Raw genomic sequence first — 114,869 nt, 5'->3', positions numbered from 1 at the left:
CAGGGAAACCTCAAACTGATTTTGCAAGGAAACAGCCCGTTCGGTGGCTGTTTCCGGCAATTAGAAGATCTGCAGATCCTTCGATTCCTATGTCTAATCAGCAGCTTCCGTGTTCTTCACGGCCGACTAGTTAGCATCGCGGTCTCTCGTTGATTACCTTACTTAGAGTGTCAAGTCGGGCGACATAGTCCCTAGTTTCCACAGAAACCATTCCGAGCAAATCCATGACTGTTGCGAGCTTTCCCTTCGGCCCCCGATCGAAGATCGCAGCATGATGCATGATTTCATTGCGGACTTTTCGAAGTTCCTCGACGCAGAGGTAGATTGTTTCTCGGTCCGCCGAATTTCGTGCATTGGGAAACGAGTCCGCCATTCCGTTGTGCCAAAGGTGATTTTCATAGGATACGCCGAGAAGGGCGACCCAAAACCCGAGCGAAAGTGCCAAAACCACGTGTCCGCCCGTCAGACTTAAGCCATGCCGACGTCGCTCCTTCGCGACAGCGGTACTCAGCTCTTCCGCAAGGCGGGGTGGCGAAATATTCTGGAACGCGGGTCTTTCGAACCAGTCAGCCTTGAAACGCCGCAGTACCGCCGCATAACAGCGTTACGAACGGCAACCTCGGTGAACTGGACCGGAAGGTAGAGGCATTCGCATAGTCGTGCGTTCCAAACGTAAAGTCTGAGCGCCAATTGCTTGTCATTTTTTGCGGCGGCGAGATAACGAGATATTCGCACCTGGGTCAAAGCACCTTCAATTTCGGCATATACGGAAGGGACGCAGGAAAATAGGGGTTGCATTGAGCTACCGTATACCCTAGTTATTTTACGTGCGCTGCGGAGCAGATCACTGCTTTTGGCATATCTACTGCGGACAAGAATCAAGGGCAGGCCCACGGGCGCTGCCTTTATCTTTTTTGTCATGTCGCATGGCGCAATGGCGGTTTCAAGTGTGGAGACTCGATTTCGCCCGCTGCGATTGCGATTTCCGTTTCCCTATCGTTTGACCAGGTCCAATTGATGAACAGGTCAGCGCCCGAATCGGAAGCCGATGTCGGTGCTGGTGCGCAGCGCGCTGATGCCTTTCGTGACAGACGTAAGGCCGCCCCTGGCGGACACTTGCTCGATCTCCGCAGGCAGATCGGTGCGGCCTGGTGCGACGCCCAATCGATCCTGCACGGCTTTGAGCAATCCGTCGATGTACCGCTTTGGCGGTAGTGGCGATCCTAGCTCGATCAAGATTGAACGGCACACCGCTTCGATGAGAGAGCAAAGCTCCGGCGCAGCATTTGACGACATGCGTTGAGTCTGTCAGATCGTCGCGGGGACGTCGTGATAACCGAATTCCTCGGCCGCAACGGCCAGCTTGACGGCCGCCGCAAGCACATCTGCCGCGGTCGCACCAGCTTCGACCGGGGCCTTGTCCAGCAAGCTGAGAAGATAGGTCATCACATCGCCTCACCATATTTCTATATTGCCTATCAAATCAGTTGATGAGTAGCTCGATAAGAAACCGCTTTCTCTTTGGAGTTGAAAGAAAGGAAAAAAGCACCGTGCGGCTGAGGTGGGATGACGTTACCCTCAGGCGGAGATGAACAATCTTGATTATGGAGTGAATCCGATGCCCGAAGCCTTGGAAAATGTAAGGGTAGCGCTGGCATCAAGGCCCAAAGGACTGCCGGCGCCTGAGAACTTCCGAACCGAGCGCGGCCCCCTGCCGATGGCCGCAGAGGGTGAGGTCCTTCTGCAGGTTCTTTATCTATCACTCGATCCCTATATGCGCGGACGCATGGATGACGCGAAATCCTATGCTCCGCCCGTTGCTATCGGCGGGGTCATGGAAGGCGGCACGGTTGCCCGCGTCATCCGCAGCCGCAACAGCAATTTTGCGCCCGGCGACATCGTCCTGTCCCATTCGGGCTGGCAGACCTACGCAACATCGAGCGGCGACGGTGTGAGAAGGCTTGACGCCAGGCAGGCACCCCTGACCGCGGCGCTCGGCGTGCTCGGCATGCCAGGCTTCACCGCCTATGCCGGACTTCGCAATATCGGCAGGCCAAAGCCCGGCGAGACCGTTGTTGTCGCCGCGGCAAGCGGCGCCGTCGGATCGGTCGTCGGCCAGATTGCGAAAATTGAAGGAGCAAGGGCTGTCGGCATTGCCGGCGGCCCGGAGAAATGCGCATTCGTCCGCGACGAACTGGGTTTCGATGTTGCAATCGATCACCGCGCCAAGGATTTCAACGCCCAACTCGCGTCAGCGTGCCCCGATGGAATTGACGTCTATTTCGAGAATGTCGGCGGCCCCGTTGCCGAAGCGGTCTTTCCGCTTCTCAATGATTTCGCACGCATACCCGTCTGTGGCCTGATTGCCCACTATAACAACGAACCGGCAGAAGGCGTCGATCGCCTCCCCGGCTTCATGCGAGACGTGCTTCGCAAGAGCCTGACGGTGCGTGGCTTCATTCAGCGCGAATTCGCCGACCAGCGGCCCGATTTTCTCAGCGAGGCGTCGGCATGGCTGGCCGACGGCCGCCTGAAATTCCGCGAGGACATCGTCGATGGCCTGGAGAATGCCCCCGAAGCCTTCATCGGCCTGCTGCAGGGCAAGAATTTCGGGAAGCTGATTGTACGTGTCAGCGAATAACATCAAAAATTGAGATGCCCGCTTGGCTCGGCGGCTAGCGGAATGGCTGCAGCTTGCGAATATTGTTTAGGCAACAGTTGGCTGTTTTGCCGCCGCATGCGCCTGAGCAACGATCTGCGGGTCTATTGCATACTTGCCTCCGACCACCTCTGGCGGGCGCGTTCCACGATTTCACCTTCGGAACGTGCCCCTTCCTGAAACAAGGCGATCACCATAGCAGCGACCTCGACCCTTGCCCTGCGGTCGCGCTCAATTCCGTTCTCGCGACAGATGCTCTTGAGAGCATGCTTGATGAATGAGAAGTCCAGGTAATATGGAGGAATATTGCGGGCGTCGAATGGCGCACTTCGCAGAAGGATGCTGCTCTGAACCCGAGCGCCTGCTCCGGGGTGTTCTTTGTTCACAGCCGTCTTTCGCACATCAGCCTCCGTGTCATTCGATAGAGCCGTTAACTGCTAAGATCGAATAACCGTAGCAGAGTTAGTCTTTGCTAATAAATCGCGTGACCGACGTTATCTACAGTTTTATGGGAGGCGCCGGCTGATTGGCGGTGGGCGGTGCTTGGGGACTCCAAGCCCGCGGGTCTTCGGCAGCAAGCGGTCGTCTAGGCACAGCCTTGCCCAACTATACTGGGTTCTACTAACGTCACGGTACGTATGCCATGGAGAAATCGTCATGCGCCTGACAATAGCAATCAGCCTCGTAGTCCTGGTGCCTTTGGCCGCGTTCGCCAAATCGCCATCCGATATCGCCGACCTCGTGGGCTCGCGAGCCGCTGGCGCCGAGAGCGAAATGCAGGCGCGGGGCTATGTTGACGTGGGCGGCAACAATACCTGGTGGAACGCCGACAAGAAGCAGTGCGTCAAGGTTCGCGTCTCTCAGGGGCGTTATGCATCGATATCGCAGATTAAGGCATCGTCATGCGGCCAGAAGGCCAAAGGCGCCATGAAATGCCCGCCCGATCTGTCTCAAGCCGACCTCTACAAATATCCGGGTTGCAGCCTGTAGCGCAGACCGGAATCTAAAGCGACGCGCTTTAGGAGTCTGGAGTTTCTGGTCATGCCCAACTGGGATGTGGGGCTCTACTCCACAAGCATTTTCCTGCTTCGATGGAAATTCGGGAGACATTCGCGCGAGATTCGAGGCGGATGCGTCAGGCCATAGGAACTTGACCATGCCGGCACGAATGATTTTGTGGGCCAAGAGTGGACTGGCAGCCCCGAGGCTCGAACCATCAGAAGCGGACGTTCAGGCTCGTTGGGGACATCGATGTGATCTGACCCAACTGCGACGTCGCCGCTCTTGCGAGCAACGACCGGCTCGAGGTCAACGCCTTCACCTTACTCGCAGACGCTAAAGCAGCCCCGCCAGATGGGTTCGAAGGCTGCTCCCACGGGGTCTGAAAAGCCGATACCGGTTCAAAAAGCCGCTTTGCTTTACCATTTCATCCGCAGGCCGACCTTCCCTCCGATGCTGTAGGCGTCCCCATCGAAGGATGTCGCCAGGGCAAGATTGCCATAAACCGAGGTTGTCGCACTGAGTTCGACCGTGCCGCCAAGATCGGCCTCGATCCAGCTATCTTCCAGTTCGGCCGTGAACGGAACGAAACCGTTTGCCGAGGAGAAAGACGTGGTGACGTCGCTGTCGAGAAAATTGTGCCAGTAGTTGACCCGGCCCCAGACCGTGGCAAGCCGCGCCGGCGTCTGGCCCGACGCCTCCTCGACGGCCCAGGTGCGTGCCAGTCGCGCTCCAATGCGGCTGGGCAGTGAATTGGTGTCGTCGAAACGCACGTCGGCGGCACCGTCGTTGAAGGAATCGAAATTGATCGCCTGATAGATGATCTGCGCTTGCGGCTCGAGCTGCCAGCCATCGCCGAAGTAGAGGGGATAGCCGCCCTCCAGGGAGGCCGCAAAGCCGAAACCGTCGATCTGCTGGTCGGGAAAGCTCAGGAGCGTGTTGCGCTGTGACGTCGACGTCACGTCGTACCAGGTGCCCTGCACGACGAGGTCGAGATAGGCGTTGCTCTCCCAGAAGCGCGTCCAGTAGCCACCTGCGGTAATGGCGTTGAAGTCGTTGGAGCCGGCATCGAACGAGCGGCCCAGCAGGTTGTGGGTTACATCAGCCTCACCGTGCCCGAAGGCGGCGTAGAGCCCGGCATGGTCGCTCGCACCGTTGGTGTACTCCTTGCCGAAGACGTCGGTGCCCAATTGCAGGGCGCCAAATCCGTAGTCGTATTCCGGGCCGCCGCGGTAGATGCCGAGCGCATCGCCGTCCGCATGACCCCATTGACCGATCACGCGGCCCCAGGCACCGTTGAAGTTCGGGTCTGCACCAAGGTCGGTGCGGCCATTGAGCTGCTCTTCCTCGCCGATCCGCTCGTGCAGCGTTCCGATGAGATGGCGGCCATAGATCGCGGCCATCGGGGGGATTGCAGTGTAGAGCGACACCTGCGGCCGGTAGTGGGGCGTCGGTGGAACCGGGATCGTTGTCGGTGGCGTGGGGCCGACACATTCCGGAAGCGAGGGCACGAGCGCGCAGTCGAGCGCGGAGCGCAGGAACCAGGCTTGCGCGTTGCCGCCGGTAACACTGCCACGTTCGAGCGCGTACTCGTATGGCCCCGCCACGACGGGCGCACCAACAACAAAGGCGCCGGGAGACGTGGTACCGCCATTGGTCGTGTTGACCACCAATATGCCGTCGCCGGCTGTGACTGCACCTATCCCCCCGGCATTGTTGACGATTAGGTTAGTATGGCCGGTTGCAGTGCCTGCGTCGATGACCAGCAGATCCGAAGGCGAGCCATCGCCGGCCAGCACCGTGGTCAGTTCCAGGGTGCTGTGGGCGGTGTAGTCGCCGGCGACCGTCAATGTCGTGGCAGCGCCGGCATTCGGCGCGCCACCGGTGATGACCGTTCCAAAGTTGAAGAGGCCCGGAATCGTCTGGTCAAACCCCGCCAGATCGAGGGTTCCGGCACTTTCCACCGTATGGACCGAATTGGGACTGAAGGTATTCTTGGCACCGGCCTGCAGGGTTCCCGCTGAAACTGTGGTGGGACCCGAATAGGTGTTGGCACCGCCGAGCACGGTCGTGCCGGTGCCGATCTGGCTGACGGCGCCGCTGCCGGAAATGACGCCGCCGAAATCAAGCGTGTTCGAGCGATTGAACGCCAGCGTGCCATTGTCGACGACGTTGCCGATTATTCTCCCGCTCGTCCCTCCATTGCCGAGCCGCAAGGTACCTGCCGAGATCGTGGTCCCGCCCAAATAGGTGTTGTCGGCAGTGAGGATCGTCGTGCCGGTCCCGATGTGATTAACGGCCAGCGTCCCCCCGGAGATCAACGATGAGAACACATATGTGGGATCGTTGTGATTGAAATTGACTGTCGCCGTCCCGACGCCGCCTGCAACGTTGCCGATCATGATCCCGGGAGCACCGCCTGAGCCGATATTGAGGGCCCCCGAATGGCCCCTTCCTAACGTCATGGTGCCACCGGCATCGAAGGTTCCGCCGTTGGTCAGGGTTAAGATGCCAGTGCCGGACGAGCCGATAATCGCGCCATTGCTCGTTATCCGGGAGCCTTGCCCGTCCACGTTGATAATTCCGTTGGTGCCGCTGTTCGCTCCAGCGGTCAGGCTGCCCGTGAGCGTGACCTGACTTGCGCTGAAGACGTTCAGCGTGCCGGTCTGCGCATTGGTGTTATCGCTGAGACGAAGACTGGCAGCCGCGAATGCCGCGCCATTGGTTAGGGTCATCACGCCTGTGCCCTGGGTGGCGACGAATGCGGCACCAGTGCCGAACAAGCGAGAGCCCGCGCCGTCAATGGTGACGGTCCCACTACTCCCTGCACCAAGGCCCACGATAAAACTGCCGCTCCCGAAGTCATAATGGCCTCCGCCTGAGAGGCTCAGCGTCCCCGAGCCACGGGAGCCAATAACGGCTCCCCCTGCCCCTGTCGCAAGCGTTCCACCGGTGCCAATGGCCACCGTGCCACTGTTTCCGGCGTTTTGACCAAGCGTGAGACTCGCTGCCGTGGCGCTGCTCGTGACCTGGGCAGTGCCGCCGTTGTTGATGACTGCATCGTTGCTAGCGGTCGGCGCGCCTCCTGGAGACCAATTGGGACCGATGGCCCAGTTACCCGTAGCGGCATCCCAGGTTTTGACCTGCGCCAGGGAGGGTGTGGCGTGAGCCAGTATGGCAAGTCCGCAGATGACGCCGGCAGTCAACGGTGATGTCCCGGCGCCTGGCGCCAGCTTGGCAGCTACAGGGAGGTTACTTCTCCAGCGCATGCGTATTACACCTCGCGCAAATCTCTCGCCCTCATGACAGGATGCCGGCAGGACCCAATCGCGCCAATAGTTGTCGAGCGGCCGCAGTGCCGATCTGCAGCCAGAGTGACAATTTCGTCACAACTTTTCGTAGTCGAATCAGGATCGGGGTGCAGCGCTTGGATAGAGGTGGCTCGAGGCTGAGATCACTAACCAACATACGGCCATGCCGAAGGGCTCATCGGGCTGGGGCATGGGTAGCTTGTTGGGTACCTTCGCCGGCAGCTGCATTGAGCGAGCCCTCGCGATGAACAGCGCAAATCTTTGCCGTACTTTAAGTCGATCCTAAAAATGTGGTGGAGTTGACCCGCCGGCGGTACTCAAATGCCCAGATTTGGTTTTCCAGCCTGCGAAACATCTACTGCCGAAGCGCGCTCGGCCGCGTGTGACTTATCTCCTCAGCGTTTTTGCCCGGCATTGCGCTTTTCATAGAATGCAATGAATTCTTGGAACGGGAGGGCTTTCGAGTATAGCCAACCTTGCCCGAACTGAACGCCGGACTGACGCAGGATCGTTTCCTGTTCGGCTGTTTCGATCCCTTCCGCGACCATCTTGAGTTTCAGGCTATGGGCCATCTCGATGATGTGAGGTGTCACCAGGCTTGTCGCGGCATTCCGGCCGATAGCATCGACAAACGACTTGTCAATCTTAAGGGCCGTGATGGGCAAGCTCTCAAGCAATGACAGACTGGAGTATCCCGTCCCGAAATCATCGATCGCGATCACATGGCCGGCGTCGCGCGCTTTTGCGAGGGTGGTTCGGGCGATGTCGGCGTGGATGAAGCCGCGCTCCGTCACCTCCAGCCAGACCTGCGAAGCTTGCACGTCGGCCGCCTCAATCGCGTCGGTGATCAGCGCCAGGAACTGACCGCTCTCAAGGTCCTGCGGCGATATGTTGATCGCAACATGCATGTCGCGATGCTCGGCGAGCGCACTTTTCATGTTCGATATGACGTTTTGGATCATGATCGCCGTGACTTGACCGATCATGCCGTTCTGTTCTGCGAAAGGAATGAAGAGGTCAGGTCTGATCCACGTGCCATCGGGTTTTTGCCACCGTATCAGGGCTTCAGCGCCGATGCATCGACCCGTTGATAGTTCGATGATTGGCTGATAGTGCGCGAGGAGCTCCTTCTTGTGCAGACCCGTCGCAAGCTCGCCTGCAAGTGACAATCGCTGGCGCGATACCCAAACGATCAGAGCAATCAAGGCAAGTGATATTCCGACGCCGATCGGGATCATCTTCCAGAGTTCGCTGTCGGTACGCCAGTCGGCGACGCTCCGGTTGGATATTGCGAACGCGGCAAAATCCTTTCCTCGACGGGAGGCGAAGACTTCGCTTTCGTTAAGGCCGCTGGTTTCTTCTCCGACCAGCCGCGAGACAAGTTCAGGGTCTGCATCGCCGGAAAGAGCGATCGGTTGTCCGTCCAGGGATGCGATACCCAGCAGCATGGGAGTGTCGTGGAGGACATCGACCAGCCGTGCCCGCTTCAGCAGCGCGTGATAGTCACCGTGGCTGACCACAACCATGCCATTCGAGGGTGTCGAAATGCCTCCTCCATTCAGACGCAAGGAATATCCGTCCGACAGTGGGATGCTCTTTTCACTGAGCCGCATCTCGTTGCGAACAAGTCCCCAGGTGTTGCAGATCACGCGCCCGCCGCTTGTTATGGCGATTTCCTCTACCGACAGGGCATCAGTCGTCAACTGCTGCAGGCGGGCGATGTCATCAGGCGAGCAGGTCTGTCGCTGCTCAGAGGCGAGGAGGTCCAAGGCTGCACGAGCCCGAGAAATATTCAGGTCACCGCGCTGAAGCGTCCAGTCGGCGTAATCGGCCAAGTGTTGGCGCTCCAGTGCGAATGCGCGTTCCCGAGAAATATAGAAGGCCGCCAATAGCGGTAAAGCTCCGGCGCAAATTGCCAGCCCGAACGCAATCGCTAGAATTCCTTTTCGCCGCAAGTTGGCTTCCTCGAAAACTTCGGATCACTGCAATTGGGCGAAGTTTACACGCTTTCGAGTTGTCGGAACTATACAATTACTCTCGCAACTGAATTGGGTCTCGTCACACACGAAGCAGATGACTTCCTTGTCGCGACGGGCTAGCTTGATGCCCATGGCGCCCGCTAACTCGTAGCCCATCCATGAGAAACCTTATTCCATGTCGTAGCCGCCTTGCGCAGCCTGGCAGAACACCTGGAGCGCACCAGGCATCGTGCCCGCGGCGCACATGGCGACCGACTTTTCCGTCGAGGCACGCTGCACGGCCCGATCACCTGCACCTCTGTCGGGAGGGCCGTCGATCCGGCGCCCGGAGCCGCCGTGACTGCAGCTACCGCATCATGCCATTCCCTGCGGCTCGACGCGTTCACTTCCGGGGCCTTGACGTTGCCGAGGGCGGCGCTCAGGTAGTCCAGGGTCACTCCGGAATGCCTTCACATGGCAGCGCCGAGTGCTTCAGGGCGTCATATCCCGCCACATTGATCGAAATGAGCTTTCGAGCCGGATTGCGGAAGAGCGCCCAACTACCAGTTGTGAAGTCCTGGAAGCGTGCCCCCACCCCGATGATGAGGTTGGCCGAAGCGCAGAGTTCGTTGGCTCACGCGGATCCGGTAACACCGGGGGACCCGAAATTCAGGGGATGCTCCCAGGAGTTCGCGCCCTCGAACCAATCGAACTGTCGAACGTTCAACGAGATCATTAGCTGTAACCTCGAAAAGATACTCACTCCCATCAGGACTGCCCGGTGACCTATCCGCAACTCCGATCCGAAGACCCGGAACTGGCGACTGAAACACGAAGCGGGTTACCCGCTTTGGTTTTGGCAGCACTGGGTGTCGTTTACGGCGATATCGGGACCAGCCCGCTCTATGCGTTTCGCGAGGCTCTGCATGCGACAGCAGGATCGGGATCGCACCGGGAGAACGTGCTCGGCATTCTTTCGCTGATTGTGTGGGCACTGACGATCGTCGTCACGGTGAAGTACGTAACGTTCGTTCTGAGGGCCGACAATCGAGGCGAAGGCGGGACGCTCTCCTTAATGACGCTTGCACGCCAGAGTTTCGTTGGGAAGCCAGCATGGATCCTCGTTCTGGGCGTCGCTGGCGCTTCCCTGTTTCTCGGCGACGCGATCATAACGCCTGCAATCTCCGTATTGTCGGCCGTCGAAGGGATCCAGGTCGTCGCTCCTGGGCTCTCCGGATGGATCGTGCCGATCACCGTCACCATCATTGCCGCGCTGTTCTTCGTGCAGCGCTTCGGGACGAGCGGGGTTGCATCGGTGTTCGGCCCCATCATGGCGGTCTGGTTTCTGATTCTCGGAATAAGCGGCGGCATCCATATTCTCGACGACCTAGAAATCTTCAGTGCCCTCAACCCGCTTCATGGCATTCAATATGCCTCGAGCAATGTCGGGCACGCGATCGCTGTCCTCGGAGCAGTGTTTCTTGCGGTCACAGGGGCGGAGGCGCTCTATGTGGACCTCGGCCATTTCGGCCGACGGCCAATCGTGACGGCATGGTTTTTTCTCGTCTTCCCCTGCCTGCTTCTGAACTACTTCGGACAGGGCGCGTTCGTGCTTGCGAACCCGAATATGACGCAACATCCCTTTTTTGACATGCATCCGGAATGGGCGCGGGTGCCGATCGTGTGTATGGCAACCGCGGCCACGGTAATTGCGAGCCAAGCTGTTATCTCGGGAGCATATTCCCTTGTTCGCCAGGCCATGCACCTCAATGTGCTACCGCGTCTCCAGATCCTGCACACCTCGGAAACACACTCCGGTCAGATCTTCATGCCGCAAGTGAACGCGTTCCTTTTCGTATTCGTCGTAGCACTCGTTCTGTATTTCAGGAGTTCGAGCGGACTTTCCGCCGCATACGGTATCGCGGTTACGGGGGAGATGCTCATCACCAGCGTCCTGCTCTTCGTCGTGATGAAGCACATCTGGAAATGGACGACCGCGACTACTGCAGCCGTCATCGTCCCGCTGTTTCTTATAGACGCCGGGTTCTTCGTCGCGAATATCGCCAAGTTTCCTGAGGGAGGATGGGTTCCGGTCACCGTGGCATGCAGCATGGGCCTTATCATGCAGACGTGGATGGCGGGACGCCGACTGTTGGCCGCCCGCACGCGTGCTGACGAAGTTCCGCTCGCGGGTGTCATCCACAGGCTCGCCAAGAAGCCGCCTCCGACTGTGCACGGAACGGCCGTCTTTCTGACGAGTGACGTCGAAGGCGCGCCGACGGCGTTGCTGCACAGCCTGAAGCACTACAAGGTCCTCCATGAGCACAATGTCATCCTCAGCGTCGTCACAGCAACGGAACCGTTCGTACCGGACGAGGAGAAGATCTTTCTCGAGAGTTTCAGTCCTCTGTTCAGCCGACTGGTGATTACCTTCGGATACATGGAGACGCCGAACATTCCGCGCGCCTTGGTGCTTGGGCGCAAGCTCGGACTGAAGTTCGATATCATGTCGACGTCGTTCTTCCTGTCACGCCGGACCATCCTTCCTTCGAAGAAAGGCGGAATGCCCTTCTGGCAGGATCGGCTGTTCATCGTTCTCTCCCAGAACGCAGGCAACGCCACCGATTACTTCGGCCTTCCCAGTGGCAGAGTAGTGGAACTCGGGCTTCAAACTGTCATCTGACTGTTTGTGGACTGCGACGATGTCGGGGCTGCTGGTGGAACCGCGAAGGCACCCGTTACGTTTTCGCTGCGGAGGAACTGCTCGATGTCCAAACGTGGCGAGATTTCAAAAGACGAGGTATCTGAACTCGAGTTGGCGCAACGGGTTTCGTCCGAAGCTCATGAGGGGCAGACGGACAAGACAGGCAATCCGTACGTCAGCCACTGCGAGCGAGTGGCCGATCGCGTCGAAGGTGCAAAAGAAAAGACAGTCGCTTTCCTTCACGATATCGTGGAGAAGTGCGACGGGTGGAACCTCGAACGTCTTCAACAATTGGGCTTCAGCGACGGCGTCGTCGATGCGGTGAACGCTCTAACCCGCCGCAAGGACGAAACCGACGATCAGTTTGTTATTCGAGCAGTCGAAAACAAGATCGCCTGCCCTGTAAAGGTCGCCGATCTCCAAGACAATTTGCAGCAGGCCAACGCGGTCGGATCAGATCCCGTGAAATACAAACGAGGCCTAGAGCTTGTCGCAATGGTACAGGCGGATCCAAGTTTGACAGGTTTGACGTGAAGGAGTGTCCCTTCCTCCTGTCCATCATAACGAAACCCCAGCAACACAGTTGTTCACTGGCCCGCCGCTCAGGAATCCCAAGCGTTTGAGTATCATCACTCGGCATGGGCCAGACGGACATGCCTGCCATAAATCCGCAAACCGGCTGCAGGCAGGCTTGCGAATCGAATAAGTATGTGCTTATGTGTTGTCATGATCGAACATGATATTTTCCGCGCTCTGGCGGATCCGACCCGCCGCACGATTTTTGAAAAACTCGCGAACGGCAGCATGAATGCCAGCACGCTGCGCCAGGGCATGGATATTAGCCAGCCGGCGATGTCCCAGCATCTCGCGGTCTTGCGAGCGGCAAGGCTGGTGCGCGAACAAAAGGAGGGCCGCTTCGTGAACTATGAAGTCGATCCGGACGGGCTGGCCCTCATCGCGCAATGGCTGGCGAAATACCGCGCCTACTGGCCGGCTCGCATCGACGCTCTGAAGCTCTTGCTGAAGGATATGGATCAATGAACGACGTGAAGGCCAAGATGCAGGCGAAGGTGCCGGAAAGCGGTTTCGAGCAGAGATACGAACTGGACGCGTCGCCGGAGAAAGTCTGGCGGGCGATCAGCATCGCGGAATTCCGGGAGAAGTGGCTGCCGAGGGAGGCGCTTGCCGAGCCACAGTCGCTCTCTGAAACGCCGGGCAAGGAAATCCGCTACAAATTGCGCGACGATACCCCGCCCCATCTCGAAAGCACCGTCACCTTCACGATCGCCCCGAATGGATCGGGCGGAACCAGCCTGCGGATCGTCCACGAGCTGACCGGCGCGACCTTGGAGCGGCTGGCGAAAACGGTAGCCAACGGCAACAGCCCGCCCCTCATGCTCGCCGCCTGACGCGGCAAGCCCCCGAAAAATCTCGAATGATTGGAGTTCGCCGATGCGCGAAGCAATGCAACTCGTCCCTATGGTCGTCGAACAATCCAGCAGAGGAGAGCGGTCTTTCGACATCTATTCCCGTCTGCTTCGTGAGCGGATCATCTTCCTCAACGGGGAGGTAAACGACACGGTCTCGGCGCTTGTCTGCGCACAACTGCTGTTTCTAGAAGCCGAAAGCCCCAAAAGGCCAATCCATCTCTACATCAATTCGCCAGGTGGCGTCGTAACCAGCGGTCTCGCGATGTACGATACGATGCGTTACATTCACGCCCCGGTGCATACGCTGTGCATGGGAACCGCCCGCTCGATGGGCTCGTTCCTTTTGATGTCCGGGCAGCCGGGCGAGCGCACTGCGCTTCCCAATGCCAGCATCCATATTCATCAGCCGCTGGGCGGATTCCAAGGACAGGCATCGGACATGCTGATCCATGCCGAGGAAATGCAGAAGACCAAGCATCGCATGACAAGGCTCTACGCCGAGCATTGCGGCCGCACCTACGAAGAATTCGAGCAAGCGATGGATCGCGACCGCTTCATGACGGCGGAAGAGGCATTGGAATGGGGCCTTATCGACCGCATCCTGCAGGTTCGGGCAGTTTCCACCGACCACGTCGGCGCGACGTGAAACGAGCCCGGCGCAATCCGGCAGCACCGCTACTTCGCGAACGCACCTCATGCGCAGGTTTCGATCGAGCCTCTTGCATTCACTGGTCATGAGATTCCACGTGACATGGCTTCAGCCTGGCTCAGTGAGAGCCTGCTATCCCTCCGGGCTCTGCGCAACCTGGTGATCCACGCATTGCGCTCATCAAGGGTGATGACACGATGAGATGCATCCTCCGGCTCGATGGAGATGGAGATCGCCAGGGCGTTACCTCTTAGCACTTGTTGACTCACCCGCGGTTGAACAATAACTTGCTAACTCAGTCGTTAGGCTTGTCCTCTTATGACGGATCAATCTCTTCAGCGTCGCCTTGCTGCCATCGTCGTTGCCGACGTGGTGGGATATTCACGCCTGATGGAGGCTGATGAAATCGCAACGCTGGCGAACCTCAAAGAACTCCGTTCTGGCGTTATCGAGCCGGCAGTGATGCGCAACAATGGTCGCGTCTTCAAGGTCATGGGTGACGGATTCTTAATCGAATTCCGTAGCGCGGTGCACGCGGTCTCAGCAGCATTGGAAATGCAACGGGCCGCCTCTGCTGTTTCCGGAGACCGGCGTCTACTTTTGCGTGTGGGCGTCAATTTGGGAGATGTCGTTGACGACGGTTCAGACGTTCTCGGCGACGGCGTCAATGTCGCGGCGCGCCTCGAGACGCTGGCCGCACCGGGAGGTATCTGCATTTCAGCCAAAGTTCACGACGAGATCGTTGGCAAGATCGGCGACCGGTTCATTGATGCAGGCGAACGCTACCTGGAGAACCTGGCTCGCCCTGTCCACGTGTGGCATTGGCCGGATGCGCTGCAGAGCATATTGCCGCTGCCCGAATGTCCCTCGATCGCTGTATTGCCGTTCACGAATGTGAGTGGGGATGAAGCTGACGCGCCTTTCGTCGACGGCTTGACCGAAGATCTGATCATCGACCTTTCCCGTACGGCTGGCCTGTTCGTCATCGCGCGCAATTCTGTGAACGGCTACAAGGGCAGGCCGGTTGACGTACGGCTGGTCGCCCAGGAACTCGGCGTCCGCTACATCCTCGAGGGGAGCGCCAGACGCGCGAGGGGCCGTGTCCGCATCAAGGCCCAATTGATCGATGCGCTTGGCGGCCAGCACTTGTGGGCCGACCGGTTTGACAGGACGGTGGAAGATGTTTTCGAGTTGCAAGATGAAGTTAACGCCAAGATTGTTGAAGCCCTCGTCGGCCGGCTGACCACCCCGAAGCAGCGCAATCGGCCGAAGAACATCGAGGCGTACGATCTGTGTGTGCGCGCCCGCCGTCTGACGGAAGAGTCGCCGCAAACTGAGCGTGAGGCCCATATGCTGCTCCAACGCGCGGTTCAGCTCGAGCCATCATATGCCGAGGCGCTCGGTCTGCTCGCCTATAACCGCTGGCTTGCCTGGACTCATTTCGGCGAGCCCGAAGATCCCAACCGTCGGATGGCGGTGGCGTTCGCGCAGAAGGCGGTCGACCTAGATCCCGACGATGCCGGCGGCCGTTACGTTCTGGGGACCATTTTGGCTTATGAGCGGCGATGGGAGGAAACGGAGGCCGCCTTCGCCAAGGCCCTGGAGCTGGACCCCAACCACGCCGACACCTGGGCCGCCATGTCGGACATGTCCGTGCTGGACGGCAGGATTGCCGACGGACTAGCGCAGATCGAAAAAGCTCTGCGGCTCAATCCCTACCCAACCTGCTGGTATCTTTGTCATCTTGGGCAGGCGCAATACGCCGCGCGTGACTATGAGGCGGCAGCCGCTACACTCCGCAGGGAAGACACGTATCGTACCAACTCACGCAAATTCCTGGCTGCTGCGCTTGCGCAGTTGGGCCACAGTGAGGAGGCACGGCGAGAAGCAGAATTGTTCCTGATCGCCCACCCTCATTTCACCATCAGCCATTGGCTCAGCTCCCAGCCGCTGCGCGATGCATCGGTACGAGACCACTTTGTCGACGGCTTCCGTAAGGCCGGCCTGCCGGAGATTTGACAGCAGGTGGGGACAATCGCGACGCGTTCGAGAACGTGGGAAATCATCCCAAGTTCCGTTGACGCGCGCCCCTTTCGACACCATCTGCTGCGAGATGCCCAAAACGAAGACGAAAAGCAAGGAAAGCGACGATCCCGAGCTGATCAGGGAGTGGCCGCTTCCCGTGGAGGCGACCCTCGGATCTGGTGTCAGGGTGAAGGGGATCCTACAGGAAATCCGCTCCCGGCTACCATCCCCAGTCCGGAAATCGCTGGATATGCAGGCAAGCGGGCTCATCCTTGTCATGCCAGAGACTTCGAAGACTGCATTCAGAGCGACGGCATCGGCCGTCTCCAAGGCGCTCGACGACATCGCAGACCTTCTGGTCATTCCCAGGGAGATCGAGGATATCCTGATGATCACGGCATCAGAGCGGAAGCGTTGGCTCGAAGACGGCCGCCTGCCCAGCGCTGGAACGCGAACGGTCAGGCTGCAAGGGCGGGCAAGGAAGATCACCTTTCACGTATTCGACCCCCATGTTGTCGAAGATCTTCTCGACCGTGGCGCTGTGGACGAATGGCGCGAGGACGACGCCGCGGCTAAAGCGGAAAATCGCAGACGGGCCGCGTATCAGGCGAAGCTGACGCGCTCGCTGAAGAAAAAAGAAAAAACCGAACGACCCGATGAAGCCGCAACCGGGTTAAGCGGATGGGACGAGTTCGGGATCGACGGCCTCCTTCGGTAGTGCCATTGCATGAAGATGTCGCGAAGCTGAACCGCAGGCCCATCGGGTTGTCGCGTGGATCCGGCCCGCCACCATGGGCGAACTCGTCACCCTGCCCGTCGGCAGCTTGAACTCCATGTCGCGATGCGCCTGACCGGAACTGCGCGCAAGTCGCGCAGGTGTAATAGCGATACCGGTCCGACTAGGTGTCGCGGCTGTGCGAGGAGATCGACGTCAAGGTGAAGGCCCCGATATTGAGGACAGTCAGGGCGGCGCTGCGGGAGTACCGCTCGGCCACGCGCGTGAACGGCAAGCGCTCCTGGTACGCCCTTGCCGACGCGCTGTACGACGAATTCCTTGAGCTGCCCGACGGGGATGAAGACGACGCGGATCCCCGCAAGGCGCTCGCCAAAGCGCTCAGGCGCTTTGCGGCAGGGGACGCAGACGCCGACTCCTGAACGCCTGGAGGCGTTATCCCGCTACTTGGTAGATAGGAAGTTCCTGTCAGGTACTGACCTGAAGCCATCGCAGACCTTCGCTTCGCTGTTTCCGCCGTCACCCCTCCCCGGCCTGAGGGTGACGGACGGCTCCAGACGAAGCAGGCTCAAATTCCCATAAAGTTGGGAGGTTTGGAGAAGGCTATAGATGTCGCCTTTTGGTTTATAAATCATGGAAAATCTAAACTTGACTGATGGTTTGGACGTTGCCTATAATATAAACCATGAGTGAAGATTTTCCAGGAAAGCTAAACCATCTGCAGCGCGAGTTACCCGAGGGGCTTGTCGTGGACTCGGCGTGGCTGAAGGCACGGGGCTACTCCGCACAGCTGTGCCGCAAGTACGTCACGAATGGCTGGCTGGAGCGATTGACGCACGGCGTCTATCGCAAGCCCGGCGGCAAACTCCTGTGGGAGCACGTCGTCATATCGCTGCAAACCCTGCTCATGAAGCCTCTCCTGGTCGGCGGTGGGACGGCACTCACGCTTCACGGCTTCTCCCATTATCTCAGACGGGACGAGAAAGCGGTCCATCTATACGGCCCGGAAGACGCGCCCACCTGGCTCAACAAGCTGCCGCTGCAGATCGCATTCGTCTCTCACAATAGTGGCGCGCTGTTTCGCAATGAACCGATCCATTTTGGACTGACAAGTCTTGGCTGGAATCTGAAAGACAGCAGCCAAACCGGCGACGAAAGCCCGCAGGGCGGGTCATTCCGCGTCATGCCGTGGGGGCAGTGGGACTGGCCACTGACGCTATCAACCCCCGAGCGGGCCGTCCTTGAAATGCTGGACGGACTGCCAAGCCACGAGAGTTTTGATCAGGCCGACAAAATCATGGAAGGGCTCACAACCCTCAGCCCCCGGAGACTGCAAAAGCTGCTGCTTGACTGCAAGAGCATCAAGGTGAAGCGCCTGTTCTTCTTCTTCGCGGACCGCCATAACCATCCGTGGCGAAAGCACCTCAATAAGGAGGCCGTCAATCTGGGAACCGGCAAGCGGATGCTCGTGCCGGGCGGACGCCTGGATCCGACCTATCTAATCACCGTTCCGGAGGAATTGTATGCCGGTCAATGAACGGTACCGCCAGCAGGTCGCTCTGCTGGTACAGACGATCCCTGCTGTCGCCGAGGAAAAGGACTTTGCCCTCAAGGGCGGCACCGCCATCAATCTGTTTGTCCGCGATATGCCGCGCCTCTCGGTCGATATCGACCTTACATTCCTGCCGGTCATGCCGCGCGATGAATCGCTGGCCGCCATCGAATCCGCGCTCCTGCGGATCAAGAAACGGGTCGAAGATTCGGTTGCAAGCGTGCGCGTCTTTGAAAGCCGCCAGAACGACGGCAGCCTGACGCGCCTTGTCGTTCAGGACAGGAACCGTACGCAGATCAAGATCGAAGTCACGCCCGTTCTGCGCGGCTGCGTCTTTGCGCCCGGGATGAGGACTGTGTCAGCGGCAGTCGAAGAGGAGTTCGGTTTTGCGGAAATCCAGGTCGTTTCGTTCGCTGACTTATACGCCGGCAAGATAATGGCGGCTCTCGACCGGCAGCATCCGCGCGATCTTTTCGATATCAGGGATTTGCTGGTCAATGAAGGGATCAGCGACGAACTGCGCCAAGGCTTTATTGTCTATCTCATCAGCCATGGGAGACCCATCGCCGAAGTGATCACGTCTGGCCAGAAGGACATCACGGCTGAATACGAGAAGAATTTTGAAGGCATGGCCGTGAATGATGTTCCGCTCGCCGACCTTCTCGATGCGCGCGCGCAACTCGTTGAAACCCTAATCGGCGCAATGCCGATGCCGCACCGCGAGTTTTTGGTCGGATTCAAAAAGGGCGCGCCAGACTGGGACAAACTCGGACTGGCCGGGGCGGCAGACTTGCCGGCGGTGAGATTTAAGCAACAGAATCTTGATAAGCTCAATGGTAGGACAAGAGCGAGCCTGACCGAACGACTGGCAACAGTATTGGGAATCGGCGAGTACTAAGCCACGCGTGATGAAGAAGATGCCGAGAAGCCGCAATACGAAAAGAATAAGCTGAGGGGCGAAGTGTTTTTAAAAATCAACCGCGTCAAAAACCTGGGTGTCTTCTCGGACTACGCCTGGGACGCCGGGCTACCCGCGTTCGAGCGCTTCCATGTCGTGTTCGGCGAAAATGGCTCAGGCAAGACTACGCTTTCAAGATTGTTCGACGACTGCAAGGGTAGCCAAGTGCCTTCATCGTCCATGCCAGGCAACGGCCATGGCTCAGATAGTGCTCGACGGCAATCCGCTTCTGCTCATCCGGATACCGTTGTTTGGTGCGTACATAGCCCGCCGGCAAGTCGTGACCACGTTCGTACTCGCGACACCAATGCTTGAGTGCATTCTTCGCCGGGTAGCCAAACTGACGGATCGTGGCCTTCACGTGTTTACCAAGATTGATGTAGAGCTGCACGGCCCTCATGCGGTCTTCGTACGAATACATGAACTATCTCCTGTTGGTCCAAGAATTCGTCCGCACCTCCTAAGTGCCAAAGTAAAATTCCCCACTGCCGCCGCCGCAATGCCGCCGCGTGTCGGGGTGTGGGTGAGTCAGCCGACAGCGCGGCCTGTCCCAGTGGAACGGCTTTATAGCGGTTCCACCTTTTAGCGCGAACACTTCCTTGCGGCTTTAGGCACACGAGAAGAGCCTTGGTCATTCGACCGCCGCGTATCGGTAGTCCATGTTTGACTGCCATTAGATCCGAAGGTCGTGTACTGTGCCCGACGTCGAAATCGAGGATCAGCTGATATGGACGAGGAGGGCTTGGCTGAGATCTCAGCTCGGTATGTTCGCTTCGCCGATGCAGAAGCCCTCGGCCGTTCGCCGCTCTACGAGGCGTTAGCTCGTGCGGTTGCTGCAGACCGGGAGACCCTCGGCTTCCTATCGACTCTCCCAGACATGAAAAGGCAACCGAACCTTCTGCTTGCGGCGGTGCGTCACCTGTTCGGCACGCCGACGGGGTGGACCGAGTTCCGCCAGACGCTCCTGGCCCATCCCGACGCTGTCCGTTCGCTGATGCTCGAGCGTTCGACACAAACCAACGAACCAGGAAGGTGCGCTTCGCTGCTCCCCGTCCTGGCGCGATTGCCGCAGCCGCTCGCGCTCCTCGAAGTCGGGACCTCCGCAGGGCTCTGCCTCATGCCCGACCTCTATGGCTACGACTACGGCCACAAGGCGATCCGCGCACCCGTGATGGCCTTGAGGCCGCCTGTCTTCCGTTGCTCCGCCAGCGAGATGACCCCATTGCCGGCGGCCGCGCCACACGTCGTCTGGCGAGCGGGGTTGGACCTGAGTCCAATTGATGCTTCAGATCCTGCGCAAGTCGCATGGCTTAAGACACTGGTCTGGCCAGAGCAGACGGAACGGCTTGCCAATCTGCAGGCCGCCGTGAAAATCGCCGCCACGGTCAAGCCACGGATCGTGAAGGGTGACCTGCGCGGGAGCGAGTTCGTTCGGCTCTGCAGCGAAGCTCCAAAGGACGCCACCCTTGTCGTCTTTCACACGGCCGTTCTCGACTACATCTCCGACCTCGCAGACAGAGAGGCTTTCGCCGAACAGGCGATGCGTCTCGCTCCGTATTGGGTATCGAACGAGTTCCCCCGCGCATTCCCGTCCATCGCCACGCGAGCAGGAACAAGCTGGCCACCCGGGCGCTTCCTCCTGTCTGTGAACCGCACTCCTGTCGCCTGGACCGACCCGCATGGAGCTTCGCTCACATGGATCGCAGACGAGCTCAAGGGGCCGGCCGATGCAGAGCATTTGCGCTAAAGCTTGCTCAGGGCAGGCCCTCCCGAATGACCGGAACGTTCGGCCTCGCCTTTGATTGCAGACATTAGCCGAAAATTCGGGAGCACGCCAAGAAGCAGAAATCGCATGAGCTTGATCTCTACTATGGAACTTCAGCATAGCGGATGATGCTCTGATTTTGTACGTTGGCGACTAGTTCATCAGAACGAGACAAAAATCGGCGGAGCAAAGGTGAGGAATTTGAATCGTTGTATCCTAAGGTGAGATCAATTGTCGGAGGCACACCCTCAAGTGCTCTAGCAACGACATTTGGCGTCAGCATATTTTGCGCATAAAGCGGAATAAGCGTTATTCCACCTGTAGACACGACGAGCGACATTGCTGATGGTAGGCCGTCACCCTCGTACTCCGCCTTGAGGGTGATCCCAACGTTCGACGCGTAATCTTGGATCACGGACTGCAATACGGGAGAAATTCTGGCCGAACTGACGTAAGTTTCACGGGCAAGGTCCTGCGGCCGGATCTTTTTGCGCGACGTCAAGCGATGGTCCGCCGGCAGTACGGCGATCAGTGGCTCCTTGGCTAAAAACTTGAAGGACACACCAACACTCTGCGTCTCGGGGCGAAGGAAAGCGACGTCCAGCTTGCCTCGCATCAGTGCCAGAGCAAGGTCCGGGGAAGATTGACTGGACAGTATGATTTCAACCTCCGGTGCTTCCTCACGAATAATGCGCAATGCATGGGGTAGCCACACGACCTCTTGCCCTGCGAGAAAACCGATAACGAACGACTGCTTTTCCGGCCGTTCTGCCCGCCGAGCCCCTTCCGCCGCCGCCTCGACTTGCAATAACGCCAGCCGCGCGTGATCAAGAAACACTTTACCGGCGGCGGTGAGCGTCACGCCGCGCGGCTGCCGTTCCAGCAGTTTTACGCCGATTTCGGTTTCCAGATCGCGAATTTGCCTGCTGAGTGAGGGCTGAGAAGTGTGTAGCCGCCGCTCGGCTGCGGTCAGTAAGCTTCCCTCCTCCGCAACAGCAACAAAGTAGCGCAAATGCCTCAGTTCCATCGGGTCCTCGCTATACCTTGAAGGCATAGCTCGAACGTACAAGGTATTTGTCTTTGATAAAAAGGGAATTTAATCAACGTCGCAATTTTGGGATATAATCGAATGCGCCTCACCGGAGGTATTTCGCAATCAACTGTGTCCAAAAGGGAATGTTTAACAGGGCAGATGGAGCGACTCGATGCCTTCAATCACCACCACGGACGGCGTAAACATCTTCTACAAGGACTGGGGCTCAGGCCAGCCGATCGTTTTCAGCCACGGCTGGCCGCTGTCGGCGGACGACTGGGACGCCCAGATGACCTTCTTTCTTCGCCAGGGCTACCGGGTGATCGCCCACGACCGGCGCGGCCACGGCCGGTCCGACCAGCCCGGCACCGGCAACGACATGGACCACTGGGTTGCCGACCTCGCGGCCCTCACCGAGCACCTCAACCTGCGCGACGCGATCCACATCGGCCATTCCACAGGTGGCGGTGAGGTTGCTCGCTATGTCGCCCGCCACCCGGAACGCGTCGCGAAGGCGGTACTGGTCGCTTCTCTGACGCCGAACATGTACCGGAGCGAGGAAAACCCGTCCGGTCAGCCGCCGGAGTGGTTCGAAGCGATCCGCGCGGGCGTGCTGGGCAACCGGTCGCAGTTCTTCCGGTTCGTCCCTGAGAACCCGTTCTACGGCTACAACCTCGACGGGGCCGTGCCGTCGGAGGCGATCATTGCGAACTGGTGGCGCCAGGGCATGGCCGGTGGTGCCCTGGCTCACTACGCGACTGTCGACTCTTGGCTGGAAGATTATACTGAAGACCTCAAGAAGATCACCGTGCCGGTGCTGGTGATGCATGGCGAGGCCGATCAAGTCGTGCCCTTCGCAAGTTCCGTGCCGCGTGCAGTCGACCTGCTCAAGAACGGGTCGCTGAAGACCTATCCGGGCTACCCCCATGGCATGCTGACCACACACGCAGATGTCCTCAACCCCGACCTGCTCTCGTTCATCAGGTCTTGACCACATCGACCGGACCGCGGCCTTCACCCCACGTCGGCCGCGCGATCTGTCACCCGGCAGTGCCGGGTGACACCTGTCGCCATCGACATGCCAGCATGGCTGGCTTTCCTGCCGTCTTTGAGTTTTATGGCGCTCGGCTCGATGGCAGCTTTTGGGACACTGACCATAGTGTCTGAACGGCTGAAATGCGGGCGAAACTTGCCGCCGCCGACGAGTAGTGCCCGTAAGGGCAATAGCGCTCCTCCGGCGTAAAGAGTAAGCTCATTGAACCGTAGGAACGCGCTGTAGATGAGCCGCGGCCCGTCGGAAATCTGTTCTTTTGCTGTTGATCACACGTCAAGGTCTTCGCTGCCGAGTGAGCGGGCCATGAAACGGCATTCAGGCACAGAACCGAAGGGAGACGTTATGAAATCGACCACCCGCACACGCCGCCTAGTAGCTGCCACGCTCTTTGGCGCTATGGCCGTCGCTGCTGTCAGCGCCGCCCACGCACAGACGAACCTCAACACGGCCATCGGAGCTCTCAACTACGAGAATGGCTACCCCACAAAGGAGATGCCAACTACTTCATCCGTGGCGTCGTGATCAAAGGGGATGTGGCAGGTGCCGCTGACATGATCGCGAAGTCGAAGGTCTATCCCTACAGCGAGCGCGCCAATCCCAAGCCCAACCGGGTTCTTCGCGTCTCTGGCAAACACGTCAGCACCGACTTCCCCAAAGGGATCGAGTACTGGAAAATGCTGTCCGAAGTGATCAACCATAATCCGGTGGAAGAGCGCGATCGCTTCTTCATGGCGATGCTCAAGCCGCTGGGGATCGAGAAAGGCAAACCGTTCGCGCCCGATGAGCGTCAGAAGCGCATCCTCGAAGAGGGCGCCCGCCTCGGCCATGCCATGTCGCAAAACCTCAGCTTCGAATCAAGGCTCTCGGCGTCCCCGGCCTACAAGCACTGGGTGAACGTGATCATCGTCACCACGAAAGAGGGAAGCCAACAGGAATCCGAGTATTACTCAGAACTCGACGAGCGCGTGAACTATCTCTATCTCGGCACCTGGCCCGCCTACGCCATGACCCTGCCATTCCCCTCCAAGGGCCAGCGGTATCTGGAAGCGTTCAAGGACAAGGACGGAAATTGGCTGGACGGCGCGAAGCACTACAAGCTCCACGTCCCGGCCAACGTGCCCGTCGAGGAATTCTGGTCGATTACGGTGTATGACAACCTCACGCGTTCCATGACCATGAACAAAGAGAACCGGGCCGCGATCAGTTCCTACGACAAGATCACCAAGAACGCCGATGGCTCAGCGGACCTCTACTTCGGCCCGAAAGCACCGGCGGGCCTGGAGGCCAACTGGGTAGACACCAGTGCGTCGAAGGGATGGTTCGTCTGGTTCCGCTTCTATGCCCCGACGGAACCCTTCTTCGACCAGAGCTGGCAGCTATCGGACTTTGAGAGAGTCAAACGATGAAGCCGAATACCGGCTGCGCGAACGAATGGAGAGCACCGATGACCTCCCCCCGCACACGAGATTTCATAGCCGCCGGGCTCCTTGGCGCTCTGGCCATCGCTGCCACTGGCTCCGCCGCTGCGCAATCAGCCCGCTTCAGCGATGTGGCCAACCTTGAATTTCCGCAAGGCTCTCCCAGCAAAGAAACCGCGCAAGCGCTCAAAGACGAGTTGCTATTCCAACGGGCCACCCAAGCCTATCTTTGGGCAATGCCGGCGATCATGTCACTCGGTATGGAGGTCGGATCGGTAAAGGCTTTCGGCGGAGGCTACAACGTCTTGCCGATTTCGAAGAGCCTCTTCGATTCAAGTACACTGATCATTACCCCCAACACCGTGACCATGTATGCCGTCGGCTACCTCGACCTGGGCAAGGAGGGTCCACTTGTGGTGGAGTTGCCGCCCAAACTGATGGGCTTTATGTCCGACTTCATGGCCGTGCCCATTCCGGCGGATGGCGGGGTGTTCGCCGGGGATGTCGGCTTGGACGGGCCTGACGGTGGCAAGGGCGGGAAGTTCCTCCTGCTACCACCGGAATACAAAGATGCGGTGCCGAAGGGTTATTACGTTTACCGTTCAGGCATGAACAGCGTCATGGTCACCCTGCGCGGCTTTGATGACGACCCATCAAAAATGGAGGAAGCGGTTGCGCATCTCGAAAAGATCAGGATTTACCCGTTGGACAGCACTATCAAGGCCAAACCAATGATCTTTCCTGACGCTTCCAAGCCCGGGCTCAACATGTTGCCGATCGAAGACGGCAGCGCGTTCGATCATCTTCAGCGGTTGATCGACAGGGAACGCGATGACTTCGCCAGCCCTGATTGGCGAGGCGTGCTGGCATCCATCGGCATCGTCAAGGGGCAACCGTTCAACCCGGTGCCCGCACCCGGAAGATTTTCGAATCCGCTGCGGTGACCGGCTTTAAAACGGCCCGCGTACTCGCCAACGAGGCTGTTCTTAATGGCGGCGTTTCGACGCTGGTGTATCCCGACCGAAGATGGACAAATCCCTTTTTATCAGGGTCAGGCACGAAGCAACATGCGATTAATACCGCCTTCCTGAATGCTTCTGGACATTTTCTGGATGTTGACGCTCGCGCCGGCTACTACAGCACGGGTTGGGGGATCAGCCCCGGCATGGTCACGCCGTCTCCCGGCAAGGGGGCGTTTTACGGCATCGCCGACGTGGACAACCAGGGTGAGGCTTTGTCGGGCGATAATAACTATCGTTTGCACTTTCCGGCCAATGTCCCCGCGAAATTGTTCTGGTCGATCACGCTTTACGATGCCTACACCGCATCGTTACTTGTCGGCGAAAGGCCGTTCCCGTCCCTCGGCTCCAACGACAAGCCGGTGAAGAACCGCGACGGCAGCACCGACCTCTATTTCGGCCCAAGCGCACCAAGCGGCAAGGCCGGTAATTGGCTGCCCACCAAGCCCGGTAGAAACTACATCGCTTTCTTACGCCTCTATGGCCCAACAGAAGCAGCCCTGGACAGGAGCTGGAAGCCAAGCGACTTCGAACGCGTGAAGTGATTCGAATGCCGACGGCTGCGCGACGGTTATTTCCGTCCCAAGCAGCCCGAGGTGGTCAAGCCCGGCAACTGGATTCAGACCATGCGAAGGTCTCGATCTGGCGCGACTGCGACCTCCAGCGTAGTCGCCGGGAATGTCTGCTTTCAGGCGGCGGCAAAGCTCACCTTAACGACTGACATGCGGGGCCCGATCCGGCCATCGTCGAGGTCATTTTATGGCCCAAGGCCGACCTTTGCGCGCATCTGGAAGTCGATCCTGCCGCCCATTCCGGGCCAAGTTCAGCACACTTGCCAATTTCATCGCGTAGTGCCCAGAGCATGCGTAAAGCACCATGATCGAAGCAATGTGGAGAAAGAACCCAAGGGAGGGTTGGCTGAAATCCCAGAAGTTCATTGTTATCTCGGCCATGAGCCTCGATCTGACGCCGATCACGAATGAACTATGGATACCATAGGCGGCAATGGCGACGGCCAATGTGCGAAGGACAGCGGTCCTGACATTGCTTCGGTCACTGATCCGGAGCCATCCGCTCGTCACGCCCATGATCATTGACCATCGCATGCCAACGTGGACGGAAGCGATGATGAGCGCCCAATACGCGGTGAGCCCATGGACTTGACGAGCGATATAGTTTCCGCTCAACGGCAGGACGCTGAACATGCTGCGCGATATCATCAGGCTCGTCACCAGGAGCACCAGCATAGTCGAGAGCAGCGAGACGATGACAACGATGTTGACCCATCCACGCAGGTTACGGCCGCCTTTCGCAGCCCTTGCATACCAACGCCGGTTGAAAGTGTTGTGGGCGATCAGCAGCACCAACATGACCGTTCCGATGATCTCATGCGCCACGTTGCCGAGCCAATCATAGGCCAGGGCGACCATCAGCAAGCCGCCCGCGAGGAAATTCATTCCCAATCGGACGGGAAGAGAGAATGTCACGGAAGATAGTCCCGCATCCGATCGATCGTGAACATGAAGTCGTTGCTGGCCTGCGACTGATGGCACGACTCGCATCGGTCAGCGATCGCAGTCCGGTTCACCTGCTTGTCGGGGCCGAACTGCTGGAAGTGCCAGTCGCCTGTACGATGGTCTTCTTCGACGTCAAGGCCCCAGTCCACGCCCTTGTGCATCACGAAATAGCCCGTGAGTTTGTAGTCCGTCCAGATGCCGAGTACCAAGCGGGTGCTGGCTGGCAATGGCTGTCCGGATTTCGAGAACTCGATCGTTTCGGGAAGAGCAAAGGCTTCTTCCTTCGAGGAACCTCGGTCGTAAGTCGCATAGAGGACGTACTTGTCGAAGTCCGCGGGAAAGGTGGCGCGATTGGTGTCCGCCCTCGCTCCCAGCCCAAGCGGAAGAAGGATCGCGAATGTGACGGCGATGAGGGAAATTATGCGCGTCGAGAGCATCATGAGCCTTTCGCGGTGCATTGGTTATCGGTCAAGTCCCGGGTAAAGGCCGGCAAGGCTTGGCCGAGCACCTCCTGGGTGCCCGGCATGACAAACGTCCTGCGGCTAGGCAGAGACGTCGACCAGTTCCATCTGTATCTCGTTCATGCGGCCGCCATGTACCGTGATCCTGGAAAGGGCCGCGTCGATCTCGCTGAGGTCTGCAGGCGCTAGTTCCACGCGGAGCCCCCCGAGATTCTCGTTGAGGTGATCGACGTTTCGCGTGCCGGGGATCGGAACGATGAACGGCTTCCGGGCAAGCAGCCATGCAAGTGCGATCTGCGAAGGCGTTGCGCCCTTTGTCCCGGCGTACTCCTTCAGGAAATCGATGATCGGCATGTTCGCTGCAAGGTTTTCGGGGTGAACCGTTCGAACGTCGTGCGGAGGTCGGTCTTCGGGTCCAGTTTCGTGCTGCCATCCATCTTCCCGGTGAGGTAGCCCATCCCCACGGGACCCCACGGAACGAAGCCGATGCCGAGTTCCTCGCAGGCAGCGAGCACACCATTGGTTTCCGGGCTTCTTTCCATCATGGAATATTCAGTCTGCACGGCGGCGACCGCCTGGACGGCGTGCGCCAGCCGGATCGTCTTCGCGCTCGGTTCGGAGAGACCGAAATGCAGGACCTTGCCTTCCTGGATCAGGTTCTTGACCGCACCCACGACGTCTTCGATCGGCACGTTCGGATCGACGCGATGCTGGTAGAATAGATCGATACGATCGGTCTTGAGGCGCTGCAACGAGGCCTCGGCGACCCGCTTGATGCGTTCCGGCCTGCTGTTCAGTCCGATTGTGCCGTCGATGGCAAAACCGAATTTCGTCGCGATCCTCACCTGGTCGCGGATAGGCGCTAGAGCTTCGCCGACAAGTTCTTGGTGTATGGGCCGTAGACTTCGGCAGTGTCAAAGAAAGTCACGCCGTTGTCATGCGCCGTGCGCAGTGTCTTGATGCCTTGGGCAACGTCTGCGGGCGGGCCATAATTGGCGCTGATGCTCATGGCTCCCGCGCCGATTTCCGAGACTTCTAGCGTTCCGAGTTTGCGAGTCTTCATATTGGTTTCCTTGGCCTGCTCCGATGTTGCAGCCCAGCCCATTGACCCAAGGGGCAATGCTGCGCCGACGAGCGCGGCAGTTGTCAGGAAGTCTCGGCGGTTGAGTGTCGAACGGCTTTCTGCGTTCAATCGGGTTGGTTCATCTGTCGCGGACATGATCTTTTCCTGTTCAAACGGTCGGGCGTGAGGACGATCAGTTGGCTGCGGCCGCAACTTCGTCGAAATCCAGAGAGGTCGAGAGTTGCCGATGGGCGTCGATCTGTTTCTGGAGGGTCGCGATCTTCTGTTCTGCGATGCCGATGGCATCCGCGCCTGCGATGAAGCGGGCTGGCAGTTCGTTCAAATTGGTGAGCGTCAGCAAAGCCTGGGCAAGCTTGGCGGGGTCGCCGGATTGCTTGCCATTGTAGGACTTCCAGAATTCCAACTGTTGTGCCCGCCGCTCGGCGTAGTCGTCGATCGAGGGGACCGCGTAATTGGTCGACTCCTTTGTCAAAAGCTCGGTGCGAAAGAAGCCCGGATTGACGATCATGGTCTGAATGCCGAATGGTGCGACCTCGGCCTGTACCGACTCCATCCATCCTTCAAGCGCGAACTTGGAAGCCGCATAGGCGCTTCCGAATTCGAAGCCGCCGAAACCAGCGCTCGACGATATCGAGATGATTTTACCAGAACGCTGTTTGCGCATGACGGGAAGGGCGGCGCGTGTGACGTTCATCGGACCGATGAGGCTCGTCATCAGTTGCACGTCCATCTGGGTGGATGTCAGTTCCTCGAAATATCCGGCGAAGAAGCTCGCGGCGTTATTCACAAGCACATCGATGTGGCCAAAGCGTTCGACCGCCGACTTCACCGCCTGCTCGGCATCCTCGGACTTGTTCACGTCGAGTTTGACGACAAGCAAGTCTGCTGACTGCCCGATGGCCTTGGCCACCTTCTCGGGATCACGACCAGTCGCAACCACCTTGTGACCCGCCGCTAGCGCGGCCTTTGCGAAATCCAACCCCATGCCGCGCCCGGCACCCGTAATCATCCATACCTTGCTCATAGCCACAGTCCTTCGTTGTCTGAAGGCAAGATAGGTCACGCGGAGAGTGCTGATTAGGCGGTATTATCTGCATGTACTTAGAAAGCGGGTTTCTAAATAGGCGGGTTTACGTGAACGCTCGGCGGCGATTTCTCGGCTGCCGGGCGTTGTTCTGATAGGTCTTTTTGGAGGCTTGGAGGATCAATCAGACCGTTAAGCAGCTCTAATGTGAGTGCCAAACCAATCGAGAACGAGTCGTGGGTTCTGGCCGAAGTAATTGTATCCCTGGAAGCGCTGATCCGTTCCTTCGATCCAGAACAGCTTCTTGTCCTTCGTCGAAATGGTGTCGTAGATTTCCAGGACATTGGACGGCTTGGTCAGGAAGTCGTCACGAACCTGGGCGACTAGAGTCGGGACAGTAACGGCCCTGGCATACTCCATCGGCCAGACATCGGCGAGGTGAAAGCCGGTCCGCTTGTGGAACGCGACGTCGAAGCGTTCGAGGCCATTCTCGATCTTCTGGTTTTCCACCGCTGTCTGGACGAAGACGCTGGGCGAGACAGGCTGCAGCGCGATCAACGCCTTGATGTGTTCGAACTCCGCTGGGTGCTTCTGCATCCCGACGATGGTCGCATTGGCTCCGAGGCAGCGGCTGTAGAGAACCGTTTTCATGTCCTTGGTGTCGGGTCTGGATTTGGCGTAGCGGATCGAGCCGACGACATCGCGATATTCCAGCACACCGTGACCGTTGACGCCGCCGCTGCCCGTGCCGCTGCGGCCGTGGTTGCGCATGTCGTAGGCGATGATGTTGTAGCCCGCATCGTGCAGGACCTTGTATTCCGGCAGGAAGTTCACCTCGAAGCCGCCGAAATTGGTCCACGGCTCGAGATGACCCGGGTATCCATAGCGATTGCAGGGCATGGGATGGTTGCAGATGACCAGTCGATCGGAATCGGCGGGAATGAACCAGCCTTCGATTGTCACGCCATCCATCGCGGGGAAGAAGATTTCCTCGAACTCCATGCCGTATTCATTCGGCCAGCGCAGAATGGGGGTGCGAGTCGAGTGGGCCATCAGGTCGGCCATGCCATTGATGAATTCTTCGGATTTCGTGTCGGCCATTGTGGTTTTCGCTTTTACGTCTGCAGCCTGCGCGCTGGCGGTGGCGGCGGCCATGATGGGAAGGGTGGCGAGTGCCGCGCCAGCTTTCAAAAGCTGCCGCCGGCTGTTCGACGCTGCACCGTCCTGTTGAAGCGTGGTGTCACTTGGGTTGCCCATTTCAGGCTCCTTCTCGATGAGAGGTCGATGTTTGAAACTTGAGGCGGCGCACGGGTCGTGATCCGCCTCGTTGCTCGTCACTGCTTGGGAGGAACAAAGCCTTCGGTGATCACCACCGAACCTTCGGTCGAAGCGACGCGAAACTTCCTTGCGGCGGTGTATTCCGGCGAGTCGTAGAACCGTTGGGCGTCCGCAACGCTCGGAACTCGGCGATTGCCATGACGGACTGCGGCTTGCCTTCAACCGCGATCGCATTCAGGTTGAAGACGATGATCTTTCCGCCGAATTTCGGAGCCAGCGGGCCCGCTTCTTCCATATATTTCTGGTAGGCCGCCTGATCCTTGATCGTGTAGTTGGCGATCATGTAACCGGGTGCCTGCGCATCCTGTGCATGACCAGTCGAGCCGAAAGCCCCGGCCATAGCGATGGCGGTGCCGAGTACGAGTGTCTTCATGGTAGATATCCTTTTCTATCGATCGGCCACGTGTCTCCGTCGGCCCGATCCGGCGGATCGTGTCGCTCGAGGAAACAGACGGTGTGATGAGAAACCCGGCGGCGTTTCCGTCCGGCTTTCATGAAAAGGACTATAACGAGGATCGATTTGAGCGATTAGACGGCATAATCTGCATGAAGTCAGAAACCTCAGAGATAAATCCTTCTCGTCAATCGAGGTGCGCCCCACGGGGAGAACGAATGGCGCTGAGAGGGCCAGCGCACTGGTCTGGCGCTGCTATCTTTTGTAACGGAGCGCTTCGAGCAGGAGTGCAAAGGCCGGGGTGTGCTGGCGTCTGCTCGGATAGTAGAGGTGATAGCCGGAGAAGGGCTGGCACCAGTCCTCCAGCACGCGCACCAGTCGTCCTTCTGCAATGTGGTGGGCAACCTGGCTTTCGAACGTGTAGGCCAACGCCAGCCCATCAAGGGCGGCCGCTTCCAGCATTTCGCCGTCGTTGAGAATGAGCGGCCCGTTGACCCGGACCTCAAGCTCGACGCCGTCGCGCTCGAACTCCCATGCAAAGAGGCCGCCACCCGTGGTCTGGCGATAACTGGCGCAACGATGGTCGCCAAGGTCGCGGGGCGTTTCCGGTGCCTTGTGCTTGGCGAAGTAGGACGGCGAGCCGACGACGGCCATGCGCAAGTCCGGGCTGACCTTGACTGCCACCATGTCTTTCTGGACTTGCTCACCCAAGCGAATGCCCGCATCGAAGCGGCCCGTAACGATATCGGTCAGTCCTTCCTCAAGACTGATTTCGACGGAGATGTCGGGATAGTCCGGAAGAAGCTTCGACAGGACGGGCCAGAGCACGGTTTTCGCCGCATGCCGGAATGTGGTGATGCGGATCGATCCAGCCGGCTTGTCGTGAAGCGCCGTGAGCGCCGCGAGTTCGCTGTCGATGTGGTCAAAGGCAGGCCTGAGGCCATTGAGCAACTTTTCTCCGGCATCGGTCAGCGAAAGACTTCGGGTCGTTCGCGACAGCAGCCGTACTTTGAGGCGTTCCTCCAGCATGCGGACGGCATAGCTCAATGCGGACTGGGACAACCCCAGCTTGGCGGCGGCTCGGGTAAAACTCCCTTCTTCTGCGACTGCAATAAATACGGCCAGGTCGCTGAAGTCGCCTTTTCTCATTTATCAATCCAATTTCTAACTTCATGCGGATTATAGAGGCAGCAGAGTAAAGTAGCAAACTCTGCGATGGCAAACGGAGGGGCCAGGGAGACGAAATCGGGACGTCCTTTTGGCGCGGTCCAGACTGTCTCCTTGGCGGCAGCGGCCGCGGCCACTTGAACTGTCGACTGACTGCTTCTAGGAATTAAAGCGGGTGGTGTGGACGACCGGCATGGGGCGCGTAGCTGGCAGGTCGATATATAAACAGGGAACGTTGTTCTGTGAGGTCCGGCCCCGCTGGGTGCAGGGCCGCACTCTGTCAAATTTCTACATGCTCCGCCAGTTCCAGCGCATCCTCGATGTCAACGCCCAGGTACCTGACCGTGTTCTCAATCTTGGTATGTCCGAGCAATATCTGGATTGCACGAAGATTGCCGGTCGCTTTGTAGATCATCGCGGCCTTCGTGCGTCGAAGCGAGTGAGTGCCGTAGTCTTCGCGTCTTAGTCCGATGGCAGTCACCCACTCATCAACCAACCGGGCATACTGACGAGTGCTAAGATGATTGGCATGATCGACACGACTAGGAAAGGCGTAGTCGTCAATTGTCCCGCCTCTGCGTTCAAGCCAAGCAAGCAGGCTTGCCCTCACTTCGGTCGTGATCTCGAACTGCACGGGACGACCGGTCTTTTGCTGGACGACCATGGCGCGGGTTCGAATTTCTTGACCTGTGACGAGAGTCCCGATTTTAATCTTAACTAGATCGCAGCCCCGGAGCTTACTGTCTATAGCGAGATCAAACAGCGCGCGATCTCTCATACGTCCCTCCCGGTCTAACAAGAAGCGGATCGCCCAGATCTGGCGCTGTTTCAAGGGCTTCTTGACGCCGACCTCTCGGCCAGCGTTCCATGCCGGTCGACCCACTGCAGCAGGATCATATTGTGCAATACCCATCTGAGTTCTCCTTTGGCCTCCATGGCCCATAGGAAAACGTGCGGGTTGAAGGATTCACGGGCCGGGAGGAGACTGGCCGCTTCCGGACGTATCCCGCAGAAAGCTGCCCTTCGCTAAAGTGAAATCGCCGCCGGAGATACATCTCGCTCGCTGCTGCTGGAAGGTGGACGTTGGGGACCGGTCAGCCAGTCCTCATCGCTTGGCGAGCGGCCGGCCGCATGAGCGAACACCGGCTGCCCGGAGATCAATCGGTGGAAGTTGGATCGGGCCGACGTTGACGAAGTGTGCCATCGCATATCCAACGCACGCAACTCCTTCCGGAAATCGTACTCCAAATCGTCAGGGACATCTGCTGCTCGCCCTCAACGATCCATCCTGTCCCACCACAACCAAACGCGCTCCGGGCAACGGTGGAACGCGTCTTCTGTTCACCGGTTGCCGCGAAATTCCAAGCCTCCTGGCGTTCGAAAGCTGCGCGCCAGAGCACAATCCGGCGCTCGGCCCCTGCCCATGGTCGAACACATCGAGCACCGGGCATTTCTATTCAGCCCTATTTAGTGTCACTGCTAATGGCATGAATTGACTTCTCTGAAAATTAATGACACACATAGTGTCATTAATTCACTGGAGACCGCGATGGCAGAGACCCGCAGCTACAACAGTCCGCTCCGCGAGGAGAAAGCCCGCGAGACGCGCGAGGCAATCCTGCGTGCGCTTTACCGGCTGATGTGCGCCGACGCCGGCCCGGACGAGATCAGTATGGACGCCATGGCCACCGAGGCTGGCATCCAACGGCGCACAGTATTCCGTCATTTTCCAACCAAGGACGATTTGCTAATGGCCTTCTGGCCCTGGCTGAACGAATTGCTCGGCGTGTCCATCGTGCCTGACAGCGTCGCGGACATCGTGGCAGGGCCGCAGCACACCTTTCCGCGCTTCGATGCTCACGAGGCAGCGATGCGCGCTTCGCTGCACTCGCCCACGGGGCGTTCGATGCGCTCGGGCATGGTTCCCGCTCGCCGTCTGCGCTTCGGCCGGGCGCTTGCTCCCGTTCTCGCCACCCTGCCGCCCAACGAGGCCCAAAGGGTCGAGGCGCTGGCGCATCTTCTCTACTCGGCCTCCGCCTGGGAGGTCCTCAAGGATTACGGCGGTCTCACCGGCGCCCAAGCTGGTGAAGCCGCCTCTTGGGCGCTCGATACGATCCTGTCCGCGGTCGCCTCGGGTTCGTTACCGCGGACATGACTTCGAAAACCAAGGAGACAACGAAATGAGCATCCATGTGACAACGAATGAGGACGGCGAAGCCCGCTGGGTCGTTGCCGATCGCGTCCGCTTTCTGGGCGGCATTGCCGGCGAACAGCTCGAACTGATCGAGGTGGAGATTCCACCGGGTTCCGGGACGCCGCCGCACAGCCACGCCTCGCCGGAGCTGTTCTATGTGATCGACGGGGTGATCACGATCCGCCACTTCGCGGCCGACAAACCACCGGTCGTGATTACAGCCGCGGCCGGGACATCGGTGCGTGTCGATGGACACGCACCGCATAACTATGTGAACGAAAGCGGCAGCCCGGCGCGCATGCTGGTGCTGATCGAGCCATCGATGACGGCGTTCTTCCGCGAGATTGGCACCGCTGAACCCCAGGCCGCACCGGACTTCGCCCGCATCGGCGCCGCCATGCAACGCCACGGCATCGAAGCCCTTCATATGGCATCCTGACCGCCGCCTGACACGATCGCCCCATACCTGACTGTCAGCAAGGACAGGAGCCGGCAAATCTGACGGGCGCTCTTTCGGCCGAAAGAGCGCCCGTCCAATGGGCTGACTTTTGTCAATAGCGCCAAGGCTTCTGTAAGCCCAAACCTGCAACTCAGCGGCATATCTGCCTTTGGGATATAGAAGCGCCAGGTGCAGCGTCCGATAAGGGTGCGCAAAGCGGAAATCATTTCCGCTGTTGGCCCTAAGCCGCCATTGGCAACCCGCCCTGCCTCAGTGCGCCACCTGCAATTAGTCGGGCAATAAACTCCCCGCGTTCCACTAAATTGAAACAGCTACATTAAAACTACTTAAATGCGCATCTTCTACCGTGGCCCTCAAGTGTGAGCGGGGCGTTCAAGGTATGCCGAGGCTGGCACCAATCACCCACAACTGAGGCGTTAAACCTTGAGGGCCTTGAATTTGCCAAGAAACGATACTCAGCTTGAATGGTACATTGCGTTATGCATCGGGGCAGTCGTGATCTTTCTGATCGCAGCCGACAAAGCCCATCATGAGAGCAGTCTGGGGGACTACAGAAGACGACCTATCCGCAAAGCAGCATTTTATGCCGCGCTTTTCGGAATGCTCCAAACATATCGAGTTCTCTTTATCGATGGTCCCTACACGCTGCGCCCATTTCTTCCGCATGTCGACGCATCAGGAATTCCAAGCAATGGTTGGCTTGAACTCGCAATGATACTGGTCGCCGTGGCCATCACGGCTGTGGTAATGCCGACAATCCTGTTGAGCTGGTTGCTTGCACCCGCTTTTGCCGCCTTTGCATTAGGAAGACTTAGCGGGCGCCGGCTCTGGCTTCACCGTAGTCAACGAATCGCGAAATCTAGTGACAATGGCGCCGATGTTCTGAACCGTGGGGGCGCGTCTCCGAAGCGGCCTTTTGGACGAAAGAAATGAGTTCAAGGACCATGGTGATATGAAGTCAGTCATCGGTATTCTGTGCTTGCTTTTAGTTCCCGTATTCCTTGGCTTCGTTGCCAAAGACAACATCGAGCGGGGGACGCTCAGAACCTGGTATCTTGAGAAGTCGATATGGGCGTCGTTTATCCTTGGCGCTCCGGTCATCTTTTTGGCCGTCAATCCTATAATACCGGGCGAAGGTGCCGATCATGGCCCCGTGGTAGGAACGCTCTTGGCGGTCGTCTTTTTTCTTTCGGTGGCAGGTGTGTTTCTTCTGCCAGTGTTCGGCGCCGTAATCCTTGTTTATGCGTTCGGATATCTTTTCTGGCTTGTTGGTGGCCGAAGGCGCATCCAGCCTTCCGATCCTCCGCAACCCGCGTCGACTACGGACTCCACAGGAGCAACTACGCGATCTGATCAAAGGTCCTTCGGCAAACGTGAAGACAAATTGAAGTAGGGCGCATGGTCCAATTTCTGCAATTGGCGCGAAGCTGCCGTTTCGGCGTTGAGTAAGAATGCCGAAACGATCATCAGGAAACATTGCGGACTTAAGAGGACTAGCACAGGCTGCAGATCGTCAAAGAGCATATATTCGAGCGGCTCGGACATCGTCGTGACCTGACGACAGCGGATCGCCCCGGAGCCTGAAGAGCAGTCATTGCGTAGGGCTACAACGTCGGCTGCGTCCAGCTCGATCGCAACCGAGAGCGCTCTGAGCAGCGGCTGAAAGTTCTTTCTTGCCCCCTGTCTCCCTGCTATCCTGAAAGTGAGGAGACGGCGCCATGAGCGAGAGCCGAAAGCTGGCTGCAATCCTGGCTGCGGACGTGGTTGGGTACAGTCGGCTTGCCGGCGCCGACGAGGAACGCATCCTGGCGAGGCTGCGGGCACTGCGCAGCGATCTCATCGATCCGACGATCGCAGTTCACCATGGCAGGGTGGTGAAGCGAACTGGCGATGGTGCGCTGGTCGAGTTCCGCAGCGTGGTGGACGCCGTGCGTTGCGCCATTGAGGTGCAGAACGGTATGGTTGAACGCAACGAAGGCGTGCCGCAGGACCGTCGCATCGAGTTCCGGATCGGTATCCATTTGGGCGATGTCGTCGAGGAAAGCGACGGCGATCTGATGGGCGACGGCGTCAATATCGCCTCGCGATTGGAGAGCGTCGCTGCGGCGGGCGCTATCTGCCTATCCGAGGATGCCTATCGCCAAGTCAAGGCGAGGCTCGACCTCTCGGTCAGCGATCTCGGCAACACGCAACTCAAGAACATCGCCGAACCAATCCGGGTCTATTCGCTGCAAGTCGGCAGCGCCGGGACCAAGGCAGCCGCGGCCTCGGAAACCGCGACGAGTCAACCTGCGACGGCAACGTCGCCGAAGCTGTCGATCGCCGTCCTGCCCTTCGCCAACATGAGTGGTGACGCTGAACAGGACTACTTCGCCGACGGCATCTCGGAAGACATTATCACGGCGCTATCGAAGTTGAGGCAGCTCTTCGTCATCGCCCGCCATTCGTCGTTTACCTTCAAGGGCAAGAACGTCCATGTGCAGGAGGTGGGCACGAATCTCGGCGTGCGGTATGTCCTTGAGGGCAGCGTACGCAAATCGGGGAACAGGGCACGCATTACGGCGCAGCTTATCGACGCGACCACCGGCGGGCATCTATGGGCGGAGCGGTTCGATCGCGACCTGACCGACATATTCGCTGTTCAGGACGATGTAACGCAGCAGATCGTCGACGCACTGGCGGTCAACCTGACAGAGGGCGATCGGAAAAGGCTGGTGCCGGGGCAGACCGGGCATCCCGAGGCGTACGACTGCTTCCTGCGCGGCCGGGAGCTGTGGCATCGCCTGACGAAGCAAACGAACAGCGACGCCCGCGACCTTTTGCAACATGCCGTCGAACTGGACCCGAACTTCGCCTCGGCGCACGCCTTTCTCGCCCTGACCCACGGGCTCGACTATTTGAACCGGTGGAGCGCGTCGCCGCAGCGCTCGATTCAGCAGGCCGAAGAGGCTGCGACGCTGGCGGTGGCACGGGATGATAGCGATCCCGTGGCCCACTGGGCACTGAGTGTGGTCAGGCTTTACTCACGACAGCACGATAGAGCTATCAGCGAGGCCGAGCGTGCAATAAGTCTCAATCCGAACTTCGCCGAAGGGCAGGTCAGCCTCGGGGAGGCACTTCTCTATTCAGGCAGATCCGAGGAGGCACTCGCCTGTTTCGATCGGGCCAGGATCTTGAACCCGTACTTTCCGGATGTCGTTCTCCACTTTCAGGCCTGGGCATGGTTTCAACTGCGAAGGTACGAAGAGGCCGTTAAATTGTTGGTGCAGCGCGTGAGTCGCAATCCCGTCACCGACGTCTCGCGCGCGCTTCTGGCCGCCTGTTACGGACACCTCGGCCGTTTCGAAGAGGCTCGGGCGACGTGGCAAGAGGTGCTGCGCGTCAATCCCGACTACTCCCTAGAATACCGCCGCAAAGTCTTGCCCTTCAAGAACCCCGCCGATTTCGAGCTCGTCATGGAAGGGCTACGCAAGGCCGGTGTCGTACAATGATGGGTGATAAATGTCCGATCTTGAACCTGTTCGCCACTTCCACAGAAGATGAGCAATAGCCGATGCCGGCTTAACCACCACCTCCAGCGTAATCGCTAGCAAGGTCTGCTTCGAGGAGTCTGCAAAGCCTCTCTGGCGGGCGTAGCTGCCGTCGAGCCCCAATATTTGCGACCCCCGTCAAAACATCTACGGCCGCCCCAATTCGCTGAAGAGGGCGCGACGGCTTTGTGTCGGCGCTGCCGCGGCCGGCAGGCTGGCGACACGCTGTTGGGCGATGGGCCATTGATACCACGGGTGGGACCGGCAAGCTGGTGATGGCACCGTGCGCTCATTGCGGAGTTCGAGACGGCGATCCACCGCGAACTCCAGATGGTAGGCATCGCGCGGGCCAGGCCGAGGGTCGGACTAGTGGCCGGGCTTGGCAATTATCCATGAAGTACAGCACAACATATACTAGGCTGATGCGACTTCATCGGATGCCGCAGTGGAGAAGAACAGAATGCTCGTGCTATTAAAGCTGACATTGGCACCGCTGCTCGTGGCTTTTGCTACCATTGTTGCACGACGTTGGGGTCCCAAGATTGGCGGCATCGTCGTCGGGTTGCCATTGCCACCGGGCCGATTTTTCTGTTTCTAGCCGTTGACCAGGGCTTGGGTTTCGCCGAGAGAGCGTGCGTCGGAATTTTGCTTGGTCTGATTGGTCTCGCAGGCTTCGCGCTGATCTACACTGTCGCATCTCGATACGCAGGATGGTCTTTTTCCATCATCGCCTCTGCGGTCACTTTTTTCGTTGTTTCAGCCATCACCAGCAGGTCGATGCTAAGCGGAGTGGTGGGGGCTGGTCTTGGTGCCTACACGGCTCTCCTGCTGGCCGCGTCGTTGATCCGGAGACATCGGCTAGGAGCGAGGAGGCCAGGTTCGGCTTGGTGGGATATCTGGTTTCGCATGACCGCCGCCGCAGCGCTGACTTTGGCTATCAAAACCGCTGCCGAAAGACTTGGACCGACGCATAGCGGGATAGTCGGAACATATCCCGTAGTAACTACCGTGATCATGACGTTCACCCATCGCCAATTTGGGCGAGAGGTCGCCATCGCGATGTTGCGCGGCACAGTTCTGTCGTGGATCGGCTTTGTAAGTTGCTTTGTGGTCATTGGATTGACCATCAAGCCATATGGACTAGGACCCTCGCTTGGCCTTGGAGCGCTCGCCACGGTGGTCACCACGCTGTCGGTGCTTTGGATTGATCGCTTGACGGCTTCGCGCATGCGAGAGACACCGCAGATTTAGGTTCTGGTGGCTTGGGGCGGTTGCGGGTAGGAACAAATGACGGTTGATCACTAGGTCTTGGGTTCGAAGGCGCTCCCCTGCAAGGGAGTGTGCATTCGGTGGCGAAAGAGAAAAGGTGGCACGAAGATTATGTGCGTCAAGTTCAGCAAATTGGGCGGTCATGCGGCTTGGCGCATAGCGAGTTTCTTGTGCTCTCGTAGGTCGTCCATGTTGATATAGCGATTGGCCTCCATCGACGCGCTCGTAGCGCTCCGATCAGTGAGTTGCGCGAAAAACGTCGTGCGGTCATCTTGCCAGCCATCCGCCATCGACAGGCAAGACGATGCCGTGGACATAGTCGGACGCCTGTGAGGCCAGGAACACGGCTGCGCCACCGAGTTGCGCGGGATCGCCCCAATGGCCGGCCGGGATGCGGGCAAGGATGCCGGCGTTCCGGACCGGATCCTCGCGAAGCGCGGTCGTGTTGTTGGTCACGAAATAGCCCGGAGCAATGGCATTGACATTGATGCCCTTGCCCGCCCATTCGCAGGCCAAGAGACGCGTCAGTCCGGCAAGCCCGCTCTTCGAGGCCGTGTAGGAGGGAATGCGGATGCCGCCCTGGAAGGACAACAGCGAGGCGATGTTGATAATCTTGCCGCCGCCTCGTTCGAGCATATGCCGGGCGGCAGCCTGCGACAGAAAGAAGACGCTCTTCAGGTTGATGTCCATGACCGCATCCCAATCGGCCTCCGTGAAGTCGATGGCGTCGGCGCGGCGGATGATGCCGGCATTGTTGACCAGGATGTCAAGCTTGCCAAAGGTCGCTACCGTTTCGTCGACGATTGCCTTTGTCGGTTCGATCGATCCAAGATCGGCCTTGATGGCATGAAAGCCAGCACCGATCTCGCGAACCGCAGCCTCGGTTTCGTCCATCGATGAGCGGCCAACGGCAACGATCGAGGCGCCGGCCGCCGCCAGCGCCACGGCGATTGCCTGGCCAAGGCCGGTATTCGCACCGGTGACGACCGCCACCTGCCCGGAAAGATCGAACATGGTCATAGCGGGCCTCACTTCAGAAATTCGGCGCGATGTGGCGTAAACGTATCGATCAGGCGGCCCTTCTCGAGAGCCTTGACCCCATGTACCAGATCGGGGGGAACGATGAAGCTGCCTCCCTGGTGCAGGGTTTCCGTCCTGCCGTCGATCGTCACCTCGAAACTGCCCTCAGCCACATAGCTTGCCTGGATGTGGGGATGGGAATGGAGCGCACCGACGGCGTCCTTCTCAAAAACCACCTCGACCATCATCATCTCAGGCAGGTAGGCCATGATGCGACGGGTCACGCCCGGTTCCGGACTGGTCCACTCGGCATCCTTGGCCGGCACGAAAAGATCACTCGCTGCCATATTCCCCCTCCTCACCTAAGATCTTCGATGGCGACAAGGTCGACGTCGGTGTAGTCGACATTGTCGCCGGCCATGGCCCAGATGAATGTGTAGCTTGATGTACCGACACCGGAATGGATGGACCAACCCGGCGACAGGATCGCCTCCTCGTTCTTGACGATCAGGTGGCGCGTTTCGTCCGGCTCTCCCATCAGATGCACGACGCGGGCCTTTTCCGGCAGATCAAAATAGAGATAGGCCTCCATCCGCCGGTCGTGGACGTGGCAGGGCATGGTGTTCCAGACAGAGCCTTCAGCAAGCGTCGTCATGCCGACGACGAGCTGACATGTCCTGGCGCCTTCCGGGTGGATGAACTGAAAAATCGAACGCTCGTTGCTGGTTGCCTGAGAGCCGAGATCGACGCGCTTGGCATCTGAAATGCCGATATGCTTTGCAGGGTGACGGACATGCGCGGGGGCGCTGAGCAAATAGAATTTTGCCGGTTGTTCGGCCGATACGGACCGGAATGTCACCGAAGCCCCCATGCCGGCATAGACCATGTCGCGGGTACCGGCCTGAAACTCTTCGCCATCGACGCTGACGATGCCGGCACCACCAATATTGACAGCGATCAGCTCGCGCCGGGCCAGAAGCGTGTCGGTCCCGGCAGGCTTGATCGTCTCCAGGTCAAGCGCTTCCGAAGTCGGCATGGCACCACCGACGATCATGCGGTCGTAATTGGTGTAGTGAAGCTGGATGCGGCCGGCCAGAAACAGCGGTGGCAGCAGAAAATTCTCGCGCAGCTCTTCCGTACTGAACCGTGCCGCCGTCTTCGGATCGATCGCATAGCGGTTGGTAAAATCAGTGTGGCTCATCAAAGCCGTCCTTCCGTCTGTGTTTTCTCAGTTCGTCAGCGACATACTGACGGTGCCGCTTGTCATCTGCGGTGCGGAGCTACCAGCTTCTCGAGCATCGAGACCTCGTCCGCTGTAAGGTCTGTCAGGGGCGCGCGTACTGGACCGCTATCAAAGCCCTGCAGGCGCACGCCTGCCTTGACGGCGGATACCGCGTAGCCCTTGCGGCGGTTGCGTATCTCCATGAACGGGAAGAAGAAGTCACGCAGGATGCGATTGGTAGTTTCGGTCTTCCCGGCCCTTAGAGCCGTGTAGAATTCCTGTGCCAGAGCCGGTACAAAGTTGAAAACCGCCGACGAATAGGTCGTCACACCCGCGCCGAGATATGCATCCGCAAAGAGCTCGGCAGTCGGCATGCCGCCGAGATAAGTGAGCCGGTCGCCGATGGTTGCTGTGATCTGTCGTACCAGCCCGATTTCGCCCGAGCCATCCTTGAAGCCGACCAGATTGGGGCAAACCTCGCAGAGCCGTGCAAGGGTATCGGCCGACAGGATGGCGTTGTCGCGATTATAGACCATAACGCCGATGTCGACCGCGTCACAGACCGCCTTCACATGTGCAAACAGGCCGTCCTGGCTGGCATCGATAAGATATTGCGGCAGCAGCAGAATGCCGTCGGCCCCCGCCTCTTCGGCCAATCTGGCGATCCGGACGGCCATCTTTGTGCCGTATCCGCATCCCGACACGATCGGCGTTGCGCCCGCTGATGCCTTGGCAGCACGCACCACCTCCGGCACCTCGTCGGGGGTTAGCGAGAAGAATTCGCCGGTACCACCGGCGGCAAACAATACACTCGCGCCGAAACCGGAAAGCCAGCCGACATGGTCTTCGTAGACAGACCGATTAAACCGATCGTCGTCGTTAAAAGGGGTGACGGGGAAAGAAAGAAGGCCAGCTCCAAGAGCAGCCTTCAAAGAAATGGGGTCCAGTGCCATGGATATCCTCCGGACAGAACGAGAGTCGATGGCAGTGAAACTAGCAGAGATATGATGACTGTCAATAACTCATCATACGATAATTGATTCACTCAGCCGCGCTTGATGAAATTCCGGTAGCGCTGTTGGCTTCCCTTCAGGTGGAGACGCATCGCCTCTCGCGCCGCGGCCTCATCCTGGTCCGATATCGCCCGGGCAATTCGCAAATGCTCGGATTGAATCTGCTGCAGGTACTCCTGCGAGGATCTCTCGGTATCACCCTCAGCCAAGACGCCCCTTGGAATGATCTGCTTGCCGACCAGCTGTAAAAACTCACGAAAACGGGGATTGCTGGTGGAATCAGCTATCGCCAGGTGAAACGCCCTATCTGCCTCGACCGTCGGCTTTTGATCCTGCTTCAGTCGCTCGATCTCGTCATAGGCCTCAAGAATGGCCTCTTCCTGGGCCGGCGAACGCCGTATGGCCGCAAGCCCGGCGGCCTCGATTTCGATCGCGGCCCGCAGCTCAAGCATTTCAAGCAACGAGGAGATCTTATTGGGATCGGCGCTTTTGAACCCGTCATAGGCGCCGGCCGGAGGCGTCAGGACGAAGACGCCGACCCCGTGGCGCGCTTCGACCAGTCCGTCGGCGCGAAGTGAAGCGATCGCCTCGCGGATTACCGTTCGGCTGACCTCGTATTCCTGCGTCAAACCACCTTCCGTTGGCAACCGATCGCCGGGCTTCATGGCCCCTGACGCAATCGCGTCGCGCAGGCGGCGCGCCACCATTTCCACTAACGTTTCACCGCTTTTGCGTTGCTCTGGCCCCGTCTGCTGAACCACATTGCGCCCCATATTTGTCCCCGCCCTCTGTCGATCTAGACATCCCGAACGACGCCCGTCTGTCAAGAGATTGCAAAAATCCGATTGACCAGAACGCGTCAGACATATTATGACATTAGTGACGCCGTATTACAAGTAAGCATCCGGAGGCCTTCGGCAAAGGCATCGCCGCGCACGTCAGCACCGAAACAGTCCAGGCGATGACGCGACAGGACTGTGGATCGAACCTTCGACATTTGCCGTATTCCGCCACCGGCCGGACACAGAAAGAACCTGGAGGAGAAGACTTGAAGATCGTCGATATTAACGTGCGCGTCTTTGCGCACACGACCTATCGCCACGCCGACACGGCTGGGCATGCGCATCCTGGGCCGGCTCACAAGGTCAACCTTGCGCTGCTGACGATCGTCGCAGACGATGGCACCGAGGGCTACTGCTTCTCCCCGCCCGAAATCGTTCGTCCGCATGTCCTCGACAAGTTCATCAAAAAGGTACTGATCGGCCAGGATCCATTTGATCGCGAGAGACTCTGGCAGGAACTCGCCCATTGGCAGCGTGGCAGTGCTGCGCAACTGACCGACCGGACCCTTGCTATCGTGGACTGCGCGCTGTGGGATCTCGCCGGACGTAAGCTCGCTATCCCCGTCCACAAGCTTATCGGCGGCTATCGCGACAAGGTGCGGGCCTATGGATCGATCATGTGTGGCGATGAGCTCGAGGGCGGCCTTGCGACGCCGGAAGACTACGGGCGCTTCGCCGAAAAGCTGGTAAAGCGCGGCTACAAGGGTATCAAGCTGCATACCTGGATGCCTCCGGTCTCGTGGGCACCTGATGTGAAGATGGATCTGAAGGCCTGCGCGGCCGTGCGGGAGGCCGTTGGTCCCGATATCCACCTGATGATCGATGCGTTTCATTGGTATAGCCGGACCGAGGCGCTCGAACTTGGCAAAGGCCTGGAAAAGCTGAGCTTCGACTGGATCGAAGAGCCGATGGATGAGCAAAGCTCGGCCTCCTACGCCTGGCTTGCCGCCAATCTCGATATTCCCGTTCTTGGTCCGGAGAGCGCTGGTGGAAAGCACTTCAGTCGCGCCGAGTGGATCACCTCGAATGCCTGCGACATCCTGCGGACAGGCGTGCACGATGTCGGCGGCATCAGCCCCGCGATGAAGTCGATGCACCTTGCGGAGTCCTTCGGCATGTATTGCGAAATTCATGGCAACGGCGCCCCGAACCTGATCGTCGCCGCCTGCAGCAAGAATGCCAAGTGGTACGAGCGAGGCCTCTTGCATCCCTTCCTCGAGTATGATGACGGCTTCGAGTATCTGAACGCGCTTGTCGATCCCATGGACGAACACGGCTATGTCCACCTTTCCGATAAGCCGGGTCTTGGGGAAGACATCAACTTCGCCTTCATCGAGGCGAACTTGGTGGCATGAACAAGAGGGGCTGGCGAAGCGTCGTTTGTCAGCCCCTCAGAGCCGCATCGAGCCAGTTGAGTGCCGCGTCCTGCTCTGGGATGGGAAACTCGTGGCCGCCTTGCCAGATGGCCGTTTTCAGATTGTGCATCCCCCTTCCGGCCGACCAGAGCTCACGCAGACGGCCAAACGCAGCCTCAACGACGGCTGGAGGGAAATGTCGGTCCTCGCGCCCACTCAGAAAGTAGCCCGGCTTCGGCGCTGCAAGGCCGGCAAAGTCGGGATAGTCCAGCTTGCCCGCGATCTGTGGATGCAGCATGTAGAATGCAGATTGGCCGCGCAACTGGTTGCCGCCGGTCTGCATGAGCCCCTCCAAGGTGCCCATCCAGCCGATTGCACAGAAGGCCGCAATGTCGGCAGAAAGAGCTGCGACCTGCCAGGCGCGGTACCCGCCAAAGGAAAATCCGAAACTTGCCACGCGCTTCCGATCAACCTCTGGCAGCTCGCCAAGAAATTTGGCGGCTGCGATATCCTCCATGGCAACGACTGAGGCAAGCGAGACACCGAACTGCATCAGGTTAGCGGCAAGCGCCTGCTGCGCTTCGTACCCGTTGCCGCAACGGCTTGACCAGCCGAGCGCATCGACGCTGAGAACGACATAGCCTCGCCGCGCCGCCGCCTCTCCAGGAAAACGTCCCCCATAAAAACGATCTGCCCACGCCTGCGCTGCTTCCCGCGTCGGACTATCTGATGGCGCAGGGACTACCTTTTCCTTGCCGATATCGAAGGTCGCACCGTGATCATGCAACATCAGCAAGGCTGGTGCAGGTGTCTGTTGGTGTGGCAGAAGGAGAATGGCCTCAGCCACCTCGCCGTTGGAAAATCGAAGGCTCAACCGTCTGCCGGCATAAGACGAGCAATCCCATTGCGCAATCGTTTCGACCCGGTCGACATGGCATGCGTCAGGATCGGTCGACTGCACGACATAGGCCAAGGTCGAGGAACGCCACGTCGCGAAGTCGACGGAAGAGCCGCCAAACCTCAACGGAAATACTGACGTGTCGCGATGCCGTCGAGCGATGGAAGCAAGATTGTCGCGGTCGATCATCGGCCTTCATCCGTATTGCCTGGCGCTGCCAACCTCGCGACTGCGCCGCTTGGCGCCAGCTCAAACTGCCTGGTCGTACTCGACACTGGCTCGGATCAACTCCCTTGCGTAGGGATCGGTCGCCCGCCCCGTCGAAAGGACCGCACGGTCCAGGATCTCGACGATGCGTCCATGCTGCATGACCGCCAGCCGATCGCACATATGGTCGATCACCGCGAGATCATGCGAGACGAGGAGATAGGTCAGCCCCTTGCGTGCTCTAAGCTCGGAGAGGAGGTTCAGCACTTCTGCCTGAACGGACACATCGAGGGCCGAAGTTGGCTCGTCGAGCAGCAGGAAGGAAGGATCGAGGATGAGTGCGCGTGCGATGGCGACGCGCTGGCGCTGCCCGCCGGAGAGCTCGTGCGGATAGCGCTGGAGAAAGGCGGGAGTGAGCCCGACCTCGATCAGCGCCTGTTCCATGCGTTCTTGATGGCGATCCATACGCTGAATACGCAAGGGCTCCTGAAGCGCGGTTTGGATCGACTGGCGCGGGTGAAGCGATCCGTAGGGGTCCTGGAAAACCATCTGGACGGTACGGCAGTATTCGTCCTGAGGCGTATCGCGGACGGCTTTGTTGTTGATGGCAATCCTACCATCCCACGCGTTCAGCAGGCGGGCGACACACCGCAGGACCGTCGACTTGCCCGAACCAGATTCTCCGACAAGCCCGAAGGACTCGCCCTTGTCGACGCTGAAGTTCACGCCCCCGAGAATGCGCTTTGCGTGAACGCCAAGGCCGAGCGAAATGGATAGATTCTCAATCTCGATCGCGCTCATGGTGTACCCTCAACTGTTGCGACTTTGATGGTCTGGCTGCGGCTCAAGACAGGCAGTGGGCGGCGGTCACCGCCGATGTGAGGCTGCGCTGCCAGCAATCCGCGTGTGTAGGGATGTTCGGCGTTCTTCAGGTCGCGCGCCTGCCGTTCCTCGACGAACTCGCCCGACCGCATCACCAGAACGCGGTCACAGAAATTTCGGACCAGGTTGAGGTCATGGCTGATCATGATCAGCCCAATGCCCTTACTGATCACCAGGTCATTGAGGATCTTCAGCACCTGCATGCGCACCGTGACATCGAGCGCTGAGGTCGGCTCATCGGCGATGATCAGCTCAGGCTCGGGGATCAACATCATCGCGATCATGATGCGCTGCCCCATTCCGCCCGAGACCTCGTGCGGATAAAGACCGAACACCCGCTCAGGATCACGAATCTGCACCGCCTCCAGCATTTCCAGCGTGCGTTGCTTGGCCGCGCCGCGTGAGGCGCCACTGTGTATGCGATAGGCTTCCGCAACCTGATCGCCGACCCGGTGGACTGGATTGAGAGAAAACTTCGGGTCCTGCAAGATCATCGACATACGGCGTCCGCGGACCTGCAACATCTCTCTCTCGCGGCAGGTCAGCAGATCGGTTTCACCGAATTGCATCCGCTCAGCTGTAATTTTAGCCGTCGGCAGAAGCTTCAGTAGCGCCCGACCGATGGTGGATTTTCCCGATCCGGATTCACCAACGATACCCAGCCTCTCTTGCCCGAGCGAGAACGAGATTCCCTTGACAACCGGGTTGTCACCTTTGCGACCGCGATAGCTGACATGCAGATCGCGGACATCGAGGAGATTGGCCATGTGACGTTCCTCACTTCTGCTTCGGGTCGAGCACGTCGCGAAGACCGTCGCCCAACAGGTTGAAAGCAAGACTGACGAGCAGGATCGCGCCGCCTGGAAACGCAACGAGCCACCAGTTGTCCAGCATGTAGCGCCGGCCCGTCGCCATCATCGCACCCCATTCGGGCAAGGGCGGCTGCGCGCCAAGTCCGAGGAAGCCGAGGCCAGCAGCAGTGAGGATCACCGTCGCCATGCTCAGGGTAATGCGGACGAGGACCGAGGGCAGACACATGGGCATGATCGACTTTACGATAATTCGCAGTGGCGAGGCTCCTTGCATGCGCGAGGCAGCGATATAGTCCGCCCCGCGAAAGGTCAGCGTCTCGGCTCGTGCCAGACGGGCAATCGGTGGCCAGGCAGTAAGCGCTATGGCGATGATCGCATTCTCCAGGCCCGCGCCCAATGCCGCGACAAAGGCAAGCGCCAGGATCAGGCTCGGAAACGACAGGAAGATATCGGTAATGCGCATCATCACCGTGTCGCACCAGCCGCCGAAGTATCCGGCTGTCGTTCCGACCAGAAGTCCGACCGGGCCAACGATGATAGACACGATGAAAATGAATGTCAGGCTGATCCGGCTTCCATAGACGAGGCGGCTGTAGACGTCCCTTCCCAGTTCGTCCGTTCCGAACCAATGAAGGCTGCTCGGTCGGCCCAGAGCGTTGCCGAGGTCGACGACATTGGGGTCGTGGCTGGCGAGAACGGGAGCAAGCAGCGCAGTCAACAGCAGTATCGCGACGACGATGACGCCGAAGGCAGCTGTTGGGTTCGCCAGCAACTCGCCGATTACCGCGGCGAACCGTCTGGCCGCCATGACAACAGGTCCGTTGCGACGCTCAGTCAAAACAAGATTGCTCATTTCAAGATGTCCTGGTGCCATGTCACCGCGTCCTTGGATCAAAGATCTTGTAGAGTGCGTCTGAAAGCAGGTTCAGCGCGATGAAGATAACGCCCACAAGCAGCACGCAGGTCATCACCGCGTTCATATCGCCGATGAGCATGTTGTTGGTGATGTATTGTCCAAAGCCCGGCCAGGAGAAGACCGTCTCAATCAGCACCGCCCCTTCGAGTAGGCTGCCATATGCCAAGGCAACGATGGTTACGAGCTGAACCCGGATATTGGCAAAGGCGTGATGCCAGATCGTCCGGCCCTTCGACAATCCCTTCACCCGCGCCGTCGTAACATACTCCTGCCCAAGCTGGTCGAGCATGAAACTTCGCGTCATCCTGGTGATGTAAGCCATCGACGAGTAACCGAGAATGCTGGCGGGCAGGATGAGATGGTTGAGCGCATCGCCGAAGACCTCCCAGTCGCCAGCGATCGCCGCGTCAATGAGCATGAAGCCGGTCGTCTCCGGCACAAGGCCGATATAGTAGTCGGAAATCCGCCCGCCGCCGCCCACGAGCCCAAGCATCGCGTAGAAAATAATGAGGCCGATCATGCCCGTCCAGAAGATCGGCATTGAATGCCCGATCAGCGTCAGGAAGCGGATGATGTGATCGGCTGGCCGATTACGATTGATCGCCGCGAAAATACCGAGAGGTATCCCGAAACCAGCCCCACAAAGAATGGCGAAGGTGGCAAGTTCAATCGTAGCCGGCATGACATGAGCAATGTCGCTGATGACCGGCTGCCCCGTGCGGATAGAAACTCCGAAGTCGCCGCGCACCACGTCCCCGACGTAGCGGATGAACTGTGTATGAAGCGGCAGATTGACCCCCAACCGCTCTGCGACCAACTCGTAGGTGGCGCGATCCGCCTCCTCCCCGACGATCGCTCTCACCGGATCCACCGGCATCAGACGACCGATGCAAAACGTCAGGATGAGGAGGCCGAGCAAGGTCACCATAATGGTGCCGGCCTGCCGCGCGGTGGCAAAGATGCGATCATGGCTCATTGCTGGATCTTTCATAGTCACAAAATGGCATGTGCGACGGGACACACCCGTCGCACGTGTTGGCGGCCTAGCGTTCCTTGGTGACCGTACGCAATTGCGTCGACCACGACGGATTAAGCGCCAGCCCTTTGATATCGGCGCGCACGCCCACGGTATCCACCACCTCGGAGAACGGCTGGATCGCCGGTACGAGGTCGGCATAATACGCCTGGATATCGCCGTAGAGTTTAGTCTGAGCAGTCTTGTCGCCTTCAACCTGTGCAGCATCGATCATGCTGTTCAGCTTCTCGTCGAAGAACGACGTTCGCCAACCCTGGAAGTTTGTCAGCTTTGCCTCGTCCGAATTGTTCGGGTTGTAGGCGATAGCGCGCAGATTGGAGTCGGGATGCGGCAACTGTCCGCCGCCGCCGCGACCGACAAGCAACTCGAATTTGCGTTCGCGCATCGCGCCATAAATCTGATCGCCGGACCCGGTGATGACTTCGGCCTTGATGCCCGCCTGCGCAAGTGTTGCCTGGAGAGCCGTTGCGAGGTTCAAGAACGGCGCGTCCGAAATACCGCGGAGCGTCGTCGAAAAACCGTTCGGATAGCCTGCTTCGGCCAGCAGCGCCTTCGCCTTCTCGACATCGAGCTTGTAGCCGGCATCAGGCAATGCACCGAAGATGCCGCTCGGGATCGGCCGATCGCGTAGCTTGCCGAAATAAGGCAGGACAGTCTTGTCGAGACCCTGATAGTCGATCAGATAGCGAAGCGCCTCTCGGACCTTCGGGTTCTTGAACTTCTCATCCTTCATCGACACCGCAAGGTAATAGAAGCCACTGCCACCGATTGTTTCGATCTTTACGTCCTTGTTGGCTTCCAGCGACTTGAGATCGGCCGCCGACATCGAGAAGGCAATGTCGATATCGCCCTTCTCCAGCATCAGGCGCTGGCTCTGCGATTCAGCCAGATGACGCATGATGATGCGGCGCATCGCCGGCTTATCGCCCCAGTATTTGTCGTTGCGATCAAGCACGACGCGCTCGTTCGAGCGCCATTCACCAAGCACGAATGGTCCCGACCCCGCTGAATGCGTCGTCAGCCAGGCGGCACCCTTGTCACCGTCCTTTTCATTTTCCAGCACAGTCTTGCTGTCATAGATCGATCCCGGGCCAACGATGCCCAGCGTCATGATGATAAGTTCCGGGTCAACCTTCTTGGGAAGCGTGATGACCACGGTCTTGACGTCCGGAGCGGTGAAGCTTGCCTCGGCGTTGTCGGCAGTGAACCCATGGGTCTTCAGAAACGACGCCTGGGCCAGGTTCAGTGACATCAACCGCTTCAACGACCAGACGACGTCCTCGGACGTGACGGGGTTGCCGGAAGCAAAGGTCGCCCCGTCTCGCAAGGTGAACGTAATCTTCGACTTGTCATCGCTGACGACCCAGCTCTCCGCGAGCTGAGGCGTGACCTCGGACCTGTTGACCGGATCGAGTGAAACCAGGTTGTCGTATATGTTGGCGAGAACCTGGACCGTCTCCTTGCCGGTAATGGCCGCCGGATCCAATGTCAGGATATTGTTCATCGAGAAGCCGACAACAAGCATGTTTGGCGGCGTTTCGGCACGGAGCGGTGCGCTCCAGCATGCTGCGCCGATAACCGCTGCAGCAATCATTGCCTTCATGTGATACATCGAAAATCCTCCTTTGCCGACTCCCGATCGACTGGTGATACTATCTGTCATCATATCTCATTAGTCAAGTTGTATGATATGCCCACACGGCAGCGATCCGTATTTTCGCAAGCGGGCGGCAATTGCCCTGACGGTCAGAAACACCTTCCGATAGCAAGAGCGCATGGAGAGCAACTCGCGGGCATTGGCCCTTAAGGCAAAAAGCTCCTCAAACCGGTGCCCTCGAAGAGGTGAGCCGCGTCGATCGGAGGCGTAGCGTCCAAAGACGCCAACTGCAATTGTGAATGCCTTCATGTAGGCGGGGCGTCCTTCAAGTGTCTCGTTCACGACCGGAACGCCGGTTCTTATCTTCTTCGGAAACGCAAAAACGGCAAAGACGGCTTCCTTGAGAAGGCGCCCAGCCGTTCCGCAGTGCTTGTTGTCAAAGGCTGTAGCGCTGAATAGCAGCGCGATCCAATGCCATTGCCCATCCCGGCGCATCGGGAACCCGCGCTAGACCGTCGATAAGATCGATCTTCTCCCGATAGAGCGGAGCGAACCATTCCATGTATTCGAGAGAATGAGCCGTAGGCACATGAGCAAGGAGCTGTAGGCTCATTTCCGGGAAGAGGTGTGACGAAATCGGTAAGTCGAAGCTCGCCGCCAGAGCGCCGACGCGCGCAAATTCCGTCACACCACCGATCCGCTGAAGATCGGGCATGAGAATGGAGGCGGCGCCTGTTTCGATCATCCGCCGAAAACCGTAGCGAGTGTATTCGTTCTCCCCTGAGGCGATCGGTATTCGCAGGGCGTTCGCCACCTTGGCCGAAGCCTCGAGGGCATGCGCCGGCACAGGTTCCTCGAACCAGGCGATGTCGAACGGCGCCAACGCATCGCCGAGCCTGATGGCGGCATCCGCATCCAGCACCTGATTGGCATCGACCATCAGCCCGATCTCGCTGCCGATCGCCGCCCGGACGGCTTTGACACGCGGCAGGTCGACTTCGATCCTTCCGGCAAGGCGCAGCTTCATCGCCTTGAAACCCTGCGCGACGAAACCCTCGGCTTGGCGCACCAGTGCCGGGATGTCCTGGGTGAGCCACAACCCGCCGCTCGCATAGGCTGGAATTGTCTCCCGGCACCTGCCGAGCATCCGCGAGATCGAAAGACCAGCGCGCTTGGCTCTGAGGTCCCAGATAGCTCCGTCGATCGCCGAAATGCCCATAATCGAGACGCCAGTGAAGCCGATGAAGTTGATGCGCCGCCAGGCATCCGCCCAGAATGCGCCGGTATCGTCCGGATCAAGGCCGATCACAGCGTCGGACAGCACATGCACCATGGCGTCCAGAAGCTTTACCTGCTCCGGCCGGATGGTGAAGATGAGGTTTTCGCCCCGCAATCCTTCATCGGTGCCGAGGTCTACGACGATGCAGGAGAACTCGCGAATGGTGGCGGTGGCATTGCCGAGCGGTTCGGCGAGAGGCAGGCTGACGGCGGTGGTGGTCAGGTGCGTAATTTTCATGAGACTTTACCGGATCGGGGAGCGCGGAGGCTCGATATAGATTGGCTCGTCGACGAAACCACCGCCTTGCCATTTTGCCTGGGACGAGTCCTTGTCCGGGATGCCGGGGCTGCGCTCCAGTTCGGCGCGATAGGTCTCAGAATTGTCCTTCGGCTTCCAGCCGAGATAGGCGGAAGCCGAATTGTCCCACCATTTCGTCTGGTTGTCGGAAACGCCCCAGATCGTCGGACAACCGAGATAGGGCGCTTTGAACACTCGCTCGGCGAGCGAGGCCATGTCGTCGAAGCTGAGCCAGATCGCCAGCATTCGCACCGTCGTCGGCTTCGGCCAGCATGCGCCGATGCGCACGATCGCCGTCTCCTGACCGAACTTGTGGAAGTACATCTGCGCCAGAGCTTCGCCGAAACATTTCGATACGCCGTAGAGGCCGTCCGGTTTGGTCGGCTGGTCGACGCTGATGAACTGGTCCTGGCGATAGAAGCCAACCGTGTGATTGCTGCTGGCGAACAGGATGCGCGGCTTGCCATGCTTGCGTGCCGCTTCGTAGAGATTGTAGAGGCCGCGTATATTGGCATCCAGAATACTGTCGAAGGTGTTTTCCGACGGGATGCCGCCGAAGTGCAAGATACCTTCACAGCCTTCCACCATTCGCATCACACCGTCAGCATCCATCAGGTCGCAGCTGACTGGTTCCTCATTGGGCGCAATTGCCGTCAGCGGGGTGATATCGGAAACGCGAATGGCTTCGGCCAAATGGCCGAGTCGCTGCCGCATGGCCATGCCCATACTGCCGGCAGCTCCGGTGATCAGAAGCCGCTTCATCCTACTCCTCCTATTCGGACCGAACCCTTGTCGGGTAACAGCAATCTTATCATATGACAAGGCGTCAGAAATACGATGCCGAGGCTCCATCGAAGCCCCGTGGTTTCCGTGTTTAGACAAATCTACGCGATACTGCCAGCATATGTTGACGAAAGAAGCTGTTTAGGTCTTCATACAAGACCGCAGCTCATATGATGTCTTACGGTGAGCGCCAGAATGGAGGAACCCCAATGAAATGGATGAGGCATGTGGCGCTCGCCACGGCTTTGACGCTGTCCGCGCCGATGGTCGCATTTGCGGACACGCCTGCCGACCAGTTGATCGTCGGCCTGAGCATGAACAATATCCTTACTCTAGATCCGGCTGCGATCTCGGGGCGCGAGGCGACCGGCGTCATCACCAATCTCTACGACACGCTGGTGGAACTGGGCGCCGACAAGAAGACCGTCAATCCGGGCCTTGCGAGCTCCTGGACGATCGCCGACGATGGTTCGATCACCTTTACGCTGAGAGACGGCGCGACGTTCAGCTCCGGCAACCCGGTGACAGCGCAAGACGTTGTCTGGTCAATTAAGCGCAACATCGGCCTTGGTCTTGTCGGCGCGGGCGTTTGGTCGTCCTTTGGCTACAGGGGCAACAATATCGACTCGCTTTTGACGGCGGACGGCAACAAGATCACCCTCAAGCCCGCCCAAGCGACCGATCCGCAGCTCACCCTCGATATCTTCGGCAAGCCAGATGCGAGCGCGGTCGTCGACATGAAGACCGTCATGTCCCATGAGACCAATGGCGACAGGGGCGCGGCCTGGCTGAAGGTCAATGCCGCCGGCTCCGGAGCCTTCAACCTGACGCGCTGGTCCTCCAACGAAATGCTCATACTGACGCGGTTCGACGATTACTGGGGCGAAAAACCCAAGATGAAGCGGGTCATCTTCCGTCACCTTCCGGAGTCCCAGACCAAACGCCTGATGCTGGAAAAGGGTGACGTCGATGTCGCGATCGGTCTTTCCGTTCCGGATATCGCCGCACTCAGCAAGAACAAGGATGTCGAAGTCCAGAGCACGCCGAGCTCGGGCTTCTACTTCCTCGCAGTCAGCATGAAGGACGAACGGTTCAAGAACCAGGATGTCCGAATGGCGATCCGTTATCTCATCGATTACGACGGCATCAACAAGACGATCATGCCGAATTACGGCGCCAAGCGTCTGCGCCCAGTCGCAGAGGGGGTGATCGGCGCCCTGCCGGATCCCGACTACAAGGTCGATGTCGCCAAGGCCAAGGAACTGCTCGCCAAGGCGGGTTATCCGAACGGTTTCGCCGTCAAGCTGCTGACGCTCAACGAGCCGCCGTTTGCCGACACCGCCACCGCGATCCAGGCGACGCTGGCCCAGGCTGGCATCAAGGCCGAGATCGTCCAGGGGGCCGGAGACCAGATCTATGGCCCGATGCGCGAACGCAAGTTCGAGATGATCGTCGGCCGCGGCGGCGGTGGTCAGGAGCCGCATCCGCATTCCAACCTACGAGCACTTGTCATCAATCCAAACAATGCCGACGATGCCAAGCTCAGCGGAATTATCGGCTGGCGGACCTCTTTCTTCGACCAGCAGCTGAACGACATGTCGGCCAAAGCCTTGGTGGAACGCGACCAGGGGAAGCAGAAGGCAATGTATGAGGACATCCAGAAGCGCTACGAGGACCTCGTTCCGGCCCTGCAGCCGATTTCGGCAGTCGTCGACAGCGTCGTCTACCGCGCTGACGTCAAGGGTTACGAAAACCATTACGGCTGGACCGTTCGTCTCCGCACTGTCTCCAAGCAGCGCTGATCCCCATAAGCTCCTCCAGGACGTGCCCGCGGCCACCGCTGCGGGCGCCTCTATAGGGCACGAATGATCGAGGACCTGCCTGACGTCATCGCGCATTTTTCAAGGTTGCGCGGCTATGCAAAAGCCATGGATTAATAACTTTCAATCCAACGGCTTCAAAGGGGCTTGTATCGCGTGTTGCCACCGAAAGACCGTTCGCCGCTGCTGTGGCTGCAACATATCGATCCGCCTTAGCGATAGCCTTTCCGGATACTCGATCGCGCACCATCAGTTCCGAGTAAAACTGCGACGTAGCGAGATCGAAGGAGAGGATACGCTCGGAAAAATGCGAAAGCACTTCAGCTTCGAGCCGATCGTGAAGAATGGTTTGCCGTTTCCCCGGGGGCATGGCCCCGATACCAAAACGAAGCTCAGCAATCGTTGCGGCAAAAAGAAAAGCGTTTCAATTGCTTGTGCATCCAACCAAGCGATCACGGTCTGGTCAGGAACTGGCTTCCAAGGCTCCGATATCACATTGGTGTCAAGCAGGATCATTCGAAAGTCATCGGTTCTGCAGGTGTCTCATCGCGATCCTGCTGCAGAGCTTCGACGTCCGAATTGGAGAGGTCAGCGTCGCGCCCAATGCCCGCTAATAGCGAGCCCAGCTTAATACGTTCAGACGGGCGAACCGCTGCCTCGATAATGTCACGAATTTCGGCCTCGGTGCTGCGGCCGTGATGAGCCGCGCGTACGCGTAGGGCGCGATGTGTTTCATCAGAAATATTGCGAATAGTAACCGCCGGCATCGATATCACCTAACCACGAGTGATGACACTGATATCAACAAACATAAAATGACGTTTCTATCCAAGCATAATCTGTGTCGCTGCCCGTGACCTGCGCGGCCCCGCCGTTGTTGATGACTGCATCATTGGCCGCGGTCGGCCCAGATCCGGTGAATGTTGCATCCGAGGCTTCCTATATTTCCTGGCGATGGCGGCAGCGATCGCGCGCTGAACGAGAAGAGTGATATGTCGCTCCATCGTTGCCTTCGAAGTAGGATTGATCAGGCGGTCGCTTATGAACCTGCCGTTACATCTGATGGCGGTGCAGTCGAAGTTTCGTTGCGAACCTTTGACTTCTCAAGACGACCAGGGGAGGCTCGACAGATCCCATGCAAAACCGTAGAGGGCCTCACCCCTTCAAGCTTGGCCGCAAACGAATGGTGCATCGGAAGCAGTGAAACTTCTGGTTTGGGGCCGCCGGGTGACGGCGACCCTGATGGAGAGGTCGCAGGAGCTTACGCTGCCTGTGCAACATCATCCCGGTGGTGAATCTCTGTCCCGAGCACTTTCAGGCATTCCCGGATAAATGCGGCGAGCGCCGTCCATCCCTTTGCGGATACCATCGTGCCGTCAACGTAGGCCTCGGTCGGCGAAAGGTCGATATAGGTACCGCCTGCGAGTGTGACTTCCGGCTCGCAAGCGCCGAGCGCACCGACTTTCTTCCCGCGCACGACGCCGTCGACCGCAATAAGAATCTGCACGCCATGGCAGATCGTGAAGATCGGCTTCTGCTTCTCGTGGAAATGACGGACGATGGCCTGCACACGTTTGTCGGTGCGGATGTATTCCGGACCGCGGCCACCGGCAGCATAAACGGCGTGATATTGGTCTAGCTGCACTTCGGCTTCTGAGAATGTCTTGTTGATGGTGAAGAAGTGCCCGAGCTTCTCGGTATAGGTTTGATCGCCTTCGAAGTCATGAAGCGAGGTCTTGATGAGATCTCCGGCTTTCTTGTCAGGGCAGATGACGTGGACCGTATGGCCAACTGCTTCCATCGCCTGCTGGAAAACGTAGATCTCGTACTCTTCGGTGAATTCACCGGTCAGCATCAGTATCTTCTTGCCTGGCATGATTTACTCCTCTTTGTCCATGCGGCGGGGTGGCTCTTTGCCACCCCTGTTTCTATGATTAGAACGGCGAGTCCGGGAAGTAATACTCCTTCGCGTTCGCCTGCGTGATGAGAGGCGCGTCGAGCTTGACGTTTCCTCTGGTGGGAGCCTGTCCGACCAAGTTGGCGACCGTCATGTAGATCGCTGTCTTGATCATCGCTGGCGGGTAAGGCGTTTCGACCGGGGTCATGGCGTCTCCGTCGATGACCTTCTTGACGATGTCCTTCATGCCATTGCCGCCGAGTGCCAGCTTGATATCCTTGCGCCCGGATTCCTTGACCGCTTCGAGTACCCCAAGCAGCATGTCGTCGTCGTTTGCCCATACGGCGTCGATCTGAGGGTATTTGGCCAGATAGTCCTGCATCAGCTTGAAGGCTTCGTCACTGTTCCAGTTCGCATACTGGATGTCGAGTACCTTGAGGTCCGTGCCCTTGATGGCGTCCTGGAATCCTTGAATGCGCTCGTCATCGATCACTGTCGGAATTCCTCGCAACACGACGAGGTTCCCCTTGCCGCCCAGCTTGTCGATCATGAATTTTGCAGTGTTGCGTCCGACGGCGATGTTATCGCCAGCCAGGTATAGGTCTTGGATCGTTGGATCGTTCAGGCCGCGGTCGACTACCGTGATGAAGGTTCCCGCATCCTTCACCGCCTTGACGGGGGTCGTCAGTTCCTCGGACGTGTAAGGCAAGATCACCAGCGCATCGAGTTTGCGTCCGGCCGACAGATCCTCAAGCGCGCTCACCTGCGCCGTAGCCGAAGGCGAGGTCTTTACCACCACCTCCACGTCCGGAAACGCGGCATTGATTTCCTTTGCTGCGGCCTGCGCGTGATAGACAATGCCTGCCGTCCAACCGTGGTCGGCAGCCGGGATCGACACGGCGACCACTTTCTTGTCGGCGCCGAATGCGTGACCCGCGAGCAGCACCGTGCTTGCGGCGAGTGCCACAACCCATTTCCTCTTCAACATTCATTCCTCCCAGAATAGGACCGACAAAATTCATTCGCCGCGCGGTCCGGACGCGGATTATTTCGAGAACCTCTGAATGAGCATCGCGATGATGATGATCACGCCCTGGACGCCCGCCACCAGGTATTCGGAAACGAAGTCGGATAGCACCATCAGGTTGGCGATGAGTTCAAGGATGACCGCTCCGGCAACCGTGCCCCAGACGTGACCCTTGCCGCCGCGGAGTGCGGTTCCGCCGATGACAACTGCCGTGATGACTTGGAGTTCCCAGAGAACGCCAGTCGTCGGGGTGGCCGCGCCAAGACGCGGCACGTAGCAGATCGCGGCGATCGCAACGCAGGCACCCTGGATGGCGTAGGCGATCGTCCGGGTCTTGATTATCGATATGCCGGAATAGCGGGCAACGTCCTCGTTGGCCCCGACCGCGGCGCATTTGCGCCCGTACTTCATCTTGTAGAGAATGAACGAGGCGACGACAGCGACGGCAATCGAGATCAGGATCGGCAACGGGATGCCCGCGACGGTGCCGAAGTACACGGGGCGGTACGCGTCGCGGAGAGTGCGATCGATCGGGATTGTGCCGCCGTCGGACATGTACGTGATCAGTGCCCTGAAGATGCCCATTGTTCCGAGCGTCGCGATGAACGGCTCGATCTTGCCGACAGTCACAATAATGCCGTTCATCAATCCGCAGAGGAGACCCACGGCAATCGCCACCACCATCCCGGCCGGGATTGCCGAAACACCCCAGTCGGGTGCCATCCGGTTCATGAACATGATCGTGATCCCGGTGATGAATGCGGCCATGGAGCCCACGGAGAGATCAAGGCCCCCCGAAGAGATGACGAAGGTTGCTCCGACCGCGATGATCGCAATGAAGGCGCTGCGGGTGATGACGTTGCCGAGATTGGTCGCGGAGAGGAAATCCGGATTGACCGCAAAACCGATTGCCAGCAATGCGATCAGAGCCACAAATGGTCCCACATCCGCCCATCCGATATTCCATTCCCGCTCCGGTTTGACCGGGGTCGAACCCGTAATAACAGTCATCTGTTTCCTCCCTCGCCTTTTCCCGGAGCAACGTCGCTTGTCGCCAGAAGCGCGACGTTGTGCTCCGTCATTTTGTCTCCTGAGACCTCCCCCGCGATGCGCCCTTCCCGCATCACAAGAATTCGGTCACAGATCCCGATCAGTTCCTGCATTTCAGAGGAGATCACGACGCACGCCTTGCCCTCCGTCACGAGCCGCTGGATGAATGCGTAAATCTGCGCCTTGTTGGCGATATCGATGCCACGCGTCGGCTCGTCGATGACGACGACCGAGGGCGCGGCCAACAATACCTTTGCAAGCAGAAGCTTTTGTTGATTGCCACCGGATAGCTGCCCAGCTTTCACCCCCAAACTCTTCAATCGGATGTCGTATTGATCGACGGCCTGTGTCAGAGCGGTCTGTTCGCGGCGTCGCCGCATCAGCAAACCGGGATGAAACCGTTGAAGCGCGGACAGGGTGAGGTTGGGTGCAAGCCGCTCCTGGAGGAGAAGGCCTTTTCCCTTCCGGTCTTCGGTCAAGTAACCGATCCCGGCGTCGATCGCCGCCCGCGCCGAATGAATGTTGATCGACTTGCCTTCGAGCTCGACCTCGCCAGTTGCCGGTCTCAACCCCATGATCCCTTCGAATAGCTCCGTCCGGCCTGCCCCGATCATTCCGGCGAAGCCGAGGATCTCGGACTTGCGAACGTCAAAGGTGACATCCTTTGCAAAACCCGGAACTGACAGGTTCCGGACTGAAAGCATCTTTTCACCAGCGGCCGCGGGTGACTTTTCCGGATAGAGCGCCGCGAGGTCGCGTCCGACCATCAGACGCGCCATGTCCAACTGACTGAGACTGTGGCCCGGGTGCGTGCCGACCAGTTTGCCGTCGCGCAGCACCGTTACCTTGTCTGCAATTCGCTGCACCTCGTCGAGACGGTGGCTGATATAGAGGACAGCAATCTTCTGCGCCTTGAGTTGCAGGATGATCGAGAGCAATCGCTCGACCTCGTCCCCCGTAAGGACGGCGGTCGGTTCGTCGAAGATCACCAGCCTATGATCATCCAGCAGCGCCCGAGCGATCTGGACAAGCTGGCGGTCGGCAAGCGAGATGTTTCTCACTAGCGCATTGGGGGAAACCATGCTTCCGAGTTCGGCAAGCTTCTCAGCGGCGAGACGGCGCATCGTCCGGTCGTCAACGACTCCGTTGCGCATCAATTCGCGGCCGAGGAACAGGTTTTCCGCGACAGTCAGGGCATCGGCAAGCAGAATTTCCTGGTGGACCAGAACAATACCAGCCTGCTGGGCCTGCTCAGGCCTGACAAAACGGACCACGCCCTTGTCCATGCTCAGCGAACCTGCTGTAGGTTCAGCGTAGCCGGACAGAAGCCGCATGAAAGTCGATTTGCCGGCACCATTCTCGCCGATGATCGCGTGAATCTCGCCGGGAAGGATGTCGAGTGTCACATCCGAAAGAACCGTGACCGGGCCATATTCCTTGGAAAGGTTTTCGGCACGCAACACCGGCTGACGTGCGAGGTCATCGGCCTGAACCACGGGCGCTCTTCCATCTCTCTGAATGCTGACAACGCTCGACATCGCAGATTCCTCAATCGAAAGCTGGGAGCAGCCTGTCCCGCGAATGCTCAAGGTGGACGCGCATCGCCTTCTCGGCGGCGGAGGCGTCGCCTGCGGCGAATGCCGTCAGTAACGCTTCGTGTTCGTCGAGAGCCTCCTCGGTCACCCGTGAGTGGAACATCAGACGAAAGATATGGAAATGCGTGTGCTGGTGATTGAGCGTCTCGCGGATGAGCTCGTTGCCCGCATATTCGAGGATACGGTCGTGGAACATTGCGTCCTGGCGCGCAAAGGTCGAATAGCGAAGGCGCTCATCGGTGCCATCACGTCGCCCCATCACTCCGGCTGCTTCGCGAAGCGTTGCAAGCTTTTCATCGTCCATCGCGAGGGCCGCTCTGGCTGCGCTGTCCGGCTCAAGCAGAAGACGCAGCTGATAGAGCTCGTCGAAGCGGCGTCGGGCGATCTGGGGAGCCGCGCTGTAACCGATTAGGTGGGTCTTGACTACCAGTCCCTCCCCTTCCAGCCGCCCAAGCGCTTCGCGGATGGGCGTCTGCGAGACATTCAGTTCGCGCACCAGATTATCGACATTGATCCTTGCGCCTGGGGGAATCTTCAAAGCCATCAATTGGGCGAAGATTGCCTCATAGACGCTTCCCGCAAGACTATTGGCCCTCGGGATGAACGCGCCCGTGTCCGGCGCATCGTTAAGGATCGTGGGTGTTCTATTCTGCATCATCTATTGCCTCTTGACAGAACCAATCGCTAACACGATGCTCGCCGATATTCAATACTATATCCTATAGGATTTTATTTGGAGCTGTCGTGAGAGTAAAGAGGGAGATAGCGGCGGACCTGGTGAGGAACCTTCTCGAGGAAAAAGGGACCCCTCGTTCATACGCTTTGCAGCAAACCGACGTTCTCGTCGAAGCAGAGTTGAGAGGTCATCCATCGCATGGCCTTCAAAGGCTGCCGAGGATACTTCAGAGAATTGGCAATGGTCTCATCGATCCAAGCACCCAAGGGAAATCACACTGGCGAACGCCGTCATTCCTGAAGATCGACGGTCTGCGCGGACTGGGGCCAGTGGTCGCTCTCCAGGCATGCACCATGCTCTCTGAACGAGCTTCTTCGACAGGCGTCGCCGTTGCTGGCATCAGGAACTCAAACCACCTGGGGATGCTCGCCTATTACGTAGAGCACCTCGCGAAAGAAGGCATCATCGGGATCGCGCTATCTTCGAGCGAGGCACTCGTCCACCCATATGGCGGAACAACGCCCCTCCTCGGAACCAATCCCCTTGCGATTGCAGTGCCGACTGCGGACCGACCGCTGGTCGTCGATCTCGCGACCTCTGTGGTTTCAATGGGGAAGATCCATCACCATGCGGCAAACGGATGCGCGATCCCGGAGGGTTGGGCACGCGACAGCGACGGAGAAATGACGACCGACGCCGCCGCTGCAATGAACGGGTCGATCGCTCCGTTCGGCGACGCCAAGGGATACGCGCTTGGTATGGCACTTGAATTGCTGGTGGCCTCGATTGCGGACTCATCGACTGCGCCTGACGTCCGGGGAACGCTGGATGCCGATGCCATCTGCAACAAGGGGGACGTGTTGATTGCCATCGACGCCGGCAAGCAGCCCGACCTCCTCGCTTGCTTCAGTACCTACCTCGATCGCATCCGGAAATCGCGTCCAGCCGAGCCCACACGACCAGTAACGGTCCCTGGCGACGGCACCTGGTCGCGCCGCCAGCAGGCGCTCTGCGACGGAATCGAGATTCCTGGAAGGCTTTGGGACGAACTTAACGCCCTTTCCCGCTCAAACGAAGCACTTGTTAAAGGACATGCACAATGACCCTTTTCGCCGCCATTCGGCTTCCCCAGGAAATTCTCTTCGGCAAGGGACAACGTCATGCCCTCCCGCACATTGCCACGAGGCTGGGCAAGCGTGCGTTGCTATGCACTGACGAGCGGTTCGCTGCTACGCCCGTCTTCGCGGATATCGTGAAGGCGCTCGAGGCCGCCTCGATCGCAGTACTGATCCACGATGGTGTCCAGCCGGACGTTCCCATCGAGACAGTTTCCGTCTGCGTGGAGGAAGCACGAACCTTTCACCCGGACATGGTGATTGGCATTGGTGGAGGAAGCTGCCTGGACATGGCAAAGTGTGCCGCCTTGCTCCTTAGCCATGGCGGGCAGTTGAAGGACTACTACGGCGAGTACAAGGTGCCCGGCCCGACGCTTCCGATCATCGCTGTGCCGACGACGGCGGGGACGGGGTCCGAAGTCACGCCCGTCGCTGTCATTTCCGATTCCGAACGCACGCTCAAGGTCGGGATATCCAGTCCCTATCTGATCGCCACAACCGCCATCTGCGATCCCGAACTTACGATGACCTGCCCGCCCGGACTGACGGCGGTTGCGGGGGCCGACGCCCTCACCCACGCAATCGAGGCCTTCACCGCGGCGCGACGCGGTACCGATCCGCTGCTTGCTCAGAACCATGTATTCATCGGAAAGAGCGCTCTTACCGATCATTTCGCGTTGCTGGCGATCAAGCTTCTCGGCCGCAGCCTGGAGAGGGCCTGCAAGAATGGCTCCGATGAAGACGCACGGGCCGATGTCATGATGGGTGCGTTGGCGGCCGGATGTGCCTTCGGGACTGCAGGGACCGCTGCAGCTCACGCAATCCAATATCCGGCCGGAGCGCTGACCCACACAGCACACGGTCTCGGTGTCGCTACCATGATGCCTTATGTGATGAATTACAACAGATCCGTGTCTGCTGCCGAGATGGCCGAAATCGGCACCGCACTCGGCCTCGACAACGCGAACGGTAGCGAGGAAGAACTTGCACTGGCCGCCATCGAAGAGATCCGCAGACTGTTTGCAACAATAGGCATTACACGGACGCTCGCGGATCTGGGCCTTGCCGCCGACAAGCTGGACTGGACCGCTGAACAGGCCTTCGGCATCGACAGGCTCATCAAAAACAATCCGCGGTCTTTTGACCTCGACGCCATGAAGCGTCTCGTCAGAGCGGCCTACGAAGGCGATCTCGCCGCATCCGCCATCTAAGAGAATCGGGGAAGCATCATGACCATTGCCCAACACATACCTCAAATCGACCACCAACTGCCGGATCTCACGGCGACCGCACGCGGCCTCTACATCGATGGAGCCTGGCAGCCATCTCGGTCCGGTCGGACAATCGACGTCGTGAACCCTTCGACGGGCGAGGTTCTCGCCACCGTGCCGGATGCCACGATCGAGGATGCCCGCGCCAGTGTCGAAGCTGCATCCGCTGCAGCGCCGGGATGGCGGGCTACGCCGCCACGCAAGCGCTCCGAGATCCTGCGCCGGTGCTTCGAGCTTATGATCGAGCGCTCCGAGATGCTGGCGACACTTATCTCGCTGGAAAATGGCAAGGCGTTGCGCGACGCGCGTGGTGAGGTCGCCTACGCAGCCGAGTTCTTCCGCTGGAATGCGGAAGAAGCTGTCCGCATTACGGGCGAGTTCGGCATAGCGCCATCAGGCACCAATCGCATCATCGTCGACTACCAGCCGATAGGCATCTGCCTGCTGATCACGCCGTGGAATTTTCCTGCGGCGATGGCTACCCGGAAGATCGCGCCTGCGCTTGCTGCTGGTTGCACCGTGATACTCAAGCCCGCCAGCGAAACACCGCTGACTGCTTACGCATTGGCTGCCATCTATGAGGAGGCCGGGGTGCCGAACGGTGTCGTAAACGTACTGACGACGACCAGCCCCGGACCATTAACGGCAGAGGTTCTCGCGGATCCACGTGTCAGAAAGCTCTCTTTTACAGGATCGACTGGTGTCGGTCGCGGCCTCTTGGCGGAGGCTGCGAAGAATGTCATCTCCTGCTCCATGGAGTTGGGCGGCAACGCACCCTTCGTGGTGTTCGACGACGCAGACCTGGAAGCGGCCCTTGACGGTGCGATGATCGCCAAGATGCGAAACGCCGGCGAAGCCTGCACCGCGGCCAACCGCTTCTACGTCCAGTCGGGGATATACGATGCATTTGCCGAAGGCCTCACGAGGCGCATGGGCGCGCTCATTATGGGGTCGGGAGTTTCCGGGGACACCGAATGCGGTCCAATGATCACCCGCAAGGCGGTCGACAAGATCGCACGCCTCGTGGCCGATGCAAAGGTCCGAGGAGCCCGTGCACTCTGTGGCGGCGACGTCCCGGCAGGTGACGGCTATTTCTATCCTCCGACTGTTCTGGCGGATGTGCCATTTGAGTCAGAGATGGCCTCAGAGGAAATCTTTGGTCCGGTCGCGCCGCTCTATCGCTTCGAAACCGAGGAAGAAGCCGTCCGGAGAGCCAATGACACGGAATACGGCCTGGCTGCCTACGTCTATACGCGCGACCTTGCACGCGGGCTGCGGGTCTCCAACGGCATCGAGGCTGGGATGATTGCCTTAAACCGTGGTCTTGTATCCGATCCTGCAGCCCCGTTTGGCGGTGTGAAGCAAAGCGGCCTTGGCCGCGAGGGTGGTCAGCATCATGGCATTGCCGAATTCATGGAAGCGAAATATATCGCAACAAGTTTCTGAGCTGGGGAGCAATCGTGGAAACGGACCCATTTCGCATACGTGATCATGTTGCGCACTTCGACAGCATTGTCAGCGAGATCGTGAAAGCGAGTGAAAGAACTCGCGAAACTCTATCAATGACTGGGAACGTCGTCTATGGCGACGGTCCCTCCGAAAGCTTGGATATCTTCTATCCGGAAGGGACACGAAAGAACCTTCCGGTCCACATGTTCATCCATGGGGGCTATTGGCGGATGTTTTCCAAGCGCGACTATTCCTGTGTTGCAAACACCGTCACCCAGGCAGGCGCGATCGCGGTCATCGTCGACTATGCATTAATGCCTGCCCACAGGATGGAGGTCCTTGTCGACCAAGTCGTACGCGCCAAACGATGGGTGATTGACCGCATTGCAGAGTATGGAGGCGACCCCTCGGCACTAACGGTGAGCGGGCATTCGGCAGGCGCACACCTGGCAAGCTTCCTATTTCATGGGAGTACCATCCCCTCCGGCATCGAAGGTGCGTTCTTGCTCGGTGGTCTTTACGACCTCGCTCCGTTGCAGCGGTCGTTTCTTCAAAACGAGATTGCGCTATCGGATGAAGAGGTGGCGCGCTTCACACCTCTCTCCCACCACCACGACCCGCACTGCCGCGTTATCCTAGCGGTTGGCGCAAAAGAGACAGATCCTTTTCATGCGCAATCTAATGCGTTTCTGTCTACCTTGCGAGGGCAAGGGCTCCCGGCAGTCCGGAAGATCCTGGCAGCTCGGAATCACATGGACTCAGTTCGCGACCTCGGTGTCCCTGGCTCTGAGGCTGGAGATCTTCTCGCCCGATTAGTGACTGGCGAGCCGTGCCCCGCCTGAAGCTTCGATGCTTCGGTCCATTCTTGCAACGCGCGTGAACATCAAGGCGCTTATCACTGTTGCCTTATAATGGCGCCAAACCGGGATCCGCCCGCTTGATCATCGAAAAAGGAAGGAGCCATGAAAGCGACCAATATCGATCTTGCGAGCCGCCCCAGCGGCACGCCGACATGATTACCGATCGGGGCTCACCAATACGCTCATCCGTGCTGACAGCGTGACTACTGCGAGTGGAGAGCGAGTTCAGCTGTCGAATGACTTGAGGCGCTCAGCTCCATCCAACATCGATCACAGCACGGATTCGCCACCTCTTCCAGGTACCCCATCCCGGCCATTGAGGATGCGCTTTCCGTTATGAAGTCCGATTTGACCACGCTCAACAACAATGCCATCCTCCGTGCCCAAAGAACAGGAGAAGCGCTTTAACCCGCGTCATCGCCTGTCAACGCACTAGCGTTGATTTCCTAGCATCGCAGAGAAACTGCTAAAGACGGAGAGGCTTGTATGCCGGGCTCGCAGCGTTCCGCTCTCGGATCTTTGATGCTGATTGCCGCGGTGGTCGGTTTCAGCGTCGGCGCCTTTGCCTACACTGCCGGATGGCTTTCGCCCGGTCGCCTTTCTTCAACAGAACTTGTCAGCGCCCTGGCGCCTCCGGGCGGACCCGCGCTGGGACATCGGCGAAATCACGCAAAGGGCGTCTGCTTCACTGGCACCTTTGAAGCGAATGGGACCGCTGTGGCGCTTTCGAAGGCAACGGTATTCACCGCAGGGCACTACCCCGTTCTCGGGCGCTTCAACTTGGCAACGGCTGATCCGAACGCCGCTGATCCGACGGTGCGGGTGCGGGGCGTCGGCGTGCAAATCTCAGCGCCTGACAACAGCGTCTGGCGCATGGCACTAATTGACCCACCCGTCTTCGCGGTCTCGACGCCTCACGGGTTCTACGACCTGCTCGAGGCCTCGAAGAGTAAGGATCCCGAAGCGATGAAAGGCTTCGTGGCAGCACATCCAGAATTCGCTGCGTTTGGCGAGTGGGCAACCAAGGCTCCCTGGACAGCCAGCTACGCGGAGGTAACTTTTAACAGTCTCAATGCATTCATTTTCACGGATGCCGCGGGTACAAAGAACGCAGTGCGTTGGTCATTGCGCCCAGAAACGCAGGCCGTGCCAATCTCCGGCGCGGATTTCGCGAAACTCGGTCCCAATCATCTCGAAGAAGACATTACTGAGCGCGTTGCCAAATCGCCGCAGCGCTGGACACTCGTGCTGACCGTTGCCGACCCCTCAGATCCAACATCGGATCCGACGAGGGCCTGGCCGCCCGAGCGGCGTACTGTCGAAGCTGGAACGCTCGTGGTGCAGAAAATCGAGCCGGAGGTCGATGGTCCCTGCCGGGATATCAATTTTGACCCGACCATTTTGCCTGACGGTATTAAGGTAGCCGATGACCCGTTCCCGGCAGCCCGATCGGCAGCTTATGCCAGATCCTATGATCTGCGGACCAGTGAGGCGAACCACTATCCTCGAACAGCAGTGAGCGCAAAGCCATGACGGACATAAAAACACGCTTCTCCGCCGTTCAGCGTTTGTTGCATTGGCTGATGGCGATCGGAATTCTGGCCATGCTATTCATCGGCGTCGGAATGGTCTCGACCATCGGACGGCAGTACGTACCGCTGCTGATAGCCCACAAGACGCTGGGAATCGCCATTCTCGTTCTTGCCTTGGTTCGTCTTTTGGTGCGCTCCGTATCAGGCGCACCAGCACTGCCCGCAGACCTTCCCGAGCCGATGAGACTTGCCGCGCATCTCTCCCATGTTGCCTTGTACGCGCTGATGATCGGCATGCCCCTGATCGGCTGGGCCATGATGTCCGCAGCCGCCTATCCCATCGTGCTTTTTGGTGGGTTCCGCCTTCCGCCGATCCTACCGCAGAGCGCGAGCCTCCATACTATGCTGTGGAGCGCGCATTTCTATCTCGCCTTCGCGTTCTTTGCCCTCGTGATGGTGCATCTGGCGGCAGCGCTCTTCCATGGTCTAGTTCGACGCGATGGGGTCCTTCAAACGATGCTGTCTGGCAAGTAGGCTCGCTCCGACCGACGAGGTCGCCCTGCAAAAGGACTTCGTTCGTGAGGCCTGAAGGCCATTTTTCCGCCCGACCTGTCCGTACATAGCCAAGCCCAGCTCAATGCTATCGCCTGGCAGCTCAACGAACCTCCAAGAAAGACCTTGCTTTATCAGACGCCCGCGGAAAAAATTTCCGAATGTGTTGCGGCGATCAATTGAACCCACTGCCAAAAGCAGCCGTTCCGAGAACGAAACACGTCGCCGAGCCCACGATTCGCGACCGTTGGGAGCGCCCACATTTATCTTGATGATCGGGTTTGCTGAGCCTCCGCGATCCTCTAGGTTATCTTGCCCACAAGGCGGGTGTCACGATTTAGCCGACGCCCTCGGACGGCGACCCGAAGCCGTTGCGTCTGTCAGAATTGAATCTCGATCAGCTCGGGAGGCTCCTTGTTGAAATCGGAATATCGAATCCACCGCGGCGTTGCTTTGAACATCTCGGCCCCTCTCTCGATGAACTCCCTTTCGGCCGGGACGCTGTTGAGATGGGCTTCCTGGTATTGTTCGATATCTGCGGCAGGAACCCTTGTTGCCTCACCCTCATATTGAACCGTGATGTTGTCGTTCCATCCGACAACGAACGCGACGCCGGGACGCTCCGCAAGATTGTTGAACTTCCGGGTGTCTTTGAAAGTGTCGAACACGATCTCAAGATTGTCCCGCACGGAGAAGTCGACCGTAGCCGCCTCCGGCGTTCCATTGCCGTGGCATGTCGCAATGACCGCCAAAGTGTGCTTCCTCAGGAATTCAAGGATCATGCGTTTCGTATGATCTTCGTCCATTGCCTCATCCCTCAGTGAGTGTTCACGATTTTTGTGCAGTCTCATTCGACAGCCCGCCGGCTTCCCCGGAGTTTGGCCGACAGCGCCGCGAGCTTGCGAGATATGCGTTCACCGCCCGATCCAGCCATTGATGCGTCCGTTCTAATCTCATGCCTTCCAGGACGATTAACACATTGCTCGCCCTCGTTCGATGGTCGTCGAGACCGTGACCTGCACCTCGAGCGGACTGATTGTGGTTTTGTTCCACTTCGTGCGCGCCTCAGGAGCTCAGACTGCATGCAAGCGAGGAAATGGTGCAGAGGTGCTCGCCCACGTCATCGGCCAGCAGGGTCCTGCCAGGAACATCATGAGGACGGTCAAGGTTCTAAAAGAAAGCAAGATCGCCGACAGGACGTTGCTTCACTTGCATCGGCATGATCCCTCTTGCCGCAAAGCAGACACGTCGCCCTGCCCTTGCACCCAAAATAATTATGGGCGCAGATGGGAACGGATGCGAAACGCGGCCCATCTGCGCCCGAAAAAGCGCTTTGTTTTCAATGTTAGTGGCGCAACAGGGCGGCGGCCGGCAACTGGCGCTTCCTACTGCCGCTCTCCGAACGATATCGGATAGGTGTGGTTGCGAAACGTCAGCATGGGGTCAGCCGGTTCGATACCAGGGTGACTGGTACCCGGGAGGAAAAGCGTTTGCTTGTCGGCGACGGCCTTATCGCGCGGCAAGCCATCGAAGTTGAATGTGCCAAGCCTTACGAGGTTGCGGCTCTCCGGCCATGCAATAGACGGGTCTTCGATCTTGTCGCCATCTTCGGCCACCTGCGCATACCAATCGAACACGACCGGCTTCTTGGAAATCCTCGACACGATTTCCTCTTGGAGATAGTTCGGTCGCATCCTTTTGAGTTCCTCGGGATTCAAGTAGTGCTCTCCGGCTTTCGGCACAAAGCGATAGCGCACAAACGCCGACTTTCCGTCACCATTGGTAAATTTGAATGAGTTGATCCCAAAGAAGGTCGCAGTTGCGTAGGATGCGGGGGACGTGAGTGTCTCGACAAAATGCTTAGAGATTGGATGGCTATCGAGGAACTTTTCCAACGGCGTCGGATGTTCCACGCCCGGACCGCTCGCGGCTACCAAACGTAGAAAGTTGGCGAATTCGTCACTCGTCGCGACGACGAATCCGTTGTGTTGATCGGTGGCGAAATCAAACTCAGTCCCGTCCTTGGCCTTGATTTTGATCGCTAGGCCGGTTGGTGCCGCGCCATTCGCCGTATCTGGAATGTCGGGCACGCCGGCAAAAAGGGAGAAACGCGCAACGACGGGGAGTTTTCCTTCGGAGAACACGGAAGCTTTCGTGAGTTTACTCGCGTCCTTAGTCGGCGTGAATGTACCAACGACCATCACGCCCTTGGTGTGCACCGCCCGTTCGTGGTGCGCACCAAATGTCCCGTGGAGTGTGTTTATGAGGTCCTGCGGCGTTTCTTTCTGCCCGTCCGCCCAGGCGGCCGACGTTATCATGGCGGCCCAAAAGACTGATGCCGCCATGCAACGTTTGATCCGGAAATTGGCGGAAGTGAGGTTCGACATGCGATTGCTCCTTTTCGCTATATTCACCACGCAATTTTGCCCGAGACGCCACAATCCGGATTTTCCGCAACTGTCATTCTTTTCCAAATCGGGCCATCAAATTGAACATTCAGGTGCAGTACGGAATGGCCGGATAGTGCAAGCAGCGGCGCCACCGTCCAATACCTGCCAACCTGAGTGAACTATCCTGCAACGGCAAAAGAAGCTGGGAGGCATCCGTGAAAGAGTTCGCTGCATCACTTGAAACCGCAACCCCCCGCGAAGGCGTCGATCTGGCCGCCAGGCTTGCATGGGAAATGGTGAGGAAGGTCCAGCCTTCGAAGAGCATACGGGACCGGCTGGTGGTGATCTACGAGGACGATGCCGAAACCATTTTAATGGCCTGCCAAATCATTGCGATGAACTTTCAAGCCATCGCTGCGGCGAACAACTATTGGCACGATCGACCCATTGCATAGTGCGGAGAGGAGGCAAACAAAGAGCAAATTGAATCCGTACGAAAGTGCAAAAGAGCGACCGGTAGTGGTAGTCAGTGGACACCACGCGGGTCGGTCCCGACTTTTCGGATGAAATCGCCGACGAAGTCGGAAACTTGCTCATAACCAAGGAGCGCGGCCACTTCTCCTGCTTCGTAGCCGCGGACCAACAGGCGCTTCGCACGCTCAATCCTGAGGTCGTCCCTCCAGGCGTGAACGGAGCCGCCGACGGTTTCCTCGAAGGCGGACACAAATTCTAGTGGCGACATGCCGCACTCATCCGAAAGTTCCTCCAGCCTGAGGTCACCGTCCAGATGTTCTGAGAGCTTTTCCTGTGCTCTTGAGACCTCTCCGTCCGACAAGGTCTTGCGCCGCGTCGCTTTTTGTCGAAACGCACATGCGTGATGGCGCACTGCGTGGGCGGTTGCAGCAACTGTCAGATGGTCGACAAACAACTGATTGGCGAGACCAGGGGAACGGAACGCCGGAAGTATGGCACGGACCAGATTATGCATGACGGGATCCTGCACGCCAACGCCCGGGTTGTGATTGAAAGCGTCGACCGACGGAATTCCTTCCTTATCGGTGATAGCCGTCAATGCTGTTCGGGGCACATAGAAGCTGATGTGGTTGAAAGCGCTTATACTATTGGCCACCGGAGACGAGCGCAGATCGTAAAAGCTCGTTGTCCCCACAGGCAGAAACGCGGTTTTCATTTGCTTGCCATCAAGGAACAGGTCGTGAGCGGGAACGTCGCGCAACTGTACGGTCATGAGGAACGCATCCTCGACTGCGATCGGCTCGCTCAGGCCCGTGTTTGCCTTATCGCAACGGATTTCCGTGATGGCGATCCGGGCGTTCTTCAAGGTTTTGGCGACAAGGGATGGCGCACGCGCGACTTTGAAAGTCTTTCTCAACCGCTCGCCGTAAGCACCAGTCTCTTCCATATCGTTCTCCTAAGCGCGCCTGCGCCACGCGCCGGGCGAGATGCCGACAATGCGGGAAAAGGTGCGGGTGAAATGACTTTGGTCTGCGAAACCGCAGGCGAGTGCTATATCGGAAATCGGCAATCCGGTATCCCGAAGCAGCTCCTTTGCCCGATCGCAACGCCGCACCACCATCCAGTGATGCGCGGGCATTCCCGTAGATTGCTTGAAGGCGCGCGCGAAATGGCGAGGCGACAGTCCGCAGTGCGATGCAAGTTCCGAGAGGGAAATCTCTCCCGTAAGATTGGCGTCGATGATTTCCTTCGCGCGCCGTTCATTCTTCGCGGAGAGACCTCCAGCGACAGCCCGCGCAATCACGTGCAGACCGCCGTAACGGTGGGCGATATGATTGGCGACGGCAAGCGTCGTGTGATCGAGGAAGAGTTGGCTCGCATATTCGGGATTTGCAAAAGCGGGCATTAGGGTTGTGCTAAGGGCGGCGATGACCGGATCATCAGCGGGCTTGTCGGACCGCATCTCCAGCTCTCCAAATCGCTTGCCATGTTCCTCCGCTATCATATCCATGGCGCTTTTCGGCAGGTAGTACATCATGCAATTCGAGGTTTCGCCGATGAAGGACGTTGGGTCTTCACGCAGATCGTAGAAGGATGTTTGGCCGCCGAAGAAGGGAAGCCTGCCGGTGCCCTTGCCGTTGATCCAAAGCTCGTGCTCGATGCAGTCTTCGATCTGATACGCCACCAGATAGGCATCTTCGGTCGGGATCGATGACGTCAGGCTAGGTTTCCGACATTTAATGTGTGTGACCGCCACTTCCGATCGCTTCAACGTCTTGGTCACGATGGCCGGAGCGTCGTCCAGGTGAAAGTGGTCTCCGAGACTTTGTCCATAAACTCCCTGACTGCGCATCTCAGTTTCCTCGCGGGCAGCTCTCGTAGCTCGATCGGTCGTTATTGGCGCTTTGCCAAGGAAATTCGATAGGCCTTCAGACGCGCGGCGAAGATTTCGTCGGGCGGATAGCCAACTCCGTCGGCCAACGTACCCGGATCGAAAATCGAGACATCGCAGGCATGATCACTATCGATCGCGTCGATCGTGATCGTACCGAGGACAACTGTTTCACGTTCATCTTCCCCGGGCCAGCGAGCGGTAACATCCATGGTCGGATCGCCTGGTCGATCGAGCGACGCCAGAATGTCAAACTCTATCCCGCCGTTCCGGATGCGATCCTCAAGGTCATTGTGGAGAAAGTCCACAGCCTTCTCTTTCGCCTCTTCATCGGTCAGAACGATCTCTCCGATCCGTGGCACGATCTTGAATTTAATGAATCTCGTCTTGCCTGCTTCGTTGATAACGGGGAATGAGTGAACTCCCCAGTACGTGGTTCCCGCAAAGCTCGCCGGGAGCGAACGAGCCGCAATGTACTTCGCCTGGTTGAGTGTCTCGGGATTGGTGTCCGAAAAGGATTTGACTTTGACGGGGTCCGGTTTGCCGTCCGGCCCGGGAATGCGGGCCTCAAGGAAGGCAAGCATCTGGTCGAGAGTGCGAGCAAAATGGACCGGTGCGCTTTCGACAAGGATGTCCGACGTCTCGCCGTCGGTCTCGATGCGAAAGCTGAACCCGCGCAACACCAACCTGTTCGTATCCGGCACATTCGGGTTGCCGCCACCCATCGAGAACCGCGCGAGTACACGGCCTGGTCTCGTGAAATTCACAGAACGTGTAATTTCCGACGCGCGCTCGGAAGGCACGTAGCGGCCGCGTACGCACCGACCCTTTGCGAAACTTGCTCGAACCTTTGGAGGATTGCCCGCAACAGCCTTGAGGGCTGCCACAATCGACGCCGGCGTCGCGGCTCCCTTGGTCGGGACAAATTCGGTGTTTTCGATCACATCAGACATCGCCTATACCTCCGGCGAACCGCGTTGGTGTTCGTTGAGTTTAGTAGCGGCATCTCGGGTGTCGTGAACTGGGCAGCGATGTTTTGTCTAAAAAGGACAAAATCGTCTGCGCTTCATGATCAATCAACGGCTTCCCGAAGCAGGTTCTCGGCAGCCTTCAGAAGGCCAGGAATCGGTGTGAAGCTCGTGTGGAGCAAATGGATGCGGCCGCCGACTGTCGCTACACCGATCATCTGCTCGCCCTCGATGCCGACAAAAACCGATGGTCCCCAAAGGGCTTCGACACGGACAGCGCCGTACGCGTCAGACAAGGGCGCTTCCCCAAGGTTCGAGAGCATCATTTCGCAAGCACAAGCCTGTAACTCGATGGCGGCGAGCTCCTCGACCGAGGGCGAAGCGTCGAAGATACGCTGAAACGCACCGAAGGACTCGACAATTGCCTCTCGAGTCTTCATCGGCATCAGGTCTTGGCGGATATCCCTGGCCAAATCCCAGAGCCCGGTCGCGATGCCCGGCGCGTATCCGCCGATCGGGAAGGCGATGGAGACAACACAGTCGTCTGTGATACCGAGCGTCGGCCTGAGATTGACCGGGGATACGGCGCGGATTGTCGTGTCGCACCATGCTTTTGAAAGCCGGCGACCTGCCAGAATGATGGCCGACAGGAGTGCGCCATGGACGGTCGTCGCATGACGCCGCACAGCCACCCTAAGCTGCGCTGAGAATTCTTGCGACAATTGCAGGCTCGAAATGACGGGCCGGCCCTTTGACCTATCAAGCATTCGCGCCGGGATCGCCGTTGCGGACTGGGCTGCCCCGACGGAATTAACGTCCCATTCCGAGGCGATGGTCTCTTGCGCGAGGGCCAGCCCGAGCTGTCCGCGGTGACCGCCACTCATCACCTCTAGCATGTCTCGCAATACAAATGCGATCGACATGCCGTCAGCTACCGCGTGATGCGCAGTGAAGACCAGTGTCGCATAGCGAGGTGAGTGAAACAAAACTGCGCGAACGAGCGGCGCATCGGTTTGTTCGAACGGCTTCATCAGTTCATCCGACACCACTGTCTTCCACGCATGTGGCGGCTCGGACCTGATGACTTCTAGCGGGATCGGGCGACCACTGCCCATGTAAAAACTTGGAACGCCGAACTCATTCCGTGCGATCTTCGAACGCAGGAGTGGGTGCCGCAACCGGGTAGCCTCGAGAGCACTCTTCCAGGATTCAATTGTCGTTTCGCCCGACGCCTGCAGCGTCATGCAGAAGTGTTTGGGACTATTTTGGTCGCTAAGCCAGAAGTATTGCTCCACAGCGCCTAAGGGACGAAGTGACATGCCGGATTGTGGGGCGACCGATGGCTTTACCTGCTGTTCCATGACGAATTCCTTTGTTCGGACTGCCAGCAACGATTGCCGCGATACTCGGGCTCAGGCTGCCGCTTTGGAAAGCGCGCACTGCGACCACAAGGACGAGAGTGCGCCAACGAGGTGTTCGATGTCCGCATCGGTGTGAAGTGGTGTAGGCGTGATCCGGAGACGCTCGGTCCGACGGGGGACAGTCGGATAGTTGATTGGCTGCGCGTAAATGCCGAAATCCCGAACGAGAAGGTCGGATACCCACTTGCATTTGGCCGCGTCGCCAATGACGATCGGGATAATGTGGCTGGGATTGTCAATGTGAGGAATGGCGGCTCGATCGAGAAGCGCGCGCAATCGGGCGACCCGATCCTGATGCCGGGCGCGCTCGAATGGACTCTTTTTAAGATGCCTTATCGAGGCTAATGCCCCGGCGGTAAGCGCCGGTGGCAACGCTGTCGTAAAGATGAAGCCAGAGGCGAACGAGCGAATGAAATCACAGAGCGCTGCCGACGCGGCGATGTAACCGCCCATGACCCCGTACGCCTTGGCCAGCGTTCCTTCGATAATCGTCAGACGGTCTGATAAACCCTGACTTTCGGCAATACCGCCGCCGGTGTGCCCGTACATTCCGACGGCATGGACCTCATCAAGGTAGGTCATCGCACCATAGCTCTCGGCGAGGTCGCAGATGTCACGGATGGGAGCAATGTCACCATCCATCGAATAGAGAGATTCAAAGGCAATCAGTTTTGGGGCGTGAGGATCGGCTGCACGGAGCTTGTCGTCCAGATCGCGGACGTCATTGTGCCGCCAGACAATGCGCTCACACCTCGAATGGCGGATGCCTTCAATCATCGAAGCATGATTAGCTGCGTCCGAGAAGACAATAAGATCGGGTATATGCGTGCCTAATGTCGTCAGAGTGGCCCAGTTCGACATATAGCCGGAACTGAATGTCAAAGCCGCCTCTTTGCCATGCAAGGCGGCAAGTTCGCTCTCAAGAAGGACATGAAGGTGATTGGTACCGGCGATATTGCGGGTGCCCCCGGCTCCAGCCCCATATGCATCCACGGCCTCCTTCATAGCGGAGACGACAGCAGGGTGCTGCCCCATGCCGAGATAGTCGTTGGAGCACCACACGATCACTTCACGTGATCCGTCCGGCGAATGAATCATAGCTCGGGGGAATGTGCCCTCGGTGCGCTCCAAATCGGCGAAAATCCGATACCTGCCCTCAGACCTAAGGTCTGACAACCGTTCATTGAAAAATGCCTCGTAGTCCATCTTTTTCTCCCGCGTTTCCGACTGAAGACGGGATCATCCTAAGCGATGAACTGGAAGGCCGCTGGAAGCGACGGGTCATCTATTGTTTGATTCGGACAGGAATAAGTTTAAGGGCGGATCGCTGGTTCTCTCGGCCCTGACAACGCTCATATGGCGTTATTCCGCCGCCATAACCCCGGGCTCGTCCCGGTTAGCGCCACGAAAACTCGTGTGAAATGGCTCTGGTCAGCAAAGCCGCAAGCCAGGGCCACCTGGGTGAGGTTCAGTTCGTTGGCGGCGAGAAGCCGCTTCGCAGTCTCCACGCGTTGCTGCGTCAGCCACTGGTGCGGCGAAACACCGGTCGATTGTCGAAACGCCCGGGAAAAATGACGGGCCGATACCCCGCATTCGCTGGCGACTGCGGCGAGCGAGATATCCTCACCAAGCCTAGACACGATCAATTCCTTAGCCCGCTTCTCCTGCCAAGGTGCAAGCCCGCCGCGCGCGCCTTCCCGCCTAAGCCTCATGCCGCCATAGCGAGCGGCCACGTGGATTCCGATCGCAAGCATCACATGGTCCATAAAGAGCACGCTCGCTTCTTCGGGGCGCCCAAAGAACGGCAACAATCCGGCTGACATATTCCGCATAACAGGATCGTCGGTGGCCAATGCCGGCTTGTATTGCAGCTCATCGATAGGAGGAGCACCCGCTTCCTCTGAGATGGCGCTTAGGGCGGCACGGGAGAAATAGTAGTGAACAGTGTGGAAGCCGTGATTCAGGAGAAATGTCGGCTGTCGCTTGAGGTCATAAATGATGGTCTGCCCTTGACCTATTGCCGAGGCCGGAGCGGGACGACCACTCTCCCAGTAAAGATAGGATGGACAGTCGACAAGATAGTGCCCGACCATGAACGCATCTTCCTCCTTTGGAGGAGTGGAGAGTTCAAAGCTCGGATTATCATATCGGAGTTCGGTTGCGGCGATCGTCGATTTTCGAAGCGCTCTGCTGACAAAGGACGTTGCCTGCGCGCCAAGCCTTTTGCCGAAGCCTTCCCCGTAGCCACCGCTATCGCGCATTTAGTCACCACGATCACTTCGAATGGATCCGCATAATATGACAGCCATTCGGCGATGCAATATGTCGTAAAAGAATGTGCCTATCGCAAACGCTCGGACCGCTCACTTTGCCAGGGTGCACGGCCGTCATTGGCCGACCAGTCAATCACGCGTGAGGTTGTGATCCATTTGCGGCATGAAGCCCCGTGGAGTTTCATGCGTATGACCAACATATCCATCCCAAAACGACTTTGCTTGCCGTCATCCTTCCATTAATCGGCAATGGTGTCCATGAAGGGCCTCGGATCTAGTATTTCCAGCGAAGCGATCGCCTATATCCTGCTGATGCAAGCTAAGGAGTTTTTCCGGACAGAAGCGGGCCACAGACCGGTGGGAATCTCGCATCCCGCTCCGTCCGCCCGCGATCCCCGACCAAACGTCGAAGAACACGACCGTAAGGGCACAAACCTCGGTCCTAAGCGTCTTGGTCGATCCTGACCAGGTGGCCGGGGCTGACTTCGCGATACTGGCGTGTGGGTGGGACGTAGTCGAGGGGACGCACGGGGTTCTTCAGCTCGTCAGCCGCGAGGTTTCGCCGGATACCGCGGCGGACGGGATCGGGGACCGGCACTGCAGCTATCAGTTTCTTCGTATAGCTGTGCTGCGGATTGCCGAAGACCGCCGGACGCGGCCCGATTTCCACGATCTCGCCAAAATACATGACTGCGACCCGGTGGCTGAGACGCTCGACGACGGCCATGTCGTGCGAGATAAACAGGTAGGCTAGGTCGAGGCTCTTTTGCAGGTCCATCAGGAGATTGCAGACCTGCGCCTTGATCGAGACATCGAGCGCCGAAACGCTTTCGTCCGCCACGATGACCTTGGGATCAAGTGACAGTGCACGGGCAATGCAGATGCGCTGGCGCTGGCCGCCGGAGAATTCGTGCGGATAGCGGCTCATCATCTCCGCCTTCAGCCCTACCCGTTCCATGAGGTCGGCGGCCTTGTCGCGTGCCTGAGCGCGCGTTCCAAGGCCGTGTTCGCTGAAGGGTTCGGCGATCAAGGTGCCGACGCTCATGCGCGGGTTAAGGCTGGCAAAGGGATCCTGAAAGATCATCTGGATGTTGCGGCGCATGGTACGCAGGCTGGCGCCGTCGAGTTTCAGCACGTCCTTTCCCTCGAAGCGAACGCTGCCGGCCCGCGCATCGAGAAGGCGCATGATCGAGCGGCCGGTCGTGGACTTGCCGCAGCCGGATTCACCGACGAGCGAGAGTGTTTCGCCCTGGTGAAGGTCGAAGGAAACGTTCTCGACCGCGTGTATCGCACCGGTTTTGCGCCCGAGCAGGCCGCCGCGAATGTCGAAGCGGGTGACGAGCCCTTTGACTTCGAGGACTGGCTTCCTGTTATCGTCGACGGTTCGGCAAGCCTCTGCGGCCTCTTTCAGCTGGCCGGTCGCCGCGTCCACCACCGGGAACGGAAGCGGGCTTGCACGATCCGTCATCGAACCCAGACGCGGCACCGCTGAAAGCAGGGCGCGGGTATAGGGATGCTGGCCCCGGTGGAAAACGTCTTCCGTCTTTCCTGTTTCAACGGCCTCGCCACGATACATGACGACGGTGCGGTCAGAAATCTCTGCTACCACGCCCATATCGTGGGTGATGAAAAGGACGGACATACCCTCCTCTTCCTGCAGCGTCTTTATGAGATCGAGGATCTGGCCCTGGATGGTGACATCGAGCGCGGTCGTCGGCTCGTCGGCAATCAACAACTTAGGACGCAGGGCCAGCGCCATGGCAATCATCACCCGCTGGCGCATGCCGCCGGAAAACTGGTGGGGATATTCGTCGAAGCGGGAGGCCGCATTCGGGATCCGGACCTTTTCGAGCAGACGGATCGTCTCTGCCCTGGCTTCCGCCGCCGAAAGATTGCCATGGCAGGTCAGTGCCTCGGAAATCTGCCGCCCGATGGTGAAGATCGGATTGAGCGAGGTCATCGGCTCCTGAAAGATCATCGCGACGTCCTTGCCGCGGACACCGCGCATCTCCTTGTCGGAGAGCGAAAGGAGGTCCTTGCCATTGAGCAGGATGCGGCCTTCGACGCGACTGCTGCCTTTCGCAAGCAGGCGCATGATCGAGAGCGACGTAACGCTCTTGCCGGAGCCGCTTTCGCCGACGATGGCGACGGTTTCGCCTGGCATCACGTCGAAGGAGACGTCGCGCACGACCGGCCGCCAGGCGCCGTCCACCCTGAACGACGTCGTCAGGCCGGAGACCGACAGGACGGGTGCCGGGCCTGCGGCGGGCTTGACGGCGGCTGCGGTTGTCATGGGCTCACCTTCCATTTGCACTAGGTCGCGGGTTTGAGCGGCGTGGCGAACGAGGCGGACGGTCTTCCGGCCGCCAAGCGTTCCGCCTCCAGCCCTGCGATCCGCTCGTCGATTTCGCGCCGGTCGATCATGCCGCTCGGATTGTCCCGGGTCGGCATGGTCTCGGCGACATGCAGGTAGCGCTCCTTTGCGACGGCGTAGAGCCGGTTGAGTTCGCCCAAGGGATCGGCGTGGTCATCGACGCGCAGATTGAGCCAGGCAAAATCCTGATCGCGGTAGATGACGAGCGCCGCCGACTGCTTGCCGCGCTTGTCGCCACCGGCGTCCTCGCCGGCCTGCATGGCTTCGAGCAACCGTTCGGCCAGGGGCCGGCCCGCCGTCTTCTTGAAGGTGGCGAGCGTTTCGGCGATCACCTGCGGTCCCGCCAGCATGTTGCCGGCGACCGAGACGTTGTCGTCGACCAGATGGCCGGCCCAGTCGATGCACTTGGCGCCGGTGAAGGCCGCGTTGTGGCCCTTGGCATCAACGAGGTGCAGCTGGCGCTGCTCCCGCCCCTCGTCGCGCCCGGTCAGAGCCGGAATGATCTCCTCCGGCGACTTGCCGGCGGCGAGCATGGCGAGACCATCGGTGCCGTAGAGCGGGCTCACGAAGGCCTGTGTCGCGACCGCACCGACGCGGCCGCGAATGTGCGGCACGACGCCGCCGACAGCGAAGAAGCGGGTGGCGACCGCGATCGCCAGATGGCCAGTTTCCGGTTCGCGGGCAACGATGGACCAGGTCATCGCGATTATCTCCCGACCGCGTAGGCCTGCATCAGGCGCGGCGTGGCGGCCGCGCGCAACAGTCCGTCGGCATCGCGCCGCGCCGCTGTCAGGCGCCCGACCGTCCATGGATCGGCAACCGTGAGCTGATGGCCCTTCTGGCGCAGAGCCTCGAGCACTGCCGCGGGGAAATTGGCTTCGGCCGTCAGGTCGCCCGGCGCACGGGTGCGCGGATAGAAAGAGCCCGGGAAATGCGCGGTGTGGAAGAGCGGCTGGTCGATCGCTTCCTGCAGGTTCATGCCATGATGGACATAGCGCAGGAAGAAAGCGAGCTGCCACTGGTCCTGCTGGTCGCCGCCTGGCGTACCGAAGGCGAGTGTCGGCCGGCCTTCATGGAGCGCGATGGAAGGCGTTAGCGTCGTGCGTGGACGCTTGCCCGGGGCAAGCGACGACGGCAGACCTGGTTTCAGCCAGAACATCTGAGCGCGCGAATTGAGGCAGAAGCCGAGGCCGGGAACGATCGGGGAGGATTGCAGCCATCCGCCGGAGGGCGTCACCGACACCATATTGCCTTCGCTGTCGATGACGTCGATATGCACGGTGTCGCCGCGCTTCTCGCTCAGATGCGCCATGGTCGGCTCGTAGACAGCACCCGTCTTGGCGCCTTCAAGCAGCGCCATGGTGGCATCGTACTGTGCCTCGAAGCCGGAAACACGGCCGGGACGCAGATCGAAGGAGGCTTCGTTCGTGATCAGCTTGCGGCGCTCGGCGGCATAGGCGTCCGACAGAAGCTCTTCAAGCGGTACGTCGGTGAAATCAGGATCGCCATAATAGATCTCGCGGTCGGCATAGGCGAGCTTCATTGCCTCGACGACCGTGTGTACGAAATCTGGACCGGCCGGATCCATGGAGGCAAAATCGAAACCCTTCAGCAGCGACAGCGATTGCAGGAGTACTGGCCCCTGTCCCCACGGACCGGTCTTTGCGACCGTCCAGCCGTGATAGTCATAGGTGACGGGCGCCTCGACGGTCGCCTGCCAGTTCGCCATGTCGTCCGCGCTCAGCACGCCCTTGTGGTGGCTGCCACTCGCATCCATCACTTCCGCCTTGCGCAGGTATGTGTCGATCGCCTCGGCAACGAAACCGCGATAGAAGGCGTCGCGTGCGGCTTCGATCTGGGCCTCGCGGCCGGACTTGCTCTCGGATTCCGAGACGATGCGCTTCCAGGTCTTGGCAAGCACGGGGTTCTTGAAGTTGGACCAGGGAGCCGGCGCAGAGCCGCCGGGCAGCCAGGTTTCGAACGAGGTCGGCCATTCCTTTTCAAAGAAGTCGGCAAGGCCGGCGATGGTGGCAGAAACACGCGGCAGCACGGGATGGCCGTTCTCAGCATAATGGATCGCCGGTTCGAGAACGTCGCGGACGCTCAAGCGACCATAGTCGCGCAGCATCAGCATCCAGCCATCGAAGGAGCCCGGAATGACGGTCGCGAGCAGACCGTCGCCGGGAATCATCTTCAGTCCCTCGTTCGTATAGTGCTCGATCGTGGCTCCGGCCGGCGCCGGCGCCTGGGCGCAGATGACTTCGACCTTATCCTTCTTCTTCGAATAGATGATCGCCGGCAGGTCGCCGCCAGGGCCGACCAGATGCGGCTCGACGATCTGGAGTACGAAACCGGTCGCGACCGCCGCGTCGAAGGCGTTGCCGCCCTTTTCCAGGATGCTCATGCCGACGGCCGAGGCGATCCAGTGCGTCGAGGTGACGACGCCGAAGGTGCCGAGAATTTCGGGGCGGGTCGTGAACGTACTCATCTCAATTTCCTTTCGAAGAAATTACGCTTCCCGAGGGTCCAGCGCATCGCGCAGGCCGTCCCCGAGGAGATTGAAACCCATGACGACGAGAAAGATCGCCAGTCCCGGCCACAGCGCCATCCAGGGCGCCTGGTTGAGAAAGTTCTTGGCGACGTTGAGCATCGAACCCCAGCTCGGCGCCGGCGGCTGCTGGCCGAGACCGAGGAAGGACAGGCTTGCCTCGGCGATAATGGCGGTGGCGATCGTCAGCGTCGCCTGCACGAGGATAGGCGCGAAGACGTTCGGCAGGATGTAGCGTCTGATGATATTGAAGTGGCGAAGCCCGATGGCGCGCGCGCCTTCCACAAATTCCTCGGTCTTGACGGCGAGCGTCTGGCCACGCGTCAGCCGCACGAAGATCGGCATGGCCGAGAGCCCGATCGCGATCATCGCGTTGGAGAGGCTCGGTCCCAGGAAGGCGGCGAGCGCGATCGCCGTGATCAGGAACGGCATCGCCAGGAACGCCTCGATGATGCGCGAGATCACATGGTCGATCCAGCCGCCGAAATAGCCGGCGACCAGGCCGAAGGGCACGCCGACGACAACCGCGATCGCCACCGAAAAGATGCCGGCCAGCAGCGATGCCCGGGCACCCCAGACCATGCGCGAAAGGATGTCGCGACCGAGATCGTCGGTGCCGAGAAGATGGGCAAGCGACGGAGCCTTGCGGATCGCCGACCAGCTGGTCGCCGCCGGGTCGGGTATCGGCAGCAGCGGCGCGCAGATCGCGACGACCGCAAAGAAGAGGACGATGACAAGGCCCGCAAGCGAACCCTTGTTGGCCTTCATCTTGCGCCAGGCGCGGTTTTGCGAACGCGGCTCGACTGCTGTGGCCGACTGCTCGATGGCGGTCATAGGGCGGTCCTCATGCGCGGGTTGAGCAGGACGTAGAGCACGTCGGCGACGAGATTCATCAGGATGAAGCCGGTTGCGGTACAAAGCACGATGCCCTGCACGACGGCATAGTCGCGGTTGAACACGGCATCGACGATCAACTTGCCGAAACCGGGAATGGTGAAGATCTGCTCGGTCAGAACAGCACCCGCAAGCAGCTCGCCGAAGAGAAGCGCCGTGACGGTGACGATCGGAAGCAGTGCGTTGCGGAAGGAATGCTGTAATACGACCGCCCCCTCCGAGAGACCCTTGGCACGGGCGGTGCGGATATAGTCGGCGCTGAGCACGCTCAGCATCGAGGAGCGCGTATGGCGCATCAACGTGGCTGCGAGCGCGTTGCCGAGAACGAACGCCGGCATGATCATTGTTTCGATCGAATGCAGCGGATCTTCGAAAAAGGGCGCGTAGCCCGAGGCCAGCAGCCAGCCGAGCTTTACCGAGATGAAGAGGATAAGCATGATGCCGAACCAGAAGTTCGGGATCGACAGGCCGCAGAGCGCGATGAAATTGGCCACGAGGTCGAGCGCGGTGTTTTTCTTGACTGCAGCGAGTATGCCCATGGGAATGCCGATCAACAGTGCAAAGCCGATCGACATCACGGCGAGCTGGATCGTCACCGGCAGCTTCTCGGCGATCAGCGTCGTCACTTCCTGGTTCGTCCTAAGCGAGATGCCGAGATCGCCCTTCACCGCACCCGCCAGCCAATAGCCGTACTGGTAGACCACCGGATCGTTCAGCCGGTATTTTTCGCGCAAGAGTTCCAACACTTGCGGACTGCGGTCCTCGCCGGCCATGGCCAGGACCGGATCACCCGGCAGAAGCTTCTGCAGCGAGAAGACGAAGACGGATATGATCAGCAGCGTCGGTATGGCAAGCAGCAGCCGCTTTCCGATGTAGGTGTACATGAGGAGATCCCGATGCTTGTCAGTCGCGTTGCAGGCGCCGCGCGGGAGAGACAGCGCCCGCGCGGCGTTTTCTGTTAGTCGGCCTTCTTCACGCCCACGAGGCGGATCATGCCGTCCGGTGACGGGACAAAGCCAGTGACTTTCTTGTTGTAGCCCCAGATCCAGGCCTGATGTCCGATATAGACGATCGGCAGGTCCTCAGCGAGGATCTTGCCGGCGGCATCGTATTTCTGCTTGCGCACGGCATCGTCCTGCGACTGGCGGGCTTCGGAAAGCAGCTTGTCGACGTCGGGGTTGCTGTAGTGCATGTCGTTGAGGCCCGCGCCAGTGGTGTAGAACTGGTTGGTGTTGCCATCAGGATCGACGCGGCCGGACCAATCCGAGCGGCTGACCTGGTAGTTGCCGGCGGTCTGGTCGTTGAGCAGCGTGGCGAATTCGGTGGCCTTCAAGGTTACGTCGAACCCGGCTTCGGCGACCATCGACTGGATGATCTGCATCATCTGGGCGATGATCGGATCGTTGGCCATGTTGAGCTCGACCGGAACGCGGTCGAAGCCTGCTTCCTTGATCAGGGCCTTGGCCTTGTCGACGTCGCGGGCCGGAACCGGAAGATCTTTGTTGAACCATGGGCTCGACGGCGGGAACGGCTGGTTGCCGGCAACACCCGTCCCGTCATAGACGATCTGCATGGCTGCTTCGCGGTCGATCGCCAGCGAGAAGGCCTGGCGAAGCCGCTTGTCCTTGCCGAGCGGATTGTCGGCGCGGGCGCCGTTGCCGACGTTGAAGTAGATGCCGAGGTTGCCGATATTGACCTTGTCGACCATGTCCAGGTTGGAATCGCCCTTAACGGTCTCGACATCCGTCGGCGCCACGCGCTCGATCAGGTCGAGGTCGCCCGAGCGCAGGTTCGCGAGCCGCACGGCGCTATCCGGGATCGGCCGGTAGGTGATCTTATCGATGAAGATGTTGTCCTTGTTCCAATAGTCCTGGAACTTTTCGAGCACGATGCGGTCCTGCTGCACGCGTTCGACGAATTTGAACGGGCCGGAGCAGACGGGATGATCGCCAAACTTGGCGCCGAGCTCCTTGGCGGCCTTCGGCGAGATCATCATGCCGGCGCGGTCGGAAAGCTGGGCCACCAGCGTAACATCCGGAGCCTTCAGCGTGAACTTCACCTCGTAGTCCCCTGTTGCCTCGACCTTGGAGACGGAGGAAAGCTCGCTCTTGCGGCGAGATTCCGGCAGGGTCATCGCGCGGGTGATATTGTCGACGACGGCCTGGGCATTGAAGGGCGTATCGTCCTGGAACTTCACGCCCTGGCGCAGCGTCAGCGTCAGTTCCTTGCCGTCGGCGGACCATTTGTAATCCGTTGCAAGCTGCCCGACGATCTTGAGATCGGGCGTGACGTCGAACAGCTTGTCGCAGAGCGCCGTGTAGACGATACGACCGACGAACGAACGCGATTGTGCCGGATCCAAGACGTCAGCGTCATCGGCAAGGCCGATCTTCAGTTCGGCGGCAAAGGTTGGTAGCGCTAACAGGACGCTTGCGCCAAGAGTAGCAAGGGGGTTGGCAGTTTTCATCTCGTTCCCTCTTATGTTTGAACCAGTTTTCCGGGCCGGCTTTCCCCGGCCGGCCGATCGTCAGGCGTCCGGAGCAACTCCGTCAGCTTTTTGTTTCTCTTCGCTTCCCTCTAACGGCAGATCGAAGGAGGTGACGCGGATGAGGCTTTCCTGCAGCATCAGCAAATGCTGGCGCATCGCTTCGGCGGCGCGTAACGGATCCCGCTCGGCGATTGCGTCGATCACGGCGGCGTGCTGCGCATAAGCGCGCTCTTCCGTCTTGTGGCTGCGCCGCGCCATTTCGCGGATCGCCTGCCAGGCGTCGTCCTGGCGGACGTGGTTGATGACATCGAAGATTTCGAGAAAGAACTGATTGCCTGCGCTTTGGGCGATCAGCCGGTGCAGCGCGCCATCCCACAATTCGCGCGCGTCGGCATCCTCACTGGCCACGATCTTCTTCGTCAATTCACGCATGCGCTCGATGTCGGCTGGCTTGGCACGGACGGCAGCAAGTTGCGCCAGCTGCGGCTCTATTCGCAGCCGCACTTCCATGATCTCAAGAAAATTGGTTCCGGCGACGATAGCGCCGACATGCCGGCTGAGCCCCTCGGCTCGCTGACCCGCGTAAGTCCCGGATCCCTGGCGGCGAGAAATCCTGCCCTCGGCATCAAGGACTTCCAGCGCCCGGCGAATGGCGCGGCGACTGACGCCAAACAGATCGGAGAGAGCGCGCTCGGTCGGCAGCTTGCCGTCCGCGGGAAGATCGGAAGAGCTCAGCAGCTCTCGGAGCTTCTCGAGAGCATAAGTTGAATTTTCGGGTAGTCCTTGTACTGCCATTTTGCTTATTGGTTCGGACCAATTTCCAAGTGGTTCAAACTGCCCCGCAATCCGCGGTGGCGTCAATGCCAAAATTCATGAAAGTCGCAATTTTGTTGACTTCGTAAGGCAGTAGTTACGCTCGCAAGCTGGCATTTCACCTGCGGGCAGCGAAGGGCGCCCGACCACGTGCAACTTGAGCCGTCGAGAGCTAACCGTCTACGCGCCATACAGAGGATTTCGGAGCACGCTGCTAAGGTCTCTGACGCACCTTTCGCTCAGGCTGACGGTGTCAAAGTTCCAAGATGGCACGCCGTTCGATGCTGCGGCGGCCATAAAGTCGTTCGAGCGCCGCCGCGATGACTCGGGCTGATCCTGAGCTACATGCTAGCCAGTGGTTTCTCAAGAATGCTACTAGCTGGCATCGTACACCTAACGGTGGCGGACCAATGGCGAACAGGCCGCCCTCTATCCGTCTGTCATACCCGAGTGATTTGCGTCCGAAGGTTCATGGCGGCGGCGCGGAGCTCGCGGTGATGGTCGCAGGCAATTGGACCGTCACCGTGTTTGAGTGTCCACTCGGCCATGCCAATGTCACGTCCTTCGTGGAGCGCAAGAGCCGCTACACCGTTCTCATCAAGAATCCAAGCCGGCATTCGCTCCCTGATCATGGACAAGATCATCAGAGCTCTTTCTCCATTGCCGGCATTTGCGCGTCAAAGCTTCATGTTTGATCGCGGTACCGAGTTTGCCGGATTCAGGGCTTTGGACGAAGGGGATCGGCGCGCGTAGCTGGTTCTGCGACCCCAGTGTAGAGTGGCAAAAGGGAGCCCTGGAAAACGCCAGCAAGCGCCTACGCCGCTTCATGCCAGGAGCTACAGATCTGGCCGCCGTGTCACAACGCGACCTGATCCAACTCACCCGTCATCTGAATGACCAACCCCGTAAATGCCTTGGCTACAACACTCCAGCCGAGGTGTTCATGGCGCATTGCAGGATGACGCGTGATCCCCTACCCTGCAAGACGGGTGTGATGCACTTGGGGCTTCTCCAAACGGCGCGCAAATGTCACGGCAGCACCTGGAGCTAGTCCGACATGACCTCCTCAATTTTTCTCTTCAGAAACCGAATTCAGGAACTGCTCGAGTTCAGCAATGCTTCGCATCACATCCCCGAATTTCGGGATTTCGCCGAAGATCATGGCTGACATACGCTCGTAGTCGCGTGCGAGCTTTTCCAGCATCTCAGAATTTGGGTTTAGCCGGTAGCTTCCCGGCACTGCGCGATCATAGCGATGATCTGGCGCCCGAAACATCAGTTCCTTGTGCACTCGGCAGGCCTCGGCCAACTCACTCATGCGGGCCGTTTTCTTTCCATAAGCGCCGTTCGTCCAGATTTGATGGACATCATAGTAGTGCCGCGAGTACCGGTTGAGATCAGGTACCGGCTTTTCGGGGTTCTGCTCGTCGGCTCGCTTCTCCGTCATTTCGGTCATCGCATGGAGAATAAGCACCTTCTCCCAGAAGGTTCTTTCCGGCTTCACGGTCGTTACCCCATTGACCGCCAAGTCGTCCGCGGAGGTCAGTTCGGACGCGATGTAGGGGATGATCGTGCGAGCTTCGACGGGAACAGGATCGGGGCGGGCGCCGCCCTCTATCCGGACGGCCGGCCTAACGTAATCGGCATCGGTCCCAAACACGCTCTTATAGGTGACGACAAGAATGTCGAGCGCGTCACGTTTCCGATAGGCATCGTAGCCGTACTCGACGGTGAAATGGCCTTGTTCGCCAACTATCGCCTCGATCTCTGCAATCTTGCGGAGAAGCTGGTCGCGTAAAGGGCCGGAGATGTAGGTGCGCGCCGCATCGTCGACCTTCTCTGCGAGCATTTTCTGTTGCTTGGTCACCGAGCCCTGTGCGGCAATCTCGTCTTCAAGGGGTGCTTCAATGTCGGCTTTATAGACGCCAAAGTCGATATCTTCGGAGAACCTTTTGATGACGTCATAGGCCTTGCTCAGGCTGGTGCCGCCTTTGAAGTAGAGATTGACCGGATCGCCATCTCGCTGATTGAACAGAAAGTCCAGGATCCAACAGACATAGAGATCCTTTTCGACATTCTCAGCGCGCGTCTGGAGGCCAGCTGCGGCTGCCGCATACAGCGCACGGCGTTCGTCGGGGCTCGATCGAAGAACCTCAATGAACGTGGTCTGCATCGGCGGTCCCCTCTGGCGTCGTTTCTTGGCCGTGTGGTGCTAAGCCGTCGGCTATTTCTTGCGCAGCCGAATACATCCAGGCTGGCAGAGCCGAGAGGTTGGATCGGAGATCATCCGAAATCGCTTCTCGGTCCGGGCTCTTCCTCAGTTTCTGGACGATCCCGCTTATGGCCGGTTCCAAATTGCTGCGATCATCGCGCACCCAAGCTAACGCCTGGACTATGCGCATGGCCGGCCGGCCGGCCCAGAATGCGGCTTTAGCCGAGACTCGCTTGAAATCGAGCGTGTAGATGACCGGCGCGCTTACCTTGGGATCCCCGGTGGTTGCATCGATTTCGATCGTCCGCGGATATGTGTCCGCGTAGATTGTCGATCGCGCGGGAGCAGCCGTTGTGAGCCCGAGATCATTAGCCGCGGTCATTCCGTCCACGAGTATCCGAAGCTTGTCCCGGCGGGCGATTGCATCAACGAATGATGCGCGCGGCGGGAACACCAGCTTTCCAGTGAGCTTGCTGATAGCGGGTTTGTCGTAGAGCCCGCGGTAAGGTCGACGAATATCGCCACGGTTTGTCAGGCGCTGCAGCGCTTTCTCAACGGCGTTCGGGCTGGCGATATCAAGGAAGTCACCGCGGGACCACACACCCGAAGGAGCGCCAGCGCTGATCCGGGAGTGAACTTGCTCAATGGTATCTGACGTCGGGTCGGGCATTGGTTCTCCAATGTCCAAAGATTATATACAAATACTGGTCAGCGACAAGCTGTCCAAAGTTTGCGTACAAATTCTGGTCAGTAAGTGTCGTCCTTCGCTGACCGGTATCGCGGTTACCGCGGTCGTGATGATCGGCGGCACGGAAATCCTGCAGCCTGGCGCTCCTTCAGGCGCGGGAACATCGCGAAGACCTTCTCAAGGTCCGCTTTAAAGTATTTGAGGTTTCCCCCGCTAGAGTGATTACCGCGTCTCCTGCAATCCGAATAGAAATACCGTCTTCCCCCGGCATCCGGCCGGGTAGGGTCTCTCAATCCTGGCAAGCTTACGACGCATATCGCGTCGCCAGCGACCTCCTGGACCGCGGCCGTCGACCGGATGCGTTCGTGGTCGGGGATGATTACTATGCGCTCGGCCTCTACCGAGCTCTACGCGAGCGTCGCATCGCATCCCGGATGATGTGTTGGTTATGGGGTGGGGAAACCACCCCTTCGCACGTTTTATGGAGCCACCGCTTTCTACATTGCTTCTGCCTTTCCAGGAGGTTGCACGTCGCGCAACGCGTCGGCTCCTCGACCGGATCGAAAGGAAGCGCCGACGATCGGGTGGTGGAACGATTTGCGCCTGAACTTGTTGCTCGGGCTTCAACCACGCGCTGATCCTCAGCCTCGTTAGCAAATCTCGGCATTGGCCTGATGAAGTCAATGCGCAGATCGTGTCGGAGAGCCTCGGCCCGTTGCGGGGAACCGCCTTTCGACTTGGCGAACGATAGCGCGGCAGAGAAAGCTTGTTCTGCCTGCACCTGAGGACCTCGTCCGCTCCACGCTGGCCGATTGGGTTGGTCGGGCTGCTTTCCAAGAGGTCGACTGCGGGTGTCGGCTATGACTGCCACCTTTTTAGCTGGAGGCTTCGCAGGTCTTGAACGGAACCGAACCGAAGGGCCTCGAATTGAGATGGCTAAGCCTTTGATTCATCGGAAGAGCTCAGCAGTTCTCGGAGCCTCGTCGAGAGGCAGGATGTGGCCGGAAAATGCCGTAAGGACCGTATTTTCCAACCAGTTGCGCAGCACCTTGCCGGCGACTGCATCATTGTGCTCCACCAGCCGAACGCCGATCTCCAGCTCGTGCAGGACTACGGATGAAATGAAGGTCTCGGCCGGATCGACGGTTTCGTTGCAAACGACGACATTGGGATCAGCATTGTCACTCGCGACTTTGCGCAGTTCGGACACGACATTGGTATCGAGCAACAGCATCAGGATAGGTCAACCGACCGGGCATGTTCCGTGCGCTGCGGGAGCGGTAAGTCAACATCATCCGCTCCGGGCGCGGCCAGCATGTCACCGAGCGTCCGCATTTTACCGATAAGCCGCTTGTACTCATCGAACGACAGGAGGACATGCGCAGGCCGACCCCTGTCGGTGATGATCACCGGTCCATCCCTGGTGGCGCGCTTTGCGCGGCCGAGGTCCTGATTGAGTTCTCGGCCTGAAAGCATGGTAACAGTCATGACGAGCCTCCAACCTTCGTGGTTACGCAACCACATCTAGCTCGCGTAAACTGGAATTGTAAGGGGCAGGCCCCTCGGGCTAAGCTAAAACTGCCTAGCCAAGCTCGGCAATCCGCCGGAGCAGCGGAAAAGTCGGCACCAGCGCAGGCACACTCTCGAGCGCTCACCGCCCTGCCCGAGCCAGCGACCGTGCGATGTCGACGATATCGTCGCGACCAGCGGTTGGATCCTCCTTGCTCCAGGCAATGCCAAGCCCGATCCGGAAGTCAATCCCGCTTACCTTCTTCAGTTCAAAGCCGCGATTGGGAAGATCAAGCGTCCATTCCGGGGCAAAGCCGATGCCAAGCCCGGCAGAGACCAGTGACACCAGCGCATAGGTGTCATCGCAGCTGAAGGCAATGTTGGCGTTGAGGTCGTATTCCGCGAACTTCTCATTGAAGTAGCGTTCCGAAAACGACAGGTTCTGCCTGTTAAAGGCGATGATCTTCTGATTGCGCAGATCGTCGATGCTGATCTCCTCCTTGGCTGCCAGCGGATTGGCATGGCCAACCGCCAGGTAGTAGCGCTCATGCGCAAGCGAGACGAAGCGCAAGGAGCCGATGTTTTCCACCGGGCGGATGAAGCCCAGATTGAGCTGGCCGGTCTCCAGGCCGCGGATGATCTCGCCGGTATTGCCCGACGCGATGTGGATGCGGACATCGGGATACTTGCGGGCGATCTTGGCAAGGAAGGTCGGCAGCATGCCCATGGTGGCCGGGTAGATGCTGCCGATCCTGATCTGGCGGATGCGACTGCCGCCGGCTGCCCGCGTCAGTTCGGTGGTCAGGTCGATGTCGCTTAAGATCCGCACACAGCGATCGTAGAACGTCTCCCCTGCCCTGGTCAGTTCCACCCTTCTCGTCGAACGGATGAACAGCGGACAGCCAAGCTCCCTTTCCAGCGACATCACATGATTGCTGAGTGCCGGCTGGGCAATGCGCATCCTGGCTGCCGCCCGGCCGAAGTGCAGTTCCTCGGCCACCGCTTTGAAATAGGAGAGTTGGCGTAGTTCCATGAATGAGCTCCGCCGCACGTGTGCTTCATTGCCACGATGCTTCGCAAAAGATAAGTTATAGCCAGATAGCACGCTTAAGTTTCTTTTTCAACTCTCAACTTGCGAAAATAGAAAGTTTTATGCTCAAACCATCTCAGTGCCGCGCAGCTAGGGCGCTTCTCGACTGGACCCAGAAAGACCTCGCCGAGAAGACTTCGATCAGCGCGGTATCCATTCGAGCATTCGAAAGAGGGGGAGAGATGCGCGACAGCAACCTTCGTCTATTGACGCTCACCTTCGAGGCCGCAGGCATAACCTTTCAGAGTGAAGGTGAGATTACCGATGGAGGAATAGGCGTCCGCCTTCGATCGCAGGATCGGCATTAGACGTGGACAGGGATACATGTACGAGTTTGCTTGGTGTTCTTGAGCGGATACGAACCCGCGACCCCTACATTACGCAGATCTGGATCTTGAGCAGCGCTCATCGCGGTTTCAACTGGATGGCTGCACCATAAACAAGGTTCTGGCCTTTACCCCTCTCTTCGGCGAAGGCTGCCAACGATGGTGCTGATCTCTTCCTCCAAATGCCGTCCGCGATAAACGAACGACGTTTCGTGGCGCGCGTATTGACCATCTCGATCGGCGCTGAGCCAGTTGTATGACCCGACGCAAAGAAGGTCAGTGTCGATCGCTACGATCTTGCTATGCAGCTTCGGGAGCTTGTGCAGCCGAACCCTAATCTATGAGCATGCCTTTTCGACCGCTTCCATCTGAGTCAATCCATCGGCAGCAGGGCCGGGGTTGAGCAGCGGATCAGCGAACACGTCGACTTCGGCGCCCCGCTGGACGGCGGCGTTGAAGGCCGCAAGGATTCCAACTCGTTCCATCGTTAAAGCGATCAACCACGGGCTGACGATGGTGTAGCGGCGTCGACCCTCAGACAGCGCATTCAGCAGGAAGGCATGATGCCCAGCTGCATCTCGAAGCATTTGAATCTGACCGCTCGCGCGGCTCGACCGCAAACTCAAGCGCGTTCCGCTCTGACGCGAACAGGAAGTCCGCGAAGAGAGCCCTTGGCGACCCGGCTTTCGCGGCCGCCATAACGTCCATATCGGCAAATACCAGACAACTGTCCTTTGCCCGCGAGACCATCACGTTCAGCATACTTGGCGAAGCGTCGACGAAACCACCGTCAGCATGTATCTAGTAGACGGGCGAGAAGATCACGACGGATCGCTCAGCGCCTTGAAGCGCGTGGACTGTTCCGATTGTCATCCCTATGCGGCCGTCGAGAGCGTGATGACGCCCCCGAGAGGCATGGCGTCGCGTGCGTTTACGACCAGGTTCAGGAGTGCGGTCTCCGACTGGTTGGCGTCGGCCTGAACTTTCGGCAGAGCCAGCGGGAAACTCGTGACAATTTCGATCGACGGGCCGATCGACCGCTGAAGCAGGCCCGCCATTCCCTTCACGAGGTCGGACACGTCGACCGGCTCAAGCTTGAGTTCCTGCTTGCGGGAGAAGGCAAGCAGCCGCTGTGTCACGGCCGCGCCCCGTTTTGCCCCTTGGATGGCGTTCTCGATCAGATCCTGACCGGCGAGAGCCCGTTTCTTCGCGATCTCGAGACTGCCTAGAATGGCCATCAGTAGATTGTTGAAGTCGTGCGCGACGCCGCCCATGAGCCGGCCTACGGCTTCCATCTTTTGGGCCTGGAAGAGTTCGAGCTGTGCTCGCTCGTGCTTCCTGCGTCTGTCACCTCTCCGTAATGTCGCGCGTAATCTTGGCAAAGCCGATGAGCGTGCCGTCTTCTGCCCGAATAGGGTCGATGATGACATCTGCCCAAAAGCGCGTCCCATCCTTTCTGACCCGCCAGCCTTCTCTTTCGAACCGGCCCTCGGATGCGGCGACTTCTAGCGCTCTTCTTGGCAGATCGTCGGCCTTGTCCTCGTCGGTATAGAACTGCGAGAAATGCCTACCAATGATCTCTTCGGGTTCGTATCCCTTGATGCGGCGGGCGCCCGCATTCCAACTCGATACGTGACCGTTCGGATCGAGCATGTAGATGGCATAGTCGATCACGCCTTCGACCAGCACGCGAAACTGCTCCTCGCTTCGGTTCGGATCTTCGGTCTGCCTACGCTCTAAAAGGTCGATGGTCATGCGGAATTCCGATTGCGTGTTTCTCGAGGTAACTAGTTATCCGCCCTGGATTCGCAAGCCCAAGTCCAACTGGAAGCAAGACATTGAGCCCGTGATTGCGCTCCGGCGTTAACCCATTGCCGAAGAATACGTTTCCATCAATTCGCTCTTGCCTAATATTCAATTCATGGCTGGCTCGCGACCTGACCCGAAATGGCGGGCCGCGGGGACCGAGCAGCCATTTGGCCTTGCTCGAACGCCAGAGGAAGAGAAACTGGGGACTCTCCGGAGGCAACGCTCCCGAGTTTCTCTTCCGACCGACATTGCAACGCAGTCATCAGACCGGCTCCTCACCTCGTTGGCGAATGATCCTCGACGATCGATACCTACCTTCGGCTTCTTTCTCACGTCCTCTGCTCCGCAGCTCCATTTGTCGAAACTTGCAAACGCGGCTCTGGTTCCGTTGTTGTGAACGAAAGTTCGAAGACGAGTCCGTCGGGGCGATAGTCAGTCCGGCACACCGATCGCGCCCTCGACGGGAAAGCTCGCTCGATCAGGACAGAGCCGAAGCCCTTCCGGGCAGGCGCGCCGACAGGAGGACCACCGCTTTCGGTCCAGGTGAGGTCGAGCCGTTCGCGCTCCTTGCGCCAGGCGATCGAAACCTTTCCTGTCTCGTTCGAGAGGCTTCCGTACTTCGTGGCGTTGGTTGCCAGTTCGTGCACCACGAGTGAAAGCGGCAGTGCGAGATCGGCGGCAAGGACAACGTCGGGTCCTTCGAGCCGAATGCGCTCGCAACCGCCATCAAGATGAGCCTCCATTGCGGCCACAGTGACTTCACGCACCGACGACGACGTGGTTTCCTTCGACAGTAGCAAATCATAGGTCCGGGCGAGCGCGGTCAGGCGCTCGGAGAAGGAGCGGTAGCGTTCGGGTTCCACCTTCGAGAAGGTCTGACGGGATATCGCCTGTACGAGCGTGAAGCCGTTCTTGACGCGGTGCGCCAGCTCCTTCATCAGCAGAGCACGCTCCTCAACCGCCTGCTCGCTCTCGAGGCGGCGACGGTCGAGTTCTTCCAGCAGGCCATCGAGCGTCGCCCCGACCGCGGACAATTCATCGGACCCCTTCATGCCTGTCCTTGCCTTCGTCTCGCCGTTGCGCCAGCTGTCCATCGTCGCCGCGATGCGTTCGATTGGCGCGAGCAGGAACTTGTTGCCGATGAAGAACGCGGCGACGAAAGCAAGCAGCACTCCCCCCGCAATGCCAAGCATGTTCGCGAGTGTCGACCTGTTAATCTGAGCGAAGGCCTCCTCCTTTGAGAAGCCTGCACTGACGTAAAGCGGGCTGCCCGGCAGAGCGATCGGGCGGAATCCGAGGATCCGCTCGGTACCATCCTGGCTCGTGACATCGATGACGCCAGGCTCGTCGGCATGAATGAGCGACTGGAATTTGTCCGGAATGACGGTGCCGACGAACCGTTCGGGAAACGGCACCCGCGCAAGGATCGTCCCCTTTCCATCAGCTATCGTCACGGCATTGCCGGGGGAGACGCCGCGCTCGGTGATCCTGTTCTGAAGCCAGTCCAGCCGGACGCCGGTGACCACGACTCCCTTTAGATTGTCGCCTTCCATCAACGGCATTGCGATCGGCAACACGGCCGTATCCGAGATCCTGCTCATCGTGTAGGTGCCAACGACCGTCTGCCGAGAAACGATGACTCCCTTCAAATAATCACGGTCGGCGAACGTCGTGCCGGCCGGTATCTGCTGACTGCTGCAGACAGGGCTCCCGGTTGTATCGAGGACGAAGATCGTTCTGACGTTTGGAACGTTTTCCGCTACAGACTTCAAGCTCTCGTTGCAACTCGCGGCGTCGAGATGACGAACGGCGGGCATGGCGGACACCGAGACAAGCATGGCGCGGACGCCTTCGATGATCCGGTCGACCTCTGACGAAGCCTGACGAGCGGCTTGCGCAGCGTTGGCTCTCACCTCTTCGTTCCGCTGGGCACGCAGCGCGACCTCGTTATACACGAGCATAGCGACAACGGGCGCGAGGGCCGCCGCTGCGACCGCTACAAGCTTCAGCTTCATGTGGCCCCCCACTCAGACCCAAGGTCGTAGCACGCGCGCGAAACCTTGGCTATCCGGTGAGTTCAATCCCGCAACCTCCAGATCTGGCGGAACAAACCGCCGTCGCAATCATTTCCGCGAGGAAAGGGAGGAGCTGGGAAATGCATTCAGATCGTGATTTTGAACGCCGGCGGGTGTTGCGTGGCAACGCCTATACCCTTGAGGAGTTTCGGAGCCGGTACGGCCTTCATCCGGACGTGGCCGAGGACCTGTTCTATCGCTTCGGGCCGTCATCGATTGAACTGGACATCCTGATGGCCGCGAAGACGCGCGTTGCGTCGATCCACGCGATAACGCAGGAAATCGGACTCTAGGCACGTCCTCCACAGCGATGTCGACGGAAGGCGGATTACAGTCCTGGACGCTCGTCAGCAACCTTTCCTCATGAAGGTAAGCGGGGTCTCGGCTTGCTGTTGCGGAACCGCTAGCCGGACCTTCTTTCGAAATGGCGGCCCTTTCGCAGGCCTGCCGACGCTCTGTCGTCTCGGCGTCTCGCACTCCTCCAACGGAACAGAATGCCTCCGATCGTGTTTTTGTTTCACCGCGAATAAGGAGTCAGTCGATGAGTATTTTCGAACGCATACGCAACGCGATTTTGGGCGACGCCAACGCAGCAACGCCCGCTCAAGCGGCTTCCGCTTCCCCGTTGACACCGCCAGCGGCGCCCGATGCTGATCCAGTGCCACCTCTGGGGCCAGGAGCACCCCAGTCGGATCAGATCGCCGAGCGTCCGCCGATCGTCACCGACCCGGCCACTGGTGCGCCTCCGCCGCCTCCGGCCCCCGCGATCGATATCGCGGACGTGCTCGATCAAGCCGCAAGGAGTTCAGGACAGAAACTCGATTGGAGACATTCGATCGTCGACCTGATGAAGGCCGTGGGGATGGACGCAAGCATGCAGGAGCGCAAGGAACTGGCATCCGAGCTGGGCTACTCGGGCGACAAGAGCGATAGCGCGGCTATGAACACGTTTCTCCACAAGACGCTGATGAAACGGTTGTCCGCGAATGGCGGAAAGGTGCCGCCCGACCTGCTCGACTAGAACCCGATCTTGCTCCACTGAGCTCGGAGCGTTCACTCTGGTGGAGTACAGTCCAACATAGGCGCCGATCAACATCGCGGCGATGTCGTCCGCGGTAGAATGGCCCTCGTTGAACAACTGAACGGCCGCATTGCAAAGGACCGTGGACGCGCGCTCGTCAGGGCGAACCTCGCAGTATCGGTACCAGGCTCGAACTGCGTTCGACCTCGTTTCGAAATCGAGACTTCCGCAACCGCGCTGCATCACCGCGATCGTCCCGGTTTCATTTGCGCAAGTGTGGCTCGAACAGTCGGGCGTTCGATCGCGTCGAGTTTGTGGCGTCCCCAGAACGGAAGCAATCTGCCGTCACGCTTGTAAACCAACTCCAACCGGCTCAAGGCAACCTGCAGGAACATTTTGCAATCGTGGACATTTCTTTCCGAGCAACCTGCCGCCCATTATTGGTGCGGATAATTGGTATGCGTTTCGAACTCTATGTTCCGCGTTCCAAGAGTGGCTCAAAAAAATGGGCACATCGTTCAATACAGCGTGCGCCACGGGGACTGAACGCCTCAGGGTTTATTCGGGAGTTTTACATTCGAGAGCCGAAGCCACGGAGGATTGTCGGCGTACATCTCGCGGATCAAATTCTTAATCTGTTCCACCTTGGAATTTGGCTCATTGTACCGATAGCTCATGATTACTGGTGAGGTTGCCTTCTCGTCCCGAATTGTGCGATATGACACGTCGTCCGGCCGCTGTCGTTGGGACGCTGACGGGATGATGCAAACCCCTGCGCCGGCTGCGACCATTCCCAGGGCGGTTTGGATTTCGCGAACTTCCTCGATCTGCGAATGCGCAATTCCGAGCTCGGCGAAAAGTGACATAACTTCGTCCGCGAAACTCGGCCTCGGCACGGACGGGTAAAGGATGACCGTTTCGTGAGCCAGTGATGCGAGGTCTATAGGCTCTTCAGACGCAGACAACGGGTGATGCTTTGGAAGCGCTACGACAAGGCGCTCCTCACGAAGCGTCAGACGCTCCACCTCGCGATCGTTGAATCTGACGCGACCAAAACCGAGATCGATACGCCGCTCTTTCAAGGCGCTGACCTGCTCCGTCGACATCATCTCCCGGATTTCTATGTCAAGGTCGGGCCAGAGATGCCGCATACGGCGAACCAGGTCCGGGATGCCGCCGTATAGCGTGGAGCCGACGCAACCGATAACAAATCGCTCCCGCTTCGAACTGCCGATCTTGCGCGTCTGCTCGATGATATATTCAGTTCGCAGAAGAATGTGAGTCGCCTGTTCGTAGAGAAAGCGGCCCGCCTCCGTCAAGGCGATCGGCCGCTGGCTACGATCGACAAGCACTACGCCGAGTTCGTCCTCAAGCTGTTGGATCTGCCGGCTAAGCGGCGGCTGGGCGATGTGGAGCAGTTCGGCAGCCCGTGAAAAATTCCGTTCGCGGGCGACCGTCACGAAATATCTCAGTTGTCGAAGATCCATCTGCCAGCCTCCCAACACATTGTTTGGGACTATCGCCGCCCGTCGCCGAGCCGTCCAGTGAGATGGCGCAACCCGGCTTCTACCGGCGCAGAAAGTCATGAACTGCCGAATTGAAAGGGTGTGGAGTTTCCACGTTGACGATATGGCGGCCGGGTAAAGAAACATGCCTGCCGTCGCGCACCCCGTGCGCGATGCTCTCGAGATCGGTGGGCGGGCATACGGCGTCGTCGGCACCAGACAGGGCAAGGATCGGGTTGGAAATCGAGGCAATCTCCTCTCTCAAATCTGCATCCCTCAGTGCTTCACAACAGCCGAGGTAGCCTTCTTCTGAAGTCCTCGAGAAGCTGTCGAGCACGCCTGTCACCACGCCTGGGTTGGCGGCGGCAAAATCCGGTGTAAACCACCGCTCGGCCGTAGCGGGCACCAAGGCGGCGAGACCGTTTGTCCTGACGTCACCGATCCTTGCGGTCCACCCCTCGGCCGTTCCGATTCTGGAGGCGGTGGCACACAGCACCATCTTTCCAAATCGAGGTCCGTGATGGACCCCAAGCCATTGTCCGGTGAGGCCGCCGATGGAGAGACCGCAAAAGTGAGCGCGGGAGATGTCGAGGGCGTCCAGAAGCGAGATCACATCGCTGCCGAGATCATCGAGTGCGTAGGGCGCAGGTGGTGGCGATGACAATCCGTGACCTCGACGGTCATAACGCAGGATCCTGAAATCGTCGGCGAGTTCGCTGACCTGTTCGTCCCACATGTGCAAGTCCGTGCCGAGCGAGTTGCAAAACACCAGCCATTCCTTGCTGGAGGCAGTGTCATCAGTGCCATCGAGCCGAAAATGGAGGCGGTGGGTGGGTAGGTCGAGAAATGGCATTCGATCAAGATTCCGATCAAGGCGGTGACGACGGCCCGAGATCCGGGCCAAGGGGTCGCGCGGAAGAACGCCGCGCGACGTCTACTTAAGCTGCGACAGCCGGAACTGAAGCGGTTCTTCGGCTGTTGCTGAGGGCGAACACCACCATCGCCACGGCCGAGACAGCAGCGGGAAGGGCGAAAATCAGGAAATTCTGCTGTAGCGGCAGGTTCTGTCCGAGCAGGACGCCGCCCAAGGTCGGGCCAACGATGGCTCCGATGCGGCCGACCGCTGACGCCCATCCGAGGCCGGTCGAGCGGACGGAAAGATTGTAAAGCTGGGCGACGCTTGCATAAAGCAGGATCTGGGTGCCGATCGTCGTGGCGCCCGCGACGAACACCATCAGGAAAAGAAGCGCCGGCGCCAGGTTGAACCCGATCAGGGCGATGGACGCTGACGCGGCCGCAAAGAAACCGATGACAACCTTGGCGAGGCCGAACCGGTCGCCTAGCCAGCCGCCCGCTATTGCGCCGACCATGCCGCCGAAGTTCAGCGAAAATAGGCTAAGCAGGCTCGCCTTCTCTGCATAGCCGGCCTCCTGGAGCACCTTCGGGAGCCACGACGAAAGCAGGTATACAAGCAGCAGGCAGCAGAAGAACGACACCCACAGCATCAGAGTGCGAAGCGTACGCTGATGCCTGAACAGTTCGGAAACCGATGCGGACGCGCCTTTGTGTTCCGAAAAGACCAGCCGATCTGCAGGTGTAAGCGACGCCGTCGGCACCACCTTCGCGTAAATCGTCCTGGCCTGTTCCTGGCGCCCTTGGCGAATGAGGAAACCAAGCGATTCAGGAAGCTTCCATAGAATGATCGGCAATACGACGAGTGGAACCGCAGCGACAAAGAACATCGGCTTCCAGCCATAAAGCGGGATCATCTCGATACCGAGCCCCGCCGCGACCATTCCGCCGACGGAATAGCCGGAGAACATCAGGGCGACCATCGTCCCCCGAAGCCGCTTCGGCGCATATTCGTTCATGAGGGCAACCGCGTTTGGCATCAGTCCACCGCACCCAAATCCTGCGATGAAGCGGAAGATCTGAAACTCGAACGGTGAACTCGCAAATCCCGTCAAAAGCGTTGACGACGTGAACAGGATGAAACTGATGGCAATGCCCTTCTTGCGACCGATCCGGTCGGCGAGTGGCCCGAAGACCAGCGCGCCGAACATCATTCCAAACAGTGCCCACGCCTGCAGTGCACCTGCCTGCGGTTTTGAGAGGCCCCACTCCGCGATCAAGGTCGGCAGGACCGTGCCTGCCACGAAGACGTCGTAACCGTCGACAACAAGCAAAAGGGCGCAGAGCGCCACGACCGCCCACTGAAACGCTCCAAAGGGCGCATTGTCTATTGCGTCATTCACATCGATGTTGCGCATTTTCTCCTCCCCGAGTTGCTACGCATTTTTCAAGAACAAGTGGTCAGCCGAGATCACCTCCGGCGACCGGCAGTATGCTTCCAGTGATGTATGAGGCCTCGTCGGACGCCAGGAACAGGATTGGCGCAGCCTGCTCGGCGATGCTGCCGTAGCGTTTCATGAAGCTCGATTGCTTTACCTGCGCGACGACCTCGCCCATCCAGGTCCTTTCCTCGTTGGTGTCGCCTTCGGCGTTCCGAGGGATAGACCTTGCAGGGGCCTCCGTGCCGCCCGGCGCGGTCGCCACGACGCGGATGTTCCGTTCGGCCAACTCCATTGCGAGCGACTGGGTAACAGCATTGACCCCACCTTTCGCCGCCGAGTAGGGCACGCGGTGAATGCCTCGCGTTGCGTTCGACGACACGTTGACGATGGTGCCGCCGCCACGCGCCAGCAGATGTGGAATGACGGCGTGGCATCCGTAGAGTGTCGGCATCAGGGATCGACGTATTTCCGCATCAATCTGCACCGGCTCGAATGCCTCGAAGGGACGCATTCGGATCGCACCGCCGACATTGTTGATCAATATGTCGATTCCGCCGAAGGTTTCCGCGGCGAAGCGCATGGCTTCCAACGCGCCGTCGCAGGTCTCGAGATCAGCGAGAAACGAGGCCGCATTGGCGCCCGCCTCGCGGGCCACGTCCCTCACAAGCTCAGCACGATCCACCAGAACTACGCGAGCGCCTTCGTCGGCCGCGCGCAGCGCCACGGCGCGGCCAATTCCTTGCGCGGCCCCCGTCACAACGATCACCTTGCCAGCAAAGCGTTCCCGATAGCTGGTCATCGTCATGCCGCCTCTTTCGCGACCGCATTCGGCGTAAACTTCTCATAGTAGAAGCTGTTGGGCCTCACACCATTGTCGTCGAAGTGCCTGCGCACCGCATCGACCATGGGCGGAGGGCCGCAAAGATAGACGTCGACATCACCGCCATGAAGAACCTCTTCCGGCATATGCTGCGTCACCCAGCCTTTGCGCGGGTGGCTGGAGGCATTCTCGGCCACGACGGTCGTGAAGCTGAAATTCGGCAGGCGGGCGGCATAAGCCTCGATCTCATCGACGAGAACGAGATCGAGATCGCGCGTCACGCCGTAGATCATGTGGATCGTCTGGTCAGATTCAGCGCGGGCGAGCGTTTCAAGCATCGAGAGGAAGGGAGCAAGCCCGGTGCCGCCGGCCAGAAACAGCAGCGGGCGCTTCACTTCACGCAGATAGAAACTTCCCAGCGGACCAATCAGGTCAAGCTTGTCGCCTGGCTTTGCCCCGGCGAGCCAGCCGCTCATCGCACCATCGGGAATCCGCTTGATGAGAAAGGCGAGACGCTGGTCGCCCGGCGCCGAAGAGAAGGAGTAGGAGCGGCTCTGACCATAGCCGGGAACGTCGATATTGACGTACTGGCCGGGCAGGAAGGCCGGCGAGGATGCCGTATCCACTTCCAGTTCAAGGACAATCGCAGCATCTTGGTGTGGCGTCACGGCAGTAACGGTCGCCGCAAACTTCTGATGGCCGGTCTTGCAGGCGAGCGAGGTCGTCGGCACTGAAAGAACGCAATCCGATGTCGCTCTCATCTGGCAGGTGAGCACCAAACCGCTCTCCGCCTCGTCCGCGGTCAGGGCGTCCTCGATATAATCGTCACCGAGGTCGTAGCTGCCGCTTTCAGCCTGGCACTTGCAGGTGCCGCACACGCCGTCGGAACAATCCATCGGCAGGTTGATCTTGGCGCGATAGGCAGCGTCGAGGACCTTCTCGCCGCTGTTGCATCCGATGAAACGGGTAACGCCGTCCTCAAAATTCAATGCGATCTTATAGCACATGGCTCCTCCTCCGGGCCGCGGTTGCACGAGCCGGCCCTCAGATGTGATAGATGTCGATGACCTGGCGGATGTAGTCGTTCTTCAGCACGATCTTCTTGTCCGAGATCAGCAGCCCGCCGCCGGCCCTTCGAAGGGTGACGAACATGGTTCCGAAAAACTGGTCGGTGACCTTGTAGCGATGGTTCAGCGTGTGGAAGTTGTAGCGGACATCGACCTCCTCACCACGGTCCTCGAGAATCTCGACGTTCGTGACATTGTGGCTGGTGCGCGGTTCCGGGGTCGAAGCGCCGGAGCGCTCCGTCTTGATCCGGAAGACGCGATCTTCCAGACCATCCCGGCTCGGATAGTAGATCAGCGATATCTGGGTCTGCGGATCGTCGGTGATCTGGTCGTCGTCATCCCATGCCGGCATCCAGTAGGTCACGTCGGGTGTGTAACAGGTCAGCCATTCATCCCACTGCCGATCATCCAGCAGCCTTGCCTCACGATAGAGGAAGGCACAGATGTCCTGGTACGAAGACGTGGTGATTTCCGGAAACGAAATGGTCATGCCGCACCTCCGCTCTTTTCCATCGAGAGGGCGTCACGCATGACCTTGGCCCAGTATTCGTGCTGGCGAACGAACAGGCCTTCATCTTCACTGCGTTCTCCAGAAAGCAACGGCTCGATGCCCATCCGCTTCGCATTCTCATCCGGGCCATCGATCCAAAGCGGTGCGCCTCTCGACAGGTCATTCCAGAGCGCAGAGATGCCGGCATAGCCGGCCTGGCACGCGCGAAATTCCTCAAGATCGTCAGCCGTGCCCATTCCGGACACGTTGAAAAAGTCCTCGTACTGGCGGATCCGCAACGTCCGGTCGGCTTCGCTTTCGCCTCTCGGCGCAAAGCAGAAGATGCTGATCTCGGTCTTGTCGACGCTGATAGGACGGGTCACGCGGATCTGCGTGCTGAACTGGTCCATCAGGAACACGTTGGGGTAAAGGCAGAGATTGCGTGTCTGGTTGACGATGAAGTCAGCCTTCTCCTTTCCAACGCGTGCGACAATCTCGTCGCGACCGCTGAAGACTGGCCGCACCTCGGGGTTCATCGTGTTTGTCCACAGAAGGATGTGCCCGTTTTCGAAGCCGTAGACGCCGGCTACAGACTTGCTCCACCCGTTGGCGTCGACCGCCTTGGTACCTTCTTCCGTGCGGCGACCCATGGTGGCGGAGTAGTTCCAATGAACGGAGCTGACGTGGTATCCGTCGCAGCCATTCTCCATCTGCAGCTTCCAGTTTCCGTCGTAAATGTAGGACGAGTTGCCACGCAGGACCTCAAGACCGTTGGGGGCCTGATCGACGATCTGGTCGATGATGACTTTGGTCTCGCCGAGATAGTCCTCAAGCTCGGCGACATCGGCGTTCAGGCTGCCGAACAGAAAGCCTCGGTAGCTCTCGAAGCGGGCCACGCGCTTCAGGTCGTGCGAGCCGTCCTTGGCGAATTGAGCTGGATACTGGCTGGATTTTTCGTCCTTTACCTTCAGGAGCTTGCCTGAGTTCGAGAACGTCCAGCCATGGAACGGACAGGTAAAGCTGCCCTTGTTTCCATGCTTGCGCCGGCACAGCATCGCGCCTCGGTGCGCGCAGGCATTGATCACGGCATGCAGTTCGCCGGTCTTGTCGCGGGTGATGACGACCGGTTGGCGACCGATATAGGTCGTGTAGTAGTCGTTGTTATCAGGAACCTGGCTCTCATGTGCGAGATAGACCCAGTTGCTCTCGAAGATGTACTTCATCTCCAGTTCGAACAGGTCGGCATTGGTGAAGATGTCGCGGCGGCAACGGAACACGCCAGCTTCCTTGTCGTCTTCAACTGCGGTTGCCAGCAGTTGGTCAAGATCTCGTGCCTTCTCGATAATCGTGGACATGGCTTCTCCTCCCGCTGCGACGCCCTTCAAGGTCCGCCGTAGCGACAATTTCGGTTTTGGGACGGGAAGCGGCGGCCGGGGCCGCCGCGTGGCTCCTAGGCCGCGGCGCGCTTGCGCAGTTCGTTGATCTGGTTGTCGACGCCGTCCACCAGCGCGGTCAGATGAATATCGAACTTGATCTCGGCGAAGGGGCCGGAAAGACTATTGGCCTTGATGCTGACCTCGTCGGTATGCTCGACGATCTCGGGAACGAGCCCGTCTCGGGTGGCGTAGGCGAAGTCGTCGTTGACAAGCGGATCGCCGGCGATGTTGATCTGGGTGGTCAGCTTGCGATGACCGTCGCCGCTGATGAACAAGTGGATATGAGCCGGGCGCTGGCCATGGCGACCAAGAGCGGAGAGCGCCTGCTCGGTCGGGCTGCCCGGAGGAACGCCATATCCCTTCGGAACGATGCTCTGGAACTTGTAACAGCCCTTATCGTCGGTGACGATCGTGCGCCGCATGTTGAAGGGCGCCTGTTTGCCTGTCGGGTCGAAGTGGGAGTAGAAGCCGCGGGTATCGCAGTGCCAGACTTCGACGGTGGCATCCGGCAGCGGCTTTCCGTCGTCGCCGTAGACAGTGCCGTGCATGATGAGCGTATGGCCATTGGTGTCCGTGCCATCGTCAAGACGGGCAAAGCCATGTGCGATAGGAGCGCCGGCGACGTAGAGGGGGCCTTCGATGGTGCGAGGGGTCTCGTTCTTGATCCCCAATGCTTCGTCGATCGCGTCGAGCCGCTCATCCAAAAAATGATCGATGCCGAGGCCGGGCGAAATCAGGCCTGCCTGTCCGGCCGCACCGATCTCGTTCAGCCAGGCAATCCCTGTCCAGTATTCGTCCGGCGTGATGTCGAGGTCGTCGATCGCCTTGTAGATGTCGGACAGCAATCGGTGAACGATCTGCTTGACCCGTGGATTGCCGTCCGGCTTGTCGAGACCGGCAACCTTGGTCAGGAAGTCCTGGACTTCCGGCTTGTCGAAGATCTTTACACTCATGTCTTTTCCTCCACTTGGGTGATGTGAACTTTGAGCGCCGTCTCCTCCTGAGACGCCGCCAGCGAAGCGATCAGCTATCGTCTTCGCGTATGGATGATGGATGTCGAAGGAGCGGCGAGACTTCGATCTTCATGAACTTGAAGAGCGGAAGCCCCGACAGGACCTCGTGAAGCTCTGCGTTGTCTTTTACGTCGAAGACGCTGTAGTTCGCGTACTCGCCGGCGATGCGCCAGATATGCCGCCATTTCCCAATGCGCTGCAGTTCCTGCGAGTAAGCCTTCTCTTTGGCGATGATCGCTTCCGCTTCCGACGCGGGAAGATCGTGCGGGAGGTTTACGTGCATGCGGACATGGAAAAGCATCGAATTACCTCCACTCAGCCAACGATGCTGATTGTCTTGCGAAGCCCGTCACGGGCGAAAAATGCGACGCGCTCCTCGTCGAGCTCTATCCCCAATCCCGGTCCATCCGGAACCGTCAGCTCAAAGTCGCTGTAATCAAGGGGGCGGATCAGGATCTCCTCTGTCAGAAGCAACGGACCGAAGAGCTCGGTTCCCCATTGCAGCTTCTCGAACGTAGAAAAGGCATGTGCCGATGCGATGGTGCCGAAGGCACCCTCGAGCATCGTTCCACCATAGAGTTCGATGCCGGCAGCATCGGCGATCGACGCAACTCTCTGTGCGTTGAAGAGCCCGCCGCTCTGCGCAATCTTCACCGCGAATACATCCGCGCCGGGGATTTTCGCCAACTCAAATGCTGACTCGGGACCTTTCAAGGATTCATCGGCCATCAAAGCCACCTGGAAGCGATGCATTAAGCGCGACAGCGCCTGCGACGATGCCACCGGCTGTTCGACCAGTTCGCATCCTGCGGCGGCCAATGCGTCCATGCCGTAGACTGCTTCCGTTTCACTCCACGCCATGTTGACGTCGACACGGACCGCCCCGCGGTCACCAAGGGCGCGCTTGATAGCAGATACATGAGCAATATCGGCGGAGAGGCTCTTTGCGCCTATCTTGAGCTTGAAGATCTTGTGGCGCTTGAGATCAAGCATCTTTTCGGCTTCGGCAATGTCCCGCGCGGTGTCGCCGGATGCGAGCGTCCACGCGACCGGCAGACGATCCCGCAGCCGGCCGCCCAGGAGTTCACTCACCGGCTGGCCGATACGCTTTCCATGCGCATCGAGCAGCGCCGTCTCGATGGCATTCTTGGCGAAGCGATTATCCTTCACCATCTTGCCGACGCGGGTCATCAGAGCGCGGATGCGAGTTGCGTCCTGTCCGACCATCACCGGAGCAAAATATGTATCGATCGCCAGCTTCATACCTTCGGGGCTCTCGCCCCCGTAGGCGAGACCTCCGATCGTCGTTCCTTCACCTATACCGACGACGCCGTCGCTGCAGTGAACTTTGACCAGCATCAGCGTCTGGCCGTTCAGGGTGGTCACTGATAGCTTGTGCGGTCGTATGGTCGGCAAATCGACCAGTATTGTTTCAACCCGCTCGACAAGAGGGTGAAGGCTGGCGGACAGAGCGAGATGGGTCGATGACGTTTTCATGGGGACAGTTTGTCCGGCCATCCAATCTGCGTCCAACACCGATTTGGTTTGTTTTCATACCTTGGCGGTATAGTAAGGTGGCGTGCGAGCTCAGAAATCCGAGCGCTGGACCAGGTCGCCGATCTCAATGATCATCGGTGATTTCAACACTTTATTCAGGTGTGATGTCATGCAGAACCGCGACTTGCGGGCCGCTTTAAGCTATCCGGCATGTCTCATTTGCGCGAGCGGTTTCTTGCGGAAACTTCGCTCCTTACCGCCCTGCCCTGGCCAGCGACCGTGCGATGTCGACGATATCGTCACAGCCAGCGGTCGGATCTTCTCTATTCCAGGCAATACCACGCCCGATCCGGAAGTCGCCGCCACAAGAGCACTTTGATCGGAACGCGATCCCTGCCACTGCAATCGTTGTGCCGATAGCATGTGTTTATTGAGCGTCCGGCGCAGGCTCAAAAGTGCGCGTCCTCAAGGCCGCAGAATGGATCCACAGGGTTCACGCCCACGAAGGGCTTGCGACCAAGCATGCAGTCAACGACGGCTTCCTGGACGCTGTCCATTGTGGAATATGCGTTGATGTAGGCCGGTACCCGTGGCGCATCGTAGAGATGATATGGATGCCCGAAGGAGATCATTATTGACGGAATATTCGTCCAAGGCCGATACATCGCCTTGAAGAGACCCCCGCCCCCCATGCGATGCCAGTCGACAAATATCCTGCCCCGCACGAGCAGCGACTCATCGCCCAGCGCATAGACCACGAGATCGAAATCATCAGGCGATGGCACAATGTCGGGTCGGTCAATCGTGACTTCAAAACCCTCCTTCTCCAAAAGCTCGGGAAGCACAAATTTCAGAGGCTGCGGGATGAGCGGATGGATGATACCCCCGTCGACCAGCAGCACACGCTTCGTCTTGGTCGGATGGAGTGGGAAGATGCCTTGAACATCCTTCACGAGCGTCGGCGATCGTCCGATGAACTCCCTCGATGCGGCCACGTTGTCCGGATGCGCAAGCAGGCGGCGCGCTTCGGCGGCCTCAGGTAGAACATCCGACGACTGAAAAAGCTTGAGGTGCGCCTTGAGCGCCAGCACGCGCAGTACGGCTGCCTCGAGCCGCTCAGAGGTAATTCGGCCGTCTTCAACGGCGGCCTTGACCGCAGCCATATCCTTCTCAGGCGCATCGCTGAAGAGGATCATATCACAGCCATTGGCAATGATGTCAGGCATTGTCTCTGTGTGGTGGCCCCAAGCTGAAAGACCTCCCATGGGTGTCGCGTCGGAGACGATGAGGCCATTGAAGCCGAGTTCGTTCCGCAGGAGGTCAACGTTCAACAACCGGGAAACCGAGGCCGGTCGGAAGGCTTCAAGATCGGCATCCGGCACTTTCGATCGGACATAGGCTGGAAACGAAATATGCCCGCTCATTACAGCCAGCACGCCTTCGTTGATCAGGGTTTTGTAGAGGCGACCGAAGGTTTTCTTCCACGCCTCCACCGAAAGCGGATTTGTCGTGGTAACAAGGTGCTGATCGCGGTCGTCGTATCCCTCGCCAGGCCAATGCTTCGCGGTGGCAGCCACACCATTTCGTTGGAGACTACGAACATGGGCAACCGCATGACGCTCGATCTTGTCGACATCGGAGCCATAAGAACGGGTACCGACGATCGGTGATCGGAAGGCGGCATTAATGTCAATAACTGGCGTGAACGACCAACGAACACCCATTGCGCGCCCTTCGCGTGCCAGGATTTCCGAACTTCTCTCTGTTGCCTCGACATCGTCAACAGCCGCAAGCCCAAGTTGGCCGAGCACCGGGGTGCCGAATGCAAATGAATGTCGGCTGCCTTCGAGGTCGGCGCTGATGATAGGGGGAACTTTGCTCCTTGACACGAGGTCGGAAATGACACGCCGCTCGAAGTCAAGATCGGGCGTAAAGAAGCGGGTTACGCCGCCAGGTTTTAGCGTACCAATGCGTTTGAACTCCTCTTCATCGGTCCCGATCATGATCAAGATGAAGAGTTGTCCTATCTTATCGTCGACGTCGAGCGAGGCATAAACGTCACGAACCCAAAGGATCGCAGGCTCATCGAGGTTGAAAGGCGCTTTGCGAAGTTCGTCGTAGGCCGTCATGATTCTCTCCCCAAGGTGGCACGTCGACCGGTGGTCACGTTCGCATTTGCACAATACCCATATCGTGCAGCTCCGAACCAAGGAAATACCGCCCTACCTCCTCATTCGAGCTGCATTTGCCGACTGCCGCCGCCTACTCAGGCAATTGACTAGCCGATATCTGGAGTTACGGCGTGTCCGCCGAGCCTTTAGCCACTATGCCACTCTGCGCCGCAGGCTGCCAACGACAGTGCTGATTTCTTCCTCCAGATGTCGCCCTCGATAAACGAACGACGTTTCGTGGCGTGCGTATTGGCCGCGTCGATCGGCGCTGAGCCAGTTGTAAGAGCCAATGCAAAGAAGGTCCGAGTCGATCGCCACTATCTTGCTGTGCAGCTTCGGAAGCTTGTGCAGCCGAACCCCGATTTTTGAGAAAGCCTTCTCGACCGCTTCCATCTGAGTCAGTCCATTAGGAGCCTGGCCTTGGTTGAGCAGCGGATCAGCAAACACGTCGACTTCGGCGCCTCGCTGCACAGCGGCTTCGAAGGCGGCCAGAAGCCCACGGCGTTCCATTGTGGATGCGATCACCCATGGGCTGACGATAGTGAAGCGGCGACCACCGCCGGACAGCGCATCCAGAAGGAAAGCATCGTGCCCCGCAGCATCCCGCAGCATCTGAATCTGACTGTCCCCCTGCTTCAGGTCGTCGCGCGGCTCGACCGCAAACTCAAGCGCATTCTTCTCTGACGCGAACAGGAAGTCGGCGAGGATTGCCCTTGGTGACCCGGCTTTTGCGGCCGCCATAGCATCCATATCGCCAAACACAAGGCAACTATCCTTTGCCCGTGAGACCATCACGTTCAGCATGCTGGGCGACGCGTCGATGAAACCGCCGTCTGCGTGTTTCGAGTAGACGGGCGAGAAGATCACAATTGGTCGTTCGGCGCCCTGCAGCGCGTGCACTGTTCCTATGGTCATGCCATCGCGCCCTTCGACCGCAATCCTTCGGCCGACGCATGCGTCCCGAATTTCGCGAACCTGTCGGCCAAACGGGGTTACGATGGCGACAATCTTTTCCAACGGCCGGCCATAGCGAGCCTCCAGTCCAGCCCGATTGGCATCAAGCCAAGCAGCAATAGTTTGCGCCTCGAGCGGATTGCAGCGACTGCTCCCCGAGGTATGTGCACGGCCGTCTATATGCAGATATCCAAGCGCTGGAAGACCAGCGTCTGCTGGCGCCTTTCCCCGTAACGGTCGCAGCTTTCCCTTGTAGCACAGAGCATTGCTGAAGCTGATGATCTCGTCGTAGCAACGCCGGTGTTCGAACAGATAGAGACCCTTCTCGAGATCCGGGTAAGGCGACACACGGCAGGCTTGCTGTGCAAGGCGCATGGCACTGCCATTGGTCGAGCAGATCCCGCGGTCGACAAGGGTGTCGATGCCGGATTCGTTCGGGAGAAGGCCACTGCTTCGGAGATTGCTCACATCCACAGGCCGGGGAACCGATGAAATCGGCTCGATCTGTTGGGTATCACCAATCACCAAGGCGCGCTTCGCCAAAGAGAAAGACGCCCCGCAAACTTCTGGCAAGACCTGACCGGCTTCGTCGACGATCAAAAGGTCGATGAAATTAAAGAGATACTCGGTCGCCCATTTGCCACCGTCACGGCGTGTGTACGTCATCTTGCCTGGCAGGCTGGCAAATGTTGCCACGGCACAAGGCGTCAACATCATGCGGCGGTGCCAGCGGGGGATGACTGTCGCCTTTCCGTTCTTGCCTTTGGAGGTGACGATCCCGGCAAGATCAGCCTCCATTGCCAGAAGCCAGCGACCTTCCCAGTAATGCGTTGCCAGAAGGAAGAGGGAGAACCGAAGATCCAGATCTGCCTGACGTTCCAGTTCTGCGACGTCATTAGCGCCGCTCAGGACCTCTCGCGCACTAGCCCAGCTTCTTTCCGCCTCCTGGAAACTAAGACGCAGGGCTCTGGCCGTTGCGAGTGACTGTTCCGCGGATTGCAGCGCCTCTTCCCCAGTCCGAAGCTCGGCTCGAATCCTGTCCTCGATCTCTGAAACCCGTCTGGCAGTCTCCAACCCTGGCATAAGATCGCCAATGGCAAGTCGCGCTCGCGCGACGCGCTTCTCTTTCACAGAAGTCAGGAAGCCCACCAACATGACCAGCGAGGATTCAGACGCCAGATGCTGGTCCAGTGCAGCCCTCGCCTCCCGGAGCTTTTCAACAGCGGCCGTTCGGTTCGCGGCCTCTTCAACGCGCAGATCCTCAGTAACATCCGGGTCGGTGCCCAGGCTTGTTTCAAGAGCAGAGCGCGCCGCGCGATACGCGCTGTTGGCACGGTCGATCTGCGCCAGCTTGTCTACCTCACCCGCCATCCGCTTCTGCAGCGCCTTCACCACAGACTCCACATCGGGGTTGCCAAGTTCGGGAAATGCCGACCTCGCCGCCTGCAGATAGGCTTTTTTGGCGCGCTCGACATAGACGACGGTCTCGCGCTCGACCTGAAACTCTTCGGTCTGGTAGCGACGGGCTGCTTCAAGACGTCGAGAATGCGACGCAAGGAACATCCCGAAGCTTTCCACCTCAGGCAACCACCGCCCTGCAAACGGACCCACTCCCCTATCGAAGTCCTTTCCGAAAGCGTCGATAATATTCGTCACTGCTTGGTTGTTGGAAGACGCCGCCACGATCACCGGCGGGTCCTCACCGCGAAGCGCTGCACGCACCCACAGGCCCGCCACGGCCGATAGCAGCATGGTGGTCTTGCCGGTCCCTGGCGGGCCGTTCACGGCGATCACTTCTCCCGGCGCGGAGGCATCCAGCCAAGCCAGCACTTGCCTTTGCTGTTGGGCCAACGGGAAGTTCGGGTTTGAGTGACCAAGTCGCCGGGAAAACTCCTGTTCAATTCGATGGTCCGGGTCCGCGGCGCCCCCCTCCGGCCGGGCAACCTGCTTCAGCAATGGCGTCTCGGGTGTCTCGGCCAGAAGCTTGTCATACAGGTCGAGGATACCCCGCACTGTCACATTTGCATCCTCGGCCGGTTCCAGAAACCCGGAACCGATCGGCTGATAATCCGCATCCCCGCGTGGCCAACCCTGCGAAACGGCATCCACCATCTTCCTGCAATGGCCAAGGTAACTCTCCCAGCCGCCGGTAGCTGACATATCCGGCAGAGGCGTTTCGGTTAGGAATTTGTCCAGGGCATCGACAGAACCGATGGCAAACTCACCAAAAGGAAGAGGCGTCAGCAGATCGCGAGCAAGCGCGTTGCGCGTTGGAGTGATCTGCCCATCTCGATCAACTGTCGCCTCTGTCACGACCGGTGCGACGATTTCAGGGAACCCTCCCGCTCGCACTGCCCCGTGCGAAGACTTTCGCGCCGCAACCAGAGGCCAGAACCGAACGGCGACCGTCTTGGCCGAAGTCTGGTCTCGGAACAACCGGTCCAAGACCTCTTCGGGCAGCAAGCCAGTTTTCAGGGCGGCCGCAGAGATTTCGACGAAACGCTTGCGGTCAGACTGCGTGAATTTTCCTTCGCCCAGCGCGCCGTCGGCAAGCGAAGTTCGCCAGTAGCGCAGATTATCTCGGATGCTTGCAGTCATGATATCTGCGATACTCGCGGTTTGCCTAAGGTAGGATGCAAACATACAAGACAAAAAGCACAATGTAGTCCATCCCGCCCCGGCAAACGTCAGTAAAGGGATGCCGAAGCGGTCTTTCCGCTTCTCAATGGTTTCGCACGCATACCCGTCTGTGGCCTGATTGCCCACAATAACAACGGCCGGCAGAGGGCGTTGATCGCCTGCCCGGCGTCATGCGAGCCGTGCTTCGCAAGAACCTGACGGTGCGTGGCTTCATTCAGCGCGATTCGCCGACCAGCGGCCCGATTTTCTCAGCGAGGCGTCGGCATGGCTGGCCGACGGCCGCCTGAAATTCCGCGAGGACATCGTCGATGGCCTGGAGAATACCCCGGGGCCTTCATCGGCCTGCTGCAGGAATTTCGGGAAGCTGATTGTACGTGTCAGCGAATAACATCAAAAATTGAGATGCCCGCTTGGCTCGGCGGCTAGCGGAATGCCTGCAGCCTGCGAATACATTGCGATGCAGTCGAAGAGGTTGGCATCCATCCCATCAGCAAATTGGGCGGTCATGCGGATTGGCGCATAGTCAGTTTTTTGTGCTCTCGTAGGTCGTCCGTCGTTCATAACCTCGACGACGGGATGATCGACCTGCTCCGATCCTTACCGCCCTGCCCTTGCCAGCGACCGTGCGATGTCGACGATGTCGTCGCGCCCAGCGGTTGGGTCCTCCCTGTTCCAGGCGATGCCAAGCCCGATCCGGAAGTCGATCCCGCGTACCTTCTTCAGCTCTAAACCGCGATTGGGAAGATCCAGTGTCCATTCCGGGGCAAAGCCGATACCAAGCCCGGCAGAGACCAGCGACACCAGCGCATAGGTATCATCGCAGCTGAAGGCAATGTTGGCGGTGAGGTCGTATTCCGCGAACTTCTCATTGAAGTAGCGCTCGGTTGTATAATCGCATTCCATCCGTCAAGAGGGGTTGAGCATGCGGTATCCTCACCGGGTTGAAGGAAGGCAACGCGGCGCAATCCGAATTGTCGGTTTGGCCCTCAGCGGCCATGTCCTTCAGAGCT

98 protein-coding genes and 13 pseudogenes are annotated in these 114,869 nt (G+C 59.0%); 41 read left to right on the top strand and 70 right to left on the bottom strand.

Translation table 11 applies throughout. The features are described from left to right. Nucleotides 1-1,017: 1,017 nt before the first annotated feature. Nucleotides 1,018-1,215, top strand: coding sequence for a hypothetical protein (locus tag IB248_RS21675; RefSeq protein WP_192241669.1), 198 nt, complete (start codon nucleotides 1,018-1,020; stop codon nucleotides 1,213-1,215). Nucleotides 1,216-1,329: 114 nt separating this feature from the next. On the opposite strand, the pseudogene IB248_RS21670 reads toward IB248_RS21675, so the two are convergent. Continuing rightward, nucleotides 1,330-1,446, bottom strand: a pseudogene (locus tag IB248_RS21670) (alkane 1-monooxygenase); the annotation flags it as partial. A 172-nt stretch (nucleotides 1,447-1,618) separates the two neighbouring features. Here IB248_RS21670 and IB248_RS21665 point away from each other — a divergent pair. Both IB248_RS21665 and IB248_RS21660 read left to right on the top strand, forming a co-directional pair. Continuing rightward, on the top strand, nucleotides 1,619-2,641 hold the full coding sequence (locus IB248_RS21665; RefSeq protein ID WP_029792683.1) for an NADP-dependent oxidoreductase: 1,023 nt from the start codon (nucleotides 1,619-1,621) through the stop codon (nucleotides 2,639-2,641). A 675-nt stretch (nucleotides 2,642-3,316) separates the two neighbouring features. Beyond that, nucleotides 3,317-3,649, top strand: coding sequence for a hypothetical protein (locus tag IB248_RS21660; RefSeq protein WP_029792680.1), 333 nt, complete (start codon nucleotides 3,317-3,319; stop codon nucleotides 3,647-3,649). A 428-nt stretch (nucleotides 3,650-4,077) separates the two neighbouring features. Here the strand turns inward: IB248_RS21660 and IB248_RS21655 are convergent, their stop codons facing one another. The 3 genes and pseudogenes from IB248_RS21655 to IB248_RS21645 all read right to left on the bottom strand — a co-directional run. Next, nucleotides 4,078-6,927, bottom strand: coding sequence for an autotransporter outer membrane beta-barrel domain-containing protein (locus tag IB248_RS21655; protein WP_192241668.1), 2,850 nt, complete (start codon nucleotides 6,925-6,927; stop codon nucleotides 4,078-4,080). Between the two features lie 437 nt (nucleotides 6,928-7,364). Next, nucleotides 7,365-8,804: an EAL domain-containing protein gene (locus tag IB248_RS21650; protein WP_192241667.1), complete on the bottom strand. Its 1,440-nt coding sequence runs from the start codon at nucleotides 8,802-8,804 to the stop codon at nucleotides 7,365-7,367. 222 nt (nucleotides 8,805-9,026) lie between these two features. Continuing rightward, nucleotides 9,027-9,624 (bottom strand): annotated as a pseudogene (locus IB248_RS21645) (thiamine pyrophosphate-dependent enzyme); the annotation flags it as partial. A gap of 84 nt (nucleotides 9,625-9,708) precedes the next feature. Here IB248_RS21645 and IB248_RS21640 point away from each other — a divergent pair. From IB248_RS21640 to IB248_RS31875, 11 genes and pseudogenes are all read left to right on the top strand, one after another. Further along, on the top strand, nucleotides 9,709-11,610 hold the full coding sequence (locus IB248_RS21640) for a potassium transporter Kup (protein ID WP_029792735.1): 1,902 nt from the start codon (nucleotides 9,709-9,711) through the stop codon (nucleotides 11,608-11,610). A gap of 84 nt (nucleotides 11,611-11,694) precedes the next feature. Continuing rightward, a complete protein-coding gene (locus tag IB248_RS21635) occupies nucleotides 11,695-12,165 on the top strand; it encodes an HD domain-containing protein (protein ID WP_049809265.1) in 471 nt (156 codons plus the stop codon). Between the two features lie 174 nt (nucleotides 12,166-12,339). After that, nucleotides 12,340-12,672 (top strand): metalloregulator ArsR/SmtB family transcription factor, encoded by a 333-nt coding sequence (locus IB248_RS21630; RefSeq protein ID WP_192241666.1) that lies wholly within the window; start codon nucleotides 12,340-12,342, stop codon nucleotides 12,670-12,672. Next, nucleotides 12,669-13,040: an SRPBCC domain-containing protein gene (locus IB248_RS21625; RefSeq protein ID WP_029792732.1), complete on the top strand. Its 372-nt coding sequence runs from the start codon at nucleotides 12,669-12,671 to the stop codon at nucleotides 13,038-13,040. Before IB248_RS21630 ends, IB248_RS21625 begins: the two co-directional genes overlap by 4 nt. A gap of 43 nt (nucleotides 13,041-13,083) precedes the next feature. Next, complete coding sequence (locus IB248_RS21620) at nucleotides 13,084-13,707, top strand: ATP-dependent Clp protease proteolytic subunit (RefSeq protein WP_018859112.1); 624 nt, start codon at nucleotides 13,084-13,086, stop codon at nucleotides 13,705-13,707. Nucleotides 13,708-14,028: 321 nt separating this feature from the next. Next, complete coding sequence (locus IB248_RS21615; RefSeq protein ID WP_192241665.1) at nucleotides 14,029-15,729, top strand: adenylate/guanylate cyclase domain-containing protein; 1,701 nt, start codon at nucleotides 14,029-14,031, stop codon at nucleotides 15,727-15,729. Between the two features lie 94 nt (nucleotides 15,730-15,823). Then, entirely contained in the window at nucleotides 15,824-16,453 is a 630-nt protein-coding gene (locus tag IB248_RS21610) for a hypothetical protein (RefSeq protein ID WP_192241664.1), read from the top strand. 185 nt (nucleotides 16,454-16,638) lie between these two features. Further along, complete coding sequence (locus tag IB248_RS21605; RefSeq protein ID WP_192241663.1) at nucleotides 16,639-16,890, top strand: hypothetical protein; 252 nt, start codon at nucleotides 16,639-16,641, stop codon at nucleotides 16,888-16,890. Between the two features lie 263 nt (nucleotides 16,891-17,153). After that, nucleotides 17,154-18,005 carry a type IV toxin-antitoxin system AbiEi family antitoxin gene (locus IB248_RS21600; RefSeq protein WP_192241662.1) on the top strand — a complete coding sequence of 284 codons (852 nt, stop codon included), beginning with the start codon at nucleotides 17,154-17,156 and terminating at the stop codon, nucleotides 18,003-18,005. Beyond that, nucleotides 17,992-18,918, top strand: coding sequence for a nucleotidyl transferase AbiEii/AbiGii toxin family protein (locus IB248_RS21595; RefSeq protein WP_192241661.1), 927 nt, complete (start codon nucleotides 17,992-17,994; stop codon nucleotides 18,916-18,918). The genes IB248_RS21600 and IB248_RS21595 overlap by 14 nt, the downstream gene beginning before the upstream one ends. Nucleotides 18,919-18,981: 63 nt before the next feature. Beyond that, nucleotides 18,982-19,092 (top strand): annotated as a pseudogene (locus IB248_RS31875) (hypothetical protein); the annotation flags it as partial. A 13-nt stretch (nucleotides 19,093-19,105) separates the two neighbouring features. Here IB248_RS31875 and IB248_RS31870 read toward each other — a convergent pair. Further along, nucleotides 19,106-19,399, bottom strand: a pseudogene (locus IB248_RS31870) (transposase); the annotation flags it as partial. Between the two features lie 321 nt (nucleotides 19,400-19,720). Between IB248_RS31870 and IB248_RS21585 the strand changes: the two are divergent. Next, nucleotides 19,721-20,725 carry a DUF2332 domain-containing protein gene (locus IB248_RS21585; RefSeq protein WP_246779281.1) on the top strand — a complete coding sequence of 335 codons (1,005 nt, stop codon included), beginning with the start codon at nucleotides 19,721-19,723 and terminating at the stop codon, nucleotides 20,723-20,725. A 121-nt stretch (nucleotides 20,726-20,846) separates the two neighbouring features. On the opposite strand, the gene IB248_RS21580 is transcribed toward IB248_RS21585, so the two are convergent. Then, on the bottom strand, nucleotides 20,847-21,770 hold the full coding sequence (locus IB248_RS21580; protein ID WP_018860356.1) for a LysR family transcriptional regulator: 924 nt from the start codon (nucleotides 21,768-21,770) through the stop codon (nucleotides 20,847-20,849). Between the two features lie 178 nt (nucleotides 21,771-21,948). On the opposite strand from IB248_RS21580, the gene IB248_RS21575 reads away from it, so the two are divergent. The 5 genes from IB248_RS21575 to IB248_RS32395 all read left to right on the top strand — a co-directional run bounded on the left by IB248_RS21575 (nucleotide 21,949) and on the right by IB248_RS32395 (nucleotide 25,812). After that, nucleotides 21,949-22,767, top strand: a complete 819-nt coding sequence (locus IB248_RS21575) for an alpha/beta hydrolase (RefSeq protein ID WP_192241658.1) — start codon at nucleotides 21,949-21,951, stop codon at nucleotides 22,765-22,767. A gap of 405 nt (nucleotides 22,768-23,172) precedes the next feature. After that, nucleotides 23,173-23,352 carry a hypothetical protein gene (locus IB248_RS21570; RefSeq protein WP_192241657.1) on the top strand — a complete coding sequence of 60 codons (180 nt, stop codon included), beginning with the start codon at nucleotides 23,173-23,175 and terminating at the stop codon, nucleotides 23,350-23,352. A 29-nt stretch (nucleotides 23,353-23,381) separates the two neighbouring features. Next, the gene (locus tag IB248_RS21565; protein ID WP_192241656.1) at nucleotides 23,382-24,236 is read left to right on the top strand and encodes a DUF1214 domain-containing protein; all 855 of its coding nucleotides are present in this window, start codon (nucleotides 23,382-23,384) and stop codon (nucleotides 24,234-24,236) included. A 38-nt stretch (nucleotides 24,237-24,274) separates the two neighbouring features. After that, nucleotides 24,275-25,192 (top strand): DUF1254 domain-containing protein, encoded by a 918-nt coding sequence (locus tag IB248_RS31865; protein ID WP_246779280.1) that lies wholly within the window; start codon nucleotides 24,275-24,277, stop codon nucleotides 25,190-25,192. Next, nucleotides 25,189-25,812 (top strand): DUF1214 domain-containing protein, encoded by a 624-nt coding sequence (locus tag IB248_RS32395; RefSeq protein WP_348648613.1) that lies wholly within the window; start codon nucleotides 25,189-25,191, stop codon nucleotides 25,810-25,812. Before IB248_RS31865 ends, IB248_RS32395 begins: the two co-directional genes overlap by 4 nt. A gap of 207 nt (nucleotides 25,813-26,019) precedes the next feature. On the opposite strand, the gene IB248_RS21555 is transcribed toward IB248_RS32395, so the two are convergent. The 8 genes and pseudogenes from IB248_RS21555 to IB248_RS21520 all read right to left on the bottom strand — a co-directional run bounded on the left by IB248_RS21555 (nucleotide 26,020) and on the right by IB248_RS21520 (nucleotide 33,165). Continuing rightward, nucleotides 26,020-26,754: a DUF4405 domain-containing protein gene (locus IB248_RS21555; protein WP_348648612.1), complete on the bottom strand. Its 735-nt coding sequence runs from the start codon at nucleotides 26,752-26,754 to the stop codon at nucleotides 26,020-26,022. Further along, nucleotides 26,751-27,224 carry a cytochrome P460 family protein gene (locus IB248_RS21550; RefSeq protein WP_246779279.1) on the bottom strand — a complete coding sequence of 158 codons (474 nt, stop codon included), beginning with the start codon at nucleotides 27,222-27,224 and terminating at the stop codon, nucleotides 26,751-26,753. Before IB248_RS21550 ends, IB248_RS21555 begins: the two co-directional genes overlap by 4 nt. A 102-nt stretch (nucleotides 27,225-27,326) precedes the next feature. Then, nucleotides 27,327-28,464, bottom strand: a pseudogene (locus IB248_RS21545) (aldo/keto reductase). Between the two features lie 37 nt (nucleotides 28,465-28,501). After that, nucleotides 28,502-29,353, bottom strand: coding sequence for an SDR family oxidoreductase (locus tag IB248_RS21540; protein ID WP_192241653.1), 852 nt, complete (start codon nucleotides 29,351-29,353; stop codon nucleotides 28,502-28,504). Nucleotides 29,354-29,545: 192 nt separating this feature from the next. After that, nucleotides 29,546-30,610, bottom strand: coding sequence for an alpha/beta hydrolase (locus IB248_RS21535; protein WP_192241652.1), 1,065 nt, complete (start codon nucleotides 30,608-30,610; stop codon nucleotides 29,546-29,548). 77 nt (nucleotides 30,611-30,687) lie between these two features. Next, nucleotides 30,688-30,926, bottom strand: a pseudogene (locus IB248_RS31855) (DUF1330 domain-containing protein). A gap of 414 nt (nucleotides 30,927-31,340) precedes the next feature. Continuing rightward, a complete protein-coding gene (locus IB248_RS21525) occupies nucleotides 31,341-32,234 on the bottom strand; it encodes a LysR family transcriptional regulator (RefSeq protein ID WP_192241651.1) in 894 nt (297 codons plus the stop codon). Between the two features lie 298 nt (nucleotides 32,235-32,532). Beyond that, nucleotides 32,533-33,165 (bottom strand): tyrosine-type recombinase/integrase, encoded by a 633-nt coding sequence (locus IB248_RS21520; RefSeq protein ID WP_192241650.1) that lies wholly within the window; start codon nucleotides 33,163-33,165, stop codon nucleotides 32,533-32,535. Between the two features lie 636 nt (nucleotides 33,166-33,801). On the opposite strand from IB248_RS21520, the gene IB248_RS21515 reads away from it, so the two are divergent. From IB248_RS21515 to IB248_RS21490, 6 genes are all read left to right on the top strand, one after another. Continuing rightward, a complete protein-coding gene (locus tag IB248_RS21515) occupies nucleotides 33,802-34,407 on the top strand; it encodes a helix-turn-helix domain-containing protein (RefSeq protein WP_192241649.1) in 606 nt (201 codons plus the stop codon). A gap of 25 nt (nucleotides 34,408-34,432) precedes the next feature. Further along, nucleotides 34,433-34,885, top strand: coding sequence for a cupin domain-containing protein (locus tag IB248_RS21510; protein WP_192241648.1), 453 nt, complete (start codon nucleotides 34,433-34,435; stop codon nucleotides 34,883-34,885). A gap of 444 nt (nucleotides 34,886-35,329) precedes the next feature. After that, nucleotides 35,330-35,839, top strand: a complete 510-nt coding sequence (locus tag IB248_RS21505; protein ID WP_192241647.1) for a hypothetical protein — start codon at nucleotides 35,330-35,332, stop codon at nucleotides 35,837-35,839. Between the two features lie 19 nt (nucleotides 35,840-35,858). Next, nucleotides 35,859-36,299 (top strand): hypothetical protein, encoded by a 441-nt coding sequence (locus tag IB248_RS21500; RefSeq protein WP_192241646.1) that lies wholly within the window; start codon nucleotides 35,859-35,861, stop codon nucleotides 36,297-36,299. A 325-nt stretch (nucleotides 36,300-36,624) separates the two neighbouring features. Continuing rightward, nucleotides 36,625-38,397 carry an adenylate/guanylate cyclase domain-containing protein gene (locus IB248_RS21495; RefSeq protein ID WP_192241645.1) on the top strand — a complete coding sequence of 591 codons (1,773 nt, stop codon included), beginning with the start codon at nucleotides 36,625-36,627 and terminating at the stop codon, nucleotides 38,395-38,397. A gap of 945 nt (nucleotides 38,398-39,342) precedes the next feature. Continuing rightward, nucleotides 39,343-39,687 (top strand): hypothetical protein, encoded by a 345-nt coding sequence (locus IB248_RS21490; protein ID WP_192241644.1) that lies wholly within the window; start codon nucleotides 39,343-39,345, stop codon nucleotides 39,685-39,687. 285 nt (nucleotides 39,688-39,972) lie between these two features. Here the strand turns inward: IB248_RS21490 and kduD are convergent, their stop codons facing one another. The 5 genes from kduD to IB248_RS21465 form a co-directional block, all read right to left on the bottom strand. Beyond that, nucleotides 39,973-40,725, bottom strand: a complete 753-nt coding sequence (gene kduD / locus IB248_RS21485; protein ID WP_192241643.1) for a 2-dehydro-3-deoxy-D-gluconate 5-dehydrogenase KduD — start codon at nucleotides 40,723-40,725, stop codon at nucleotides 39,973-39,975. 8 nt (nucleotides 40,726-40,733) lie between these two features. Next, nucleotides 40,734-41,072, bottom strand: a complete 339-nt coding sequence (locus IB248_RS21480) for a cupin domain-containing protein (RefSeq protein ID WP_018858149.1) — start codon at nucleotides 41,070-41,072, stop codon at nucleotides 40,734-40,736. An 11-nt stretch (nucleotides 41,073-41,083) separates the two neighbouring features. Then, the gene (kduI, locus tag IB248_RS21475) at nucleotides 41,084-41,926 is read right to left on the bottom strand and encodes a 5-dehydro-4-deoxy-D-glucuronate isomerase (protein WP_192241642.1); all 843 of its coding nucleotides are present in this window, start codon (nucleotides 41,924-41,926) and stop codon (nucleotides 41,084-41,086) included. A gap of 62 nt (nucleotides 41,927-41,988) precedes the next feature. Further along, complete coding sequence (gene kdgD / locus IB248_RS21470; RefSeq protein WP_169681758.1) at nucleotides 41,989-42,894, bottom strand: 5-dehydro-4-deoxyglucarate dehydratase; 906 nt, start codon at nucleotides 42,892-42,894, stop codon at nucleotides 41,989-41,991. A 98-nt stretch (nucleotides 42,895-42,992) separates the two neighbouring features. Continuing rightward, a complete protein-coding gene (locus IB248_RS21465; protein WP_246734597.1) occupies nucleotides 42,993-43,733 on the bottom strand; it encodes a FadR/GntR family transcriptional regulator in 741 nt (246 codons plus the stop codon). Nucleotides 43,734-44,008: 275 nt separating this feature from the next. On the opposite strand from IB248_RS21465, the gene IB248_RS21460 reads away from it, so the two are divergent. Further along, a complete protein-coding gene (locus IB248_RS21460) occupies nucleotides 44,009-45,157 on the top strand; it encodes a mandelate racemase family protein (protein ID WP_018858153.1) in 1,149 nt (382 codons plus the stop codon). 28 nt (nucleotides 45,158-45,185) lie between these two features. Here IB248_RS21460 and IB248_RS21455 read toward each other — a convergent pair whose 3' ends face one another. From IB248_RS21455 to IB248_RS21420, 8 genes are all read right to left on the bottom strand, one after another. Then, nucleotides 45,186-46,244: a dienelactone hydrolase family protein gene (locus IB248_RS21455; RefSeq protein WP_192241641.1), complete on the bottom strand. Its 1,059-nt coding sequence runs from the start codon at nucleotides 46,242-46,244 to the stop codon at nucleotides 45,186-45,188. Nucleotides 46,245-46,304: 60 nt separating this feature from the next. Continuing rightward, nucleotides 46,305-47,063: an ABC transporter ATP-binding protein gene (locus IB248_RS21450; RefSeq protein WP_192241640.1), complete on the bottom strand. Its 759-nt coding sequence runs from the start codon at nucleotides 47,061-47,063 to the stop codon at nucleotides 46,305-46,307. Further along, the gene (locus IB248_RS21445; RefSeq protein WP_192241639.1) at nucleotides 47,060-47,911 is read right to left on the bottom strand and encodes an ABC transporter ATP-binding protein; all 852 of its coding nucleotides are present in this window, start codon (nucleotides 47,909-47,911) and stop codon (nucleotides 47,060-47,062) included. The genes IB248_RS21450 and IB248_RS21445 overlap by 4 nt, the downstream gene beginning before the upstream one ends. Nucleotides 47,912-47,921: 10 nt before the next feature. Continuing rightward, nucleotides 47,922-48,764: an ABC transporter permease gene (locus IB248_RS21440; protein WP_169681760.1), complete on the bottom strand. Its 843-nt coding sequence runs from the start codon at nucleotides 48,762-48,764 to the stop codon at nucleotides 47,922-47,924. Between the two features lie 67 nt (nucleotides 48,765-48,831). Next, complete coding sequence (locus IB248_RS21435; protein ID WP_192241638.1) at nucleotides 48,832-49,848, bottom strand: ABC transporter permease; 1,017 nt, start codon at nucleotides 49,846-49,848, stop codon at nucleotides 48,832-48,834. A gap of 67 nt (nucleotides 49,849-49,915) precedes the next feature. Continuing rightward, nucleotides 49,916-51,511 carry an ABC transporter substrate-binding protein gene (locus IB248_RS21430; protein WP_192241671.1) on the bottom strand — a complete coding sequence of 532 codons (1,596 nt, stop codon included), beginning with the start codon at nucleotides 51,509-51,511 and terminating at the stop codon, nucleotides 49,916-49,918. 430 nt (nucleotides 51,512-51,941) lie between these two features. Continuing rightward, a complete protein-coding gene (locus IB248_RS21425) occupies nucleotides 51,942-53,021 on the bottom strand; it encodes a mandelate racemase/muconate lactonizing enzyme family protein (RefSeq protein WP_192241637.1) in 1,080 nt (359 codons plus the stop codon). Between the two features lie 6 nt (nucleotides 53,022-53,027). Further along, nucleotides 53,028-53,843, bottom strand: a complete 816-nt coding sequence (locus IB248_RS21420; protein ID WP_192241636.1) for an NAD(P)-dependent oxidoreductase — start codon at nucleotides 53,841-53,843, stop codon at nucleotides 53,028-53,030. Between the two features lie 230 nt (nucleotides 53,844-54,073). On the opposite strand from IB248_RS21420, the gene IB248_RS21415 reads away from it, so the two are divergent. Continuing rightward, nucleotides 54,074-55,666 carry an ABC transporter substrate-binding protein gene (locus tag IB248_RS21415; protein WP_192241635.1) on the top strand — a complete coding sequence of 531 codons (1,593 nt, stop codon included), beginning with the start codon at nucleotides 54,074-54,076 and terminating at the stop codon, nucleotides 55,664-55,666. A gap of 85 nt (nucleotides 55,667-55,751) precedes the next feature. Here IB248_RS21415 and IB248_RS21410 read toward each other — a convergent pair. The 7 genes and pseudogenes from IB248_RS21410 to IB248_RS21380 form a co-directional block, all read right to left on the bottom strand. After that, nucleotides 55,752-56,200 (bottom strand): annotated as a pseudogene (locus IB248_RS21410) (type II toxin-antitoxin system VapC family toxin). After that, the gene (locus IB248_RS21405) at nucleotides 56,197-56,451 is read right to left on the bottom strand and encodes a plasmid stabilization protein (RefSeq protein ID WP_192241634.1); all 255 of its coding nucleotides are present in this window, start codon (nucleotides 56,449-56,451) and stop codon (nucleotides 56,197-56,199) included. The pseudogene IB248_RS21410 and the gene IB248_RS21405 overlap by 4 nt, the downstream one beginning before the upstream one ends. A gap of 494 nt (nucleotides 56,452-56,945) precedes the next feature. After that, nucleotides 56,946-57,560, bottom strand: a complete 615-nt coding sequence (locus tag IB248_RS21400) for a DJ-1/PfpI family protein (RefSeq protein WP_018858163.1) — start codon at nucleotides 57,558-57,560, stop codon at nucleotides 56,946-56,948. A gap of 58 nt (nucleotides 57,561-57,618) precedes the next feature. After that, nucleotides 57,619-58,569, bottom strand: coding sequence for a substrate-binding domain-containing protein (locus tag IB248_RS21395; RefSeq protein WP_037217502.1), 951 nt, complete (start codon nucleotides 58,567-58,569; stop codon nucleotides 57,619-57,621). 57 nt (nucleotides 58,570-58,626) lie between these two features. Next, complete coding sequence (locus tag IB248_RS21390; protein WP_192241633.1) at nucleotides 58,627-59,619, bottom strand: ABC transporter permease; 993 nt, start codon at nucleotides 59,617-59,619, stop codon at nucleotides 58,627-58,629. Beyond that, nucleotides 59,616-61,196, bottom strand: a complete 1,581-nt coding sequence (locus IB248_RS21385) for a sugar ABC transporter ATP-binding protein (protein ID WP_210333044.1) — start codon at nucleotides 61,194-61,196, stop codon at nucleotides 59,616-59,618. Before IB248_RS21385 ends, IB248_RS21390 begins: the two co-directional genes overlap by 4 nt. Nucleotides 61,197-61,206: 10 nt before the next feature. After that, nucleotides 61,207-61,908 carry a GntR family transcriptional regulator gene (locus IB248_RS21380; protein WP_112648121.1) on the bottom strand — a complete coding sequence of 234 codons (702 nt, stop codon included), beginning with the start codon at nucleotides 61,906-61,908 and terminating at the stop codon, nucleotides 61,207-61,209. Nucleotides 61,909-62,015: 107 nt separating this feature from the next. Between IB248_RS21380 and IB248_RS21375 the strand changes: the two genes are divergently transcribed. The 7 genes and pseudogenes from IB248_RS21375 to IB248_RS31850 all read left to right on the top strand — a co-directional run. Continuing rightward, entirely contained in the window at nucleotides 62,016-63,032 is a 1,017-nt protein-coding gene (locus IB248_RS21375; RefSeq protein WP_051085602.1) for an Ldh family oxidoreductase, read from the top strand. Continuing rightward, nucleotides 63,029-64,255, top strand: coding sequence for an iron-containing alcohol dehydrogenase (locus tag IB248_RS21370; protein ID WP_018858169.1), 1,227 nt, complete (start codon nucleotides 63,029-63,031; stop codon nucleotides 64,253-64,255). Before IB248_RS21375 ends, IB248_RS21370 begins: the two co-directional genes overlap by 4 nt. Nucleotides 64,256-64,273: 18 nt before the next feature. Continuing rightward, a complete protein-coding gene (locus IB248_RS21365; protein ID WP_192241632.1) occupies nucleotides 64,274-65,761 on the top strand; it encodes an NAD-dependent succinate-semialdehyde dehydrogenase in 1,488 nt (495 codons plus the stop codon). Nucleotides 65,762-65,877: 116 nt separating this feature from the next. After that, the gene (locus IB248_RS21360; RefSeq protein ID WP_210333043.1) at nucleotides 65,878-66,606 is read left to right on the top strand and encodes an alpha/beta hydrolase; all 729 of its coding nucleotides are present in this window, start codon (nucleotides 65,878-65,880) and stop codon (nucleotides 66,604-66,606) included. A gap of 504 nt (nucleotides 66,607-67,110) precedes the next feature. Then, on the top strand, nucleotides 67,111-68,157 hold the full coding sequence (locus IB248_RS21355; protein ID WP_018858172.1) for a catalase family peroxidase: 1,047 nt from the start codon (nucleotides 67,111-67,113) through the stop codon (nucleotides 68,155-68,157). Next, nucleotides 68,154-68,690, top strand: a complete 537-nt coding sequence (locus IB248_RS21350; protein ID WP_018858173.1) for a cytochrome b — start codon at nucleotides 68,154-68,156, stop codon at nucleotides 68,688-68,690. The genes IB248_RS21355 and IB248_RS21350 overlap by 4 nt, the downstream gene beginning before the upstream one ends. A gap of 72 nt (nucleotides 68,691-68,762) precedes the next feature. Beyond that, nucleotides 68,763-68,891 (top strand): annotated as a pseudogene (locus IB248_RS31850) (IS30 family transposase); the annotation flags it as partial. A 197-nt stretch (nucleotides 68,892-69,088) separates the two neighbouring features. Here IB248_RS31850 and IB248_RS21345 read toward each other — a convergent pair. Together IB248_RS21345 and IB248_RS21340 are read right to left on the bottom strand one after the other, a co-directional pair. Beyond that, nucleotides 69,089-69,514: a pyridoxamine 5'-phosphate oxidase family protein gene (locus tag IB248_RS21345; protein WP_192241630.1), complete on the bottom strand. Its 426-nt coding sequence runs from the start codon at nucleotides 69,512-69,514 to the stop codon at nucleotides 69,089-69,091. Nucleotides 69,515-70,093: 579 nt separating this feature from the next. Beyond that, nucleotides 70,094-71,095, bottom strand: a complete 1,002-nt coding sequence (locus IB248_RS21340; RefSeq protein WP_018858174.1) for a catalase family peroxidase — start codon at nucleotides 71,093-71,095, stop codon at nucleotides 70,094-70,096. Nucleotides 71,096-71,313: 218 nt separating this feature from the next. Between IB248_RS21340 and IB248_RS21335 the strand changes: the two genes are divergently transcribed. Then, a complete protein-coding gene (locus IB248_RS21335; protein WP_018858175.1) occupies nucleotides 71,314-71,553 on the top strand; it encodes a hexameric tyrosine-coordinated heme protein in 240 nt (79 codons plus the stop codon). 71 nt (nucleotides 71,554-71,624) lie between these two features. Here IB248_RS21335 and IB248_RS21330 read toward each other — a convergent pair whose 3' ends face one another. The 13 genes from IB248_RS21330 to IB248_RS21270 form a co-directional block, all read right to left on the bottom strand. After that, the gene (locus IB248_RS21330) at nucleotides 71,625-72,518 is read right to left on the bottom strand and encodes an AraC family transcriptional regulator (protein WP_112658381.1); all 894 of its coding nucleotides are present in this window, start codon (nucleotides 72,516-72,518) and stop codon (nucleotides 71,625-71,627) included. Between the two features lie 9 nt (nucleotides 72,519-72,527). Then, nucleotides 72,528-73,424, bottom strand: coding sequence for an AraC family transcriptional regulator (locus IB248_RS21325; RefSeq protein ID WP_192241629.1), 897 nt, complete (start codon nucleotides 73,422-73,424; stop codon nucleotides 72,528-72,530). A 41-nt stretch (nucleotides 73,425-73,465) separates the two neighbouring features. Then, nucleotides 73,466-74,416, bottom strand: coding sequence for a catalase family peroxidase (locus IB248_RS21320; RefSeq protein ID WP_192241628.1), 951 nt, complete (start codon nucleotides 74,414-74,416; stop codon nucleotides 73,466-73,468). Nucleotides 74,417-74,535: 119 nt separating this feature from the next. Then, nucleotides 74,536-75,792, bottom strand: a complete 1,257-nt coding sequence (locus tag IB248_RS21315; RefSeq protein WP_192241627.1) for a condensation domain-containing protein — start codon at nucleotides 75,790-75,792, stop codon at nucleotides 74,536-74,538. 51 nt (nucleotides 75,793-75,843) lie between these two features. Next, entirely contained in the window at nucleotides 75,844-77,058 is a 1,215-nt protein-coding gene (gene hemA / locus IB248_RS21310) for a 5-aminolevulinate synthase (RefSeq protein WP_192241626.1), read from the bottom strand. Nucleotides 77,059-77,204: 146 nt separating this feature from the next. Further along, nucleotides 77,205-78,113: an AraC family transcriptional regulator gene (locus IB248_RS21305; protein WP_192241625.1), complete on the bottom strand. Its 909-nt coding sequence runs from the start codon at nucleotides 78,111-78,113 to the stop codon at nucleotides 77,205-77,207. A 454-nt stretch (nucleotides 78,114-78,567) separates the two neighbouring features. Further along, nucleotides 78,568-80,418 carry an ABC transporter ATP-binding protein gene (locus IB248_RS21300; RefSeq protein ID WP_192241624.1) on the bottom strand — a complete coding sequence of 617 codons (1,851 nt, stop codon included), beginning with the start codon at nucleotides 80,416-80,418 and terminating at the stop codon, nucleotides 78,568-78,570. A 20-nt stretch (nucleotides 80,419-80,438) separates the two neighbouring features. Next, nucleotides 80,439-81,200 carry a DUF1028 domain-containing protein gene (locus IB248_RS21295; RefSeq protein ID WP_192241623.1) on the bottom strand — a complete coding sequence of 254 codons (762 nt, stop codon included), beginning with the start codon at nucleotides 81,198-81,200 and terminating at the stop codon, nucleotides 80,439-80,441. 5 nt (nucleotides 81,201-81,205) lie between these two features. Beyond that, the gene (locus tag IB248_RS21290) at nucleotides 81,206-82,987 is read right to left on the bottom strand and encodes a gamma-glutamyltransferase family protein (protein ID WP_192241622.1); all 1,782 of its coding nucleotides are present in this window, start codon (nucleotides 82,985-82,987) and stop codon (nucleotides 81,206-81,208) included. A 21-nt stretch (nucleotides 82,988-83,008) separates the two neighbouring features. After that, nucleotides 83,009-83,881: an ABC transporter permease gene (locus IB248_RS21285; protein ID WP_192241621.1), complete on the bottom strand. Its 873-nt coding sequence runs from the start codon at nucleotides 83,879-83,881 to the stop codon at nucleotides 83,009-83,011. Continuing rightward, on the bottom strand, nucleotides 83,878-84,825 hold the full coding sequence (locus tag IB248_RS21280; RefSeq protein ID WP_192241620.1) for an ABC transporter permease: 948 nt from the start codon (nucleotides 84,823-84,825) through the stop codon (nucleotides 83,878-83,880). The genes IB248_RS21285 and IB248_RS21280 overlap by 4 nt, the downstream gene beginning before the upstream one ends. A gap of 74 nt (nucleotides 84,826-84,899) precedes the next feature. Beyond that, nucleotides 84,900-86,408 carry an ABC transporter substrate-binding protein gene (locus IB248_RS21275; protein WP_192241619.1) on the bottom strand — a complete coding sequence of 503 codons (1,509 nt, stop codon included), beginning with the start codon at nucleotides 86,406-86,408 and terminating at the stop codon, nucleotides 84,900-84,902. Between the two features lie 60 nt (nucleotides 86,409-86,468). Then, nucleotides 86,469-87,224 (bottom strand): FCD domain-containing protein, encoded by a 756-nt coding sequence (locus tag IB248_RS21270; RefSeq protein WP_192241618.1) that lies wholly within the window; start codon nucleotides 87,222-87,224, stop codon nucleotides 86,469-86,471. Nucleotides 87,225-87,748: 524 nt separating this feature from the next. Between IB248_RS21270 and IB248_RS21265 the strand changes: the two are divergent. Further along, nucleotides 87,749-88,194 (top strand): annotated as a pseudogene (locus tag IB248_RS21265) (IS30 family transposase); the annotation flags it as partial. Between the two features lie 114 nt (nucleotides 88,195-88,308). On the opposite strand, the gene IB248_RS21260 reads toward IB248_RS21265, so the two are convergent. The 5 genes and pseudogenes from IB248_RS21260 to IB248_RS21235 all read right to left on the bottom strand — a co-directional run bounded on the left by IB248_RS21260 (nucleotide 88,309) and on the right by IB248_RS21235 (nucleotide 92,684). Then, nucleotides 88,309-89,415 carry a nucleotidyl transferase AbiEii/AbiGii toxin family protein gene (locus IB248_RS21260; RefSeq protein WP_192241617.1) on the bottom strand — a complete coding sequence of 369 codons (1,107 nt, stop codon included), beginning with the start codon at nucleotides 89,413-89,415 and terminating at the stop codon, nucleotides 88,309-88,311. Continuing rightward, entirely contained in the window at nucleotides 89,396-90,124 is a 729-nt protein-coding gene (locus tag IB248_RS21255) for a DUF6088 family protein (protein ID WP_192241616.1), read from the bottom strand. The genes IB248_RS21260 and IB248_RS21255 overlap by 20 nt, the downstream gene beginning before the upstream one ends. 994 nt (nucleotides 90,125-91,118) lie before the next feature. After that, nucleotides 91,119-91,376 (bottom strand): annotated as a pseudogene (locus IB248_RS21245) (type II toxin-antitoxin system VapC family toxin); the annotation flags it as partial. Continuing rightward, a complete protein-coding gene (locus tag IB248_RS21240; protein WP_062369244.1) occupies nucleotides 91,376-91,630 on the bottom strand; it encodes a type II toxin-antitoxin system Phd/YefM family antitoxin in 255 nt (84 codons plus the stop codon). The pseudogene IB248_RS21245 and the gene IB248_RS21240, both read right to left, overlap by 1 nt. Before the next feature lie 163 nt (nucleotides 91,631-91,793). Beyond that, on the bottom strand, nucleotides 91,794-92,684 hold the full coding sequence (locus IB248_RS21235) for a LysR family transcriptional regulator (RefSeq protein ID WP_192241614.1): 891 nt from the start codon (nucleotides 92,682-92,684) through the stop codon (nucleotides 91,794-91,796). A gap of 2 nt (nucleotides 92,685-92,686) precedes the next feature. Here IB248_RS21235 and IB248_RS21230 point away from each other — a divergent pair, with 2 nt between their 5' ends. Further along, nucleotides 92,687-93,049, top strand: a complete 363-nt coding sequence (locus tag IB248_RS21230) for a helix-turn-helix transcriptional regulator (protein ID WP_348648610.1) — start codon at nucleotides 92,687-92,689, stop codon at nucleotides 93,047-93,049. 356 nt (nucleotides 93,050-93,405) lie between these two features. Here the strand turns inward: IB248_RS21230 and IB248_RS21225 are convergent, their stop codons facing one another. From IB248_RS21225 to IB248_RS21215, 3 genes and pseudogenes are all read right to left on the bottom strand, one after another. Further along, the gene (locus IB248_RS21225) at nucleotides 93,406-93,654 is read right to left on the bottom strand and encodes a hypothetical protein (RefSeq protein ID WP_192241613.1); all 249 of its coding nucleotides are present in this window, start codon (nucleotides 93,652-93,654) and stop codon (nucleotides 93,406-93,408) included. 303 nt (nucleotides 93,655-93,957) lie between these two features. Then, a pseudogene (locus tag IB248_RS21220) lies at nucleotides 93,958-94,825 on the bottom strand (PAS domain S-box protein); the annotation flags it as partial. Nucleotides 94,826-95,205: 380 nt separating this feature from the next. After that, the gene (locus IB248_RS21215) at nucleotides 95,206-96,891 is read right to left on the bottom strand and encodes a cache domain-containing protein (RefSeq protein WP_192241612.1); all 1,686 of its coding nucleotides are present in this window, start codon (nucleotides 96,889-96,891) and stop codon (nucleotides 95,206-95,208) included. Between the two features lie 140 nt (nucleotides 96,892-97,031). Between IB248_RS21215 and IB248_RS21210 the strand changes: the two genes are divergently transcribed. Further along, nucleotides 97,032-97,244: a hypothetical protein gene (locus tag IB248_RS21210; protein WP_192241611.1), complete on the top strand. Its 213-nt coding sequence runs from the start codon at nucleotides 97,032-97,034 to the stop codon at nucleotides 97,242-97,244. Between the two features lie 248 nt (nucleotides 97,245-97,492). Further along, entirely contained in the window at nucleotides 97,493-97,972 is a 480-nt protein-coding gene (locus tag IB248_RS21205; protein WP_192241610.1) for a DUF3597 domain-containing protein, read from the top strand. Nucleotides 97,973-98,523: 551 nt separating this feature from the next. On the opposite strand, the gene IB248_RS21200 is transcribed toward IB248_RS21205, so the two are convergent. The 12 genes from IB248_RS21200 to IB248_RS21145 all read right to left on the bottom strand — a co-directional run bounded on the left by IB248_RS21200 (nucleotide 98,524) and on the right by IB248_RS21145 (nucleotide 113,817). After that, entirely contained in the window at nucleotides 98,524-99,459 is a 936-nt protein-coding gene (locus IB248_RS21200; protein WP_192241609.1) for a LysR family transcriptional regulator, read from the bottom strand. Between the two features lie 79 nt (nucleotides 99,460-99,538). Continuing rightward, nucleotides 99,539-100,330, bottom strand: a complete 792-nt coding sequence (gene pcaD, locus IB248_RS21195; RefSeq protein WP_192241608.1) for a 3-oxoadipate enol-lactonase — start codon at nucleotides 100,328-100,330, stop codon at nucleotides 99,539-99,541. 85 nt (nucleotides 100,331-100,415) lie between these two features. Beyond that, nucleotides 100,416-101,747, bottom strand: coding sequence for an MFS transporter (locus IB248_RS21190; protein ID WP_192241607.1), 1,332 nt, complete (start codon nucleotides 101,745-101,747; stop codon nucleotides 100,416-100,418). 43 nt (nucleotides 101,748-101,790) lie between these two features. Then, a complete protein-coding gene (gene benD, locus IB248_RS21185) occupies nucleotides 101,791-102,576 on the bottom strand; it encodes a benzoate diol dehydrogenase BenD (protein WP_192241606.1) in 786 nt (261 codons plus the stop codon). Beyond that, on the bottom strand, nucleotides 102,573-103,598 hold the full coding sequence (gene benC, locus IB248_RS21180; RefSeq protein ID WP_192241605.1) for a benzoate 1,2-dioxygenase electron transfer component BenC: 1,026 nt from the start codon (nucleotides 103,596-103,598) through the stop codon (nucleotides 102,573-102,575). Before benC ends, benD begins: the two co-directional genes overlap by 4 nt. Nucleotides 103,599-103,635: 37 nt before the next feature. Beyond that, on the bottom strand, nucleotides 103,636-104,148 hold the full coding sequence (benB, locus tag IB248_RS21175; protein ID WP_192241604.1) for a benzoate 1,2-dioxygenase small subunit: 513 nt from the start codon (nucleotides 104,146-104,148) through the stop codon (nucleotides 103,636-103,638). Further along, on the bottom strand, nucleotides 104,145-105,503 hold the full coding sequence (locus IB248_RS21170) for a Rieske 2Fe-2S domain-containing protein (RefSeq protein ID WP_192241603.1): 1,359 nt from the start codon (nucleotides 105,501-105,503) through the stop codon (nucleotides 104,145-104,147). Before IB248_RS21170 ends, benB begins: the two co-directional genes overlap by 4 nt. A 95-nt stretch (nucleotides 105,504-105,598) precedes the next feature. Next, nucleotides 105,599-106,537, bottom strand: a complete 939-nt coding sequence (gene catA / locus IB248_RS21165) for a catechol 1,2-dioxygenase (protein ID WP_192241602.1) — start codon at nucleotides 106,535-106,537, stop codon at nucleotides 105,599-105,601. Nucleotides 106,538-106,607: 70 nt separating this feature from the next. Next, a complete protein-coding gene (gene catC, locus IB248_RS21160) occupies nucleotides 106,608-106,898 on the bottom strand; it encodes a muconolactone Delta-isomerase (protein ID WP_192241601.1) in 291 nt (96 codons plus the stop codon). Nucleotides 106,899-106,912: 14 nt separating this feature from the next. Continuing rightward, nucleotides 106,913-108,094 carry a muconate/chloromuconate family cycloisomerase gene (locus IB248_RS21155; protein WP_192241600.1) on the bottom strand — a complete coding sequence of 394 codons (1,182 nt, stop codon included), beginning with the start codon at nucleotides 108,092-108,094 and terminating at the stop codon, nucleotides 106,913-106,915. Between the two features lie 449 nt (nucleotides 108,095-108,543). Further along, on the bottom strand, nucleotides 108,544-110,223 hold the full coding sequence (locus tag IB248_RS21150) for a glycoside hydrolase family 3 N-terminal domain-containing protein (protein ID WP_192241599.1): 1,680 nt from the start codon (nucleotides 110,221-110,223) through the stop codon (nucleotides 108,544-108,546). 195 nt (nucleotides 110,224-110,418) lie between these two features. After that, the gene (locus IB248_RS21145; protein WP_192241598.1) at nucleotides 110,419-113,817 is read right to left on the bottom strand and encodes an AAA domain-containing protein; all 3,399 of its coding nucleotides are present in this window, start codon (nucleotides 113,815-113,817) and stop codon (nucleotides 110,419-110,421) included. 108 nt (nucleotides 113,818-113,925) lie between these two features. Between IB248_RS21145 and IB248_RS31840 the strand changes: the two are divergent. Continuing rightward, nucleotides 113,926-114,247 (top strand): annotated as a pseudogene (locus IB248_RS31840) (NADP-dependent oxidoreductase); the annotation flags it as partial. Nucleotides 114,248-114,456: 209 nt separating this feature from the next. Here IB248_RS31840 and IB248_RS21140 read toward each other — a convergent pair. After that, nucleotides 114,457-114,744 (bottom strand): annotated as a pseudogene (locus IB248_RS21140) (LysR substrate-binding domain-containing protein); the annotation flags it as partial. Between the last annotated feature and the right edge of the window lie 125 nt (nucleotides 114,745-114,869).

Origin of the sequence: Rhizobium sp. RHZ01, assembly GCF_014851595.1 — a bacterium.
GTDB lineage: Bacteria > Pseudomonadota > Alphaproteobacteria > Rhizobiales > Rhizobiaceae > Rhizobium > Rhizobium altiplani.
The sequence above is the reverse complement of the archived record's forward strand: the minus strand, read 5'-3'. Positions and strand labels throughout refer to the sequence as shown.

Bases quoted from the DNA above. Each gene is read 5' to 3' on its own strand.
- IB248_RS21675 (WP_192241669.1), top strand. From the start codon at position 1,018: ATGAACAGGTCAGCGCCCGAATCGGAAGCCGATGTCGGTGCTGGTGCG.
- IB248_RS21665 (WP_029792683.1), top strand. From the start codon at position 1,619: ATGCCCGAAGCCTTGGAAAATGTAAGGGTAGCGCTGGCATCAAGGCCC.
- IB248_RS21660 (WP_029792680.1), top strand. From the start codon at position 3,317: ATGCGCCTGACAATAGCAATCAGCCTCGTAGTCCTGGTGCCTTTGGCC.
- IB248_RS21655 (WP_192241668.1), bottom strand. From the start codon at position 6,927: ATGCGCTGGAGAAGTAACCTCCCTGTAGCTGCCAAGCTGGCGCCAGGC.
- IB248_RS21635 (WP_049809265.1), top strand. From the start codon at position 11,695: ATGTCCAAACGTGGCGAGATTTCAAAAGACGAGGTATCTGAACTCGAG.
- IB248_RS21630 (WP_192241666.1), top strand. From the start codon at position 12,340: ATGTGCTTATGTGTTGTCATGATCGAACATGATATTTTCCGCGCTCTG.
- IB248_RS21625 (WP_029792732.1), top strand. From the start codon at position 12,669: ATGAACGACGTGAAGGCCAAGATGCAGGCGAAGGTGCCGGAAAGCGGT.
- IB248_RS21620 (WP_018859112.1), top strand. From the start codon at position 13,084: ATGCGCGAAGCAATGCAACTCGTCCCTATGGTCGTCGAACAATCCAGC.
- IB248_RS21615 (WP_192241665.1), top strand. From the start codon at position 14,029: ATGACGGATCAATCTCTTCAGCGTCGCCTTGCTGCCATCGTCGTTGCC.
- IB248_RS21610 (WP_192241664.1), top strand. From the start codon at position 15,824: ATGCCCAAAACGAAGACGAAAAGCAAGGAAAGCGACGATCCCGAGCTG.
- IB248_RS21600 (WP_192241662.1), top strand. From the start codon at position 17,154: ATGAGTGAAGATTTTCCAGGAAAGCTAAACCATCTGCAGCGCGAGTTA.
- IB248_RS21595 (WP_192241661.1), top strand. From the start codon at position 17,992: ATGCCGGTCAATGAACGGTACCGCCAGCAGGTCGCTCTGCTGGTACAG.
- IB248_RS21580 (WP_018860356.1), bottom strand. From the start codon at position 21,770: ATGGAACTGAGGCATTTGCGCTACTTTGTTGCTGTTGCGGAGGAGGGA.
- IB248_RS21575 (WP_192241658.1), top strand. From the start codon at position 21,949: ATGCCTTCAATCACCACCACGGACGGCGTAAACATCTTCTACAAGGAC.
- IB248_RS21570 (WP_192241657.1), top strand. From the start codon at position 23,173: ATGAAATCGACCACCCGCACACGCCGCCTAGTAGCTGCCACGCTCTTT.
- IB248_RS21565 (WP_192241656.1), top strand. From the start codon at position 23,382: ATGATCGCGAAGTCGAAGGTCTATCCCTACAGCGAGCGCGCCAATCCC.
- IB248_RS31865 (WP_246779280.1), top strand. From the start codon at position 24,275: ATGACCTCCCCCCGCACACGAGATTTCATAGCCGCCGGGCTCCTTGGC.
- IB248_RS21550 (WP_246779279.1), bottom strand. From the start codon at position 27,224: ATGATGCTCTCGACGCGCATAATTTCCCTCATCGCCGTCACATTCGCG.
- IB248_RS21540 (WP_192241653.1), bottom strand. From the start codon at position 29,353: ATGAGCAAGGTATGGATGATTACGGGTGCCGGGCGCGGCATGGGGTTG.
- IB248_RS21535 (WP_192241652.1), bottom strand. From the start codon at position 30,610: ATGGGCAACCCAAGTGACACCACGCTTCAACAGGACGGTGCAGCGTCG.
- IB248_RS21525 (WP_192241651.1), bottom strand. From the start codon at position 32,234: ATGAGAAAAGGCGACTTCAGCGACCTGGCCGTATTTATTGCAGTCGCA.
- IB248_RS21520 (WP_192241650.1), bottom strand. From the start codon at position 33,165: ATGGGTATTGCACAATATGATCCTGCTGCAGTGGGTCGACCGGCATGG.
- IB248_RS21515 (WP_192241649.1), top strand. From the start codon at position 33,802: ATGGCAGAGACCCGCAGCTACAACAGTCCGCTCCGCGAGGAGAAAGCC.
- IB248_RS21510 (WP_192241648.1), top strand. From the start codon at position 34,433: ATGAGCATCCATGTGACAACGAATGAGGACGGCGAAGCCCGCTGGGTC.
- IB248_RS21500 (WP_192241646.1), top strand. From the start codon at position 35,859: ATGAAGTCAGTCATCGGTATTCTGTGCTTGCTTTTAGTTCCCGTATTC.
- IB248_RS21495 (WP_192241645.1), top strand. From the start codon at position 36,625: ATGAGCGAGAGCCGAAAGCTGGCTGCAATCCTGGCTGCGGACGTGGTT.
- IB248_RS21490 (WP_192241644.1), top strand. From the start codon at position 39,343: ATGACCGCCGCCGCAGCGCTGACTTTGGCTATCAAAACCGCTGCCGAA.
- kduD (WP_192241643.1), bottom strand. From the start codon at position 40,725: ATGACCATGTTCGATCTTTCCGGGCAGGTGGCGGTCGTCACCGGTGCG.
- IB248_RS21480 (WP_018858149.1), bottom strand. From the start codon at position 41,072: ATGGCAGCGAGTGATCTTTTCGTGCCGGCCAAGGATGCCGAGTGGACC.
- kduI (WP_192241642.1), bottom strand. From the start codon at position 41,926: ATGAGCCACACTGATTTTACCAACCGCTATGCGATCGATCCGAAGACG.
- IB248_RS21465 (WP_246734597.1), bottom strand. From the start codon at position 43,733: ATGGGGCGCAATGTGGTTCAGCAGACGGGGCCAGAGCAACGCAAAAGC.
- IB248_RS21455 (WP_192241641.1), bottom strand. From the start codon at position 46,244: ATGATCGACCGCGACAATCTTGCTTCCATCGCTCGACGGCATCGCGAC.
- IB248_RS21450 (WP_192241640.1), bottom strand. From the start codon at position 47,063: ATGAGCGCGATCGAGATTGAGAATCTATCCATTTCGCTCGGCCTTGGC.
- IB248_RS21445 (WP_192241639.1), bottom strand. From the start codon at position 47,911: ATGGCCAATCTCCTCGATGTCCGCGATCTGCATGTCAGCTATCGCGGT.
- IB248_RS21440 (WP_169681760.1), bottom strand. From the start codon at position 48,764: ATGGCGGCCAGACGGTTCGCCGCGGTAATCGGCGAGTTGCTGGCGAAC.
- IB248_RS21435 (WP_192241638.1), bottom strand. From the start codon at position 49,848: ATGAGCCATGATCGCATCTTTGCCACCGCGCGGCAGGCCGGCACCATT.
- IB248_RS21430 (WP_192241671.1), bottom strand. From the start codon at position 51,511: ATGAAGGCAATGATTGCTGCAGCGGTTATCGGCGCAGCATGCTGGAGC.
- IB248_RS21425 (WP_192241637.1), bottom strand. From the start codon at position 53,021: ATGAAAATTACGCACCTGACCACCACCGCCGTCAGCCTGCCTCTCGCC.
- IB248_RS21420 (WP_192241636.1), bottom strand. From the start codon at position 53,843: ATGAAGCGGCTTCTGATCACCGGAGCTGCCGGCAGTATGGGCATGGCC.
- IB248_RS21415 (WP_192241635.1), top strand. From the start codon at position 54,074: ATGAAATGGATGAGGCATGTGGCGCTCGCCACGGCTTTGACGCTGTCC.
- IB248_RS21405 (WP_192241634.1), bottom strand. From the start codon at position 56,451: ATGCCGGCGGTTACTATTCGCAATATTTCTGATGAAACACATCGCGCC.
- IB248_RS21400 (WP_018858163.1), bottom strand. From the start codon at position 57,560: ATGCCAGGCAAGAAGATACTGATGCTGACCGGTGAATTCACCGAAGAG.
- IB248_RS21395 (WP_037217502.1), bottom strand. From the start codon at position 58,569: ATGTTGAAGAGGAAATGGGTTGTGGCACTCGCCGCAAGCACGGTGCTG.
- IB248_RS21390 (WP_192241633.1), bottom strand. From the start codon at position 59,619: ATGACTGTTATTACGGGTTCGACCCCGGTCAAACCGGAGCGGGAATGG.
- IB248_RS21385 (WP_210333044.1), bottom strand. From the start codon at position 61,196: ATGTCGAGCGTTGTCAGCATTCAGAGAGATGGAAGAGCGCCCGTGGTT.
- IB248_RS21380 (WP_112648121.1), bottom strand. From the start codon at position 61,908: ATGCAGAATAGAACACCCACGATCCTTAACGATGCGCCGGACACGGGC.
- IB248_RS21370 (WP_018858169.1), top strand. From the start codon at position 63,029: ATGACCCTTTTCGCCGCCATTCGGCTTCCCCAGGAAATTCTCTTCGGC.
- IB248_RS21365 (WP_192241632.1), top strand. From the start codon at position 64,274: ATGACCATTGCCCAACACATACCTCAAATCGACCACCAACTGCCGGAT.
- IB248_RS21360 (WP_210333043.1), top strand. From the start codon at position 65,878: ATGACTGGGAACGTCGTCTATGGCGACGGTCCCTCCGAAAGCTTGGAT.
- IB248_RS21355 (WP_018858172.1), top strand. From the start codon at position 67,111: ATGCCGGGCTCGCAGCGTTCCGCTCTCGGATCTTTGATGCTGATTGCC.
- IB248_RS21350 (WP_018858173.1), top strand. From the start codon at position 68,154: ATGACGGACATAAAAACACGCTTCTCCGCCGTTCAGCGTTTGTTGCAT.
- IB248_RS21345 (WP_192241630.1), bottom strand. From the start codon at position 69,514: ATGGACGAAGATCATACGAAACGCATGATCCTTGAATTCCTGAGGAAG.
- IB248_RS21340 (WP_018858174.1), bottom strand. From the start codon at position 71,095: ATGTCGAACCTCACTTCCGCCAATTTCCGGATCAAACGTTGCATGGCG.
- IB248_RS21330 (WP_112658381.1), bottom strand. From the start codon at position 72,518: ATGGAAGAGACTGGTGCTTACGGCGAGCGGTTGAGAAAGACTTTCAAA.
- IB248_RS21325 (WP_192241629.1), bottom strand. From the start codon at position 73,424: ATGCGCAGTCAGGGAGTTTATGGACAAAGTCTCGGAGACCACTTTCAC.
- IB248_RS21320 (WP_192241628.1), bottom strand. From the start codon at position 74,416: ATGTCTGATGTGATCGAAAACACCGAATTTGTCCCGACCAAGGGAGCC.
- IB248_RS21315 (WP_192241627.1), bottom strand. From the start codon at position 75,792: ATGGAACAGCAGGTAAAGCCATCGGTCGCCCCACAATCCGGCATGTCA.
- hemA (WP_192241626.1), bottom strand. From the start codon at position 77,058: ATGGACTACGAGGCATTTTTCAATGAACGGTTGTCAGACCTTAGGTCT.
- IB248_RS21305 (WP_192241625.1), bottom strand. From the start codon at position 78,113: ATGCGCGATAGCGGTGGCTACGGGGAAGGCTTCGGCAAAAGGCTTGGC.
- IB248_RS21300 (WP_192241624.1), bottom strand. From the start codon at position 80,418: ATGACAACCGCAGCCGCCGTCAAGCCCGCCGCAGGCCCGGCACCCGTC.
- IB248_RS21295 (WP_192241623.1), bottom strand. From the start codon at position 81,200: ATGACCTGGTCCATCGTTGCCCGCGAACCGGAAACTGGCCATCTGGCG.
- IB248_RS21290 (WP_192241622.1), bottom strand. From the start codon at position 82,987: ATGAGTACGTTCACGACCCGCCCCGAAATTCTCGGCACCTTCGGCGTC.
- IB248_RS21285 (WP_192241621.1), bottom strand. From the start codon at position 83,881: ATGACCGCCATCGAGCAGTCGGCCACAGCAGTCGAGCCGCGTTCGCAA.
- IB248_RS21280 (WP_192241620.1), bottom strand. From the start codon at position 84,825: ATGTACACCTACATCGGAAAGCGGCTGCTGCTTGCCATACCGACGCTG.
- IB248_RS21275 (WP_192241619.1), bottom strand. From the start codon at position 86,408: ATGAAAACTGCCAACCCCCTTGCTACTCTTGGCGCAAGCGTCCTGTTA.
- IB248_RS21270 (WP_192241618.1), bottom strand. From the start codon at position 87,224: ATGGCAGTACAAGGACTACCCGAAAATTCAACTTATGCTCTCGAGAAG.
- IB248_RS21260 (WP_192241617.1), bottom strand. From the start codon at position 89,415: ATGCAGACCACGTTCATTGAGGTTCTTCGATCGAGCCCCGACGAACGC.
- IB248_RS21255 (WP_192241616.1), bottom strand. From the start codon at position 90,124: ATGCCCGACCCGACGTCAGATACCATTGAGCAAGTTCACTCCCGGATC.
- IB248_RS21240 (WP_062369244.1), bottom strand. From the start codon at position 91,630: ATGACTGTTACCATGCTTTCAGGCCGAGAACTCAATCAGGACCTCGGC.
- IB248_RS21235 (WP_192241614.1), bottom strand. From the start codon at position 92,684: ATGGAACTACGCCAACTCTCCTATTTCAAAGCGGTGGCCGAGGAACTG.
- IB248_RS21230 (WP_348648610.1), top strand. From the start codon at position 92,687: ATGAGCTCCGCCGCACGTGTGCTTCATTGCCACGATGCTTCGCAAAAG.
- IB248_RS21225 (WP_192241613.1), bottom strand. From the start codon at position 93,654: ATGCTTCGAGATGCAGCTGGGCATCATGCCTTCCTGCTGAATGCGCTG.
- IB248_RS21215 (WP_192241612.1), bottom strand. From the start codon at position 96,891: ATGAAGCTGAAGCTTGTAGCGGTCGCAGCGGCGGCCCTCGCGCCCGTT.
- IB248_RS21210 (WP_192241611.1), top strand. From the start codon at position 97,032: ATGCATTCAGATCGTGATTTTGAACGCCGGCGGGTGTTGCGTGGCAAC.
- IB248_RS21205 (WP_192241610.1), top strand. From the start codon at position 97,493: ATGAGTATTTTCGAACGCATACGCAACGCGATTTTGGGCGACGCCAAC.
- IB248_RS21200 (WP_192241609.1), bottom strand. From the start codon at position 99,459: ATGGATCTTCGACAACTGAGATATTTCGTGACGGTCGCCCGCGAACGG.
- pcaD (WP_192241608.1), bottom strand. From the start codon at position 100,330: ATGCCATTTCTCGACCTACCCACCCACCGCCTCCATTTTCGGCTCGAT.
- IB248_RS21190 (WP_192241607.1), bottom strand. From the start codon at position 101,747: ATGCGCAACATCGATGTGAATGACGCAATAGACAATGCGCCCTTTGGA.
- benD (WP_192241606.1), bottom strand. From the start codon at position 102,576: ATGACGATGACCAGCTATCGGGAACGCTTTGCTGGCAAGGTGATCGTT.
- benC (WP_192241605.1), bottom strand. From the start codon at position 103,598: ATGTGCTATAAGATCGCATTGAATTTTGAGGACGGCGTTACCCGTTTC.
- benB (WP_192241604.1), bottom strand. From the start codon at position 104,148: ATGACCATTTCGTTTCCGGAAATCACCACGTCTTCGTACCAGGACATC.
- IB248_RS21170 (WP_192241603.1), bottom strand. From the start codon at position 105,503: ATGTCCACGATTATCGAGAAGGCACGAGATCTTGACCAACTGCTGGCA.
- catA (WP_192241602.1), bottom strand. From the start codon at position 106,537: ATGAGTGTAAAGATCTTCGACAAGCCGGAAGTCCAGGACTTCCTGACC.
- catC (WP_192241601.1), bottom strand. From the start codon at position 106,898: ATGCTTTTCCATGTCCGCATGCACGTAAACCTCCCGCACGATCTTCCC.
- IB248_RS21155 (WP_192241600.1), bottom strand. From the start codon at position 108,094: ATGAAAACGTCATCGACCCATCTCGCTCTGTCCGCCAGCCTTCACCCT.
- IB248_RS21150 (WP_192241599.1), bottom strand. From the start codon at position 110,223: ATGACGGCCTACGACGAACTTCGCAAAGCGCCTTTCAACCTCGATGAG.
- IB248_RS21145 (WP_192241598.1), bottom strand. From the start codon at position 113,817: ATGACTGCAAGCATCCGAGATAATCTGCGCTACTGGCGAACTTCGCTT.